71 protein-coding genes and 1 pseudogene (1 of these 72 cut by a window edge) are annotated in these 83474 nt (G+C 71.4%); 44 read left to right on the top strand and 28 right to left on the bottom strand.

The features are described 5' to 3' along the window. Positions 1–26: 26 nt before the first annotated feature. Genes ACFUPX_RS14295 through ACFUPX_RS14280 form a run of 4 tightly spaced genes read left to right on the top strand, consistent with a single transcriptional unit; the run spans position 27 to position 2093 of the window. Entirely contained in the window at positions 27–767 is a 741-nt protein-coding gene (locus ACFUPX_RS14295) for an SDR family oxidoreductase (RefSeq protein ID WP_383320791.1), read from the top strand. Positions 768–825: 58 nt separating this feature from the next. Next, positions 826–1362: an NUDIX hydrolase gene (locus ACFUPX_RS14290; RefSeq protein WP_383320783.1), complete on the top strand. Its 537-nt coding sequence runs from the start codon at positions 826–828 to the stop codon at positions 1360–1362. 9 nt (positions 1363–1371) lie between these two features. Beyond that, complete coding sequence (locus ACFUPX_RS14285) at positions 1372–1764, top strand: YidH family protein (RefSeq protein WP_383320781.1); 393 nt, start codon at positions 1372–1374, stop codon at positions 1762–1764. Further along, positions 1761–2093, top strand: coding sequence for a DUF202 domain-containing protein (locus ACFUPX_RS14280; RefSeq protein WP_383320779.1), 333 nt, complete (start codon positions 1761–1763; stop codon positions 2091–2093). Before ACFUPX_RS14285 ends, ACFUPX_RS14280 begins: the two co-directional genes overlap by 4 nt. A gap of 34 nt (positions 2094–2127) precedes the next feature. Here ACFUPX_RS14280 and ACFUPX_RS14275 read toward each other — a convergent pair whose 3' ends face one another. Further along, a complete protein-coding gene (locus tag ACFUPX_RS14275) occupies positions 2128–3063 on the bottom strand; it encodes an NADP-dependent oxidoreductase (protein WP_383320778.1) in 936 nt (311 codons plus the stop codon). A 161-nt stretch (positions 3064–3224) separates the two neighbouring features. Here ACFUPX_RS14275 and ACFUPX_RS14270 point away from each other — a divergent pair, with 161 nt between their 5' ends. The 3 genes from ACFUPX_RS14270 to ACFUPX_RS14260 all read left to right on the top strand — a co-directional run bounded on the left by ACFUPX_RS14270 (position 3225) and on the right by ACFUPX_RS14260 (position 6038). Next, complete coding sequence (locus ACFUPX_RS14270; RefSeq protein WP_383320776.1) at positions 3225–3521, top strand: hypothetical protein; 297 nt, start codon at positions 3225–3227, stop codon at positions 3519–3521. Between the two features lie 227 nt (positions 3522–3748). Further along, positions 3749–4780 carry a phosphotransferase family protein gene (locus ACFUPX_RS14265; protein ID WP_383320774.1) on the top strand — a complete coding sequence of 344 codons (1032 nt, stop codon included), beginning with the start codon at positions 3749–3751 and terminating at the stop codon, positions 4778–4780. 7 nt (positions 4781–4787) lie between these two features. Next, positions 4788–6038, top strand: coding sequence for an acyl-CoA dehydrogenase family protein (locus ACFUPX_RS14260; RefSeq protein ID WP_383320772.1), 1251 nt, complete (start codon positions 4788–4790; stop codon positions 6036–6038). Here the strand turns inward: ACFUPX_RS14260 and ACFUPX_RS14255 are convergent, their stop codons facing one another. The 3 genes from ACFUPX_RS14255 to ACFUPX_RS14245 are packed head-to-tail and all read right to left on the bottom strand — an operon-like array spanning position 6039 to position 9138. Further along, on the bottom strand, positions 6039–6632 hold the full coding sequence (locus ACFUPX_RS14255; protein ID WP_249590907.1) for a TetR/AcrR family transcriptional regulator: 594 nt from the start codon (positions 6630–6632) through the stop codon (positions 6039–6041). It abuts the gene before it with no gap. 26 nt (positions 6633–6658) lie between these two features. After that, positions 6659–8377 carry a class I adenylate-forming enzyme family protein gene (locus ACFUPX_RS14250; protein WP_383320770.1) on the bottom strand — a complete coding sequence of 573 codons (1719 nt, stop codon included), beginning with the start codon at positions 8375–8377 and terminating at the stop codon, positions 6659–6661. Then, entirely contained in the window at positions 8374–9138 is a 765-nt protein-coding gene (locus tag ACFUPX_RS14245; protein ID WP_383320768.1) for an SDR family oxidoreductase, read from the bottom strand. Before ACFUPX_RS14245 ends, ACFUPX_RS14250 begins: the two co-directional genes overlap by 4 nt. A 158-nt stretch (positions 9139–9296) precedes the next feature. Between ACFUPX_RS14245 and ACFUPX_RS14240 the strand changes: the two genes are divergently transcribed. From ACFUPX_RS14240 to ACFUPX_RS14225, 4 genes are all read left to right on the top strand, one after another. After that, a complete protein-coding gene (locus ACFUPX_RS14240; RefSeq protein ID WP_383320767.1) occupies positions 9297–10565 on the top strand; it encodes an exo-beta-N-acetylmuramidase NamZ domain-containing protein in 1269 nt (422 codons plus the stop codon). A gap of 106 nt (positions 10566–10671) precedes the next feature. Further along, complete coding sequence (locus tag ACFUPX_RS14235; RefSeq protein WP_383320765.1) at positions 10672–12036, top strand: erythromycin esterase family protein; 1365 nt, start codon at positions 10672–10674, stop codon at positions 12034–12036. A 134-nt stretch (positions 12037–12170) separates the two neighbouring features. Beyond that, positions 12171–13424: an MFS transporter gene (locus ACFUPX_RS14230; RefSeq protein ID WP_383320789.1), complete on the top strand. Its 1254-nt coding sequence runs from the start codon at positions 12171–12173 to the stop codon at positions 13422–13424. Positions 13425–13491: 67 nt separating this feature from the next. Continuing rightward, complete coding sequence (locus ACFUPX_RS14225; protein WP_383320763.1) at positions 13492–14763, top strand: serine-threonine protein kinase; 1272 nt, start codon at positions 13492–13494, stop codon at positions 14761–14763. A gap of 11 nt (positions 14764–14774) precedes the next feature. Here the strand turns inward: ACFUPX_RS14225 and ACFUPX_RS14220 are convergent, their stop codons facing one another. Continuing rightward, positions 14775–17600: a penicillin acylase family protein gene (locus ACFUPX_RS14220; RefSeq protein WP_383320761.1), complete on the bottom strand. Its 2826-nt coding sequence runs from the start codon at positions 17598–17600 to the stop codon at positions 14775–14777. Between the two features lie 249 nt (positions 17601–17849). On the opposite strand from ACFUPX_RS14220, the gene ACFUPX_RS14215 reads away from it, so the two are divergent. Next, entirely contained in the window at positions 17850–18458 is a 609-nt protein-coding gene (locus ACFUPX_RS14215) for a hypothetical protein (protein ID WP_383320759.1), read from the top strand. Positions 18459–18460: 2 nt separating this feature from the next. Here the strand turns inward: ACFUPX_RS14215 and ACFUPX_RS14210 are convergent, their stop codons facing one another. Further along, complete coding sequence (locus ACFUPX_RS14210) at positions 18461–18979, bottom strand: hypothetical protein (RefSeq protein WP_383320757.1); 519 nt, start codon at positions 18977–18979, stop codon at positions 18461–18463. Between the two features lie 40 nt (positions 18980–19019). On the opposite strand from ACFUPX_RS14210, the gene ACFUPX_RS14205 reads away from it, so the two are divergent. Next, a complete protein-coding gene (locus ACFUPX_RS14205; protein ID WP_383320756.1) occupies positions 19020–19742 on the top strand; it encodes a 3-keto-5-aminohexanoate cleavage protein in 723 nt (240 codons plus the stop codon). A gap of 76 nt (positions 19743–19818) precedes the next feature. Here ACFUPX_RS14205 and ACFUPX_RS14200 read toward each other — a convergent pair whose 3' ends face one another. Beyond that, positions 19819–20412 (bottom strand): helix-turn-helix domain-containing protein, encoded by a 594-nt coding sequence (locus ACFUPX_RS14200; protein ID WP_383320754.1) that lies wholly within the window; start codon positions 20410–20412, stop codon positions 19819–19821. Positions 20413–20508: 96 nt separating this feature from the next. On the opposite strand from ACFUPX_RS14200, the gene ACFUPX_RS14195 reads away from it, so the two are divergent. After that, the gene (locus ACFUPX_RS14195) at positions 20509–21657 is read left to right on the top strand and encodes an aryl-sulfate sulfotransferase (RefSeq protein ID WP_383320752.1); all 1149 of its coding nucleotides are present in this window, start codon (positions 20509–20511) and stop codon (positions 21655–21657) included. 5 nt (positions 21658–21662) lie between these two features. Then, on the top strand, positions 21663–22976 hold the full coding sequence (locus tag ACFUPX_RS14190; RefSeq protein ID WP_383320750.1) for a uracil-xanthine permease family protein: 1314 nt from the start codon (positions 21663–21665) through the stop codon (positions 22974–22976). On the opposite strand, the gene soxR is transcribed toward ACFUPX_RS14190, so the two are convergent. Beyond that, the gene (soxR, locus tag ACFUPX_RS14185; RefSeq protein ID WP_383320748.1) at positions 22930–23400 is read right to left on the bottom strand and encodes a redox-sensitive transcriptional activator SoxR; all 471 of its coding nucleotides are present in this window, start codon (positions 23398–23400) and stop codon (positions 22930–22932) included. The two genes, ACFUPX_RS14190 and soxR, sit on opposite strands and share 47 nt — an antisense overlap. Positions 23401–23529: 129 nt before the next feature. On the opposite strand from soxR, the gene ACFUPX_RS14180 reads away from it, so the two are divergent. Then, entirely contained in the window at positions 23530–23994 is a 465-nt protein-coding gene (locus tag ACFUPX_RS14180; protein ID WP_383320746.1) for a MaoC family dehydratase, read from the top strand. Between the two features lie 51 nt (positions 23995–24045). Here the strand turns inward: ACFUPX_RS14180 and ACFUPX_RS14175 are convergent, their stop codons facing one another. The 3 genes from ACFUPX_RS14175 to ACFUPX_RS14165 all read right to left on the bottom strand — a co-directional run bounded on the left by ACFUPX_RS14175 (position 24046) and on the right by ACFUPX_RS14165 (position 26303). Then, the gene (locus ACFUPX_RS14175; RefSeq protein WP_383320745.1) at positions 24046–24681 is read right to left on the bottom strand and encodes a TetR/AcrR family transcriptional regulator; all 636 of its coding nucleotides are present in this window, start codon (positions 24679–24681) and stop codon (positions 24046–24048) included. Between the two features lie 68 nt (positions 24682–24749). After that, a complete protein-coding gene (locus tag ACFUPX_RS14170) occupies positions 24750–25040 on the bottom strand; it encodes a YiaA/YiaB family inner membrane protein (RefSeq protein ID WP_383320743.1) in 291 nt (96 codons plus the stop codon). Between the two features lie 111 nt (positions 25041–25151). After that, a complete protein-coding gene (locus tag ACFUPX_RS14165; RefSeq protein WP_383320741.1) occupies positions 25152–26303 on the bottom strand; it encodes an acyl-CoA dehydrogenase family protein in 1152 nt (383 codons plus the stop codon). Between the two features lie 96 nt (positions 26304–26399). Between ACFUPX_RS14165 and ACFUPX_RS14160 the strand changes: the two genes are divergently transcribed. Genes ACFUPX_RS14160 through ACFUPX_RS14150 form a run of 3 tightly spaced genes read left to right on the top strand, consistent with a single transcriptional unit; the run spans position 26400 to position 28905 of the window. Continuing rightward, complete coding sequence (locus ACFUPX_RS14160; protein WP_383320739.1) at positions 26400–27050, top strand: TetR/AcrR family transcriptional regulator; 651 nt, start codon at positions 26400–26402, stop codon at positions 27048–27050. A 43-nt stretch (positions 27051–27093) separates the two neighbouring features. Then, positions 27094–27798 (top strand): ArsR/SmtB family transcription factor, encoded by a 705-nt coding sequence (locus ACFUPX_RS14155; RefSeq protein WP_383320738.1) that lies wholly within the window; start codon positions 27094–27096, stop codon positions 27796–27798. 60 nt (positions 27799–27858) lie between these two features. Then, entirely contained in the window at positions 27859–28905 is a 1047-nt protein-coding gene (locus ACFUPX_RS14150; protein WP_383320736.1) for an urea transporter, read from the top strand. Here the strand turns inward: ACFUPX_RS14150 and ACFUPX_RS14145 are convergent. The 3 genes from ACFUPX_RS14145 to ACFUPX_RS14135 all read right to left on the bottom strand — a co-directional run bounded on the left by ACFUPX_RS14145 (position 28871) and on the right by ACFUPX_RS14135 (position 32890). Further along, complete coding sequence (locus ACFUPX_RS14145; RefSeq protein ID WP_383320734.1) at positions 28871–30226, bottom strand: MFS transporter; 1356 nt, start codon at positions 30224–30226, stop codon at positions 28871–28873. The genes ACFUPX_RS14150 and ACFUPX_RS14145 overlap by 35 nt on opposite strands. 157 nt (positions 30227–30383) lie before the next feature. After that, positions 30384–31466: a Zn-dependent alcohol dehydrogenase gene (locus ACFUPX_RS14140; protein ID WP_383320732.1), complete on the bottom strand. Its 1083-nt coding sequence runs from the start codon at positions 31464–31466 to the stop codon at positions 30384–30386. Positions 31467–31501: 35 nt separating this feature from the next. Continuing rightward, the gene (locus tag ACFUPX_RS14135; RefSeq protein ID WP_383320731.1) at positions 31502–32890 is read right to left on the bottom strand and encodes an aldehyde dehydrogenase family protein; all 1389 of its coding nucleotides are present in this window, start codon (positions 32888–32890) and stop codon (positions 31502–31504) included. Between the two features lie 328 nt (positions 32891–33218). Here ACFUPX_RS14135 and ACFUPX_RS14130 point away from each other — a divergent pair, with 328 nt between their 5' ends. From ACFUPX_RS14130 to ACFUPX_RS14105, 6 genes are all read left to right on the top strand, one after another. Next, complete coding sequence (locus ACFUPX_RS14130) at positions 33219–34433, top strand: S8 family peptidase (RefSeq protein ID WP_383320729.1); 1215 nt, start codon at positions 33219–33221, stop codon at positions 34431–34433. 177 nt (positions 34434–34610) lie between these two features. Next, the gene (locus ACFUPX_RS14125; protein ID WP_383320727.1) at positions 34611–35639 is read left to right on the top strand and encodes a LacI family DNA-binding transcriptional regulator; all 1029 of its coding nucleotides are present in this window, start codon (positions 34611–34613) and stop codon (positions 35637–35639) included. A 127-nt stretch (positions 35640–35766) separates the two neighbouring features. Further along, positions 35767–37113, top strand: a complete 1347-nt coding sequence (locus ACFUPX_RS14120; RefSeq protein WP_383320725.1) for an ABC transporter substrate-binding protein — start codon at positions 35767–35769, stop codon at positions 37111–37113. Then, positions 37110–38006 (top strand): carbohydrate ABC transporter permease, encoded by an 897-nt coding sequence (locus ACFUPX_RS14115; RefSeq protein ID WP_383320723.1) that lies wholly within the window; start codon positions 37110–37112, stop codon positions 38004–38006. Before ACFUPX_RS14120 ends, ACFUPX_RS14115 begins: the two co-directional genes overlap by 4 nt. Further along, a complete protein-coding gene (locus ACFUPX_RS14110) occupies positions 38003–38887 on the top strand; it encodes a carbohydrate ABC transporter permease (RefSeq protein WP_383320722.1) in 885 nt (294 codons plus the stop codon). The genes ACFUPX_RS14115 and ACFUPX_RS14110 overlap by 4 nt, the downstream gene beginning before the upstream one ends. Before the next feature lie 13 nt (positions 38888–38900). After that, entirely contained in the window at positions 38901–41135 is a 2235-nt protein-coding gene (locus ACFUPX_RS14105; RefSeq protein ID WP_383320720.1) for a glycoside hydrolase family 3 N-terminal domain-containing protein, read from the top strand. A gap of 10 nt (positions 41136–41145) precedes the next feature. Here ACFUPX_RS14105 and ACFUPX_RS14100 read toward each other — a convergent pair whose 3' ends face one another. From ACFUPX_RS14100 to ACFUPX_RS14085, 4 genes are all read right to left on the bottom strand, one after another. Then, positions 41146–42390 (bottom strand): MFS transporter, encoded by a 1245-nt coding sequence (locus ACFUPX_RS14100; protein WP_383320718.1) that lies wholly within the window; start codon positions 42388–42390, stop codon positions 41146–41148. Continuing rightward, positions 42390–43832, bottom strand: coding sequence for a CitMHS family transporter (locus tag ACFUPX_RS14095; protein WP_383320717.1), 1443 nt, complete (start codon positions 43830–43832; stop codon positions 42390–42392). Before ACFUPX_RS14095 ends, ACFUPX_RS14100 begins: the two co-directional genes overlap by 1 nt. A 121-nt stretch (positions 43833–43953) precedes the next feature. Then, positions 43954–46215 carry a molybdopterin-dependent oxidoreductase gene (locus tag ACFUPX_RS14090; protein ID WP_383320715.1) on the bottom strand — a complete coding sequence of 754 codons (2262 nt, stop codon included), beginning with the start codon at positions 46213–46215 and terminating at the stop codon, positions 43954–43956. Positions 46216–46368: 153 nt separating this feature from the next. Beyond that, positions 46369–47001, bottom strand: a complete 633-nt coding sequence (locus ACFUPX_RS14085; protein WP_383320713.1) for a TetR family transcriptional regulator — start codon at positions 46999–47001, stop codon at positions 46369–46371. A 102-nt stretch (positions 47002–47103) separates the two neighbouring features. Here ACFUPX_RS14085 and hmgA point away from each other — a divergent pair, with 102 nt between their 5' ends. From hmgA to ACFUPX_RS14070, 3 genes are read left to right on the top strand one after another with little or no spacing between them, the layout of a single operon-like run. Then, complete coding sequence (gene hmgA, locus ACFUPX_RS14080) at positions 47104–48450, top strand: homogentisate 1,2-dioxygenase (protein ID WP_383320787.1); 1347 nt, start codon at positions 47104–47106, stop codon at positions 48448–48450. Positions 48451–48510: 60 nt separating this feature from the next. Then, a complete protein-coding gene (locus tag ACFUPX_RS14075) occupies positions 48511–49260 on the top strand; it encodes a GntR family transcriptional regulator (protein WP_383320711.1) in 750 nt (249 codons plus the stop codon). A 15-nt stretch (positions 49261–49275) separates the two neighbouring features. After that, positions 49276–50475, top strand: a complete 1200-nt coding sequence (locus ACFUPX_RS14070; protein WP_383320709.1) for a type ISP restriction/modification enzyme — start codon at positions 49276–49278, stop codon at positions 50473–50475. Positions 50476–50540: 65 nt separating this feature from the next. Here the strand turns inward: ACFUPX_RS14070 and ACFUPX_RS14065 are convergent, their stop codons facing one another. After that, positions 50541–51929 (bottom strand): MFS transporter, encoded by a 1389-nt coding sequence (locus ACFUPX_RS14065; protein ID WP_383320707.1) that lies wholly within the window; start codon positions 51927–51929, stop codon positions 50541–50543. 260 nt (positions 51930–52189) lie between these two features. On the opposite strand from ACFUPX_RS14065, the gene ACFUPX_RS14060 reads away from it, so the two are divergent. Together ACFUPX_RS14060 and ACFUPX_RS14055 are read left to right on the top strand one after the other, a co-directional pair. Beyond that, on the top strand, positions 52190–53173 hold the full coding sequence (locus ACFUPX_RS14060; protein ID WP_383320705.1) for a zinc-binding dehydrogenase: 984 nt from the start codon (positions 52190–52192) through the stop codon (positions 53171–53173). A 77-nt stretch (positions 53174–53250) separates the two neighbouring features. After that, on the top strand, positions 53251–54222 hold the full coding sequence (locus tag ACFUPX_RS14055) for an NADP-dependent oxidoreductase (protein WP_383320703.1): 972 nt from the start codon (positions 53251–53253) through the stop codon (positions 54220–54222). Positions 54223–55014: 792 nt separating this feature from the next. On the opposite strand, the gene ACFUPX_RS14050 is transcribed toward ACFUPX_RS14055, so the two are convergent. After that, positions 55015–55857, bottom strand: a complete 843-nt coding sequence (locus ACFUPX_RS14050) for a phosphotransferase (protein ID WP_383320701.1) — start codon at positions 55855–55857, stop codon at positions 55015–55017. An 80-nt stretch (positions 55858–55937) separates the two neighbouring features. Between ACFUPX_RS14050 and ACFUPX_RS14045 the strand changes: the two genes are divergently transcribed. Further along, complete coding sequence (locus tag ACFUPX_RS14045) at positions 55938–58814, top strand: AAA family ATPase (protein ID WP_383320699.1); 2877 nt, start codon at positions 55938–55940, stop codon at positions 58812–58814. Here ACFUPX_RS14045 and ACFUPX_RS14040 read toward each other — a convergent pair. Continuing rightward, positions 58757–59452 carry a 2-phosphosulfolactate phosphatase gene (locus ACFUPX_RS14040; protein ID WP_383320697.1) on the bottom strand — a complete coding sequence of 232 codons (696 nt, stop codon included), beginning with the start codon at positions 59450–59452 and terminating at the stop codon, positions 58757–58759. The two genes, ACFUPX_RS14045 and ACFUPX_RS14040, sit on opposite strands and share 58 nt — an antisense overlap. A gap of 55 nt (positions 59453–59507) precedes the next feature. After that, positions 59508–60218 carry a TetR/AcrR family transcriptional regulator gene (locus tag ACFUPX_RS14035; protein ID WP_383320695.1) on the bottom strand — a complete coding sequence of 237 codons (711 nt, stop codon included), beginning with the start codon at positions 60216–60218 and terminating at the stop codon, positions 59508–59510. Between the two features lie 62 nt (positions 60219–60280). Here ACFUPX_RS14035 and ACFUPX_RS14030 point away from each other — a divergent pair, with 62 nt between their 5' ends. Both ACFUPX_RS14030 and ACFUPX_RS14025 read left to right on the top strand, forming a co-directional pair. Then, positions 60281–61219 (top strand): ATP-binding cassette domain-containing protein, encoded by a 939-nt coding sequence (locus tag ACFUPX_RS14030; RefSeq protein WP_383320693.1) that lies wholly within the window; start codon positions 60281–60283, stop codon positions 61217–61219. An 84-nt stretch (positions 61220–61303) separates the two neighbouring features. Then, complete coding sequence (locus ACFUPX_RS14025) at positions 61304–62086, top strand: ABC transporter permease (RefSeq protein WP_383320691.1); 783 nt, start codon at positions 61304–61306, stop codon at positions 62084–62086. A 38-nt stretch (positions 62087–62124) separates the two neighbouring features. Here the strand turns inward: ACFUPX_RS14025 and ACFUPX_RS14020 are convergent, their stop codons facing one another. The 4 genes and pseudogenes from ACFUPX_RS14020 to ACFUPX_RS14005 all read right to left on the bottom strand — a co-directional run. Next, positions 62125–63852, bottom strand: a complete 1728-nt coding sequence (locus ACFUPX_RS14020) for an amidohydrolase (protein ID WP_383320689.1) — start codon at positions 63850–63852, stop codon at positions 62125–62127. A 209-nt stretch (positions 63853–64061) separates the two neighbouring features. Next, positions 64062–64328: a hypothetical protein gene (locus tag ACFUPX_RS14015; RefSeq protein ID WP_383320687.1), complete on the bottom strand. Its 267-nt coding sequence runs from the start codon at positions 64326–64328 to the stop codon at positions 64062–64064. A 116-nt stretch (positions 64329–64444) separates the two neighbouring features. Then, a complete protein-coding gene (locus tag ACFUPX_RS14010; protein ID WP_383320685.1) occupies positions 64445–65224 on the bottom strand; it encodes an anti-sigma factor domain-containing protein in 780 nt (259 codons plus the stop codon). 32 nt (positions 65225–65256) lie between these two features. Continuing rightward, positions 65257–65829 (bottom strand): annotated as a pseudogene (locus ACFUPX_RS14005) (sigma-70 family RNA polymerase sigma factor); the annotation flags it as partial. Between the two features lie 179 nt (positions 65830–66008). Between ACFUPX_RS14005 and ACFUPX_RS14000 the strand changes: the two are divergent. The 4 genes from ACFUPX_RS14000 to ACFUPX_RS13985 all read left to right on the top strand — a co-directional run bounded on the left by ACFUPX_RS14000 (position 66009) and on the right by ACFUPX_RS13985 (position 72171). Continuing rightward, positions 66009–67568, top strand: coding sequence for a DUF4331 domain-containing protein (locus ACFUPX_RS14000; protein ID WP_383320683.1), 1560 nt, complete (start codon positions 66009–66011; stop codon positions 67566–67568). Positions 67569–67674: 106 nt separating this feature from the next. Further along, positions 67675–68970 (top strand): tetratricopeptide repeat protein, encoded by a 1296-nt coding sequence (locus tag ACFUPX_RS13995; RefSeq protein ID WP_383320681.1) that lies wholly within the window; start codon positions 67675–67677, stop codon positions 68968–68970. Further along, positions 68967–70412: a sulfite exporter TauE/SafE family protein gene (locus ACFUPX_RS13990; RefSeq protein WP_383320679.1), complete on the top strand. Its 1446-nt coding sequence runs from the start codon at positions 68967–68969 to the stop codon at positions 70410–70412. Before ACFUPX_RS13995 ends, ACFUPX_RS13990 begins: the two co-directional genes overlap by 4 nt. 31 nt (positions 70413–70443) lie before the next feature. Then, positions 70444–72171 (top strand): serine/threonine-protein kinase, encoded by a 1728-nt coding sequence (locus tag ACFUPX_RS13985; protein ID WP_383320677.1) that lies wholly within the window; start codon positions 70444–70446, stop codon positions 72169–72171. Here the strand turns inward: ACFUPX_RS13985 and ACFUPX_RS13980 are convergent. Then, entirely contained in the window at positions 72138–72962 is an 825-nt protein-coding gene (locus ACFUPX_RS13980) for an SGNH/GDSL hydrolase family protein (RefSeq protein ID WP_383320675.1), read from the bottom strand. The two genes, ACFUPX_RS13985 and ACFUPX_RS13980, sit on opposite strands and share 34 nt — an antisense overlap. A 234-nt stretch (positions 72963–73196) precedes the next feature. On the opposite strand from ACFUPX_RS13980, the gene ACFUPX_RS13975 reads away from it, so the two are divergent. From ACFUPX_RS13975 to ACFUPX_RS13950, 6 genes are all read left to right on the top strand, one after another. After that, positions 73197–73628 carry a hypothetical protein gene (locus tag ACFUPX_RS13975; RefSeq protein WP_383320673.1) on the top strand — a complete coding sequence of 144 codons (432 nt, stop codon included), beginning with the start codon at positions 73197–73199 and terminating at the stop codon, positions 73626–73628. Position 73629: 1 nt separating this feature from the next. Then, positions 73630–74730, top strand: a complete 1101-nt coding sequence (locus ACFUPX_RS13970; RefSeq protein ID WP_383320671.1) for a GNAT family N-acetyltransferase — start codon at positions 73630–73632, stop codon at positions 74728–74730. Between the two features lie 379 nt (positions 74731–75109). Beyond that, complete coding sequence (locus ACFUPX_RS13965; protein ID WP_383320669.1) at positions 75110–75943, top strand: glycosyltransferase family 2 protein; 834 nt, start codon at positions 75110–75112, stop codon at positions 75941–75943. Continuing rightward, positions 75940–76974 carry a glycosyltransferase family 2 protein gene (locus tag ACFUPX_RS13960; protein ID WP_383320667.1) on the top strand — a complete coding sequence of 345 codons (1035 nt, stop codon included), beginning with the start codon at positions 75940–75942 and terminating at the stop codon, positions 76972–76974. Before ACFUPX_RS13965 ends, ACFUPX_RS13960 begins: the two co-directional genes overlap by 4 nt. Before the next feature lie 32 nt (positions 76975–77006). Further along, the gene (locus tag ACFUPX_RS13955) at positions 77007–77807 is read left to right on the top strand and encodes a polysaccharide deacetylase family protein (protein WP_383320665.1); all 801 of its coding nucleotides are present in this window, start codon (positions 77007–77009) and stop codon (positions 77805–77807) included. Beyond that, positions 77800–81711, top strand: a complete 3912-nt coding sequence (locus tag ACFUPX_RS13950) for a lipopolysaccharide biosynthesis protein (RefSeq protein WP_383320663.1) — start codon at positions 77800–77802, stop codon at positions 81709–81711. The genes ACFUPX_RS13955 and ACFUPX_RS13950 overlap by 8 nt, the downstream gene beginning before the upstream one ends. A gap of 36 nt (positions 81712–81747) precedes the next feature. On the opposite strand, the gene ACFUPX_RS13945 is transcribed toward ACFUPX_RS13950, so the two are convergent. After that, the gene (locus ACFUPX_RS13945) at positions 81748–83172 is read right to left on the bottom strand and encodes a xylan 1,4-beta-xylosidase (RefSeq protein WP_383320661.1); all 1425 of its coding nucleotides are present in this window, start codon (positions 83170–83172) and stop codon (positions 81748–81750) included. Positions 83173–83343: 171 nt separating this feature from the next. Here ACFUPX_RS13945 and ACFUPX_RS13940 point away from each other — a divergent pair, with 171 nt between their 5' ends. Beyond that, positions 83344–83474: the start of a DUF5925 domain-containing protein gene (locus tag ACFUPX_RS13940; protein ID WP_383320659.1), read on the top strand. 964 nt of this gene lie beyond the right edge of the window; only the first 131 of its 1095 coding nucleotides appear in the window; its start codon is at positions 83344–83346; its stop codon lies beyond the right edge, outside the window.

Raw genomic sequence — 83474 nt, 5'->3', positions numbered from 1 at the left:
CCCCGCACTCCCCCCCCGCCTGCACCGTGTCCAACCGCGCCGCGGCGCCCGCCCGGGGCGCCGAGCCCGCGCGCCAGGCGGTCGCCGCCGGGGCGAACGTCGTCCTGACCGACGTCCTCGACAAGGAGGGCGAGGTCACCGCCGCCGAGCTGGGCGAGCGCGCCCGCTTCGTCCACCACGACGTGACGTCGGAGGAGGACTGGCAGCACGTCGTCGAGCTCGCGGTCACCGAGTTCGGCGGGATCCACGGTCTGGTCAACAACGCCGGTATCTCCACGGGCCAGTTCCTGGAGTCGGAGTCGGTCGAGCACTTCCGCAAGGTGCTCGACATCAACCTGACCGGCGTCTTCATCGGCATGAAGAGCGTCGTCCCGGCCATGAAGGAGGCGGGCGGCGGCTCCATCGTGAACATCTCCTCCGCGGCCGGACTCATGGGCCTCGCGCTCACCGCCGGTTACGGCGCCTCCAAGTGGGGCGTCCGCGGCCTCACCAAGATCGGCGCGGTGGAGCTCGGCACCGCCCGCATCCGCGTCAACTCCGTCCACCCGGGCATGACGTACACCCCGATGACGGCCCAGGTGGGCATCGAGAAGGGCGAGGGCAACTACCCCAACACCCCGATGGGCCGGGTCGGCGAGCCGCACGAGATCGCGGGCGCCATGGTCTTCCTGCTCTCGGACGCCGCTTCGTACGTGACCGGCGCGGAGCTCGCCGTCGACGGCGGCTGGACCGCGGGCCCCACCGTGAAGTACGTCATGGGCCAGTAAGCACACCAGTAGGCAGGCCCTATAAGTACGCATGGGGCATTGAGGTTGGATGGTCGGCATGACGACGAACGGCCGGCCGGTGCCCGACCCCAGTGAAGAGATCCTGTCCATCGTCGACGAGAACGACGAGGTCGTCGGCGAGGCCCCGCGCGGTGAGGTGTACGCGCGGGGCCTGCGCCACCGCTGTGTGTTCATCCAGGCACGCGACGCCGATGGCCGCGTCTTCGTGCACCGGCGCACACCGGTCAAGCTGGTCTTCCCCTCGATGTACGACATGTTCGTCGGCGGTGTCGTCGGGGCCGGCGAGTCCTACGACGACGCGGCCCTGCGGGAGGCAGAGGAGGAGCTCGGGGTCCATGGACTGCCGCGCCCCACGCCGCTGTTCAAGTTCCTGTACGAGGACGGCGCGGGGCACAGCTGGTGGTCCTACCTCTACGAGGTGCGCTGCGACCTGCCCGTGGACCCGCAGGTCGAGGAGGTCGCCTGGCACGCCTTCCTCACCGACGCCGAGCTCGATGAGCGGCTCGGCGCGTGGGAGTGGGTGCCCGACGGGCTCGCCGCGTTCGAGCGGCTGCGGGAATTCCGCGCCGGTTAGGGTCGACCGGTGAGCAAATTCGTACAAAGCCTGCGCCTGTGGTTCGCGCCCGAAGGGATCCGTGACGAGGGCGACACCCCCGACTACCGCTTCTCGCTCGCCAACGAACGTACCTTCCTCGCCTGGCTGCGCACCGCGCTCGCCTTGATCGGCAGCGGTTTCGCGGTGGACCAGTTCCTGCCCGACCTGCGCTGGGGGTGGCGCATCGGGCTCGCGCTCGCCCTGCTCGCCGCGGGCGTGCTCAGCTCGCTGCGGGCGGTCAACCACTGGGTGCGCTGCGAGCGGGCCATGCGGCGGGGCGAGGATCTGCCCGTCTCGCGCTTCCCGACCGCCTTGAGCCTGGCCGTCGCGGTCGTGGCGCTCGCCATGGTCGTCGTCGTGCTCTTCGGGTGGGAAGGGTGAGCGACCAGGGCGAGGCGGGGGTCCCCGCACGCGATCCGGGGCTCCAGCCGGAGCGTACGAGGCTCGCGTGGCGGCGTACGACCCTGTCCTGCACCGTCGCCGCCGTCCTCGCGGCGCGGGCCGCCCTGCACGAGGGGACCACCGCGGTGGCCGTCCTCGCCTGCGCCCTCTGCCTGTTCCTGTGGCTCGGCTTCCTGGGCGTGGCGCACCGCAGGATGACCGAGCTCGCCGCCACCAGCAGACCGCTGCGGCTTTCGGCGCGGGCCGCGGCAACGGCGGCTCTGTGCACGATGGCGCTCGCGGCGTGCGCGACGGCCATGGTGTTCTGAAGCGGGCCCCCGCGCGGGCGGCGGCCGTGGCTGGTCAGTCCGCCCAGTCCACCGTCACGGCGATCTTGCCGCGGGTACGCCCCTCCGCACTGAGGCGGTAGGCGTCCGCCGCCCGCTCCAGCGGGAACGTCTGGTCGACGTGGACCGTGACGACGTCCTGCTCCACGAGCTGCGTCAGGCGCTGGAGGTCGTCGGCGTCCGGGCGTACGAAGCAGTAGTGCCCGCCCAGGCCGATCACCGCGCCGTCCGCGATGGACGCCAGCCGGCCGCCGGGCGCGAGGAGCTCGGCGGACACCTTGAGGGTGTCGCCGCCGATCGTGTCGAAGGCCGCGTCCACGCCCTCCGGTGCCAGGGCGCGCACGCGTTCGGCCAGACCGTCGCCGTAGGTGACCGGCTCCGCGCCGAGTTCGCGCAGGTAGTCGTGGTTGCGCTCGCTGGCGGTGCCGATGACGCGGGCGCCCGCGTGCCGGGCCAGCTGGACGGCGATGGAGCCGACGCCGCCTGCCGCCGCGTGCACGAGGGCGACGTCGCCCTCCGTCACCGCGAGGGTCTTGACGATCACCTGGTAGGCGGTGAGCCCCGCGAGCGGCAGCCCCGAAGCCTCCGCGAAGGTGAGGTTGCGCGGCTTGCGGGCGAGGGTGCGCACGGGGGCCGCCACGTACTCGGCGAAGGTGCCGCGCGAGAGGAAGTCCTCGCGTACGTAGCCGATGACCTCGTCCCCCACGGCGAACTCGGGGACGGAAGCGCCGGGCTGCACCACGACGCCCGCGACGTCCCAGCCCGGGATCACCGGGAAGACGGGGTCGAGGATGCCGTCGAGGTGGCCTGCCATGCACTTCCAGTCGACGGGGTTCACCGACGCGGCACGGACCTTCACCAGGACGGAGTCGGGGCCGACCTTCGGGTCGCGGACATCGCCGTACTCGAGGACTTCGGGGCCGCCGTACCGGCGGTAGCTGATCGCCTTCATGGGGTCGGCTTCATGGGAGTGCCTTCGTCGGATGGCCCGCGTGGCCGCGGCGCGGTGGTGGAAACATCAACAAGGCTTCCATATCCCCACCAAACGGGCATCGAGTACTAGCCTGAGAGAGTCACTCCCCTCCCCCGGTTCCCACAGAAGGTGCACGCGCCATGAGCACGCTCCACCACGAACACCCCGTCCACGAGCACATCCACGGCCCGGCCTGCGGCCACCCGGAGGTGCCGCACGGCGACCACGTCGACTACGCGCACGACGGTCACATGCACCGCCTGCACTCCGGCCACTGGGACGAGTGCGAGCCGGACGAGCACGCGGTCCACGAGGGGCACGACCACCGGCACGGCGAGGGCTGCGGGCACCCCTCGGTGCTGCACGGCGACCACGTCGACTACGTCCACGACGGCCACCGGCACGCGGCGCACGAGGGCCACTGGGACGACCACTGAGTCCCACCCGGACCCAGCGGCTCGACCTCCTTCCCCCGCACGGGCGCCAACTGGCAGTCTGTGGCGGGGGATCCGCACGTCCGGGCACCTTCGCGGCGCCGCGATCCTGATCACGTTCCCACGGCGCTCTGGACTACATACCGACTGGTCGGCATCATGAACGTCAGCGCGACGCCGCGCGTCAGCGGCGCGGCACTTCGACGACGACCGTCCGACCAGGAGCGAAGATGAGCTCAGACCATCCACCAGGCCTCGATCTCGACCAGTTGCGCGGCCATCTGGACCGCGAGCGGCCGGGCCTCGTGGGCGGACCGCTCACGGCCCGGCTGATCGAGGGCGGCCGGTCGAACCTCACGTACGCCGTGACGGACGGCGCCAAGCGCTGGGTCGTGCGGCGGCCACCGCTCGGGCACGTGCTGGCGACCGCGCACGACATGAAGCGCGAGCACCGGGTGATCAGCGCGCTGCACGGGACCGCCGTGCCGGTGCCGGCGCCCTTGCTGCTCTGCGAGGACGACGCCGTGATCGGTGCGTCCTTCTACGTCATGGAATTCGTGGACGGCACGCCCTTCCGCACCGCCGAGGAGCTCGCCCCGCTGGGCGTCGAGCGCACCCGGGCCGCGGTCCTCGGGCTCGTCGACACCCTCGTCGACCTGCACTCCGTGGACCCGCAAGCGGTCGGACTCGGTGACTTCGGGCGGCCCGACGGCTTCCTCGACCGGCAGCTGCGCCGCTGGGGCAAGCAGCTGGACGCCTCGCGCAACCGCGACCTGGCGGGGATCGACGAGCTGCACGCCGCCCTGGGGCGCCGGCTGCCCGTCTCCCCCGCGCCCACCGTCGTACACGGCGACTACCGGCTCGACAACGTCCTGATCGGCGAGGACGACCAGATCAAGGCGATCCTCGACTGGGAGATGTCCACCCTCGGCGACCCGCTCACCGACCTGGGCCTGCTCGTCATGTACAGCACGAAGCTCGAACTCCCGGGCTCCCCCATCAGCACCACGGCGGGCGCGGCCGGTCACCCCGAGGCCGCCGAGCTGATCGAGCGGTACGCGGCGCGCTCGGGGCGCGACGTCTCCGCGGTCTCCTGGTACACGGCGTTCGCGTGGTTCAAGCTCGCCGTGATCCTGGAGGGCATCCACTACCGGTACACGCTCGGCCAGACGGTCGGCGCGGGCTTCGACCGCATCGGGGAGCTGGTCCCCGTCTTCATCGAGCACGGCCTCACCACCCTCCAAGGACGACAGGAAGGCTGAGACAGCCATGGACTTCGCATTCGACGCCCGCACCGAAGAGCTGCGCGCCAAGCTCCTCACCTTCATGGACGAGCACGTCTACCCGGCGGAGAAGACCGCCGACGAGCAGCGCGCCCAGCTCGCCTCGCCCTGGGACACCCCGGCGATCGTCGGCGAGCTGAAGGCCGAGGCCCGCAAGCAGGGCCTGTGGAACCTCTTCCTGCCGGACGCCGAGCACGGCGCAGGGCTCACCAACCTCCAGTACGCCCCCCTCGCCGAGATCACAGGCCGCTCCCCGCACCTGGCGCCCACCGCGCTGAACTGCGCGGCCCCGGACACCGGCAACATGGAGGTCCTCGCCCAGTTCGGCAACGACGAGCAGAAGAAGCAGTGGCTGGAGCCGCTGCTCGCCGGTGAGATCCGCTCGGCGTTCGCGATGACCGAGCCGGAGGTGGCCTCGTCCGACGCCACGAACATCACCACGCTGATCGAGCGTGAAGGTGGGGGCACCTCCCGCTCGAGCGGAGCCGAGAGTGGGGGAGAATACGTCATCACTGGACGCAAGTGGTACATCTCCGGGGCGATGAATCCGGACTGCCAGATCTTCATCCTGATGGGCAAGACGGACCCGGAGAACTCCGACCCGCGCCGCCAGCAGTCCATGGTGCTCGTGCCGCGCGACACCCCGGGTGTCGAGGTACGGCGCGCGATGCAGGTGTACGGCTACGAGGACCACTCCCACGGAGGCCACGCCGAGGTCGTCTTCGACCGGGCCCGGGTCCCCGTGAGCAACCTGGTGGGCGAGGAGGGCGGCGGCTTCGCCATCGCCCAGGCGCGGCTGGGCCCCGGCCGCATCCACCACTGCATGCGGCTCATCGGCATGGCCGAGCGTGCCATCGAGCTGATGTGTCAGCGGGCGGTGGCGCGTACCGCGTTCGGCAAGCCGCTGGCCCAGCAGGGCGTCGTACAGGAGTGGATCGCGGACGCCCGGGTCGCGGTGGAGCAGCTGCGGCTGCTCGTCCTGAAGACCGCGTGGCTGATGGACACCGTGGGCAACAAGGGTGCGCACACGGAGATCCAGTCCATCAAGATCGCCACCCCGCGCACGGTCGTCGGCATCCTCGACCAGGCGGTCCAGCTGCACGGCGCGGGTGGCGTCAGCCAGGACTTCCCGCTGGCGGAGCTGTGGGCGGCGGCGCGGACGCTGCGGCTGGCCGACGGGCCTGATGAGGTGCACCAGCGGTCGTTGGCCCGACGGGAGCTCAAGAAGTACCTGTGACTACGGTCGCAGCGCCCTCAGCAGCAGGTCCGCCAAGTGGTCGGCGACCTGCTGCGGGGTGAGGGGGCCACCCGGCCGGTACCAGGTGGACAGGTGGTGGACCGAGCCGAAGTGGTAGTCCACCACCAGGTCCGCCGGGGTGGCCTTGGAGAAGACGCCGGCCTCCTGGCCCTCCTCGATCAGCGCGCGGAACCGCTCGTGGTAGCGGCGGCGCTCGGAGCGCACCTGCTTGTTCTTCTCCGGGCTCAGGTGGTGCATGGAGCGGAAGAAGATCGAGGCGTCGTCCAGGTTGTCGATGGTCGTGACGACCACGTCCGCCGCCGCGTCCCGCACCCGCTGCTCGATGGGGGCGTCCGCGTCCGCGAAGGCGTCCAGACGCTCCTGCTGCACGCGCAGCACGCGCGCGTACACCTCGTGCAGGAGATCGTCCTTGGATCCGAAGTAGTGGTAGAGCGCACCCTTGGTGACGCCTGCCGACTCCACGATCTCCTGCACCGACGTGCGGTCGTAGCCGCGGTCGGCGAAGAGCCGCGTGGCGGCGGCCAGCAGCCGCTGAGGGACGGGCGTGCCGTCACCGTCCGTCGTCCTGGCCACTGCCGCCACCTGCCTTTCGATCGGGGCTAGCCCTCGGCCTGCCGAGAGCCCGTGTTGTCGTGGGAACGCAGTTCCCGCCGGAGGATCTTCCCACTTGTGGTCTTCGGAAGTTCCGGCAGGATCTCGACCGCACGCGGGTATTTATAGGCGGCGAGCCGCTCCTTGCAGTAAGCGGCCAGCTCGTCCGGTGCCGCTTCGGCGCCCGGCCGCAGGCTGACGAAGGCCTTGACCGTCTCGCCGCGGTAGCTGTCGGGGACGCCGATCACCGCCGCCTCGCGGACGGCTGCGTGACTGTAGAGGACGTCCTCCACCTCGCGCGGCCAGACCTTGAACCCGGACGCGTTGATCATGTCCTTCTTGCGGTCGACCACGTAGAGCCAGCCCTTGGCGTCCATGAAGCCGATGTCGCCGGTGCGCAGCTCGCCGTCGGGGAACGCCTCGTCCGTGGCCTCGGGGCGCTTCCAGTAGCCGGGCACGACCTGCGGTCCGCGCACGGTGATCTCGCCCTGCTCGCCGAAGGGGACGTCCGCGCCGTGGTCGTCGACGATCCTGACGACCGTCTCCGGGCCGGGCACGCCGACGGCCAGCGTGCCGGACACCGGGTCGACCGGCGCCTCCTGGCCCGGCGGCACGGACGCGCAGGGCGCGGTGCACTCGGTGAGCCCGTAGCCGTTGTGGAGGTAGGGGCCCAGGCGGTCGCGGAACTTCTCGACCAGGGCGGGCGGCAGCGGCGCGCCGCCCGAGGAGATCATCGTGAAGGAGTCGAAGTGCTCCCGCGTCACGGAGGGGTGGGCGGCGAGCGCCATGAAGGCCGTGGAGGGGCCCACGGTGTACGCGGGCTTGTGCTCGGCGAAGGCGTCGAGGACGACCCCGGCCTCGAAGCGGTAGGCCAGCGCGAGGGTGCCCGCGTTGGTCAGCGCGCCCGCGACCTGCGCGACCATGCCCGTGATGTGGAAGAGCGGCGCCATCGCGAAGTAGCAGGCGCCTTCGGGGATGCCGGAGCCCGTGCGCTGCCGCTCGGCGTTGTAGGTGATGTTGCCGTGGGTGTTCATGGCGCCCTTGGGGGTGCCGCTCGTACCCGACGTGTAGCTGATCAGCGCGATGTCGGAGGGACCGAGCCGCCGGTCACCGGGCGCCGGGAGGCCCTGCCGGGCGACCGTCACCAGGTCCTCGGCGTCGGCGGCCTGCGGGAGGCGCTCGAAGTCCAGGACCCGGGTGTCGCCCCGCGTCTGGAGGTCGAGCTGGCACGCGGTGAGCACGATGCGTACGGGCGAGGGCGCGGACGTCTCGCGCAGATACGTCTCCCAGGCGCGGTCCGAGCAGATCAGCGCGGTCACGTCGGCGTCCGCGAGGACGTGCCCGACCTCCGCCGACTTGTACATGGGGTTCACCGGCACGACCGTGGCGCCCGCCTTCCACGCGCCGAGCAGCGCGATCACGAAGTGCGGGGTGTTCTGCAGGAGGATCGCCACCCGCTCGCCCCGGGCGAGGCCCCGTGCGGCCAGGTGCCCGGCGACGGAGTCGGTGAGGGCGTCCACCTCGCGGTAGCTCAGGCGCCCGTCGAAGTAGGCCAGGGCCGTGTGCTCGGGGGCCTTGAGCACCGAGGCGCGGAAGGCGTGCACGAGGGAGGGCGCCGGTTCGACCGGGGCGCGCTGGGCCTCGTTCAGGCGGGCCAGCCAGGGCTTGGCGGCATAGATGGAGGCGGTCGGGTCGGCGTCGGACGCGGTCGGGGTCGTCTCGCTCACCGCTCCGCCGCCTCCCACTTCTGCTGGATGTGGTTCATGCCGGTGAGCCATGTGTCGGGCTCGGCGGCGCGGATGCGGTAGTACTCGGCGACCTCGGGGTGCGGCAGGATCAGGAAGCGGTTCTCCTCGATCCCGGCGAAGAGGGCGTCCGCCACGTCGGCGGGCTCGATCGCGGTGGGGGTGAGCACGAGGTCGCCCGCGGTGCCGGTGGCGGCGAGCATGTCGGTGCGCACGCCCTGGGGACAGATCGCGTGGACGTTGATCCCGCGGTGCCGGTAGGTGAGCGAGAGCCACTCCGCGAAGGCGTACGCGCCGTGCTTGGTGACGCTGTAGGGCGCGGCGCCGATCATGGTGAGCAGTCCGGCCGCCGAGACCGTGGAGACGAACCGGCCGCTGCCGCGCTCCAGCCACTCGGGGAGCAGCGCGTTCGCCGCGCGGACGTGGGCCATGACGTTGACGTCCCAGGCCGTGGCCCAGACCTCCTCCGGCGCGGCCTCCGAGCCGCCGGAGCCCAGGCCCGCGTTGGCGCAGTACACGTCGACGGTGCCGCTGAGCGCTTCTCTGGCCTCCGGCACGATCGTGGACGCGTCGCCCGGCACGGCCACCGCGCCGATCTCGTCGGCCACCGCCCTGGCCTTGGCGGCGTCCAGGTCGTTGACCACGACGCGCGCCCCGGCGGCGGCGAACCGGCGGGCCAGCGCGGCCCCGATTCCGCCTCCGGCACCGGTGACGACAACTCCCTTGTCCTGCAAGGTCTCCACGTTCAGTCTCCTTCGACCGCGGCTCCGCTGTGATCGCAGACTAACCAGTCGGTATGTACGGATGGAAGGGGGTCGGGCAGCCAGGTTCGTTCCCCGCCGGGGGTCCGCGCGCTAGCGTGCGTGGCCATGACAGCCACCGCGCTCACGGAGGTCTCCGCATGAACCTGTCCCGAGGCAGCCTGTCCAGACGGGGCCTGCTGGCCGCCACCGGCGCCACGGCCCTCACCTCGGCGGCCCCTGCCTCCGCCGCGGGAGGCGGCGGCGGATCGGGCGACGGCCGGCGGCTGCGCACCGGCTTCGAACGGCTGGCCGCCGACGGCTACGCGCTCCTGGACGGGGAGCGGGTCGGCGTCGTCACCAACCCCACCGGCGTCACCAGGGACGTACGCCACATCGTCGACGTCATGCACGCCGACGATCGGGTGGACCTGGTCGCGGTGTTCGGCCCCGAGCACGGCTTTCGCGGGACGGCCCAGGCGGGCGGCTCCGAGGGGCGCTACGACGATCCGGCGACCGGGCTCCCCGTCTACGACACGTACCAGAAGAGCGGCAAGGCGCTGGCCGACATCTTCACGGCCTCCCGCGTCGACACGATCGTCTTCGACATCCAGGACGCGGGTGCGCGCTTCTACACGTACATCTGGACGCTCTTCGACTGCATGGAGTCGGCCGAGCTCGCGGGCAAACGTTTCGTCGTCCTCGACCGGCCGAACCCGGTGACGGGGCGCGGCGCGTACGGGCCCGTGCTGCACAAGGAGTTCGCGACGTTCGTCGGGCGTCAGCCGATCTCGCAGCAGCACGGGCTGACGGTGACGGAGCTGGCGCTGCTGTTCAACGGCGAGTTCCTCCAGCGCCCCGCGCGGCTGGAGACCGTGCGCATGACGGGGTGGAAGCGCTCGGACTTCTACGACGCCTCCGAGCTGCCCTGGGTGCCGCCGAGCCCGAACATGCCCACGCCCGACACCGCCCTGGTCTACAGCGGCACCTGCCTCTTCGAGGGCACGAACCTCTCCGAGGGGCGCGGCACGACCCGGCCCTTCGAGCTGCTCGGCGCGGAGGGCATCGACCGGAAGTGGGCCGCCGCGGCCAACGACGTCGGGCTGCGCGGGGTGGACTTCCGGGAGGCCTACTTCGCGCCGACGTTCTCCAAGTTCCAGGGCAAGACGATCGGCGGCGTCCAGCTCCACGTGCACGACCGCGAGTCCTACGACCCGGTGCGCACCGGCATCGCGCTCCTGGTGACCGCGAAGAAGGTGTGGAGCGGCTTCGCCTGGCGCCCGGACAACTGGATCGACAAGCTGACGGGCTCGACCCGGGTGCGCACCATGATCGACGCGGGCGCGGACACGGACGAGGTGGTGGGCGGCTGGCAGGAGGAGCTCACGCGGTTCCGCGCGGTGCGCAGGCGCTATCTGCACTACCGGTAGGGGGAAGGCCCCACCCGTGAGGGGGGTGCCTGCCGGATGGCAGGTACCCCCGGCGGCCCGGGATCGTGATCTTCAGCTCCGTACACCCGAGTTGAGGAGATCCCGCATGGCACGGACAGCACGGACAGCCCGGACAGCCCGGACAGCCCGGACAGCCCGGCGCACGGTCCCGCTGGCACTGGCAGGCACGCTCGGCCTGGGGGTGCTCGTGGCTCCCCAGGCGGCCCAGGCGCGGCCGGGCCCCGCGGATCCGGTACCGGCGATCGAGCGCGCGGCCCACCCCTTGCGTTCGACCGATCCGGGCGGCTCCACGAAGGACCTGCGGCCGCTGGGCCGGATGGTGGGTGACGCTTCGGTGGTGGGCCTGGGCGAGGCCACACATGGTTCGCACGAATTCTTCACCATGAAGGACCGCGTGTTCCGCTATCTCGTGGAGGAGAAGGGCTTCACCACCTTCGCCCAGGAGGTCAGCTGGACGACGGGGCTGCGCTTCGACGCGTACGTCCACGGGGGCAAGGGAGACGTGCGCGCGCTCGTCCACAAGGAGCTGACGAAGACGCCCTGGGACACCGAGGAGTACGTCGAGCTCCTGACGTGGATGCGCGCGTACAACGACAAGCATCCGGACCGCCAGGTGCGCTTCATGGGCGACGACCTCAACTACCCCGAACTCGGGCACGAGCTGTTCGACGGCGTGGAGGACTACGTCCGCGCGCACGAGCCCGCCCTGCTGCCACGGATCACCGAGCTGTACGCGCCGATCCGCCGCCTCGCGGACGGCGACGCGTACATGGCCAGGCCTCTGGAGGAGCGCCGGAAACTGGCGGAGAAGGCGCGGGAGGCGCTGAAACTCCTGAAGGGTCTCCAACACGGCTCTTCCGGCCAGGAGTTCACCTATGTGCTGCACCATGCCCGGTCCATCTCGCAGACCGCCACGATCTACGCCTTCCCCTTCGACACCCCCCAGGGCATCAAGGACGGCATGCTGTACCGCGACCGCCTGATGGCGCAGAACACCGCCTGGTGGCAGCGGCGCACCGGCGACAAGGTGCTCCTGTCGGCGCACAACGCCCATGTCGGGTACGAGAGTTACGACCCTCAGTACCCGAAGATGCAGGGCGCCTTCCTGCGGGACCGGCTCGGCGAGCGGTACGTGAGCATGGGGTTCACCTTCGACCGGGGGGCGCTCATGGCGCAGAGCGCCGACTCCGAGGTGTGGAAGCCCCGCTCGGTGGGCGCGGCGACGCCGGACATGAACGAGTACACGCTCGACAAGGTGCGTCACGACGACTACTTCCTGGACATGCGGACCGCTCCCGCCACCGCCCGCAAGTGGCTCGGCACGGCGCGGCTGACCAAGAGCATCGGCACGGCGTACCCGGACGGCCCCCACAAGATCCGGCTCGCGCCCTCGCACGACATCCTGATCCATCTGCACCGCGTCACCGCAGCTCACCGCCAGTCTCAATGACCGAGACAAGCAGTCCCAGGTATTGACTGTCCCCTACATCCAACGCGACAGTGCCGGTCGTGCGGAGTGAAACGACAGCAGCAGAGAAGCAGCGGGAACAGCAGGTCAAGGACGCGGGCGGCAGCACCGAGAGCATGCGCCGGGTGGCCGTCGCGTCCTTCATCGGGACGGCCATCGAGTTCTACGACTTCTACATCTACGGCACGGCGGCCGCCCTCGTCCTGAACGAGGCGTTCTTCCCGACCCTGGACCCGGTCAACGCCACCCTCGCCTCCTTCTCCACCTACGCGGTGGCGTTCGCGGCGCGGCCCATCGGCTCGGTCATCTTCGGGCACTTCGGCGACCGGGTCGGGCGCAAGTCGGTGCTCGTGGCCTCGCTGCTGCTCATGGGGCTCTCGACGGCGCTCGTCGGACTCCTGCCCGGCTACGGCACGTTGGGCATCTGGGCGCCGGTCCTGCTGATCCTGCTGCGCTTCCTCCAGGGCATCGGGCTCGGCGGCGAGTGGGGCGGGGCCGCGCTGCTCGCGGTGGAGCACGCGCCGAAGAAGAAGCGCGGGATGTACGCGGCGTTCCCCCAACTCGGCCCGTCCGTCGGGTTCTTCGCGGCGACCGGCGTCTTCTGGCTGCTGTCCTCCGCACTCTCCGACGACGCGTTCCGGTCCTGGGGATGGCGCGTGCCGTTCCTGCTCTCCTTCCTCCTCGTCGGCGTCGGACTCTTCGTACGGATGCGCATCAGCGAGACGCCGGTGTTCGCGAAGGTCATGGAGGCGCAGGAGGCCAGCAAGGTCCCCACGCTCGACGTGCTGCGGCGCCATCCGCGCGAACTGCTGCTCGGCGCGGGCGGGATGGTCGTCGCGTACGGACTCTTCTACACGGCGACGACGTACTGCCTCGCCTACTCCACCGGCACCCTGGGCGTCTCCCGCAACACCATGCTGGGCCTCTCGCTGGTCGCCTGCCTCTTCCTCGCTGCCGGTACGTGGCTCGCGGCGACCCGCTCCGACGGCGCGGGACGGCGCAAGCTGATCCTCGCGGGCGCCGGGCTCGCGGTGGTGTGGGGCCTGGTGCTCTTCCCCCTCCTGGACACCGAGCAGCCGGTGCTGATGGCCCTGGCGATCGGCGGCGCGCTGTTCTGCATGGGCGTGGTGTACGGGCCGATGGGCGCGTATCTGCCGGAGCTGTTCGGCACCAACGTGCGCTACTCGGGCGCCTCGCTGGCCTACAACCTGGGCGGCGTGCTGGGCGGCGCGGTCTCCCCGCTGGTGGCGACGCGGCTGCAGTCCGCGTTCGGATCCTCCTCGGTGGGGTGGTACGTGAGCGCGATGGCCGTCGTGTCCCTGGTGTGTGTGCTCGCCCTTCCGGAGACCCGCGAGCGCGAACTGGTGTGAGGCCGGCGCGAACTCATGTGCTGCGGGACATCTGGTCAGTACACCGGCGCCGCAGGACGATGAGCACGTGGAGCCCTACTGGGAACTGACCTTCGACGCCGACGGAGACGTGGACACCACGCAGCGCGATCACCTCCTCGCGGAGGTGGCCGCCGAGCGCGTCACCGATCTCCTCGTCCTCGCGCACGGCTGGAACAACGACCAAGACATGGCGACCGACCTCTACCGCCGCTTCTTCACGCCGTGCCGGGACCTCGCGGGTCCGGGCGTACGCCTGGGGTACGTGGGCGTGCTCTGGCCCGCCATCCGCTTCCCCGACGAGCCGATCCCGGACTTCGAACCCAGGGTCACGGCCACCGGCCCCGGTCCCGCACCGGGCGCGGGCCCCCTGCTCGACGAGCCGACCCGGGCCCTGCTGGCGCGCACGTTCCCCGACCACGACGACGAACTGCTGCGCATCGGCGAGCTGCTGGCCGAGCGCTCCGCGGTGCCCTCGCGTCTCTACGCGTACGGGCGCCTCGTACGCGACCTGGTCGCCGTCCACCAGAACAGCGCCGCCCACCGCTTCGCCGACGACACCTGGACGGGCGTGCCCGCCATGCTGACCGACGACGCGGTCGAGGTGTGCCAGGTGTTCGCCGCGGCGATGGAGGGCACCGGACAGCAGGAGCTCTTCGGCAGCCTGCGCAAACGGCTGTGGAACGGAGCGCACGAACTCCTGCGCCAGGCCAGCTACTACGCCATGAAACGCCGGGCGGGGTCGGTGGGCCAGCTCGGGCTCGGCCCGGCGATCGGGCTGCTGGCCCGCGAGGCGCCGGACGTGCGGGTCCATCTCATCGGGCACAGCTTCGGGGCGCGGCTCGTGTCGTACAGCTTGCGCGGGATGCCCGCGTCGGTGCGCACCGTGAAGTCCACCACACTGCTCCAAGGGGCCTTCTCGCACTACGCGTTCTCCAAGCGACTGCCGCACGCTCCCTCGCGCGGCGGCGCGCTGAACGGGGTGCAGCGGCGGATCGACGGCCCCCTGGTCGCCTGCTACTCCCGCCACGACGACGCCCTGGGCAAGATCTATCCCCTGGCGTCCAAGCTCGCCGGGGACTCCTCGACCTTCCTCGGCATCTGGGAGCGCTGGGGCGCCATCGGTTACAACGGCATCCGGGCGGTGGACGGCGCCAAGCGCATCAAGCTGGGCCGGGCCATCCCCGCCAAGGGGTGCGTGAGCGTGGACGTGTCGGCGGTGGTGCGGCGCGGCGGTCCGCCCTCCGGCGCACACAGCGACATCTGCCACGAGGAGCTGGCGCGTGTCGTGTTCGCCGCAGGACGGATCGCCCGTACGTAACTCCTCTGTCTCTAGCGGTGCTTGGGGAACTCGACGACCTGCTGGTACGTGGGCCGGTTCTGCCACTGGATCGGCCCGTGCGTGATGCCGCCGAGCGCCCGGTGGATGACCGAGTCCGCGCACCACTGGTTGCCGGCGGCGCAGCTCGCGTCGCCGGGGTAGACCTCGGTCGCGGGCTTGGCCGCGGCCTGCGTGAGAGTGCTCAGAAGCGCGTCACGGCAGGCGTCCAGCTTCCCCCCGCCGCAGTACTTCTCGCCGAGCTCGCCCTGCACGGGTTCGCCGAGCACGGCCCGCAGATCCTTGTCCGCGAAGCCCCACCAGCCGTACTGGAAGGCCGATCCGGCGTGCGCCCCGGTCGGGCCGTGCCCGGCGGAGGGCGACTCGTCGGTGCCGAGCTGCGCCGTCAGCGCGTCGTAGAGATCCTTGCCCATGCCCGGCTTGAACTCGGCCTCGATCAGCAGGGGCCACCAGGCGTCCATGATGCGTACGGCGTCGGGGTGGGCGTACGTCTTGGAGCCCGCCGCCGTCTGGTTGCGCTGCGCCCCGGCCTTCTGCCACGCCTCCAACTGCTGGATGGCCTTGGTCTGCCCGGGGTCGGTGACGGGCTTGCTCCGCACCACCTTGAGCAGTTCGGGAAGCACCTGCTCGCCGCGCAGGTCGGTGACCGCCGCCTCGGACATGGCCTGGGTCAGCTTGGCCCGGGTGACGCCGCCCTGCTCGGTGAGCTTCTTGACCCGTCCGTCGAGCAGGTCGCCGCGGTGGACGGCGCTGATGCCGAAGCCCGCCGTGCTGAAGTCCTTGGCCTGCTTGTTGTTCCAGGAGATGTAGTAGTCCTGGTTGACGGACTGCGGGTGCTCGGCCGGCGGGGTCTGCTTCGAGGTGTTGTTCTCCGGGTCGAAGTCCAGCCATTCATTGGCCTGTTGGGCCTTGATGGGCAGGGCGGGGTCGATGTCCTTGGCGCGCTGCGGGTTGGCGCCGCTGTTGTAGTACGCGGTGTCGCGCGAGTCGGCGTAGAACCAGTTGAAGGCGTAGCTGATGTTCTGGGCCGCCTTCTTGAACGTCGACGCGTCCGTGACGTACGTCGGGTCGTTCAGCATCTGGAAGCCGATGATCGAGTCCGCCTCGTGCCGGTAGGTGGAGCGCAGCGAGACGTACGCGACGGGCTTGCCCTCGACGTTCGCGCGGTGCGTCACGACGCCGTACTTCGTGCGGAACACCTGCATGCGGTAGGAGCCCGCGGCCGTGGAGTCGGCGAGGGTCGGCTTCCAGGCGTTCTTGCGCTCCAGCTTCTCCATGGGGGTGCAGGCGCCGTGGTGGAGGTAGTGGGTGGACTGCTTCGTGGGGGCGCCGCCGCCCGGTTCGCAGAGCTCGACGGCGTACGTGTCCGTGATGTCCTGCCCGGCGGAGGTGGCCGACCAGGCGTAGTCCTGGCCGCGGCCCAGCTGGACGTACATGCCGACACCCGCGAAGGAGACGCCGCGCGCGCTGATGCCGGGACCCTGGAGCTCCTGCTGCATGAGGAGCTGGGGGGCGAAGTAGCCGGTCTGCGGGCCGAAGACGGCTACGGGGTTGCCGCTCGCGGTGTGCTTGGCGGAGACGACCAGGGCGTTCGACATGCCCTTCTTCTGCCCGTCCTTCTTGAACAGGTCGGCGGGCAGCACCCCGTCGTCGTACATCCCCTGGAGCGGCTTGAGCTTCTTGGGCGCCTTCACCGGGTCCTTGAGGGCCTTGGACGTGGACTTGGCCCCGCCCTCACGGTCGTAGACGAGCTGCTCGCGCTCGACCGACCCGGCGTCGGGCATCGCGACGCCGCGCGCGTCCTTGGGCTTGCCCGCGTACGGGAAGCTCGTGCCGTCGTGGATGGTCTGGACGGCCTCGGGGTCGTTGCGGGCGCGGAAGGACTCCCAGACCTTTGTGCCCTTCTCGACGCCGTACTTCTGCTGCGACTGGAGCAGGGAGAGGGCCGATTCGACCTCTCCGCCGCCGCCGTTGCCGAAGAGCCCGCCGACGACGGACGCCAGCGCGATCATGTCGGTGATCTTGAAGGGCGCGATCTCGCCGATGTTGGTGATCGCGTCGATCTTGCCGGTCAGCACGTACTCACCGGGGAAGTAGCGGCCGTTCTTCGACTTCACGCGGTAGGAGTTGAGGCCGTCGATATAGGCCTGGGCGTCCTCCATCGCCTGCTTGCCGCGTTCGCCCTGCGTCGACCTGATGTACTCGACCTGCTGCTCCAGGTCCTTCTCCGTGTACGGGGCCTGCGGCCAGAACTGCTGCTCCAGGCCTTGGTTGGCGAGCGCGCCGCCCGCGAACGAGGTCAGCTCGCCGCGGCCGATGTGCCGGAACAGGTCGATGAGCCAGAGGCGGTCCTGACCGGCCGCGAAGCCCGCGCCGAACTCGGTGCCGTAGCGCGTGGTGCCCTTGATGTGCGGGATGCCGTACTTCTTGTCCCGGGTGATCGTCACGTCGTCGCGCGGCTTGGTGACGGAGTCGACCTGGCCGTCGCGGACGCCGAAGGACGCGTCGTTGAAGAACTCCGTCAGCTTGTCGTCGGTGAGGGACGGATAGCCGGAGGAGAGCGCGTCGTAGGGCCCCAGTTGGTCGTTCGCGTGCTTGGGCTGGGTGCCCAGGACCCGGTGGGCGAGGATCTCGGCGAGCGTGGCGTTGCCGTTCGCGCCGGGCGGCAGGATGTCCGCGCACTGCGCCCCGCAGTAGTCGGTGACCGGCGGTGGCTCGTCGGCCGCGGCCGCCCCCGGCTGCGGCGCGAGGAGACCCGCGGCGAGCGCGAGCGCCGCCGTGGCGGTGAGGGTTCTGAGCCGGACGATGCGTTGTCGCATGGGTGCTCCTCTGGGCTCCGCTTGTGCTCCTGTGGGAGGGAGTTGGGGCGGAGGTTACTGGCGGGTTGCCGAACCCGGAAGATGAACATGCGTCGCTTTTCCAGAATCGCCACATCATCACTGCTCAGCGCTCCACATCGCGGGGCCGATGACAGCAATCTGAAATCCGATGGGCCACAAGGGAGCCGAATCGCAAGTCGATACGTCTACTCGGCAACGTCCGAGAACGTGCGACGGAGGTGCAGGGCGATGGCCGGATTCCGGAGTCTCGCGAGACAGGTGCGTGATCCGCTGAGCGATTTGGCGCTGCGACGGTACTCGCTGCGCAAGTGCCTGGAGAGGTTCGCCCCTTACGGCCACCGGGCGACCTGGGACCATCTGTGCTCCCGGGCGGGCTTCGGGCCCGAGGACCGGTCGCCCGACCCGGCGCGGCTGGTGGCCGCGCTCGATGAACTGGAAGCGGCTCGCGCCGTCTGGCTCGCCTACGAGGAGGGCTTCGCGGAACGCCGCCGCAAGGAGAAGCACGACGGGCTCCGCAGGCCCGGCAGCGAGGACGACTGGCACCGCTGCACCTGGGGAGGATGCGGGGTCGCCTGGTGCGACGATCCCGGCGTCCACCCCTCCGAACCACTCGCCGAGGTCCTGCGCCGGCTGATAGCGGCGCTCGAGCGGGACCCGGGCACGGTCTGCCCGGTGTGCGCGCGGACCGACCTCGTCTGGACTCCCGGCCTGGCGCACGATCCCTCTTCGGGCGCCGTCTGCACGGGCTGCGGAATCGTCGTGCCGGACCCGGTGCTCACGCCCGCCGCGATGGCACGGGCGCGGGCACGACGGGAACGGCCGCTGGTCTCCGTCTGACGTCAGGGCGTCGCCACGTCCCACTGGATGGCCAGCTTGAACTCGGCGAACATGAGCGGCGCGGCGATCTTCACGTCGCCCGCGCCGCGGGCCGATATCTTCAGGCCGACCGGTGTCCGCGGGTGCACGAACATCTGCCAGGTGTGGGTGCGGTACTGCCCGCCCCTGGTCGGCACCCAGTCGGTGGTGGCCGTCGAGTCGTACCCCGTGGAGCCGCCGAGCGGGTCGCGCACATAACGGGCGCGGTACTCGGTGGGCCGGTCGTCCGGCTCCCAGAAGATCATCGCCGACAGGGTGCCCCAGCCGTCGTGGCTGGGCCAGATGAGCCCGGACCTGGCGTCGGGGAACTGCGACGGGTTGGTGCTGCCCTTGCTCGGCTCGTGCATGTGCCACGGGTCGTACGACTCCTCGGCGTCCGCGTACGGAAACCGCACGAGGTGGTAGCCGTCGCGGTCGTACGTGATTCTCTGCGGTCCCGTGCGCGCGGAGTCCCACTTCAACGAACAGATGGCGATTCCCACCGGCGCTCCCCCTGTGTCTGGTCGTCTGTGCTGTCCTGTGGTGATGCAGGTATGTCTGAACGGCGCCCGCGGCGCGGGCGATGGTGCGTTGATCCCGTTGTCGCCCGCGGCGATGGCCGAGGCCGTGGCACAGGCCGTCGCGGCCGGGGCCCGGGATGTCCATGTACACCCCAAGTCCCCCTGCGGGCAAGACACGTTGGCGCCACGTGCGGTTGCGGCCGCGCTGACGGCGATCCGGTCCGCGGCCGCCGTCCCGGTGGGGGTCACCACCGGCGCCTGGGCCGAACCGGACCCGGAGCAGCGGGTGGCGCACATCCGCGCGTGGACCGTGCTGCCGGACCACGCTTCGGTCAACTGGCACGAGCCGGGCGCGGAGGAAGTGGCCGAGGCTCTCCTGGACCGGGGCGTGGGTGTGGAGGCGGGCATCTGGTCCGGCACGGACAGCGCGGAACGGTTCGCGGCGTCCGGGCTCGGCCCCCGGGTCCTGCGGGTCCTCGCGGAGGTCACGGACCCCGACCCGGCCACGGCCCGCGATTCGGCCCGCGCTCTCCTGGCCGTGATCGGCCGGGCCCATGGGCGGCCCGTGCTGCTGCACGGCGAGGAGGGCGGCACCTGGCCGGTGCTGGGGCTGGCGGGGCGCCTGGGGCTTGCTACCCGGATCGGCCTTGAGGACACGTTGGTCCTGCCGGACGGGGGGCGGGCTTCCTCCAACGCCCAGCTGGTCTCGGCGGCACTGTCCCTCCTTGGACCGCCGCCCCGGTAAGGGCTTGATGGACGGCGCGGGCCGCCTGTCCGGAAACGAACAGACTTTCCCACCCAGCGGGTGACGCCGCCCCGCCTCAGCAGCCCCTGTCGTCCACCACCCTCACCCCGTCCGCGATCCCGACCACCAAGACCCGCGTACCCTCCTCCAACGGGCGCCAGCGGTGCGGTAGTTCGGCCGCGCAGTACAAAGTGTCGCCTCGCTCCAGGCGGTACACGGAACCGTCCGCCTCCACCTCGGCCGAGCCGTCGGCCACGTACAGGATCTCGTCGTTGCGGTGGCGGTACTCGCGCCCCCACTCGTGATTCCCGGTGAACTCCAGGGCGTGCAACCGCTGATGGCCCCGGACCAGCGGCCGCATCCGGCCCGCAGTGCCACCCGGGCCCTCGCCCGCGCCCTCGCTCACGGACGCCGATCCGCCGCGCACCACATCCACCGGCCTCGGCGGATCCGCCGAGGCAAGGAGCTGGACGGCCGTCGTGTCCAGGGCGTCGGCGATGCGCTGGAGGGATCCCATGCTGGGCCGGGAGCGGCCGTTCTCGACCTGGCTGAGGAAGGGCGCCGAGACCCCTGCCCGCGCCGCCACATCGGCCAGCGTCAGGTCCAGGGCGCGGCGCAGCCTGCGGATCCCGGGACCGATCTGCGGGGTGTCCGCATCACTCGTACCCATATCGCGAAGCCTATCTCCTGGGTTAACGTCTTCCGCACTGCTTAAGAAACTTAAGTAGAGGTCCTGCGCAGCAGACGACGAGAGGACGGATCCCCCATGCCCAACACCCCCCGCGTAGACCAGAATCAGCGCCGCCGCCGCGGCACCGGCCTGATGGCCCTGGACGAGGACGCCAGCTTCGGCGGCTACACCCTCTTCGCCCCGCTCACCGGCAGCGGCGAGGTCTATCTGATCGACGCCCACGGCGAGATCGCCCACCAGTGGAACCTCCCGCACCGCCCGGGACGCCAAGCGCGGATCCTGCGGAACGGGAACCTCGCCTACAACGGCGTACTGCCGGACGAGCCCGCGCTCTTCCCCATGTGGCACAAGTACCGCGGCGGCATCATGCAGGAGGTCGCCCCGGACAGCACGGTCCTGCGCGAGCACCGCGACCGCTTCCAGCACCACGACGCGCACCACTACGGCGACGGGCGGATTCTCTACACCGCCCTCGAACCCCTGGCCGGCGCGGACGCCGCGGCCGTCCGCGGCGGCGTGCCCGGCTCGGAAGCCGCCGACGGCACCATCTGGGCGGACACCATCGTCGAGGTCGACGCCGAGGGCAACACCACCTGGGAGTGGAGGGTCTCCGAGCACCTCGGCCGCGCGGACTTCCCCCTCCACCCGGACTACGCCCGCGAGCACTACCCCCTGATCAACAGCGTCCTGCCGACCAGCGACGGCAACATCCTCGCCAGCTTCCGCTCGGTCTCCGCCGTCGTCGTCATATCCCGCGAGACGGGCGACATCATCTGGCGCTCCGAGCCCGGCGTCGTCTCCCAGCAGCACTGCCCCACCGAACTCCCGAACGGCAACTTCCTCGTCTTCGACAACGGCGTCTTCCGGCCGCACTGGGACGTTCCGTTCAGCAGGGTCGTGGAGATCGAGCGGGCGAGCGGCAAGATCGTCTGGGAGTACCACGACCCGGCCCGCGAGTCGTTCTTCGCGCCCTTCATGGGCAGCGCCCAGCGCCTGGCGAACGGCAACACCCTGGTCACCGACTCCCCCGCGGGCCGCCTCTTCGAGGTCACCGCGGACGGCTATCTCTGCTGGGAGTACGTCGTGCCGTTCTTCGGGGGCTACGAGGAGGAAGAGGTCCGCAAGCTCTTCCCCTCCGAACCCAACGCCGTCTTCCGCGCCTATCGCTATGCCGCGTCCGAACTGCCCTGGCTCACCCCGGCCGCCGCACCAGCGAAGGGCTGAGCCCCGTGGTCGCCGCCGTCGACGAGCGCCTCCCGCTGCCGCGCCTCGCGCCGCTCGCCCTCCAGCATCTGCTGGCCGGGATCGCGGCCCCTGTCTCCTCGGTGATCCTGATCGGCACGACCCTGCGCCTGACCGCCGCCCAGACGGCCTCGCTGCTCAGCGCCACGCTCGTACTCTGCGGGATCGGGGCGCTGCTCCAGTCCCTGGGGGTGCGGGCGCTGCGGGTCGGCGCCCGGCTGCCGTTCCTGATGCTGCCGGGCGGGGCCGCGGTGGCGATCTTCCTCCAGATCGGGAAGGAGTACGGGGCCACGACGGCGTCCGGCTCCGTCGTCATCGCCGCGGTGTTCCTGATCTGCGTACTGCCCTTCTACGGACGTGTGGTGCGGCTGTTCCCGCCGCTGGTGATGGGAACGACGGTCGTCCTGATCGGCATCAACATGATCAAGGTGACCGCGCCGATGGTGGCGTCGGGGCCCGGCCCCGGTTTCGCCACGCTCGGCGTCATCGCGGTCCTCTTCCTCGTCCTGCGCGGCGTGTGGCGTCAGATGGCGGTGCTCCTCGGCCTCGTGGGCGGCACCGCCATCGCGCTCCTGCTCGGCACGGACATCCATCTCGCGTCCGGCGCCGCGTTCGCGCTGCCGGACCCGTTCCCCTACGGCGCCCCGCACTTCGACCTGCTCGCCGCGATCCCGCTGCTCGTCTTCGCGCTCGCCTCGCTCGCCGAGGCCACCGGGCAGACGGTGCTCAACAGCGAGGCGGTCGGCCGCACCCCTGACGCGGGCCGGGACGTGCCGCGCATCGCCCGCGCCGACGCCCTCGTCTCGCTGGGCGCCGGTGTCTTCGGCACCTCGCTGATGGTGACGAGCGCCGAGAACATCGGCATCGTCCAACTGACGCGCGTACGCAGCCGGTTCGTCACGGCGGGCGCGGGGGTGCTGCTCGTCGTCTGCGGTCTGCTCACCCCGCTGACGCGGCTGCTCGCCGCCATCCCCGAGCCGGTGGTCGGCGCCGCCGGTCTTGTCATCTACGCGGTGATCGCCGTGCTCGGCTTCAGCATGCTCTCCCGGGTCGACCTCACGCACGGCACCGACAGCGTGGTCGTCGCCCTGGCGCTGGTCGTGGGGCTGCTGCCGGTGATGGCCCCGGGCCTGTACGCGCCGCTGCCGCCCTGGGCGCACACGATCTTCGGCAGCGGAGTGGCGGCCGGGGCGCTGGCCGCGGTGGTCCTGAGCGTGACCTTCCGGCACCTGGGGCCGCGCGAGCAGCCCGAGGTCACGACGTCCGGGGCCGCCGCTCCACCAACAGACGGGAGCCGGTGAGGCGTTCGCCGAAGACGTCGTCGGGGTTGGAGAGCACGCAGTTCTCCAGGGAGAGGCAGCCGCAGCCGATGCAGTCGGTGAGGTGATCGCGCAGGCGGCCCAACTGCGTGATGCGTTCGTCAAGTTCCGAGCGCCAGGTCTCCGAGAGGCGCGCCCAGTCCTCGCGGGTGGGGGTGCGCTCCTCGGGGAGCGAGTCGAGCGCGTCGCGGATCGTGGCGAGCGGGATGCCGACGCGCTGGGCGGCGCGGACGAAGGCGACGCGGCGCAGCGCGTCACGGTGGTAGCGGCGCTGGTTGCCCGACGTACGGCGGCTGGAGATCAGGCCCTTGGACTCGTAGAAGTGCAGGGCGGACACGGCCGCGCCGCTGCGGGCCGACAGCTGGCCGACCGTGAGCTCATGGATCTTCTCTGGGATCTGGGGCACCCCTCACACCCTAATGGCTGGCCCGCCGCCACCCCATGACCGGTCCACCGACCGGTCCGTTGACACACGTCGGCGCACACCGCATGCTGAGCAAGCGCTTAGTTCGAATACTTTGAGGAGGCCAGGGACATGGCAGAGCCGAGGATCTTCGCGTCGCCCGACGACCTGCGTGCCGGGGTCGGCGAGCAGCTCGGGCACAGCGAATGGCTCGAGGTCGACCAGAAGCGGATCGACCTGTTCGCCGACGCCACGGGCGACCACCAGTGGATCCACGTGGACGTGGAGAAGGCGGCACAGGGCCCCTTCAAGACGACCATCGCGCACGGCTATCTGACGCTGTCGCTGCTGCCGGCCCTGGTGCCGCAGGTCATGCGGGTCGAGGGCATGAAGATGGGTGTCAACTACGGCACCAACAAGGTCCGTTTCCCCTCCCCGGTGCCCTCGGGCTCTCGGGTGCGGGCGACCGCCGTACTCAAGGAGGTCGAGCGGACCAAGGACGGCGGCGTGCAGGTGACGGCCACGGTCACCGTCGAGCGCGAGGGCAGCGAGAAGCCCGCCTGCGTCGCGGAGTCGGTCTCCCGCTACTACTTCTGAGGCCTCACTACTTCTGAGGCCGCCCGCCACTCCTTCTGTGGCGTGCCGGGGTCAGGAGGAGGCCTGCTCCTTGACCCCCACCATGCGCAGCACGAGGTCGGCGTAGAGCGCGCCGACCTCGTCGGGCGTCCGGTGCCCCGCGACGTTGAACCAGCGGGCCACGTCGATGCAGAGCGAGAGCACGGCCAGCGTGGTGCCCGGCACGTCGGGGACGTCGAACTCCCCGTCCCGCACCCCGTCGTTGATCATGTCCCGCACGGCGGCGTCCGACCGGCGGCGCAGCGCGACGATCTCCGTGCGGTGCTCCTCGCCGAGGGCGTCCAGTTCGTACTGGACCACGCGGGCCGTGGTGTGGTGGTCGGCGTGCCAGCGGACGAAGGAACGCACGGCCTCGGCGAGCCGCTGCGCCGCGCTGCCAGGACCGTCGGCCGCGGTGCGCAGGACCCGCAGGGCCTTGTCGTGGCCGATCCTGCTGATGCGGTGGAGCAGCTCTTCCTTGGTCTTGTAGTGGATGTAGAGCGCCGCCGGGCTCATACCGGCGCGGCCGGCGATGTCCCGGGTCGTCGTCGCGTGGTACCCACGCTCGGCGAAGGCCTCCACGGCGGCGATCAGCAGCCGCCGCGCCGCATCAGGCGTGACCTCGCCCCATGGCAGGTCATCCCCCTCGGTCTGCTCCGCCGTGCTCATCGCCCACTCCTTCCGCCGTTCGGAGGGACACCATACCCCCGGCGGTGAGCAAGCGCTTAGGACGGCGGTCAGGCGACCGGCTTGAAGGGGTCGTGTTCGGCGAGGATCTTCTCCAGACGGGCCTGGTCGACGCGGCTGACGATCTGGCCCGCCTCCTGCTTGTCCCTGACCACCTTGGCGAGGGTGAAAGCGGACGTCGTCAGGTACAGGACGGAAATGGCGAGGAAGGCGCGGATCCAGCCGCTGACGTCGAGGCTGTAGATGCCGATCGCCACGGCGCCGATCGCCACGGCGAACGACGCGACCGCCTGGCCGTAGTAGGCGGTACTGCTCTGCTGCTTGACCGGTGTCTCACTCATGGTCAGAGCTTCGCCCCACGGCCGCCGCGCCACATCCGCTCCCGTACTCAGCTTCCGTACTCAGCTTCCGTACTCAGCTCGCGCGCACGGGCGGGTGACCGGCTCACGCCCTCAGAACGCCGAGACCCCGGTCAGCGCCCGGCCGATGACCAGCTTCTGGATCTGGCTCGTGCCTTCGTAGAGCGTCATCACGCGTGCGTCGCGCAGCAGCTTGCCCGCCGGGTACTCGTCGATGTAGCCGTAGCCGCCGAAGACCTGGAGCGCGTTGTTGGCGGCGCGCACCGCGGCCTCGGAGGCGAACAGCTTGGCCTTGGAGGACTCCGTGGTGAAGGGCTGCCCGCGGTCGATGAGGTCGGCGACCCGCCAGGTCAGCAGGCGCGCGGCGTCCACGTCCACCGCGATGTCGCTGATCAGCTCCTGCACCAGCTGGTGGCCCGCGATGGACTTGCCGAACTGCTCGCGCTGGGTCGCGTACGTCACCGCCGCGTCGAGGGCGGCCTGGGCGATGCCCACACACCCGGCGGCGACCGACATCCGCCCCTTGGCCAGCGCCGACATGGCGACCGAGAAGCCCTTGCCCTCGGGCGCCATCATGGCCGACGCCGGTACGCGGACGTCCTCGAGGACCAGCTCGGCGGTGGCCTGGCCGCGCAGGCCGAGCTTGCCGTGGATGGTGCGCCGGCCCAGGCCGGGGGCGTCGGTGGGCACCAGGAAGGCGGAGACGCCCTTGTGCCCCGGGGTGTCGTTCGTCCGCGCGAAGAGCAGCACGACATCGGCCCAGCTGCCGTTCGTGATGAACATCTTGGAGCCGTTGATGACGTAGTCGTCGCCGTCGCGCACGGCCTTCGTGGAGAGGTTCCCCGCGTCGGACCCGGTGCCCGGCTCGGTGAGCCCGAAGCACCCCACGAGCTCCCCCGAGGTGAGCCCCGGCAGCCACTGCCGCTTCTGCTCCTCGCTCCCCCAGTACGCGATGGTCTTGGCCACGAGGCCGAGCGAGACCGACACGATGCCGCGCACGGAGGAGTCGCCGCGCCCCAGCTCCTCGGTCACCAGGCAGTACGCGAGGTGGTCGCCGCCCGAACCGCCGTACTCCTCGTCCACGGTGAGCCCGAGGAAGCCGACCTCGCCGAGCTTCTTCACGATGGACCGGTCCACGCTCTCCGCGCGGTCCCACTCGATGACGTGCGGGGCGATCTCGCGGGCCACGAAGTCCTTGGCGAGCTGCCGGACGGCGGACTGCTCCTCGCTGAGCTCCAGATTCATCGGGGGCACCTCTTCGGGTCGACTCTTCGGACCGATCTTCGGGCCGGATTTAAATTAGCACTGCTAGTTTCTTGCGGCAGCCCTACTATGTGCCGCATGGCCCGACCGCGCAAGCCCCTCCTCAGCAGAGATCGCATCGTCGAGACGGCGCGCGCGCTCGTGGACTCCGAGGGCCTCGCCGCCGTCTCGACGCGCCGCCTGGCCGCCGAGCTCGGGGTCAGCGGACCCTCGCTCTACAACCACTTCCGCACGAAGGACGAGATCCTGGAGGCGGTCGCGGACTCGGTGAGCGCACAGGTCGACCTGTCGATGTTCGAGGCCGCCGACGGGCGCGGCTGGCGGACGGCGCTGCACGACTGGGCCGTCTCCTATCGCGCGGCGCTCACCCTGCACCCCAACATCGTTCCGGTGCTCGCGTCGGGCCCCGGCCGCCGTCCGGCCGGGCTGCGGCTCGCGGACGCGGTGTTCGGCGCGATGGTCGACGCGGGCTGGCCCGCCGCGCAGGCCACGTCGATCGGCGCGCTGATGCGGTACTTCATCATGGGCTCGGCCCTGGGCTCCTTCGCCGGGGGCTTCGTGGACGACCAGGCCGCGTACGACCCCGCCGACTATCCGCACCTGGGCCAGGCCCACCTCCTGGCCGACCGCCAGCAGGAGATCGACGAGCGCGCCTTCGAGACGGGCCTCGACGCGCTGCTCGACGGGCTCGCGCTCCAGTACACGCAGGTGGCGGCGCCCGCGGGCTGACGTTTCGGCGTACACCGAACGGTTGTCGGCGCATCCTTGCACCATGACGGACCCCGCAACCCCTCACCTCGCCGCGCTCGCCGGGCTCATCGCCGACGAGACGCGCGCCGCCTGCCTGCTCGCGCTCCTGGACGGCCGGGCCTGGACCGCGGGCGAGCTCGCGCGGCACGCGGGGGTCGCCGCGTCCACGCTCAGCGAGCACCTGGGAAAGCTGGTCGCGGGCGGGCTGCTCACCGAGGAGCGCCAGGGACGCCACCGCTACGTCCGCATCGCCGACGCGCGGGTGGCGCAGCTGGTCGAGGACCTGACCGCGTACGTACGCCCCGGCGGGGCCTCGGTCCGGCCGCCGCGCACGCTGCGGGAGTCCAGCGCGAGCGGGGCGATGGCGCGGGGGCGCACCTGTTACGACCACCTGGCGGGCCACTTGGGGATCACCATCACCCGGGCGATGACGGAGCGCGGGCTGCTGCGCCAGGACACGGGGTTCGCCCTGACCGACGAAGGGGTGGGCTGGTTCGGGGAGTTGGGCATCGGCCTGGAGCACACCGGCAGGCGTCCACTGGCCCGTGCCTGCCTCGACTGGACGGAACGCAGACCGCATCTGGCGGGGGTCGCGGGCGCGGCGCTGTGCCGCCACGCGCTGGCTGCCGGGTGGTGCGTGCGGATCGGTTCGGAGCGGGCGGTCAAGGTGACGCCTGCCGGGGGCCGGGCGCTGGAGACGCACCTCGGTATTCCCGCACTCCGATAAGTAGATGTAAGGTGCATCTGTCTTGTCGGGGGAAACATGGACGAAACACGGGAGCGAGCCGTGCGGCACTCAACGGATGCCAAGGACCAGCCACTTGGCGCCCGGTCCTTCGCCGCCCACGTCCTGCGCGGCCAGGCGCAGGTCACCTTTCTGCCCAGCACGGCGGCGGGCGCCCTCTTCTGCGTGGCGCTCTTCGCGGCGGGCTGGGAGTACGGCCTCTACGGGCTTGCGGGAACGGCCGTCGGCACAGCGACGGCGCGGCTCCTCGGGGCGGCGCACGACCGCGTCTCGACCGGCCTCGAAGGCTTCAACGCCTGCCTCACCGCGCTCTGTTTCGCGGTGTTCCTGGGCGCCGGACACCTCTCCACGGCCGCGCTCGCCCTCGCGGGCTGCGTGGTGGTCACGGTCGTGACGGCGGCGGCCGTCAACGTCCTCGCCCTCTGGGGCCTGCCCTCGCTCACGCTCCCGTACTGCCTGCTCGCGAGCGCGACGACGATCGCGGCTCCCGGCTTCGAGCGGGTCTGGCACCACGGGGACGCCCTGGCCGCACTGACCCGAGCGGCGACGGGCCCGACCACGCTCCAACCCATCGACCTGGCGCGGGCGTTCTTCGCCGACTTCGCCCAGATCTTCTTCATGCCGCAGTGGTACGTCGGTGCGGTGCTGCTCGTGGGCCTCTTCGTGGCGAGCCGTCGCGCGGGGGCCGTGGCGTGCGTCGGCAGCGTGGTCGGGATCGGTTCGGCGTGGGCGCTCGGGGCGCCGGCCGCCCAGATCGCCGACGGCTCGATGGGATACAACTCGGTGCTCGTCGCGCTCGCGCTGTGCGGCGTCTTCCTACCGGCGCGGGGCGCGACGCTCGCGTACGCGGTGGTGGGCGCCGCCACGGCGACCGCCGTCAGCTCGGCCATGTCGGCGCTCCTCGCGCCGTCCGGCGGGCACACCTTCACCTGGCCGTTCGTCCTGACGACGCTCGCGTTCCTGGCCGCGGCCAAGTCCTTCTCGCGGTTGCGTACGACGGCTCCGGCGCCGTCGGGTGCGACGGCGCCGGGGCTGTCCCTGACGGACGGGGACGTCAGCGGGAACCCGCCCGCCCCGCAAGCACCTTGATGGAGATCAGGGCGATCACGGCGAGGCCGATGATGTACGCGGCGACGGCCATCGACGTGCCCGTCGCCTCCAGGAGCAGCACCATCACGAACGGCGCGAGCCCGCCGCCGAACACGGCCGCGATCTGGTAGCCGAGCGAGGCTCCCGTGTAGCGCATCTCGGCCGTGAAGAGCTCCGCGAAGAGCGCGGCCTGCGGCCCGTACATGATGCTGAGGAAGCAGCTGGTCACGAAGGTGCCGACGGCGAGCCACAGCAGCGAACCGGTGTCGATGAGCAGGAACATCGGCACGGCCCAGACCGCGAGTCCCGCGGCCCCGATGGCGTAGATCCGCAGCCGCCCGATGCGGTCGGAGAGCGCGGCGGACGCCGGGATCAGGGCGAGTTGGGTGAGGCTCACGCAGAGCGAGACGGTGAGGACCGCGCTGCGTTTCATGTCGAGTTCACGGGTGGTGTAGTCGAGGACGCCGGTGATGATGATGTAGAACGTCGCGGTGTTCACGGCGAAGGAGCCGCCGGCCAGGAAGACCGTGCCGAGGTGGTGACGCAGGATGGTGCGCAGCGGCGAGTTGCCCTTCTCGCCCCCTGCGTCCTTCCGCCCCTTCTCCTTCTCGGCGAGGGCCCGCTCCGCCTCGCGGAACTCCGGGGTCTCCTCGACCCGTGTATGGATGTACCAGGCGAGCACGAGCACGAGGAGCCCGACCATGAAGGGCACCCTCCAGCCCCATGCCTCGAAGATGCTCTCGCTGGTGACGGCGCCGGCGATCAGGAAGACCGTGTTGGCGGTCACCACGCCGATGGGGACGCCCAGTTGGACCAGGCTGCCGTAGAGGCCGCGCTTGCCCTCGGGGGCGTACTCGGTGGCCATCAGCATCGCGCCGCCCCACTGCGCGCCGACCGCGATGCCCTGGAACACGCGGAGGGTGACGAGCAGGATCGGCGCGGCGATGCCGACCGTCTCGTACGTGGGGAGCAGGCCGATGCCCGTGGTGGAGATGCCCATCAGGGTCAGCGCGATGACGAGCATGGGCTTGCGGCCACGCTTGTCGCCGAGGTGGCCCGCGATGACGCCGCCGATGGGGCGGGCCAGGAAGCCCACGGCGAAGGTCGCGAACGCGGCGAGCACTCCGGCGGAGGAGCTGCCCGAGGGGAAGTAGAGATCGCCGAGGACGAGGGCGGCGGCGATACCGAAGACGAAGTAGTCGTACCACTCAACGGCGGAGGCGAGGGCGGCGGCGGTGGCCACTTTGCGGCGGTGGGGATCCGCCGGTGACGCGGGAACGGCAGCGGGGAGAGGAGCTGCCGAGGTCGGTGCGGGGTCCATGCGGGTGCACACTCCGGTGGGTCCGGGGACGGGACAGGGGGTGGGCGTGTGATTGCAGGGACCGTACCGACCAGTGGGTATGTGGTCAACGGTGCACGCAGCCGGACGGGCTGGAATCTCCAGCCCGTCCGGCATTTGAGGACGAACTCGGCGAAGACTAGAACACCACCAACGCCCGACCCCCCTTGCCCGCGACCATGTTCTCGAAGGCCGCGGGGATCCCGTCCAGCGCGATCCGGTCCGTCACCAGGCCGCTCAGGTCGAACCGCCCCGCCCGGATGTGATCGGCCAGGACCGGCAGGTCCACCGAAGGGTCGGAGTTCCCGTAGACGCACCCGGACAGCGTCCGGCCCCAGTGGAAGATCTCCAGGGCGTTGAAGGAGACCTGCTGATCCTTGCCGCCGATGCCGACCACCGTCGTACGCCCCCCGCGCCGCGTCGACTCCCAGGCCGTACGGATCGTCACCGCACGCCCCACGCACTCCACCGCCACGTCCACACCCTGACCACCAGTCAGCCCACGGATGTCCTTCGCCGTCTTCGCGGAGGCGACCACGTACTCCGTGGCCCCGGCCGACCGCGCCAACTCCTCCTTCTCCGGGGAGACATCGACCGCGATGATCTGCGCGGCACCGGCGATCCGTGCCGCCTGGAGCGTCGCGAGGCCCACTCCCCCGACCCCGAACACCGCCACCGTCTCGCCCGCGCGGACCTTCGCGCAGTGGTGGACGGCGCCGTACCCGGTGAGCACGGCGCAGCCGAGGAGGGCGGCATCCGTCAGCGGGACGCCGTCCGGGGCGGGCAGCACGCAGTTGCCCGCGACCACCGTCTCCTCGGCGAACGCGGCCACGTTCAGACCGGGGTGGAGGTCGGAGCCGTCCGAGGCACGGTGGGCGTACACGTTGGCGGCGCCGGCCAGCGCGTTCACGCACAGCCACACCTCGCCCAGCGAGCACGGGTGACAACTGCCGCAGGAGGGAGCCCAGTTGAGGACCACTCCGTCACCCGGAGCGACATGTGTGACGCCCTCGCCCACGGACACCACCGTCCCCGCGCCCTCGTGACCGAGCACGGCGGGCACGGGCACCCGCATCGTGCCGGTGGTCAGGGACAGGTCGGAGTGGCAGACCCCGGCGGCGGCGAGGCGCACCCGCACCTGGCCCGGGCCCGGCTCGGGCAGGTCGATCTCGGTGATCTCCAGGGGAGAGCCGACGGCGGGCAGAACAGCGGCGCGGACCACGGTGACGTACTCCTTAGAAGGCGTGGAACAGGGGTTCAGAACTGGAGGGACTTGGTCTGGAGGTACTCCGTGAGTCCGTGCGGGCCCAGCTCGCGGCCGACCCCCGACTGCTTGTAACCCCCGAACGGGGCAAGGGGGTTGAAGCTGCCGCCGTTGATGTCGACCTGCCCGGTGTCCATGCGGCGGGCGAAGGCGATGGCCTCCGCGTCGTCGGCCGCCCAGACCGCGCCCGCGAGCCCGTACACGGTGCCGTTCGCGATCCGCAGGGCGTCGTCCTCGTCCTCGTACCTGATGATCGAGACGACCGGCCCGAAGATTTCTTCCTGGGCGATCGTCATCTCGGGGGTGACGTCGGCGAAGACCGTCGGCTGGACGAAGTAGCCCTGCTCGCGCGGCGCTTCGGAGCCGCCCGCCACCACCCGGGCACCCTCCTCGACCCCCTTGTCGATGTAACCCCGCACGCGCGCCTGCTGCTTGGCGTTGACGACGGGGCCGATGCGGGCGCCGTACTTGGCCGCGGCGTCCGCCGCGAGCGAGACCGCCTCGTCGTAGCGCGCGGAGTCCACCAGCATGCGGGTCCAGGCGCTGCACGTCTGGCCCGAGTTGGACATGACGTTGGCGACGCCGACGTTGACCGCCTTGGCCAGGTCGGCGCTGGGCAGGATGACGTTGGCGGACTTGCCGCCGAGCTCCAGGGCGACGCGCTTGACGGCAGCGCCCGCCGTCGCGCCGATCTGCTTGCCGACCGCCGTCGAGCCGGTGAAGGAGACCAGGTCGACGCCCTCGTGCTCGGCGAGCGCCTGTCCCGCGACCGGGCCGAGCCCGGTGACCAGGTTGAAGACGCCCGCGGGGATGCCCGCCTCGTGCGCGGCCTCGGCGAAGAGCTGGGCGGTGAGCGGGGTGTCCTCGGCGGGCTTGAGGACCACCGTGCAGCCGGCGGCGAGCGCGGGGGCGACCTTGTTGACGATCTGGTGGAGGGGGTAGTTCCAGGGCGTGATCGCGCCGACGACGCCGACCGGCTCCAGGTAGACGGTGGAGTTGCCGATCTTCTCCTCGAACGCGCACGTCGCCGCGAGCTCGGCGTAGGACCCGGAGACCAGGATCGGCACGCCCGCGTGCACCATCTGCGAGAACGGGAGCGGGGAGCCGAGCTCCGCCGTCACCGTCTCGGCGATCTCGTCCTTGCGCGCCACCAACTGGTCGCGCAGCGCCCCGATGAGCGCGCCGCGCTCGGCGGGCGGGGTCGCGGCCCAGGACGGGAAGGCCTCGCGGGCGGCTCGTACCGCCGCGTCGACGTCCTGTGCCGTCCCGGCGGGGACCTGACCGACCGGCTGTTCGTCGGCCGGGTTCAGGACCGTGATCGTGTCCGTACCGACGGCGGGCCGCCAGGCGCCGCCGATGTACATGCCGTCGTGGGCCTTCATGGCACTCCTCAGATAGTCGTCAGGACCTCGTCCGCACCCCAAACTAGCGCTGATAGTTTTTTGGCACCAGGGGCGTCGGAGCAGGGGACATTCCCCCCGGGTCGACACCTACCCCCCGAGGGTTCCGCCGGCATTCCGTTTCGTGCACGTGACAGACACATGTCAAGACGCCAACTCCCTTGATCTACGCCCGTAGAGCCTCCAGTCTGCTGTTCGCGCCGAGAGCGGAACGCACCGCTCCCGGCTGTGTGTGCGATCACGCACACGCCCCCACAGTTGCGCCGCCCGACCCAGGGCGCGCGCCGCCTATGAGGAGGACTCCCTCGTAATGGCAATGCTGCGCAGCAAGAAGACTGTGATCGCCGCGGCGATCTCGACCGCCACCGCCGCCACTCTGTTCGGTGCGGTCACCGCCCTTCCGGCCCAGGCCGCTCCCGCCGAAGGCACCGTGATCGGGGCCGGTTCGGCCGACGCCGTCCAGGGCAGCTACCTCGTCACGCTGAAGAAGGACTCGGGTCTCAAGGCCGCCTCGACCCAGGGCAAGGGCCTGATATCCGGGTACGGCGGGTCGGTGCGGAAGACCTTCAAGTCCGCGCTCAACGGATACACCGCCGACCTGAGCGCGGCGGAGGCGAGACGCCTCGCCGCCGACCCCGCGGTCGCGACGGTCGAGCAGAACCGGCGGGTCCAGGCCGACGCGACCCAGTCCAACGCCCCCTGGGGCCTGGACCGCATCGACCAGACGAGCCTGCCGCTGTCCGGCACCTACACCTACCCGGACACCGCGGGCTCGGGCGTCACCGCGTACGTGATCGACACGGGCGTGCGCATCACGCACTCCGAGATCAGCGGGCGCGCGGTGAACGGCTACGACGCCGTGGACGGCGACAACACCGCCCAGGACGGCAACGGCCACGGCACGCACGTGGCCACCACCATCGCGGGCAAGACGTACGGCGTCGCCAAGAAGGCCAAGATCGTGGCCGTCCGCGTGCTCGACAACAACGGCTCCGGCACGACCGCCGGTGTCGTCGCGGGCATCGACTGGGTGACCTCCAACCACGCGGCGGGCGCCCCCGCCGTGGCCAACATGTCGCTCGGCGGCGGCGCCTCCACCACGCTCGACAACGCGGTGAAGAACTCCATCGCCGACGGCGTCAGCTACGCGGTCGCCGCGGGCAACGAGGGCGTCAACGCCTCCTCGTCGTCCCCGGCGCGGGTCCCCGCCGCCATCACGGTCGGCGCCACCAGCAACACGGACGCCAAGGCCAGCTGGTCCAACTACGGCTCGGTCCTGGACATCTTCGCGCCGGGTGTCTCGATCAAGGCGGGCTGGAACACCAGCGACACCGCCACGAACACCATCTCCGGTACGTCGATGGCCACCCCGCATGTCGCGGGCGCCGCGGCGGTCTACCTGGCCGGCCACACCTCGGCCACGCCCGCGCAGGTCTCCACGGCGCTGGTGAACGGAGCCACCTCGGGCAAGGTCACGAGCCCCGGCACCGGTTCGCCGAACAAGCTGCTCAAGATCGTCCAGTAGTACCCCGGTTCACACCCGGGCAGTACCCCGTTCCCCGGAGGCAGCCGGCGCCTCCGGGGAACGTCTGCGTGCACGGAGCCTCTCCTCTAGGCTTCACGTCAACTCCGGTGTTCCGGAAGTCTTCTGCAAAGTTTCGAGAATGCGTCCGGAACGGTAAGGGCGTGACGGGGACTCGTCATGGGAGGTGGGGAAGTGAGCCGGTCAAGGAGCAAGGTGACCATCACGGAGATAGCCCGGCAGGCGGGTGTCTCGGTGCCGACGGTGTCGCGGGTGGTCAACGGCCGGTCCGACGTGTCCGAGGAGACCCGCGCGCGCATCGAGGACCTGCTGCGGGAGCACGGCTACGAGCGCCGGGCGACCGCGCCGGGAAGCCGCGCCGCCCTCGTCGACCTGGTCTTCAACGACCTCGACAGCCCCTGGGCCGTGGAGATCATCCGCGGTGTCGAGGAAGTGGCGCACGCGGCCGGTGCGGGCACGGTCGTCTCCGCGATCCACGGCGCTTCCGGCTCGGCCCGCCAGTGGATGAAGAACCTGCGGGCCCGCGCGTCGGACGGCGTGATCCTGGTGACCTCCGTCCTGGAACCGATGCTCCACGACGAGCTGCGGCGGCTCGGCGTGCCGCTCGTCGTGATCGACCCGGCGGGATCACCCGCCCTCGACGCACCGACCGTGGGCGCCACCAACTGGGCGGGCGGCATGGCGGCGACGGAGCATCTGCTCTCGCTGGGCCACCGCAGGATCGGCTTCATCGCGGGCCCGCCGAGGCTCCTGTGCTCCCGGGCCAGGCTCGACGGGTACCGTGCGGCGCTGGAGAGCGCGGGCGTGCCCGTGGACGACGCGCTGATCGTGCCGGGCGACTTCTACCACGCGTCCGGGTTCGCCGGAGCGGGCGAGCTCCTTGCCCTCGCCGAGCCGCCGACCGCGCTCTTCGCCGCCAGTGACCAGATGGCCCTCGGCGCCATCGAGGCCCTGCGGCGGCGCGGCCTGCGCGTTCCCGAGGACCTCAGTGTGGTGGGCTTCGACGATCTGCCGGAGGTCAGCTGGTCGGCTCCGCCCCTGACGACCGTGCGCCAGCCCCTGTCCGACATGGGGAAGCTGGCGGCCCGCACGGTGCTGCGGCTCGCGCTCGGCGAGGAGCCCGCCTCGCCCCGCGTCGAGCTGGCCACGGAGCTCGTGGTGCGGGCCAGCACGGCACCGCCCGCCTGAGCCCCCCTTCGTACGAAGGATCCGAACTCCCTTTCCTGTCAGGAGCGTTGACACGTCCGGACGCCGCCCGTAACTTCCGTGCGCATCGACCGATAATTTTCGGAACTCTTCCGGAAGGTGCGCCGCGATGCCTACCCCTCCCCTGCGCAGATCGCTCCGACCGCGCCGACGCATCCGTACGGCCCTGGCCACCGCGGCCCTGACGCTCGCTGCCACCGGCCTGTCCGCCTGTGGTGGCAGCGGCGGACCGCAGGACAGCGCGGGCGGCGGTGGCGCCGCGCTCCAGGCCTGGGTCTACGGCGACCCGTCGGCCTCCGTACAGCGCAAAGTCGTGGACCGCTTCAACAAGACCTCGGACGTCAAGGTCAAGCTCGTCGAGATCCCCGGCGAGGGCTATCAGGACAAGATGCGCACCTCCATGGGCACCGCCAACGCCCCCGACATCTTCTTCAACTGGGGCGGCGGTTCCATCAGCGACTTCGCCGCCAAGGACATGCTGGTCGACCTCGGCCCGTACATGAAGAAGGACCCGGAGCTGAAGAAGGCGTTCATCCCCTCGATCCTCGACGCGGGCCGCATCGACGGGACGTACTACGGCGTTCCGATGCGCGGCATGCAACCGGTGATCCTCTTCTACAACAAGAAGGTCTTCCGCGAGGCGGGCGCACAGCCCCCCACCTCCTGGGACGACATGCTCGACCTGATCGACACCTTCAAGGAGAAGGACGTCACGCCGTTCGCGCTCGCGGGCGCCGATCCGTGGACCGAGCTGATGTGGCTGGAGTACCTCCTCGACCGGTTCGGCGGCCCCGAGGTCTTCCAGAAGATCGTGGACGGCGACAAGTCCGCCTGGAGCGACCCCGCCATGATCAAGGCGGGCGAGACGATCCGCGATCTGGTCGACCGCGGGGCCTTCGGCAAGAACTACAAGTCCGTCAACTACACGGCGGACGGCGCCTCCACCCTCTTCGCCCGCGGCAAGGCCGCCATGCACCTGATGGGCAGCTGGGAGTACGCCAACCAGAAGGCCAACCAGAAGGAGTTCGCCAAGTCGGGCCTGGGCTGGACCTCGTTCCCCGCGGTGCCCGGCGGCAAGGGCGACCCCAAGGACGTCGTCGGCAACCCCACCAACTACTGGTCGGTCAACGCCACCCGGGTCAAGAAGGGCGAACGGCGCGACGCGGCGGTGAAGTTCCTGAAGTTCGCGTCGCAGCGGAGTTACGCCGAGGACCTCGTCGCCAACGGAGACGTACCGGCGACCTCGGACGCGAAGGCGCAGCTCACCGAGCACGAGAACCCCGAGTACGCCACGTATCAGTACGACATGGTGAGCGAGGCCCCGTCCTTCACGCTCTCCTGGGACCAGGCACTGCCCGCCAAGTTCACCTCGCCGCTCACCAACAACCTGCAGAAGCTCTTCAACGGCGATCTGAGCCCCAAGGGCTTCGCCGACGCGATGCGGGACGTGAAGTGAGCACGTCGTCCCGCGGCCCCGGCCCCCCCGGCCTCCTGTGGGCCGCGCCCGGCGCCCTGTTCTTCCTCTGCTTCGCGCTCGGCCCGCTCCTTCTCGTCGCCTATCTCTCCTTCACCGAGTGGGACGGTCTGGGCGGCCTGCCCTCCTTCCGCGGCACGGACAACTGGAGCCGCCTGTGGCAGGACTCCACGATGCGGGGCGCGGTGGTCCTGAGCCTGCTGCTCACCGCGCTGACCTGGCTCGTCCAGACGCCGATCGCGCTGCTGCTCGGCGTCTGGGCGGCGGGCAGGCAGAAGAACCGCGCGGTGCTCAGCGCCATCTTCTTCCTGCCGCTGCTCGCCTCGTCCGTGGCGCTCGCGCTGCTGTGGAAGACGCTCCTGGACCCCACCTTCGGCCTGATCGCCGACATCGGCCCGTGGATCGGCTTCGCGGACGGCGACGTGCTCGGCTCGTCGCGCGGCGCGTTCGGTGCGGTGATCTCCGTGGCGGCCTGGCAGTTCATCCCGTTCCACACACTGCTCTACCAGGGCGGCGCCCGGCAGATCCCGCGCTCCCTCTACGACGCGGCGTCGATCGACGGGGCGGGCACGGTCCGGCAGTTCTTCCACATCACGCTGCCGCAACTGCGCAACACCGTCATCACATCGACCGTCCTGATGGTGGTCGGCGCGCTGACGTTCTTCGACACCGTGCTGATCCTCACCGAGGGCGGCCCCGGCACGGACACCACGATCGTCCCCTACTGGATGTACGAGAGCGGCTTCGTCTCCCGCGACATGGGCTACGCGAGCGCGATCGCCACGGCGCTGGTCGTGGTCGCGACGGGCATCTCGCTCCTGCTCGTACGGCTCACCGGCTTCGCGGCGATGCGCTCCACCAGGGAGGGCCTGTGACCAGCACCCTGGAGCGGCCCGGCACCCGCACTCCCGCCCGGCCTCCCCGGCAGAGGCGCCGACGGCGCGGGCGCCCGAACCTCCCCGCCGGAGTCGCCTCGCTGCTCTGGCTCGTGATCATCGCGTTGCCGCTGTACGTCCTGCTCGTCACGACTCTCCAGACGCGTGACGCGTACTTCGACCGGGGCGGGCTCTCCGTCCCGACCGACCCGACGCTGGACAACTACCGCAAGGTCCTGGACAGCAGCTTCTTCACCTACCTCCTGAACACGGCGGTGGTGACGGTCGCCTGTGTCGCCCTCGTCCTGGTGCTCGGGGTGTGTGTCGGCTACGCGGTGGTGCGGGCGCGGGGCCGGGGCGCCCAGCGCCTGTTCCAGATGTTCCTGCTCGGACTCGCGATCCCCGCCCAGGCGGTGATCATCCCGGTCTTCCTGCTGATCACGAAGCTGGAGCTGTACGACTCGCTGCTCGCGGTGATCCTGCCGACGGCCGCGTTCGCGCTGCCCGTGAGCGTGCTGATCCTCGCCGGCTCGATGCGGGACATCGACGAGGAGCTGTACGAGTCGATGGCTCTCGACGGCGCGGGCCCGGTCCGCATCCTGCTGCGCCTGGTCGTACCGATGTCGCGCACCGGCATCTCCACGGCCGCCGTGTACACCGCCCTTCAGGCCTGGAACGGCTTCCTCTTCCCGCTGATCCTCACCCAGTCCCCCGAGTCCCGGGTGCTCACCCTCGGCCTCTACGACTACGTGGGCGAGTTCCGCGTCGACGTCCCCGCGCTGCTCGCCGCCGTGGTCCTTTCCGTCGTGCCCATCTTCGCCGTGTATCTCTTCGCCCGCCGTCAGCTGGTCGACGGTCTGATGGGCGCGGGCGGCCGCTGACTTGAGGAGTTTCATGGTCCACCCCTGGCAGGACACCACGCTGCCCGCGTCCGAGCGGGCCGCGGACCTGCTCGCCCGGATGACCGCACAGGAGAAGCTCGCCCAGCTCTACAGCGTCTGGCCGGGATCGGATGCCCAGGAGGAGAGCGCCGATGTGGCGCCGCTCCAGCACGAGGTGGCACAGCGCGTCGACATGGAGGAGCTGCTCCCCCACGGACTCGGCCAGGTGACACGCCCCTTCGGTACGGCGCCGGTGGAACCCGGCGAGGGCGCGGCCCGGCTCGCCGCCTTCCAGGAACGCGTGCGCGCCGCCAACCGGTTCGCCCTGCCCGCCGTCGCGCACGAGGAGTGCCTCACCGGCTTCACCGCCTGGCAGGCGGCCGTCTTCCCCACGCCGCTCGCCTGGGGCGCCTCCTTCGACCCCGACCTGGTCGGCAGGATGGCCGAGTCCATCGGTACGTCGATGCGCGCGGTCGGCGTCCACCAGGGGCTCGCCCCGGTCCTCGACGTCGTACGCGACCCCCGCTGGGGCCGCACGGAGGAGTCCATCGGCGAGGACCCCTATCTGGTGGCGACCATCGGCACGGCTTACGTCCGGGGTCTCCAGTCGGCGGGGATCATCGCCACGCTCAAACACTTCGCCGGGTACTCGGCCTCGCGCGGGGCCCGCAACCACGCCCCGGTGTCGATGGGCCCGCGCGAGCTGGCGGACGTCATCCTGCCTCCCTTCGAGATGGCGATACGGGACGGGGGCGCACGTTCCGTCATGCCCGCGTACAACGACCTGGACGGCCTCCCCGCCCACGCCCACCAGGCGCTTCTCACCCAACTCCTGCGCGAGGAATGGGGGTTCGCGGGGACGGTCGTCTCCGACTACTTCGGGGTGTCCTTCCTGGAGTCGGCGCACGGGGTCACCGACTCCAGGGCGGGAGCGGCGGCGCTCGCCCTGTCGGCGGGCGTGGACGTCGAGCTCCCGGCGGTGCGGTGCTTCGGGGCGGGGGACGCACCGCAGGACGTGGTGGACCGGGCGGCGCTGCGCGTACTGACCCAGAAGTGCGAGCTGGGCCTCCTGGACCCCGACTGGACGCCGACTCCGCCCCCACCGTCGCCCGTGGACCTGGACCCGCCCCATATGCGGGCGCTGGCGCGCGAGTTGGCCGAGGAGTCGGTGGTCCTGCTCGCCAACAGGGGCCGCACGCTCCCACTGGCGCACCACACGCGGATCGCCGTGGTCGGCCCGCTCGCCGACGACCCGGCGGCAATGCTCGGCTGCTACACCTTCCCGCGCCATGTGGGCGTCGAGCACCCGGGGTTGCCGATGGGCGTCGCCGTACCGACGCTGCTCCAGGCGCTGCGGGCGGAGTTCCCGGGGGCCACGTTCGTCGAGGACCCGGCCGATGCGCAGGTGTGCGTGGCCGTGGCCGGAGACCGCTCCGGGCTCTTCGGGCGGGGCACGTCGGGCGAGGGATGCGACGCGGCGGACCTGGAACTCCCGGACAGCCAGGGCGAGTTCATCGAGGCGGCTCTCGCTTCGGGCGTGCCCACGGTGCTGGTGCTCCTCTCCGGCCGGCCCTACGCGCTCGGGCGCTGGGCGGACCGTCTGGCCGGGGTGGTGCAGGCGTTCTTCCCCGGCGAGGAGGGCGGCGGCGCCGTCGCGGGCGTGCTTTCGGGGCGGGTCAATCCGTCGGGGCGGCTGCCGGTCGGCGTGCCCCGCGAGCCGACGGGCCAGCCCTGGACGTATCTGGCTCCCCCGCTCGGCCACCGGGGCGAGGCGAGCAACCTCGATCCGACGCCACTGTTCCCGTTCGGGCACGGGCTCTCGTACACGACGTTCGCATGGGACGTGTCCCCTGCCGCCGCCGAAGCCTCCGTCGAACTGCCCACGGACGGCGAGACGACCCTGCGCGTCACGGTCACCAACACAGGTGATCGCCCCGGAGCCGAGGTCGTCCAGCTCTACCTCCACGACCCCGTGGGCCGGGTGGCGCTCCCCGTGGCCCGCCTGGTCGGCTACGCCCGAGTGCCGCTGCTGCCCGGCGAGTCCGCGGAGGTCCACGCCACGTTCCACGCGGACCTGGCCTCGTACACGGGCCCCGAGGGCCACCGGATCGTGGACCCGGGCGCCCTGGAACTCCGCGTCGCCGCGTCCAGCGCCACGGTCCACCACCGGGTGCGGCTGACCCTGACGGGGCCTGAGCGGATCGTGGGCCATGAGCGGAGTATGAGGTGTGAGATGCGGGTGAAGTAGGGGGACCGGGTCAGCCCCTCCGGCGTTTGAGGAGCGGGGGTCTGGGGGCAGAGCCCCCAGTTTCGGGAAGGGGCGGGATTGGGGAGGGCCCCGCAGGGCTACCACGCCTCAGCCCCAACCCGGCCGCCACCAACAGCAACCCGCCCAGCATCACGAACGGCGCCGCAACCCCCGCAACCCCCGCGATCAGCCCCGCCCCGGCTGGGGCAGCGACCTGCCCCAGCCGATTACCCGTAAGCCGCAACGCAAGAGCCGTAGACCGCGCCCCGTCCGGAGCCGCCTGCACCACCGTCGTCATCGACAACGGCTGCCCGACCCCCAGGCAGAAGCCCAGCAGCACGAGCATCACCCCCAGCCCCCACACGGGCACCGGCAGCGCGACCCCCGCACACAGCACGGCGGCCAGCAGACACGTGACCACGATCAGCACCGTACGGCCGAGAAGGTTGATCAGCGGTGTCATCACGAGCCGGCAGGCGATCGTCGCGGCGGCCCGCAGCGAGAGCAGCACGCCGACCGTCGCGGGCGCGATGCCCCGGTGCTCGCCGACCACCGGCAGGTAGGCCGTGAGGATGTCCGTCGCGGAGAGCACCGCGAGGCTGATGAAGATCCCCGCGGGCACGCCACGGGTGCGCAGGATGCCGAGCACCGGCACCCTGTCCCCCCGCTTCGGCGAGCCACCGGCGGGGCGGACGTGCTCGATGCGCCACAGCGAGGTGAGCGAGACGGCGGCGACCGCTCCGGAGACGACCAGGGCGAGGGAGCTCGTCCGGCCCATGTCGCCGCCGATGAGGGACCCGGCGGCGATCGGCCCGACCAGCTGCCCGAGCGAGGCGCCGATCGTGAAGTGCCCGAAGTTGCGGTCCTGTTCGTCGGGCGCGGACTGCCGCGCCACGATCGACTGGGCGCCGATCACGAAGCAGAGGTGGCCGAGCCCCATCACGCCGCTCCACGCGGCGAGCGCGCCGAGCGAACCCGCCGTACCGCTGAGCGCGCACCCTCCCGAGATCAGGACGACGCCGACCGGCAGGAGCGGCGCGCACCGCCCGTGGTCCGTCCTGCGCCCGAGCGGCACGGCGGCGAAGAGCGGGAGCAGGGCGTACACACCGGCGATGACGCCGATCGCCGCCTCGTCGGCGCCCAGCGAGAGGGCCCGGTAGGAGACGGCCGGACGCGCCATCGACACCGCCCCCTGCGCGAAGCCGAAGGCGATGACAAGGCGCAGCAACCAGGCGCGGCCCGGTGTCGATGGCATCAGATGATGCCGAAGAGGATTCCGGAGCCGAGCACCACGAGCGAGGTGAGCACGGCCCATTTGACGGTGAACTTGGTGTGGTCGCCGAACTCGACCTTGGCCATGCCGACCAGGACGTACACGGCGGGCACCAGCGGGCTCGACATGTGCAGGGCCTGGCCCGCGATGGAGGCGCGGGCGATCTCCAGGGTGCTGACGCCGTGCGCCTGGCCCGCCTCGGCGAGGACCGGCAGGACGCCGAAGTAGAAGCCGTCGTTCGACATGAAGTACGTGAGCGGCAGCGACAGCAGGCCGGTCACCAGGCCCATCTGCGGGCCCATGCCCTCCGGGATCGCGTCGACGAGCCAGGTGGCCATGCTGTCGACCATGCCGGTGCCCTGGAGGACGCCGGTGAAGACGGCTGCGGCGAAGACCATGCCGGTGACGTTGAGGACGTTCTCCGCGTGGGCGGCGATACGGGCCTTCTGGTCGGGCATGTGCGGGAAGTTAATGGTCAGGGCGAGCGCGGCGCCGAGCAGGAAGAGGACCGGGATCGGCAGCCACTCCATGATCATGGCGGTGAGCAGGACCACGGTGAGACCGGCGTTGAACCAGTAGAGCTTGGGGCGCAGGGTGGAGCGGTTCGGGTCGAGCCCCTGGAAGCCGTCGTCGTCATCGTCATCGGCCTCGCCGGAAGCTCCGGGGCCCTCGGATGCGTCCGTTCCGGACCCCGCTGCGCCGGTGGTCTTCTTGGTGAGCGACATGCGCCCGCCGCCGGCGCCGCCGCCAGCGCCCACCAGGACGGTCTCGCTCGCGGTCTCCTTCTCCAGGACCTCGTCGAGGGAGAGCGTGCCGAGCCGCTTGCGCTCCCGCAGGCCCAGTGCGTAGGAGAGCAGGAAGACGGCCACGAGCCCCATGGCGAGCGCCGGGATCATGGGGACGAAGATGTCGGCGGCGTCGACCTTGAGCGCGGTCGCGGCACGGGCCGTCGGGCCGCCCCAGGGCAGGGTGTTCATGACGCCGTTGGCGGTGGCCGCGACGCCCGTCATGACGACGAGGCTCATCTTGAGGCGTTTGTAGAGCGGATACATCGCCGAGACCGTGATCATGAAGGTCGTCGAGCCGTCGCCGTCGAGCGAGACGATCGCGGCGAGCAGCGCGGTGCCCACCACGATGCGCACCGGGTCCGCCTTGCAGAAGCGCAGGATGCCCCGGACGATCGGGTCGAAGAGGCCGACGTCGATCATGACGCCGAAGTACACGATGGCGAACATGAGCATGGCCGCCGTGGGCGCCAGATTCCCGACGCCTTCGAGGACGTAGTCCCCGAGATGGGCTCCCTTTCCTACGAACACGCAGAAGAGCGCGGGGATCAGCACCAGTGCCGCGATCGGCGACATCTTCTTCATCATGATCAGCACCAGGAAGGTGGCGATCATGACGAATCCGAGGATTGTCAGCATGGGGGCTACCTAACGTTCACCATCGAACTCCCACCAGGTCTGGCGGTCCGGTTGACGTTAGGACCCGCTATCCGGCGTTAACAAGATGTTGACGTGCGAGCAATAAGCGCAAAACTCCAGGTCAACGAGTTGCTGCCGGAACAAGGGCGGTAACGGACACCGGGAAGCCGTTGAGCACGGACGTTCCGGAGAGCGGGTCGAGGAGGGTTCCGTCCAGGAGCTGGTTCACATTGGCCCCGGGGTTCTCGGCCGCGACGGCCAGGCGTGTGCCGGGGCGGTCGTGGCCCCAGCCGTGCGGGAGGCTGACCACTCCGGGGCGCACGGCGTCGGTCACCTCCACGGGGACGGCGATCGAGCCCCCGGCGGCCTCCACGCGCGCGTGGCCGCCGTTCTCCAGGCCGATGCGGGCCGCGTCATCGGGGTGGACGTGCAGGGTGCAGCGGTTGGAGCCGCCGGTGAGGGTGCGGACGTTGTGCATCCAGCTGTTGTTGGAGCGCAGATGCCGGCGCCCTACGAGGACGAGCTCGTCCGGGGTGGCACGCAGCGCTTCCGTGAGGCGCGGCAGGTCGTCCGCGATCGGGCCCGGCAGGAGCTCCACGCGTCCGCTGCGGGTCCGCAGGATCTGCGGGATGCGGGACTCCAGCGGACCGAGGTCGATGCCGTGCGGGTGGGCGAGGAGCCGCTCCAGGGTGAGACCGTCCTCGCGGGCGCCGAATCCGTCGCCGTAGGGGCCAAGGCGCAGCATCAGGTCGAGGCGCAGCTCGGGGCCGCTCTCGCCGGTGAGGAGGGCGGCGAGTTCCTTGGGGTCGCGGCCGTACGCGGCGGAGTGCGGGTCGGTGACCGCCTTGCTCAGGGTCCGCTCGACGACCATCGTGTCGACGGCCGCGGGGTCGGCGCCGTGCGTGCCCCCGGCCGCGAGGACGAGGCGGGCCAGGATCTCCGTCTCGGGGGGCCTGCCGTCCGCCAGGGGCAGCGCTGCGCGGGTGTAGCGGACCTGGTTGCGTACGGCGAATCCGTTGAAGGCGAAGTCGAAGTGGGCGCTCTGGGAGGGCGGGGGCGGCGGCAGGACCACGTGGGCGTGGCGCGAGGTCTCGTTCAGATAGGGGTCGACGCTCACCATGAAGTCGAGCGAGGCCAGCGCCTTGTCGAGGCGGTCGCCGTCGGGCGCCGAGAGGACGGGGTTGGCGGCGACGGCCACGACCGCGCGGATCGCGCCGTCTCCGGGGGTGTCGATCTCCTCGGCGAGCGCGGCGATCGGCAGTTCCCCCTTGGCCTCCGGGTGCCGGCTGACGCGGCTGTGCCAGCGGCCGAGCGCGAATCCCTTGCCGGGGCCTGCCGGGCGGGGCGCGCGGTCGGTGGCGGAGAGCGGGAACAGGGCGCCGCCCGGCCGGTCGAGGTTGCCGGTCAGGACGTTGAGGACGTCGACCAGCCAGTTGGCGAGCGTGCCGTGGGCGACGGTGCAGGCGCCCACGCGGCCGTAGACGGCGGCGGTGGGCGCCGCCGCGAGCTCGCGGGCGAGGGCCCGGATGGTGTCGGCGGGCACGTCGCAGGCCGCCGAGACGGCCTCGGGGGTGAAGTGACGTACGGCCTCGCGCACGTCGTCCACCCCTTCCACCTGCTCGTCCAGCGCGCCGAGGTCGGTGAGTTTCTCCTCGAAGAGGACCTGGACCATCGCCGCGAGCAGCAGCGCGTCCGCGCCGGGCCGGATCGCGAGGTAGCGGTCGGCGAGCTTCGCGGTGCGGGTGCGGCGCGGGTCGACGACGGTGAGCGTGCCGCCCCGCGCGCGCAGCGCTTTCAGCTTGCCCGGGAAGTCCGGCGCGGTGCACAGGCTGCCGTTGGAGTCCAGGGGGTTGGCGCCGAGCAGGAGCAGATGGTCGGTGCGGTCCAGGTCGGGCACGGGTATGGCGAACGGGTCGCCGAAGAGGAGCCCGCTGGAGACGTGTTTGGGCATCTGGTCGACGGTGCTCGCGGTGAAGATGTTGCGGGTGCCCAGGGTGCTCAGCAGGACGGGCGGGTAGAGGCCGCCCGCCATGGTGTGCACGTTCGGGTTGCCGAGCACCACACCGACCGCCTGCGGACCGTACTGCTCGATCAAGGGGCGCAGCCCGGCGGCGACGGCGTCGAACGCCTCGTCCCAGCTTGCCTCTTGGAGTACGCCGTCCTTGCGTACGAGCGGCCCCTTCAGGCGGTCGGGATCGGAGTCGGCCTCTCCGAAGGAGGCGCCTTTGGGGCAGATGAAGCCGTGGCTGAACACATCGTCCCGGTCCCCGCGGGCGCCGGTCACCCGCGCGCCGTCGGCGCCGTCGGGCGGTCCTTCGATGGTGAGCGTGAGCCCGCAGGTGGCTTCGCAGAGAGGGCAGATACGCAGGGCGGTGCTGGGCATGGAGGACCCTCCAGGGCGGCGGCTACGGCGCACGTGCGCTCCCACCATACCGACCGGTATGCATGCCGTCAGGACCCCCGAGGGGTCACGTCGCGAAACCGCCGCACCGCGCACCCCGGTCCGGTCCCGGTTCGATCCCGGTCCGGCCCCGGTTCAGTCCAGTGAACCCGCGAAGTAGGAGTGCAGCAGGGTCCGCGTCTCGTCGATCAGGGCGGGATCGCCCGACGGGTGCGCCCGGAAGGCGAGTTGCAGGACCGCGTCCACCGCTTCCACGCCGACGAGCACCATGCGGCGCAGCTTCTCGTCCAGCGGCCGGTCCAGGTGGGCGGCGAGCAGCCCCGCCACCCGCTCGGCGACGTCCGAGTTGGCGTCGGGCATCGCGTCGGGGGCCGAGGGGACGCCGAAGTCGACGAGCCCGAAGCCGGGGACGGTGCGCTTCATGGCGAGGTACTCGTCGAAGGCCGCGTCGACCGCGCCGCGCCAGTCGCCGCCCTCCACCCCGGCCATGCGCGCCGCGACACGCTCTCCGTACGCGTCGAGATTGCGGTGGGCCAGGGCGTCCGTCATGGCGCGCTTGTTGCCGAAGAAGCGGTAGACCGAGCCGATCGGGACACCCGCGCGGACGGCGACGGCGCGGGTGCTCAGCTCCTCGTAGCCGACCTCGTCCAGGAGGTCGGCGCAGGCGTCGAGGATGCGGGTCAGACGCTCGGCGCTGCGCTCCTGCACGGGCACGCGGCGCAGGGTCTTCGGGGGCGGCGAGGGCTTGCGGCGATCAGGGTGGGGCATCCCCGGGAGAGTAGAGCATTGTTCACATCCATGGATCCCCCTTGCGGAAGGAAAACGCGAATCCTACGGTGTCCCATAGGAATCGTTGACGAGGGAGCGATGATGAGCCGGGAACACACCAGCGAGGCGGGACGTGCGGACGCCAGCGGCGCGCGCAAGACGGCGGAGGCACTGACGTACCTCTCCGGCTTCGGCAACGAACACAGCTCCGAAGCCGTGCCCGGCGCCCTGCCGCACGGCCGCAACTCCCCCCAGCGCGCACCGCTGGGCCTGTACGCGGAGCAGCTGAGCGGCACCGCCTTCACCGAGCCCCGCGCGCACAACCGCCGCTCGTGGCTCTACCGCATCCGCCCCTCGGCCGCGCACCCGGCGTTCACCCGCGTGGACAACGGCGCGCTCCGCACGGCGCCGTTCACACAGGTCCCCGACCCCAACCGGCTGCGCTGGAACCCGCTCCCCGAGCCCGCCCCCGGCACGGACTTCCTCGCGGGCCTGTGGACCCTGGGCGGCAACGGCGACGCGACCCAGCGCACCGGCATGGCCGTGCACCTCTACCACGCCAACTCCTCCATGACGGACCGGGTGTTCAGCGACGCGGACGGCGAACTCCTCGTCGTACCCGAGCAGGGCGGCCTGCTCCTTCGCACGGAGTTCGGGCTGCTGCGCGCCGAGCCGGGCGACGTGGCGCTGATCCCGCGCGGGATCCGCTTCCGCGTGGAGCTGCTCGACGAGAGCGCACGCGGGTACGTGTGCGAGAACTACGGAGCGGCCTTCCAGCTCCCCGATCTCGGACCGATCGGCGCGAACGGCCTCGCCAACGCACGGGACTTCAGGGCTCCGACCGCCGCGTACGAGGACGACGACCGCCCGGTGGAGGTCGTGAACAAGTTCTGCGGCAACCTGTGGCGGGCCACGTACGACCACTCGCCGCTCGACGTCGTCGCCTGGCACGGCAACCACGTCCCGTACGTCTACGACCTGCGCAGCTTCAACGTCCTCGGCAGCATCAGCTACGACCACCCGGACCCGTCGATCTTCACGGTGCTCACCTCGCCCTCGGACACCCCGGGCCTCGCGGGCGTCGACTTCGTGGTCTTCGCGCCGCGCTGGCTGGTCGGCGAGGACACCTTCCGGCCGCCGTACTTCCACCGGAACGTGATGAGCGAGTACATGGGCCTGATCGAGGGCGCGTACGACGCCAAGGCCGAGGGCTTCGTGCCCGGCGGCGGCTCGCTGCACAACATGATGTCGGCGCACGGGCCCGACCGCGACACCTTCGAGAAGGCATCGGCGGCCGAGCTGAAGCCGCAGAAGATCGACGACGGGCTTGCCTTCATGTTCGAGACGCGCTGGCCGGTGACGGCCACCGAACAGGCAGCTCAGGCCTCCCATCTACAGCGCGGATACGACAATGTGTGGGAGGGTCTGGAGCGCCATTTTCGAAACTGACCTCATGACGGATCCGTTTCGAAGCCACCGCGGACAGACTCGGACTGATTCGGAGAGACCGTGACCGCTTTCGCCCCGGACTCGATCGTCCTGAATCGCAAACTGCCGCTCTGGTACCAGGTGTCGCAGTCCCTGCGCGCCTCGATACTCGGCCGCACCCCCGACGCCCCGCTCCGGCTGCCCACCGAGGAGCAGCTGGCGGGGCACTACGGAGTGAGCGTCCTGACCATGCGCCAGGCGCTCAAGGAGCTCGAGGACGAGGGACTGATCACCCGGCACCGGCGGCGCGGCACGTTCATAGAGCCGAGCGCCCAGCGCGGCTCCCCGGTCCGGCTGCTCGGCTCGGTCGACGCGATCGTGGCCCAGCAGTCGGGCATGAGCACCCAGCTGCTCGCGCACGGCACGGCTCCGGTCTCCGCCGAACTGGCCGAGCACTTCCCGGATCTGACCGAGGTGGCGACGTACCACCGGCTGCGCAGCGACGAGAAGACGGGCGAACCGACCAATCACGCCCACAATTTCATCCGCCCCGAGCTCGCGGACCGCGTCGACCTCGACGATCTGGCGCGCTGGCCCATGACGAAGGTCCTGCGCGACGTCGTGGGCGCCCGCATCAGCCGCATCACCGACACCGTCGAGGCCACGCTCGCCGACCCGGAGACGGCCCGCCTGCTCGAAGTGCCGCTGCTCAGCCCGATCCTGCACTACACGGGCATCACGTACGACGAGGAGGGTCGCGCCCTGGACGTGGCACGCATCCACTACCGCGGCGACCGCTTCTCCTTCACGGTCACCCTCGACGCGACGTAAGGGTCTCGACGTACGATGCCGGGCGTGACGCACGACGAAGCGGCGCTGCTCGCCGACCTGATGCCGTGGTCCGTCGCACCGCTCCGGCCGGGCCGCGGGTGGCCGATGGGACCGGACGCCGCATCCCTCAGAGCCCGGTGGGCCGCGTTCGTGCGGGCGGACACCGCACAGCGCGAGAAGCTCCTCTCCCCCTCGCGCTCGCGCACCCTGCACACCGCGGTCGCCCAACTCCCCGGCCACCAGGGCGCGACCGTCCCGCTGGCCGCCGCGGCGGGCCCCTGCCCCGATCCGGTGCGCGTCCTGCACGGCCCCTTCGACGAGCAGTGGCTGATCCCGGACCACCGGCTCATCGACGCCGCTCGCCCCGAGTTGTGGCGGGTGGCGGGCGAGGGGCAGCTGTTCCTCGTCGAGCAGGGGTACGTCACCGGCTCCACGGGGCCCGCGGTCCTTGCCTCCGCCGTACTGCCGGACGGCCGCTCCCCCGCCGGGCGGCCGGGGCGCATCCGTCCGCTGTTCCGCAGACCCGGCGGGCGCGAGGCCAATGTGGCGCCGGGGCTGCTCGCCCATCTCTCCGGCGCGCTCGGCCGAGGCGTCGGCGCCGGGGACCTGCTGGCCTGGACGCTGGCCGTCGCGGAGGCTTCGCCGGGCGGCTGCCGGGTGCCTCTGACGTCGGACGCGGGGATCTGGGGGCGGGGCACGGAGCTGGGGCACCGCGTGCTCGCGCTCCAGGCGCGCGGTGACGGGGCGCGGCCGAAGCTTCCCGGCGGACGGCGGCCCTACGTACGGGCGCCGCTGCCCGCCCGCCCCGCGCAGCTCTCGTACGACGCCGACGAAGAGGCGCTGTGCGTCGACGAGGGACGCATCTCGCCGGTGCCCCGGGAGGCGTGGGACTTCGAGGTCAGCGGCGTGCGGGTGCTTGAGCTGTGGTTCGAGCGGCGCATGGCGGCGGGTGAGCCGGGCTCCCTGGAGGCGATCCGTCCCGTGGAGTGGCCGCAGGCGTGGACGTCCGAGCTGCTCGAGCTGATCACGGTGCTCGCGCTGCTGGCGGAGATCCGTCCGCTTCAGGAGGAGTTGGCGGGCGGGCTCGGCCCCGGGATCACTGCGGACGAGCTGCGCCGGGCGGGCGTGCTACCCGTGCCCGATGCCGCGCGGCGCCCCGCGTCGGTGCTCGACCACCGCGAGGAGGGTCCGGGCGGCCAGTTCGCCCTGATCTGAGCTCTTGGGCTCAGGAGCTTCCGTTCTGAACTCCTGATCTGAGCTTCGGGGCTGCCCGGCCCGCGTCACCGGCCCCGCTCCTCCCGGCCCCCGCCCGACCCGAGCAGCGCCACCAGGCCGGCGACCTGCAGCAGGGCGAGCGCGGCGACCCCGGTGCGGAAGCCGCCCGCTCCCCCGCCGCCCAGGCCGTACGCGAGCGCCGCGATCGCGGGGCCGACGGTGAAGCCGAGGGTGCGGAAGGTGTTGCCGACCCCGCCGATGGTGCCCACCAGGTCGGGCGGCGCGGCGGCCAGGAGCGAGGCGTTCACGGGTGTACCGAACAGCGCCTGCCCCACGCCGATCAGGGCGAGCCGCCAGGCGATGTCGAGGAGACCGGCGCCGGAGCCGAGCGTCAGCATGCTCAGCAGCCCGCCGATGACCAGGAGCAGCCCCGCCGAACCCAGGAGCCTGCCGGGCAACCGGTCGGCGAGGCGCCCGCTGACCGGCGAGCAGAGGGCGACGGCGCCGATGAAGAAGACCATCGCGAGGCCCGTCATGGCGGCGCTCCCGTGCAGGACGTCGGCGACGTAGAACGGCAGCAGGAAGTAGGAGAGCCCCACGAACGTGCCGGTCAGCAGGAGCGAGAGGACCGGAAGGCCGATGGTCCTGCGCCGCAGGAGACCGATCACCGGGCGCGCCGAGCGCAGCCGTGTCCACCACACCGCGAGCGCGACGGCTGCCACCGCGAACACCGCGGCGACGGCGCCCTGTCCGGCCTCGATCCGGTCGAAGGCCACCAGGAGCGCGGTCACCGAGCCGCCCAGGACGACGCCGTCGCCCACCAGCGACCGGTCGGGACGCCTGAGCCCGCCGCCGGTGGACGGGATGTGGCGTGCCCCCAGCCAGATCACGGCGAGCAGGACCGGGATCTTCATCAGCATCACGGCCCGCCAGCCGTACGCGTCCACGACGAAGCCGCCGAGCGACGAGCCGCCCATCGAGCCGATCGGCATGATCGTGGCGATGTAGCCCATCGCGCGGCCCCGCTGCTCGGGCCGTACGACGGCGACGACCACCGGCAGATAGACCGAGACGGCCACGGCGCCCGCGACGCCCTGCAGTACGCGGGCCGCCAGGAGCACGGGGAGGTTGGGCGCGGCGGCCGCGAGGAGGCTGGTGAGCCCGATCGCGGGGACGGAGAGGAGGAACACGGCACGGAGGTCGGCGCGGTCGGTCCACCGTCCCGCGGGTATCGCGAGCGCGGCCGTCGGCAGGGCGTAGGCGAGGAGGACCCACTGGGTCGCGGACGTGCCGACGCCGAGGTCGCCGCCGATCGCGGGCAGCGTCACGGAGGAGAGGCTCAGCTCCAGGGTGACCATCAGCATGGCGAGCGCCATGACGGCGACCGGCGTCCAGCGGGTCTTCGTGGGGGCGGTCTCGGCGGGGGGCGTGGTGTCACAGGTCGCGTGCGTCATGGGGTCGACGCTAGGAACAGCGTCCTGTCCGGCGCCTCTGTCGTACGACTGGGAAGGACCGGCCGGCGGAACCCCGGTCAGTACCTGGTCACTGCCCGGGACAGCACCCGGTCACCGCCCCGTCATGATCCCGGTCGTCCGACAGAGGCGCCGCAGCCGCCGCCCTCCCTAGCTTTGCCGGTGTCGGCACGACAGCCGGCGCGGCATCCACGGACGGCCCGGCCGAGGGCACATCTCCGTACGACGAAGGCGAGTTGACCATGCGAGCGATCCGACTGCACGCGTTCGGCGGTCCCGAGAACCTGCGGTACGAGGAGGTCACCGACCCGGTGCCGGGCCCCGGCCAGGTCCGTATCGCCGTCGAGGCCGCGGGGGTCCACCTCCTGGACACCGCGCTCCAGCAGGGAGCGGCCGGCGAACTCCCCTTCCCGATGCCCGAGTTGCCGATCACCCCGGGCCGGGAGGTCGCGGGGATCGTCGACGCTCTCGGCGAGGGGGTGGACGAGGAGTGGCTCGGCCGGCGGGTGGTGACCCACCTGGGTCTGGTCAACGCGGGCTACGCGGAGTTGGCCGTGCGCGAGACGGACGCGCTGTTCCCGCTGCCCGACACACTGTCGTACGAGGCCGCGATCGCCATGGTCGGCACCGGCCGGATGGCGCTGGGCATCCTGCACGTCGCCGCGCTCGAACCGGACGACGTGGCGCTGGTGACGGCCGCGGCGGGCGGCATCGGCACGCTCCTCGTGCAGGCCGCGCGGAACGCGGGCGCGACCGTGGTGGGCGCGGCGGGCGGCCCCGGGAAGACCGCACGGGTGCGGGACCTCGGCGCGGACGTGGCCGTCGACTACAACGAGCCCGACTGGCCCCGGAAGGTGCGCGCGGCGCTAGGGGGCCGCGAGGTGAGCGTCGCCTTCGACAGCGTGGGCGGCGACGCGGGGCGTGCGGCGCTCGAACTTCTGGGCTTCGGCGGCAGGTTGGTGATGTACGGCTGGTCGTCGGGCAAGCCCACGGAGCTGGGCACGAAGGACCTCCGGAGCAGACTCCTGACGGCGACGTACGCGCTGGGTCCGCGGATCGCGCGGGTCCCCGGGGGCCTGCGCGGCCTCCAGGAGCGGGCACTTGAGGAGGCGGCGCGCGGCACGCTCGTACCGGCGGTGACGACGTTCCCGCTGCGGGACGCGGGGGCGGCGCACGCGGCGCTGCTGGGGCGGGGGACGGTCGGCAAGGTGGTCCTGAGGCCATGAACCAGGGGCCGGCCCCAGCAATTCCGGCGCGCCTGCGCGCACTTCAACAGCTGCGACAACTCAAGAACGGAACCATCATGACAACAAACACTGCTGCTAGTACTTCTACTTCTACTTCTACTTCTACGACGATGCGCGCCGCCGCGTTCACGGCATACGGCCCGGCGGAGGTGCTGCGCCCGATGGATCTGCCCGTCCCCGAGCCGGGTCCGGGCGAGGTCCGTGTGCGGGTGCGGGCGGCCGGTGTGATGCCGTTCGACATCGGGCTGCGGGAGGGCGTGATCAGGCCGCCGGGGGCGGTGTTCCCCGTCGTGCCGGGCAACGAGTTCGCGGGGACGGTGGACGCGATCGGCTCCGGGGTCATGGGCTTCGGGCCGGGCGATCCGGTGCTCGGCTTTTCCCTCCTCGGTTCGTACGCACAGTACGTCGTGGTCCCGGAGGAGAATCTGGTCGCCAAGCCGGACGAGATGGAGTGGACGGTGGCGGGCGGCTTCTCGGGCAACGCGCAGGGCGCGCACTTGGCGCTGAGCGCGATGCGGGTGGGACCCGGCGACACGGTCCTGATCAACGCGGCGGCGGGCGGACTCGGCACGCTGGCGGTGCAGTTGGCGAAGGCGTGGGGCGCGACCACGGTCATCGGCACGGCGAGCGAGGCCAACCACGACCATCTGCGGGCGCTGGGCGCGATCCCGGTGACGTACGGGGAGGGCCTGGAGGCCAGGGTGCGCGCGATCGCCCCGCAGGGCGTGGACGCGGCACTGGACGGCGCGGGCGCGGAAGCGCTGCGCGCGTCGGCAGCGGTGTCCCGGCACGCCGACCGGGTCATCACGATGGTCGCCACGGAGGAGGCCCGCCGCCTGGGCCTGCCCGAACTAACCGGCACGAGAACGGCGGCCCGCCTGGCCGAGATGACCGGGCTGTACGCGAAGGGGGCGCTGCGGGTGCACATCCGCGGCGAATACGCACTGGAGCGGGCGGCGGACGCACAACGGGAGGTGGAGCGGGGCCATGGGCGGGGCAAGGTGGTGCTGACGTGGGCGGCGCCTTGAGCTGGCGTCTGCGCCTCGTGGGCTGACGGTCAGCTGTGTCTCGGGGGCAGCTGGGGCGACCGTGCCTCGGGGCCAGTTGGGTCCGCTGTGCTTGGGAACAGGTTCGGCCCGCTGTGCCTCGGGGCCGACTCGGGCCGCTGTGCCTCGGGCCAGCTCGGACGACCGCGCCCGGGGGCCAGTTCGGTCCGCTGTGCTTCGGGGGCAGCTCGGGCGACAGCGGCTCGAAGTCAGCTCGGCCCGCTGCGCCTCGGGCCAGCTCGGACGACCGCGCCCGGGGGCCAGTTCGGTCCGCTGTGCTTCGGGGGCAGCTCGGGCGACAGCGGCTCGAAGTCAGCTCGGCCCGCTGCGCCTCGGGCCAGCTCGGGCGACCGCGCCCGGGGGCGAGTTCGGTCCGCTGTGCTTCGGGGGCAGCTCGGGCGACAGCGGCTCGGGGCCAGCTCAGGCGACCACACCTCGAAGTCAGCCCGGCCCGCCAGGTCTCGGGGGCAACTCGGACGACCGCGCCCCGAGGGCAGTTCGGCCTGCTGTGCTTCGGGGCCAGCTCGGGCCACCGCACCCCAGGGCCAACTCGTCCGCCGTGCTTCAGGGTTAGCTCAGCCCGCCATCTCGGGACCAGCTCGGACGGCCACGCCCCGGAGTCAGCTCAGCCCGCCATCTCGGGGCCAGCTCAGACGGCCACGCCCCGGAGTCAGCTCGGCCCGCCGTGCCTCGGGGGCAGCTCGGGCCGCCGTGCCTCGGGGCCAGCTCGGCCGCTGGGCCACAGGGCCCGTTCGGACGAGCCGCGCCCCAGGGTCACCTCCGCCCGCAGCGCGCGAGTGCGGCTTGTAGCCGGGTTAGGCCCTCCGCTCTCCAGTGGCTCCGGTTCGGCATCTGGTCGGCCCCGCGCCAGCGCCAGGCCGAGAACAGCGCCCAGTTCAGGGCGCGGCAGTGGTGGATCAGGGCGGGGTTCGACCCCGCGTAGTGCCGGCCCGTTTCCTCGGGTGCATGGGCGAGGTCGAACTCCACCGGTCCGCGGCAGCACGTGGCGAGGTCCACGAAGAGCGGCCCCTGCTTCGTGTTGAGGAGGTTGCCCGGATGCGGTTCGCCGTGCAGGAGCTGGTCGCCCGTTCTGTCCCTGCCGATCGTGGCGCTCAGTCCAGCGAGCGTGTCGCTCAGGAACCTCCGGTCGCCAGCGGACAAGGCGGGGGATCGCCCCGCGTCGTCCACCTCTCTGAGCGCCGCGGCGATCCGGTCGGTGAAATGCGGGGCGTTCAGGTCGGTCTGGCGCAGAGCGGCATGGTGGCGTCGGAGCGCGTCCGCGTAGTCGGCCGGTGCGATCTCTGATCCCACAGGTTCGTAGTAGGTCCAGAGCGAGATGGCGAAGCCGTCCCGCACATGGACGCGGGGGCCGGCCCGGGGCTCCAGCTCACCGATCGGAGCGCCCGCTGCGGCGAGACGGCGGGCGACCTCCACTTCGAACTCCGCGTCAGCCAGGTGCCCGGCGGGCGCGACCCTCGCCAGGACGTCGCAAGGGGTCAGACGCAGCGCGACACGGTCCGAGTCGTGGATGACGGTCACGTCGTCGACCTCAAGCCCCAACTCCGCAGCGGTCGCCCGCCCTGCCGCCACCGCGCGGCGAAGTTCCAACGGCTCCATGCCGTCCTCTCTCGTCGTCGAGCAGACCCACGCGCCCGCGCGCGGACCACCGGCCCCACCCCGCCCGCTAGGGTCACCTCATGCTCTACGGACGCGCCGGGGAAACCGCTCAGCTGGAAGAACTGCTGGCCAAGGCCCGGCAGGGCCACAGCGGAGCCCTCGTCGTGCGAGGAGAGGCAGGCATCGGCAAGTCGGGGCTCCTCGACCACACCGCCCGGCACGCCGCAGCCCACCACATGCGCCTGCTGCAGGCAACCGGAATAGAGGCCGAGAGCGAACTCCCCTTCGCGGGACTGCACTTGCTTCTGCACCGCGTGACCGACCGGATCGACGACCTGCCTGAGCCGCAGGCCAAGGCGTTGCGCGCCGCGCTCGGCCTCGCGCCCGGCGCACAGGCGGCGGACCGTTTCCTCATCGGCCTCGCCGTCCTGACGCTCCTGGCGGACCTCGCCGATCCCGCCAGCCCCACTAGCCCCACCAGCCCCACCGGCCCTTCAGCCCCCTCCACCAGCACGGCGAAGCCCGCCGCCTCCCTCCTCTGCCTGATCGACGACGCCCACTGGCTCGACCAGGCCTCCGCGGACGCCCTCCTCTTCGCCGCCCGGCGCCTCGCCGCCGAAGGCGTGGTGATGGTCTTCGCCGCCCGCGACGCGCACGCACCGCCCTTCCCCGCCCAGGGCCTGCCCGAGCTGCGGCTCACCGGGCTCGACGACGAGGCCGCGGGTGAGCTCCTCGCCGAGCACGCGGGCGATCTCCCCGGCTACGTACGCGAGCAGATCCGCAGCGAGTCCGGCGGCAACCCGCTCGCCCTGCGCGAGCTCCCCGCCGCCCAGCGCGAGGGACACATACCCGCCTACAGCTACCACTTGAGCTCCCTGCCGAGACACTCCCGCCTCCTGCGCACCTTCGCGGACCGGATCGCCGGACTGCCACAGGCCACCCGCACCCTGCTGGTGATCGCGGCGGCGGAAGGCACCGGCGATCTGGCCGTGACGGCGGCAGCGGCGGGCAAGCTCGGCGCCACCGTCACCGATCTGGAGCCCGCCGAGCGCAAGGAACTGCTCTCCCTGGACGGCGGGCGCCTCGCCTTCCGGCACCCCCTGATCCGCGCCGCCGCCTACCAGAGCGCCCCCGTCGGCGACCGCATCGCCGCGCACCGCGCACTCGCCGACGCCCTGCCCTGCGTGGGCAACATCGACCGCCGGGCCTGGCATCTGGCGGCGGCCACGACGGAGCCCGACGAGTACGTCGCCGGGATCCTGGAGCAGACCGCCGAGCACGCACGGGCCCGCGGCGGCTACGCGGCCGTCGCCGCCGCCTGTGAGCGCGCCGCCCAGCTCAGCCCGGACGGCACGCACCGCGCCCGGCGCCTCGCGCTCGCCGCGTCGGCCGCCGCGGACGCGGGCCAGAACGAACGCGCCGCCGAACTCGCCCTGCGCGCGGCCCCGCACCTGACCGACCCGGCCGTCCTCGCCCAGCTCGCGCAGGTGCGCGCCGCCGTCGCCCGTGAACAGGGCCGCCTCGACGCCTCGTACTCGGTACTTCTGGACACGGCCGCCGAGATCGCCCCGCACACGCCAGGGACGGCCGCGTTCATGGCGTACGAGGCGATGACCTCCGCCTGGCTCTCCGGGCACCGGCAGTCGATCGACGAGATCAGCCACCGGATCGCGGGGCTCGATCTCGGGGCTCCCCAAGGCGCCCTGCCCTATCTGCCCGCCGCCCAGGGCCTCGCCCGGCTCGCCGCGGGCGACCCGCGCGGCGGACTCCCGCCGCTGCGGGCGCTGTTCGACAGCCTGCGGGCCGAGCGCCACGAGCGCGGACACACCCTGCGCGAACGCGTCTCGATCGCCTCCTGGTTCTCACCGCTCGGCGATCTGGAGACCGGCAACGAACTCGCCGCCGAGCTGGACCGCGAGTGCCGCGAGCAGGGCGCGCTCGGCCCGCTGCCGCTCGTGCTGCTCCTGCGGACCCGCGCGCGCATCTTCCTGGGCCGTCACGGCTGCGCCCTGGCGGGCGCCGCCGAGGGTCTGCGGATCGCGCAGGACACCGGGCAGCCGCACTACGCAGGGCAGTTGTCGGGCGTCCTCGCCTATCTCGCGGCACTCGACGGCGACGAGGAGCGCTGCTGCGAGCTGGCCGCCAAGGGTGATCTGCGGCAGGTCATGCCGGGCCAGGTGTGGGGCGGTATCGCGATCGCCATGCTGGAGCTCGGACTTGGCCGCTACGAAGCCGCCCTTCGCGCGTACGAGGACGTCGCCGCGAGCCCGTCGGGGCACACGATCGTCGTCCTGTACTGCGTGCCGGACCGGGTCGAGGCCGCCGTGCGGACCGGACAGGGCGCATCGGTAAGGGAGTTGGCGGAGGTCTTCGCCGAGTGGGCCGGACACACGGGGACGGCCTGGGCCGCGGCGCTCGCCGCCCGATGCCGTGCGCTGCTCGCCCCGGAGACCGAGGCAGGACCGGCGTACGAGGAAGCCCTCGCCCTGCACACCGACGACGGCCGCCCCTTCGAACGGGCCCGCACGGAGCTGCTCTTCGGGGAGTGGCTGCGCCGAGCGGGCCGCAGGAGCGAGGCCCGTAAGCCGCTGCGCTCGGCCCTCGACACCTTCGAGCTGCTCGCGTCGCCGCCGTGGGCCGAGCGGGCCCGCGCCGAACTGCGGGCCACCGGCGAGAGCCGGGCACGGCACACCGGCGACACGGCGCCCCTGGAACGGCTCACCCCGCAGGAGCGCCAGGTCGTACGGCTCGCGTCGACCGGCATGACCAACCGGGACATCGGCGCCCAGCTGTTCCTGTCGCCGCGCACGGTGGGCTACCACCTCTACAACGCCTATCCGAAGCTGGGCGTGGCATCACGCGGCGAGCTGGCCCGGATGGAGTTCCGGGACCAGGAGGATCAGGACGCCGTGTCCGGCACCGGGACGGGACGCAGCACCGTCAGCGCGTCTTCCTGACGGGCCACCATCGCGAAGGGGAACGTGTCGATCTCCAGGCAGAGATCGACGTCGTCGGGGTGGTATCCGCTGCGCAGCCCGGCGGCCAGGTCCGCCGCGGCGCGCGATGTCCTGGCGCGGTGTCGGTAGGGGCCCGCATCGACGTCGCCCTCGGCCATGCGCCGGCCGATGTACTGGGCGCAGGCCAGGTCCTCGTCGGCCCGGCCGTCCTCGCCGGTGACGACGAACGTCACCGGGCCGCAGTCCTCGACCCGCAGGAACCGCGCGGTCGGACCGGCCACCACGAAGCTCGCGCACAGGACCAGCGGCGCGTCCGCGACGGCCAGCGCGCCCACCGTTCCCGCCGTCGTCTTCTGCACCAGCGTGCGACCGCTGAAATCGCGGGACCTGAGCAGGCCGGGCGAGTTCACCGCGTCGAAGCCCGGCGCCGGAGCTCCGTCCTTGAGGGCCAGCCAGCCCGGGTGGCTCTCCTTCAGGGCGAGCGCCTCGCCCTGTGTCGGGGCGAGGACGATCCGCTCGACTCCGCGGGAGAAGGCCCAGGCGGCCACGGTGAAGGCGCGCATGACGTCGACGACGACCGCGACACGGGGGACGGGAGCGCCGGTCAACTCGGGGATGCCGACGAAGTGATGATCCATCGCACCATTCTCGCGCCGCTGGATCACGGCCCTGGCATAGGGTCCTCGGACGCGGTCAGGTGAACGAGTCCAGGAGCCGGTTCATCATCCGCTCGAAGAGCTCGTCGGCGTCCCCCGGAGCGGGCCCTTCCGTGAGCGCCGCCGCGAGCTGCGGATACTCCCCGTCGGCGACCTGCCCGGCGAGATACGCGAACCGCACCTGCTGCTCCTGCTCCTCCGACCACGGCAGGGCCCGCGCCCGCTCCGCCATGGCGAACTCGTTGGCGACGTACGTCATGACCGAGCCGTTGACCATCCCGATGAGCTCCATCTTGGTGCCGTAGGGCGCGTCGAGCCCTTCCAGGGCGCCGAGGCAGTGCTCCAGGTAGCGCAGGGCGTTCGGGCTGAAGCCGTAGAGCGGCGACATGATCCGGGGCAGCCACGGGTGGCGTCGCATGATGCCGCGCGTCTGGCGGCCCAGGGCGAGCATCTCCGTGCGCCAGTCGCTGCCCGGCGGCCCCGCCGGCAGTGCGTACTCGCCGCTCACCGCGTCGACCATCAGTTCGTAGAGGTCTTCTTTGCGCGGCACGTAGTTGTAGAGCGACATCGTGCCGCAGCCGAGCTCGCCCGCGACTCTGCGCATGGAGAGCGCGTCGATGCCGTCCGCGTCGGCGATGCGGACGGCTGCCGCCGCGATGTCCGCCCTGCTGTACGCGGGCTTCGGGCCACGGCCCGCACGCTCGGGGCGCGCCCAGATCACTTCCGGTTCGGCCGCTCGGCCCGCCATTGATCATCACCTCGCTCACCATGTTAGTTACGTACAGCGTACGTAGGGGGTACCGTGCGGTCATGACTTCTACGTACGCTGTACTTAGTGAAGGTCTGGAGAAGCGTTTCGGGGAGGTCCACGCCTTGCGGGGGCTCGATCTCGCCGTCCCCGAGGGCACTGTCTGCGGGCTGCTCGGCCCCAATGGAGCGGGCAAGACGACCGCGGTACGGCTGCTGACCACGCTCCAGACGCCGGATGCGGGGACGGCGCTCGTCGCCGGGCACGACGTGGTGCGGGAGGCTGCCACTGTGCGGCGGCTCATCGGGGTGACCGGGCAGTACGCCTCCGTCGACGGGGAGCTGACCGGGCGGCAGAATCTGCGGCTCTTCGCCCGGCTGCTGCGGGCTCCACGGGCGCGGGGCGAGGAGCTGCTTGAGCGCTTCGGCCTGGTGGACGCCGCCGACCGGCCCGCTCGCACCTACTCAGGAGGCATGCGGCGGCGGCTCGACCTCGCGGCGAGCCTTCTGGTGCGGCCCAAGGTGCTCTTCCTGGACGAACCCACCACCGGGCTCGACCCGCACAGCCGGGGCGGCATCTGGGACGCCGTGCGTGAGCTGGCCGCCGAGGGGACGACCGTCCTGCTGACCACGCAGTATCTGGAGGAGGCCGATCAGCTCGCCGACGAGATCGTCCTGGTCGACGGGGGGCGGGCCGCGCATCGCGGTACGCCGACCGCGCTGAAGGCGCGGATCGGGAGGTACGTCGAGGTCGTGCTGGCGCGGGATGCGGCCGGGCAGGCGCTTTCCGCTGCCGCGGTCGTTCTGGATCAGCTCACCGGGGGTGAGCCGGTCCTCGATGCCGAGCGGCGTACCGCCGGGGTCGTCGCCCTCGACGGGGGTCTCACTCTGCCTCGGGTCGTTCGCGAGCTGGACGCCGCGGGGGTTCCTGTCGTCGACGCGACGCTGCGTGAGCCGACTCTTGACGAGGTTTTTCTGCGGCTTGTCTCTCGTGTCTCCTGAACCGCCGCTTCGCGGCGGATTCTTCCCGCCCATCCGCCCGATTGCCTCGCGGTACACGGGTGAAGTCCCACCACGGAGGTTCCCTTGAGCGTCATCCTCTACGACGGCTCCGCCGTTCTCGGCCGGCATCTGCAGCGCATCAAGCACGCGCCCGCCATCCTCGTCATGACGCAGACGATGCCCATCGTCTTCCTGCTCTTCTTCGGCTACGTCTTCGGCAGCGCCCTCGCCATGCCCGGCTCCGACTACCGCGCCTTCCTCGTCCCCGGCATGCTCGTCGCGACCGCCGCGAACGGCATCATGACCGGCATGTTCACCGCCGCCCAGGACTCCCACCGGGGCGTCATGGACCGGTTCCGTACGATGCCCATGAGCCGCTCGGCGGTCCCGCTCGGGCAGGCCGCCGCCGACCTGCTGACCACGGCCGTGGGGCTCGTGCCGCTGATGCTCGTCGGGGTCGCGATGGGGTGGCGGATCGAGGGCGGGCCGCTTCAAGCCCTGGGCGCCTTCGGCCTGTTGCTGCTCTTCCGGTTCGCGACGACCTGGATCGGCATCCTGCTCGGGCTGCTCTCGCAGAGCGAGGAGGCGGCGGGGCAGCTGGGCGGCGCGACGTTCATGCTGCCGCTGCTCTCGAACGCGTACATCCCCGCCGACGGGCTCCCCGGATGGCTGCGCACCCTCGCCGAGTGGAACCCGATCAGCGCGGTGGCCACGGCGGTGCGCGAGCTGTGCGGCAACGCTCCCGTGCCCGCGGACGCCGCCTGGCCGGTGGCGCATCCCGTGGCCGGGGCGGTCCTCTGGTCGCTCGTGCTGCTCGGCGTGTGCGTGCCGCTCGCCGTCCGCCGGTACACGCGCGGGGGACGGTGAGCGGACGGCCGTGCTCGCCTTCGGGACCCCGGGGCTGACTACTTCTGCGGTTCGAGTTCGGGTCCCAGTGAGGAGAACTTCTCCTGGGAGACGATCCGCTTCGGCGGCCACGTGATGTTCGACGGCGGCCACTTCTGGCCCGTCTTTTTCAGGAACCACGCCGGGGGTTCGTACATCGGCGGTTCATAGCCGTCCGGCAGCGCGGTCTTCCAACTGACGTTCTTCGTACGGTCCTTGAACTCGTCCTTGACGGCCTTCAGGCGCTCGGGCTGTGTGATCAGGTCGACCGCCGTCGCCGCCAGGTACTTCGCCGCGGCGATCACCGCGGCCTGGCCGGGGGCCGCCGCCGCGCAGGCGGCCGTGGACCAGGTGTGCATCTTGGTGCCGATGGGCGCGAGCGCGGCGCCCATCGAGACCGTGGGGACGTTCCAGCTGATGTCGGCGACGTCCGTCGAGCCACCGCCCATGAACACCGGGTTGGGCGGGGTCAGTTCACCGACCTCGTCGTGCATGCCCTTCTGGGGCAGACCGAGGGAAGCCTGAAGCTCCTTGGCGAGGTCGTGGGCTTCGGAGGAGAAGTGGGGCGGGCCTATCTCCCGCATGTTCGCGTACAGGAGTTCGGCGAAGGCCTTGGCCGGGAGCTGGTTCCAGCAGGCCGACGTGACGCGGTGGCGGACCGTCGTCTGAGATGCCTTCGCCGCCGCCTCGGAGACCGCGATCACCTTGTCCAGGAGCACCTGGACGCGGGCGGGGCTTCCCTCCCGCACGTAGTACGAGATCTCGGATATCTCCGCGGTCACGTTCGGGATGTCGCCGCCGTTGTTGATCACCCAGTGCAGTCGGCCGCTCGGCGCGAGGTTCTCCTCGCGCAGGAACTCCGACATCGTCGCCATCATCACGGCGGCGTCGAGGGCGGACTTGTTGCCGAGCGGGGTTCCGCCGTGCCCGGCCACACCGAGGAAGGTGAAGGTGACGGCGGTCATCGCGGTGGTGCTGCCCCAGCCCGTCGCGTTGGCCGTCGAGGGGTGCCAGTCCAGGAACGCGTCGAGACCGTCGTACACACCCTTGCTGACGGCGTACGTCTTGCCGATCAGCATCTCCTCGGCCGTGGACCCGAAGAACTTCACGGTGACGGGGAGCCGGTGCTTCTTGGCGGCCTGCGCGACGGCGGCCGCGGCGGCTGCCGCGGCCGTGCCGAGCGCGCTGTGGCCGCAGCCGTGACCCGGGCCGTAGCTGGGCGCGAAGGGGTCGTGGATGTACTCGCGCGGATCGTGGTGACCCACGCCCTTGTTCTGCGAGAGGCCGGGCAGCGCGTCGTACTCGCCGCTGAAGCCGAGGACGGGTCCGCCCTTGCCGTGCGTGAACGTGGCGGTGAACGCCGTCGGGAAGCCCGCGGTGCCGAACTCGACGTCGAATCCGGCCCGTTCGAGGAAGTCGGCCTCGGCGATGGAGGACTTCCACTCGCGCAGGGACAGCTCGGCGTTGTCCCAGATCTCGGCGTTCAGGCCGGTGATCCGGTCGTCGTGGGAGGTGATCCAGTCGAGCGCCGCGCGCTTGGCGGGGGTGTCGGCCGCCAGGCCTGGTGGCGGTTCGTAGGCGGCGGGGCTGTCGTCGGCGCCCGCGGCCATCGCCGGGTCCGCGTCGGCGGTCATGACGCCGGCGGTGACACCGGCCGCGCCGAGGAGCTGCATGATGTGGCGGCGGCTCAGGGTCGGGCCGCTCGCGGGCAGTACCTCGTGCTCATGCTGATCGTGCAGGTCACACACGCGCACCTCCGGGGGTGAGGTTGGGTGTATCGGCCAATCAATCAGCCACAGTGAGGGCGGAAAGTTGCGGCGTCAACAGGTGCGCATGACACGGGTGTTACGCGTGGTACGAGATGAGTGACGTGTGCGGTCGTGTGCGGTGAGGGAAGGGGCGGGTGGATGGGAGCAATCCGCCGCTGAGCGGCGGCCGAACCCCCGACCACCCGTGGTCAGCGACCCCCAAAGAGCGACCGCCGCAGCCTGCGCAAGGGAGCGAAGAGGGAAACCCTCCGCACACGTGCACTGCGGCCACTGTGGTCATGCGCACCCCGTGAGGTCAGCTCACGCATCAGCAGCGTCGCCTCCGCCGCCTCACGCTGCGGGACGGCGGGACCGCCCAGCACTGCGAGATGGCGGTCGAGACGCGAGCTGGTCGCGCTGCTCCCGCAGGTGATCGCAGGGACACGCGCCCTGCTGCGCACCGTTATCTGTTCCATGTCACTCCCCACCCGTACGAGGGCACCCGGCCCAGGGCAGGTTAACCCTATCGCCCCGGCCGGACACCCGTGTATCCCGGTCACAGGATTCACCTACCCAGTAAGGAGGTTGACGATTACTCTCCGAATCCAACTGATTCCAGGGCGAGTTGGACAAGAGGGGCGGAAGTGGGCTCCCCTGATCCTCCGTCGGGCTCGTCGGTTACGGCGAGTAACGCCGTGGAGGCGCTCAGACCTGCGGCGATCACCGGTGTTTCGCCGTCGAGGAGCCCCAGGGAGCGGGGCGTCGAGCCGGGCCGCATCGCCCACAGTTGGCGCGCACGGCCCCGTGGCGGCTCCCCGAGCCCTGTGACGGTCACCACGGCGCGCCGCCTGGACTCGGAGGCGACGACGGTGATGCCGCGCCCCCACACGTCCCTCTCCGCGCCCGCTCGGGCGTCCGGAGCGGCCAGGACGTGGGCGATCTCACGTGCCTGGGCACGCTCGCGGTCGGCGCGGGCGTCGGAACGGACCAGTCGGACGGCGAGGATCACGGAAGCGGCCACCGCGAGCGCGGCGAGGGCGCCGACGGGAACTCGGACGGCGACAAGGAGCGCACGGGAGCGTGGGGGCGCGCTCGGAGTCACGGGCGCCCGCGGGGGCGGCTCCTGCTCCGTCGTGCGTACGGCCGTCAGCACCCGCTCACGCAGCGCGGGCGGCGCGGATGCCGCCGCCGCGCCCGCCAGGCGTACGGCGCCCTCGGCCAGCGCCCTGGTCTCGGCGAGGCAGGGCGCGCAGCGGGGCAGGTGCCGTTCGAAGCGGCGCAGTTCACGGGGGTCGAGCGCGTCCAGGGCGTAGGGGGCGGCCAGGGAGTGGACGCGCTTGCCGGGGCGCACCCGCCTCGTTTCCCGCCTCATCTCCCTCCTCGTGCCGCGCTCCGTGCCGCGCTTCACGCTGCGGCGCCCAGGCAGTCGCGCAGGCGCAGCAGCCCGTCCCGCATCCGTGTCTTGACGGTGCCGAGCGGGACGGACAGGCGTCCGGCCACTTCGCGGTACGTGTAGCCGTCGTAGTAGGCGAGGGTGACGGCCTGGCGCTGGAGGTCGGTGAGCCGTCGCAGGCAGCGGCGTACCCATTCGCGTTCGAGCCTGCCCTCGACGGCCTCGGCGACCTGGTCGAAGGCGGGCACCTCGGCGCGTTCGGCCACCCGTCGCTCGCGGTCGCTCGCCGCGCGGGCGCTGCGTACCCGGTCCACCGCCCTGCGGTGGGCGAGCGTGAGGATCCAGGAGAGGGCGCTGCCGCGCGCCGGATCGAAGCGGCCCGCCGTCCGCCAGAGTTCGAGCAGCACCTCCTGGACCACTTCCTCGGACTGCGCCGGGTCCCGAAGGACGCGCCGGACCAGTCCGTAGACCGGCCCGGACACCAGGCCGTACAGCTTCTCGAACGCCGTCTGGTCGCCCTGGGCGATCAGTGGCAGCAACTCGTCGGGCTCCATGCGGGTCCCCCTCACCCTCGTCCCGGCCCGGTGGTTCCTTTCCTCCGGCGCCGGGTGGCTCGTGCGTCACTCACCCGGGATTCGGGGCGGAAGAAGCCGGCGGATTGGCAACAGGGGCAATCCGTACGGGCGTTGGCCCCGAATGGCGTGCGTCAGGCGGCTTGCGCGCACCGCGCGGGGTCGCGCGAGGAACAGTAAGGACGGACGCGATGACAGCTATCGCCAGGAGCCGGCCGGGGCGTCGCAGCAAGCGCGGCCTCGCCGCGCTCGTGTGTGGCGCGCTGGCCGCCGGGGGGCTCGCAGCCGCCGGCGTGACGGCACTCGAACCGAAGGCTGCCGGTGCCGCCAGCCACCGGGAGGCCCCGCTGATCTCGGGGCAGCCTCAGTACGACAACACGGACGTGTACGCGTTCGTGAGCCCGGACAAGCCCGACTCCACGACGATCGTGGCGAACTGGCTGCCCTTCGAGGAGCCCGCGGGCGGGCCCAACTTCTATCCGTGGGCGGACGACGCCCAGTACGACGTCCATATCGACAGCGACGGCGACGCGCAGGGCGACCTGCTCTACCGGTGGACGTTCGACACGAAGACCAAGAACGGCGACACGTTCCTCTACAACACCGGGCCCGTGACGAGCCTCGACGATCCCGACCTGAACGTGACGCAGACCTACGACCTGGAGCTGATCAAGCTCAAGGACCAGAAGGCCGTCTCGACGACGAAGGTCGCCGACGATGTGCCCGCGGCGCCTTCGCACGTCGGCAAGGCGTCCATGCCGGACTACAAGAAGCTGCGGGATCAGGCCGTGCGCCCGATCAAGGGCGGAGGCTCGACGTTCGCGGGGCAGGCCGACGATCCGTTCTTCCTGGATCTGCGGGTGTTCGACCTGCTGTACGGCGGCGACCTGTCGGAGGTCGGCAACGACACCCTCAAGGGCTACAACGTGAACTCGCTGGCCCTTCAGGTGCCGACCGCCGAGATACGGCAGTCGCAGAAGCAGCCCACCGTCGGCATCTGGTCGACGACCCAGCGCAAGAACGCCAACGGCAAGTGGACGCAGGTATCGCGGATGGGCGCCCCGCTGGTCAACGAGGTGGTCGTGCCGCAGAAGGACAAGGACAAGTTCAACGCGTCCTCGCCCTGGAACGACTCACAGTTCCTGAAGTACGTGACCAAGCCGGAGCTGCCCAAGCTCCTGGAGAAGATCTACAAGCTGAAGGCGCCCGCCGAGCCGCGCGACGACCTCGTGTCGGTGTTCCTGACGGGTGTCAAGGGTCTCAATCAGCCGCCCGGCGTCCGGCCGGCCGAAGCCCTGCGGCTCAACACGTCCGTCGAGCCCGCCGATTCGCCCAAGCGGCTCGGGGTGCTCGACGGCGACAACGCCGGGTTCCCGAACGGCAGGCGGCTCGCCGATGACGTCGTCGACATCGAGCTCCAGGCCGTCGAGGGCGAACTCACCGGCAACAAGAACGACCTGGGTGACGCGGTGAACGTCAACGACCAGAAGTTCGGCGGGACCTTCCCGTACGTGGCGCTGCCCACGTCCGGGTCCCGGGGACCGCTGGCCAAGGGCGGCGACACGGACAAGAGCTCCGCGCGCGACGCGCTGAACGGCGGGGCCGTGCCGGGGCGCTCGGAGTCGGGTGGCGGTGACGACACCGATGCGGTGCTCGTCGCTTCCGGGGCCGCGGGCGCGGCCGGCGTGCTCCTTGTCGGACTCGGGCTCGCGTGGTGGCGCAGGCGTGGTTCCACCGGGGTCGCGGGCTGAGCCCCTCTCATGACCGGCGCGGCCCGCACCCATCCCCCAGCGGGCCGCGCCCTCTCTCTTGCGGATCCACAGCGGATCTCCTACCGAAGCTTTGGAAGGTCCAGTGATGGCATTTCCTCGTCCTGGCGGCCGGTCCGTGGTGGCGGCCGTGGCTCTCGCGCTCGCGCTCACCGGGGGCGCGGTCGTGGCCGGCGGTGAGGGTGGTTCCGACCGGCCGCCGTCGTCGTCCGCCGCCGTGGCGCCGGACGCGCTGCGGGGCGCCGATCTCGATCGTGGCGTCGAGGCGCTGCAGTCCCATCTGCGGGACCAGCCGCGGGACTCCGGTTCGTGGGCGGCGCTGGGGACCGCCTACGTCGAGCAGGCCCGTACCCGGGGTGACCCGTCGCGCTACCGGAAAGCGGAGCGCGCTCTCGACCGGTCCCTGGAGCTGCGGCCCCGCAATGACGCGGGGCTCGCGGGGCGGGCGGCGCTGGCCGCCGCCCGCCATGACTTCGCGGGGGCGCTGCGGCACGCGCAGGCGGCACTGAAGGTGAACCCCTACAGCCAGGGCGCGCTGGCCTCGCGGATCGACGCGCTGGTCGAGCTGGGGCGGTACGGGGCCGCGGCGCGGGCCGCTGACGAGGCCGACGCGCGGCGGCCCGGGGTGCCGGTGTTCACGCGGTACGCGTATGTGCGCGAGCTGCGGGGTGATGTGGCGGGCGCTCGGCGGGCGCTGTCGCGGGCGGTCGGTTCGGGGTCCAAGGGCGGGGACGTCGCGTACGTCGCCACGGCGCTGGGGCAGTTGGCCTGGCGCCAGGGCCGGTACGGGGAGGCCCTGGAGCAGTGCGGCAGGGCTCTGCGGGCCGATGCCTCCTACCTCCCGGCACTGGAGTGCCGGGCGCGGGCCTGGGCCGGGCAGGGCGACACGGGGCGGGCGATCCGGGCGCTTGTGGACGTGGTGGCGCGGGCGCCGCTGCCGGGGCCGCTGGTGGCGCTGGGTGAGTTGTACGAGGAGCGGGGCGGGCCGGGTGACGCGGCGAAGGCGCGGGAGCAGTACGCGCTGGTGTCCGCGTGGGTGTCGCTGGCGCGGGCGAACGGGGTGAACGCGGATCTGGACGCGGCGGTCGCGTTGACGGACCACGGGACGCGTGCGGAGCGCAAGGCGGCGCTGCGGGCGGCGAAGGCGGAGTGGGGGCGGCGCCACACGGTCCACACGGCGGACGCGCTGGCCTGGGCCCTGCACGTCGACGGCCACTCCGCCGAGGCCCTCCGCTACGCCCGCCGGGCCACGGCCACGGGGTTTCGCGAGGCGTCGTTCATGTACCACCGGGGCGTGATCGAAGGGGCGGCGGGGAACGCGGACGCGGCTCGCCGCTGGAAGTCGAAGGCGCGGGATCTGGACCCCGGCGGGGAGGCGTCGTGAGCCGGGGGACATCGGTGAAGCGGCGCGTACTCGGGTACGGGGGCGCCCTGGCCGCGGGGCTCGCCCTGGCCCTGCTGCCGGCCGCGGAAGCCGGCGCCCACCCGCTGGGCAACTTCACCGTCAATCGGTACGACGGCCTCGTGGTGAGCCCGGGGCACCTGCGGGTCGACCACGTCGAGGACCTCGCCGAGATCCCGGCCACTCAAGCCATGCCCCGCATCGAGCGCGCGGGCATGGAGAGTTGGGCCGAGGACCGGTGTGCGGACGCCGCCCGCGGCAGTCGCCTGCGGGTGGACGGGCGGGCGGCCGAGCTCCGCGTGGACAAGGCCCGTGCGGTCACCCGGGACGGGCAAGCCGGACTGCCCACCCTCCGCGTGGAGTGCGAGCTCGGCGCCCCGCTCCCCCGGGACGCCGAGCTCGCCGCCCGCTTCGAGGCAGCAGGACAGCCGGGCCCCGGGTGGCGGGAAGTCACCGCGCGGGGCGATCGGATGACCTTGAGCGCCTCGGACGTACCTCAGGAGTCCGTGTCGCGTCGGCTGGCCCGCTACCCGGAGCGCCTGCTCGACTCTCCGCCCGACAGGGACTCCGCCACCCTGCGCAGCACCCCGGGCGGCCCCGCCCTGGCCGAGGAGGAGCAGCCAGGAGCCCCGGCCTCCGTACTGCCGCGTGGCGCGGACCGGTGGACACAGGCCCTGACCGGCCTGGTCGCCCGCCACGACCTCACCGCCGGCTTCGCCGCACTGGCCCTGGCCATCGCCCTGTTGCTCGGGGCGCTGCACGCCATCGCGCCGGGCCACGGGAAGACACTGATGGCCGCGAGCGCCGCCGCGCGAGGCCGCGCGTCCCTGCGGGACGTCCTGCCCCTCGCCGCCTCGGTGACCGTCACGCACACCCTGGGGGTGACCGCCCTGGGGCTGCTCGTGGCGGGAGGCTCGGCCGCCGCCCCGTCCGTCATCGCCTGGCTGGGAGTGGTCAGCGGTGTCCTGGTCACCGGAGCGGGCGCCCTGCTGCTGCGCAGGGCCTGGCGGCGGCGCAGGCACGCCCACCATCATCACCACCACCCGCATTCTCACCCTCACCCTCACTCCCCTCACCCTGCGCACGAGGCGGCGCCCTCCGTCCGTGGCGCCCTCTTCCTCGGCTTCGCGGGGGGCCTGGTGCCCAGCCCCTCCGCCGTCGTCGTGCTCGTGGGCGCCGCCGCCCTGGGCGAGGCCTGGTTCGGGCTGCTGCTCGTCCTCGCGTACGGGGTGGGGCTCGCCCTCACGCTGACGGCCGCGGGGTTCCTCGTGGTGCGGGTCGGGTCACTGGCCGGGCGGCGGGTCCACGGCCCCCGGTGGCTGCACCGGGCCACGCACCGGTTCCTGCCCCTGGGCTCCGCCTGTGTCGTGGTCGCTCTCGGGTGTGGATTGGTGTTCAAGGGGGCTGCAACAGCGCTCGGTTGAGATAGTTTTGTGGAGAATCGCACGGCTGCGGATGGGGGACCCCGTGAGCGACGACGAGCGTGTGATCGCGGGGCGTTACCGCCTGCTCGCCCCTCTGGGCGAAGGCGGGATGGGCACGGTCTGGCGTGCCCGCGACGAAGTCCTCGGCCGCGAGGTCGCGGTCAAGGAAGTACGCGCCCCCGCCGGGCTCCCGGCCGGTGACGTCAACCGCCTCTACGCCCGTCTTGAGCGCGAGGCCTGGGCCGCAGCCCGCATCCCGCACCGCAATGTGGTGACGGTCTACGACGTGGCGAGCCAGGACGGGCGCCCGTGGATCGTCATGGAGATCGTGCGGGGGCTCTCGCTCTCCGACGTCCTGGACGCGGAGGGGCCGATGGTCCCCCAGCGCGCCGCCCGTATCGGCGCCGAGGTGCTCGCCGCTCTGCGCGCCGCGCACGATGCCGGGGTCCTGCACCGCGACGTCAAGCCCGGCAACGTACTCATCGCGAACGACGGGCGGGTCGTCCTCACCGACTTCGGGATCGCCGTGGTGGAGGGGAGTTCGGCCCTCACCATGACGGGTGAGGTGGTCGGCTCCCCCGAATTCCTCGCCCCGGAGCGGGCGTTGGGACGCAAGCCAGGGCCCGAGTCCGATCTGTGGTCGCTGGGCGTGCTGCTCTACGCGGCCGTCGAGGGCAGTTCACCGTTCCGGCAGGACACCCCGCTCAGTACGTTGCGTGCGGTCGTGGACGAGGAGTTGCCGCCGCCCCGCAACGCGGGACCGCTGACCCCGGTCATCGAAGGGCTGCTGCAGAAGGACCCGGCCGCCCGGATCTCCGCCGCCGAGGCAGAGAACCAGCTGCGGCTCGTCGCCGCGGGCGGCACCCCGCAGCCGGCGACGCCCCTCCCGTACATGCCGACCGTCACGTCACAGCAGCAGCAACAACAACAGCACCAGGGACCCGCGCCGTATCCGCCCGGCGGACAGGAACCCGTCGTCGCCACGACCACCACCGTGCCTCCGACCCGCTCGCGCCGCACGGTCCTGATCCTCACCGCGGGCCTGGTCGCCCTCGCGCTCGCCCTCGCCGGACTGACGTACGCCCTGGTCAATCGCGACGACGGAGGCGGGGGCGGCAGCAGCGGCGGCTCCTCCGACGGCGGCGGGAACGGCGGCGACAGCGGCGGGAACGGGACGGGCGGCTCCGACGGCGGCAAGAGCGGCGGCAGCAGCACGTCGGGCGGCGGTGACGGCGGGGGTTCGGGCAACGGCGGGAGCGGCGACGGCGGTTCCACCGGTGGCGGCTCCACGGGCGGCGGCGGTGGCGGCAACGGCGGCGGGACGACCACGCACCCGGCGCAGTCCGTCAAGGTCTCGGTCGCCGGGGCGAACACGCAGTACAGCGGCGCCTGTCCGCCGGCCGCCGGGCAGGCCCCTTCGTTCACCGCGACGTTCACCGTGGGGCGGGTTCCGGTCACCGTCGACTACCGCTGGGTGACCAAGTCCGGCGAGCCGAGCGACCCCGGCTGGAAGACGCTCAGCTTCGCCTCCGGCGGCGGCAGGACCAAGCAGGTGCACCACACGGAGACGGTCACGGGCGAGCCGGGCTCGACGTATACGAACTCGATCAGCGTGGAGGTGCGCGGCCCGGTCAAGGCCACGTCGAACTCCGTCGCGTACTCGGTGACGTGCGAGAAGGAGACCCCGACGGGCGGGGCCTCCTCCTATGCGCCGGACTCAGGGGATCAGGACGCTGCCGCGCTGAACACAGGGAGGTAGCCGCCGGACTGGCCCGCGGCCTTGGGGTGGTAGGACTCGCCGATGTTGGTCCAGTTCACGCTGTGCAGCCACGCGTCGCCCGAGCAGATCTCGTGCCCGGTGAAGGCGGAGGACACATCGCCGAAGGCGAAGCCGTGGTCGGCGGCGCGCTTGGCCGTGGTCGAGTTGAGGAAGTCGGCGGCGCTGTTGATGGCGCTGCGTTCCTTCTCGGAGAGGCCCGCGAGGCAGCCGCCGCCGAGCTTGTAGAAGCGGGGGTATCCGAGCACGACGACCTGGGCGGCCGGTGCCTTGGCGCTGATCGCCGTGTAGACCTTGTCGAGGTTGCCGGGCAGCGTCGACTGCACGTAGCTGCGTGCCGTCGCGATCCGCGCCAGACAGTTGCTCTCGGACTGCAGGACGCAGGTCGTCATGACGTCGGCGAAGCCCGCGTCGTTGCCGCCCACGGAGAGACTGACCAGACCCGTTCCGGAGCCGAGCGGGCCCAGCTGGCTGGCCAGAACATCACCCGTACGAGCGCCCGAGCAAGCCGTGAAGTTGAAGCTGGAGGGTGAATGCGCGGCCGCCCAGAGCGCGGGGTACGCGCGCGGTGTGCGCTTGCAGTTGCCGCTCCCGCTGTCGTAGCCGCCGGCTCCGACACCGGACGAGTAGGAGTCGCCGAGCGCCACATAGCCGGTGGCCGCGGCCCGTTGGTCGGATGACTGGTCCGCTTGTGCCGCTGTGGCCCCGGTGAGGGCGAAGGCGGTGGCGAGGAGGAGTGAGGAAGCGTATGCCGTGATTCGGGACAATCTCATGGAACCTCCCTTAGCAGGATTTCTGCCACGACTGTGGTACCACTCCCCTCAGGTCGCCGGTAGTGTTCATGTCAATGAGTTCGCCTGTAATTCCCTTGCCCACACAGCGAGTTCCCTTGCGGTTCAAGGGCCCGACGGCGAACACCTCCACACTCCCTCCGCATCTTGACGCGCTGCCGTAGGCTGCGCGACATTGAAGCCCGGCATCCGGCGCGTCGGGGGGCAAAGTCGCCAATGCAGACGATCAGGATCAAGGCACCGTCATCAGACACCGGGCGTGACCCCGGGGACCCGCCGATCCGTCACGAGGACGCGCTGCCGTTGCTCGCGGGGATGGCGGTGGCGGTGGGCGCCGTCGGCGCCATGCTCGCGCTCACGGACATCGAATCGCCACTGCGCGCCCCCTTCACCCTGTTCTTCCTGCTCGCCGCCCCCGGCGGCGCGATCGCCGCCGCCCTCAAAGGACTTGATCCATGGGGCCGGATCATCTCTTCCGTTTCCGGGGCCGTCGCCGTCAACCTTTTGGTGGCACAGGCGATGCTGGCGCTGCACATGTGGTCGGTACGCGGCGGGGTCGCCGCCCTCACCGTGATCGGCTCGCTCATCTATCTGCTGGTACTGGTACGGCGGCTGCGACGCCGTACCCCGAAGAGGCGGACCTCCTGACGTGGACATCACCGTGCACCGGCCTGGAGAACTCACCGCTGCGGACCGGGCGGCCTGGACGGCACTGCAGTCCAAGGCCCACCTCAACGGCTCGCCCGAGCTGGCCAATCCGTTCCTCTCCCCCGAGTTCACCCTCGCGGTGGGCCACTGGCGGCGCGGGGTGCGGATCGCGGTCGTACGCGAAGACGGTGAGCCCGCGGCGTTCTTCCCGTTCCAGAGATCCATCACCGGCGTCGGCCGGGCCATCGGCCTGGGTGTCTCCGACTGCCAGGGCCTGGTGCACCGGCCCGGCTTCACCTGGGACGCGCGGGAGCTGTTACGGGCCTGTGGGCTCGCGATGTACGAGTTCGACCATCTGGTAGCAGGCCAGGAGCCGTTCGAGGAGAGTGTCTCCGGCTCCTTCGCCTCCCCCGTCATGGACATCGACCAGGGGTACGAGGCATATCTCGGCCAGCTCAAGGCGAAGTCGCCGAAGTTCACCCGCACCACCCTGGCCAAGGAGCGCCGGCTCACGCGCGACCACGGCGCCGTCCGCTACGTGCACGACGAGCGCGACCCCGCGGTCTTGCGCACCCTGATGGAGTGGAAGTCGGCCCAGTACCGCAAGACCGGCCGCAGCGACCGCTTCGCGCACCCCTGGATCAACCAGCTCGTGCGCCAGCTCTTCCACACCAGGTCCGATCAGTTCACCGGCCTGCTCTCCGTGCTCTACGTCGACGACACGCCGGCAGCCGCGCACTTCGGCCTCTGCTCCGAGCGGGTCTTCGCCCAGTGGTTCCCGTCGTACGACCCGGCGTTCGCCAAGTACTCGCCCGGCCTGATCCTGCATCTGCACATGGCCGAGGCGGCCGCCGCCGACGGCATCGCCTATCTCGACCTCGGGCGGGGCCAGAAGCAGTACAAGGACTCCCTCAAGACACGCGAACTCACCGTGTCCGAGGGGTGGGTGGCTCTGCGCCATCCGGCAGCGATCGCCCACCGGGCGCGGCGCGCTCCGGTCAGGGCGCTGCGCAACACCGTCCTGTCCCGGCCGGAGCTCTTCGAACCCGCCGACAAGCTGCTGAAACGCGTCGGGCAAATTCGATCAAGAAAGAAAGAATAGAAGAGAGAAGGTAGGAACAGGGCGCTCCATATGTGCCCACCAAGACTGGCCAAATCATCAAAAACGTGAGGCCACGTTCCAGGTCTTGCCATACGGTCTCAATCATCAATACCGTCGTACATCCACCCGCACCGGTCCATCACGCAATGCGATCTAGGGGAGGGCTCAAGATCGCGGTGGTTCCGGGGCGGGGCGCGGTAGGGGGGTGCCGTGCTCGGCTTCTGCATTTCTGCCGAGTCACGTCCCGCGCGATGCCAGCTCATTCGGCATGCACGGAGATCTATTTCGGCATGCGCAAGTGAGAACCCCCCTTTCGAACCGGATACATAGCCGGACTGCCCGGGGGTGGGCGGTCCACCGGACGAGAGGGATCAGACTCATGAGTTCTTTTGTGCGCCCGGCGGCCGAGCCGGGCGAAGACCCGTTAAACAAGACGACGCCGTCCAGAAACTACCGGCCGATTTCCACGCACTTGGCGATCACACCGCCGGTGAGTGTCGTGATTCCCGCGATGAACGAAGCGGAGAATCTTCCGTACGTCTTCAAGACCCTTCCCGACTGGATCCACGAGGTCGTCCTGGTGGACGGCAACTCCACCGACGACACGGTGGCGGTCGCCCGTGAGCTGTGGCCGGACGTGAAGGTCGTCCGCCAGCTCGGCAAGGGCAAGGGCGACGCCCTGATCACCGGATTCGAGGCGTGCACCGGCGACATCATCGTGATGGTCGACGCGGACGGCTCGGCCGACGGGCACGAGATCGTCAGCTATGTCTCCGCCCTGGTCTCGGGCGCGGACTTCGCCAAGGGGTCGCGGTTCGCCAACGGCGGCGCCACGGACGACATGACGCCGATCCGCAAGCTCGGCAACCACGTCCTGTGCTCCGTCGTGAACGCCAAGTTCGGCGCCCGCTACACCGACCTGTGCTACGGCTACAACGCCTTCTGGAAGCACTGCCTGGACAAGATCGACCTCGACTGCACGGGCTTCGAGGTGGAGACCCTGATGAACATCCGGGTCGTCAAGGCCGGGCTCAAGGTGCAGGAGATCCCCAGCCACGAGTACCTGCGCATCCACGGCGTCAGCAACCTCAGCGCCGTGCGCGACGGTCTGCGGGTCCTGAAGGTGATCCTCACGGAGCGCTCCAACCGCCGTGAGCAGCAGCGCCGTACGCGTGGTGTGCCCTTCCGCACGCGGCAGGGAGAGGTGTCTTGAGCGGTTCCGGACACCACGGGGGACGCACGGTCGCGGGCATCTCCGTCGTCATCTGCGTCTACACCGAGGACCGCTGGGAGGACATCCTCGCGGCGGTCGCCTCGGTGCGGGCGCAGTCCCTGGCGGCGCTCGAGACGCTTCTCGTGGTGGACCACAACGCCTCGCTCCTCGACCGCCTCGCCAAGGAGTACAAGGAGACCGAAGGGGTGCGGGTGCTCGCCAACGCGGGCCCCCGCGGCCTCTCCGCGGGCCGCAACACCGGCATCGCCGCATCCGGCGGCGAGATCATCGCGTTCCTCGACGACGACGCCGTCGCGGAGCGGGACTGGCTGCGCCACTTCGCGGAGGGGTACACCGACCCGAAGGTCTTCGCGGTGGGCGGACGCACCATGCCGATCTGGGAGTCCCGGCGCCGGCCGGCCTGGTTCCCCGAGGAGTTCGACTGGGTCGTCGGCTGTACGTACAAGGGGCTGCCCGCGGGCCGGGTGCGGGTGCGCAACGTCCTGGGCGGCAACGCCTCGTTCCGGCGCACCGCGTTCGAGGCGGCGGGCGGTTTCGCGACCGGCATCGGGCGCGACGGCGACAAGCGCCCGCTGGGCTGCGAGGAGACGGAGCTGTGCATCCGTCTCACCCGGGCCAGGCCGGACGCGATCCTGCTCATCGACGACCGCGCGGTGATCCACCACCGCGTCCCGGCGGCGCGGGAGCGCTTCCACTACTTCCGCACGCGGACGTACGCGGAAGGTCTCTCCAAGGCACTCGTGGCCCGCAGTGTCGGCGCGGACAAGGGACTCGAGTCCGAGCGGCGCTATGCCACGCGGGTCCTGCCCGCCGGTGTCGGCCGTGGGCTGCGGGACGCGCTGCTCGCCCGTCCGGGCGGCGCGGGCCGCGCGGGAGCCATTGTGGCGGGCGTGGTCACGGCTGCCGGGGGGTACGTCCTCGGCAGTGTCCGCGCGCGCGGGGCAGGCGCCACTTTCTCGGTCGTGGAGATCGGGAAGGAAGCGGACGGTGAGGAGGGGGCTGCCGCATGAGCACGGCACCGAGCGGCCGAGGGGGGGCCGCCATGAACGCCCCCGTCCCGATCCTCATGTACCACTCGATCGCGCATGAACCGACCTTGGAGACACGGCAGTTGTCCGTGGCTCCGGGGGCGTTCGCCGAGCAGCTCGAACTGCTCGGCGAGCGGGGGTTCACCCCGCTGAGCACGTCCGGGCTCGCCGCCATATGGCGCACTCCGGGCCGGGCGCTGCCCGCAAGGCCCGTCCTGATCACCTTCGACGACGGGTACGAGGGCGTGCACCGGCACGCGCTGCCCGTGCTCGCCAAGCACGGCTTCGCGTCGACGCTCTTCGTCTCCACGGGCTGGCTGCGCGGGGCGCACGACACCGGGGGCGGCCTCGACGTGATGCTCGACTGGGACCAGGTGCGCCAACTGGCCGCCGCGGGCACGGAGATCGGCGGACACAGCCACACGCACCCGCAGCTCGACCAGCTGGCCGACGACGAACTCTGGTTCGAGCTGCTGCGGTGCAGGGAGATCGTCACCGACGAGCTCGGCACCCGTCCGACCTCCTTCGCCTATCCGTACGGCTACTCCAGCCGCCGGGTGCGCCGCACGGTGCGCGGCGCCGGATTCGCCCAGTCGCTCGCGGTCGGCAACGGCCTCGCGCGGCGCGCCCAGGGGCCGTTCGCCCTGCAGCGGGTGACCGTGCGCCGCTCCACCGGCATCGAGGAGTTCGAGCGGCTCGTCGAGGGCCGCGCGATCGCCCGCAATTTCGCCAGGGACCGTGCCCACACCAAGGGGTACGCCGTGGTCCGCAGAGCACGACAGGCCCGCCGGAAGGCAACTCGTACCCGTGTCTGACACGTCGACGGCCCAGGCAGACGTCTCTGGGTCGGCAAGCACCGAACAGCGGCCGCCGTCCGGCAAGCCGGGCAGGCCGCTCAGAATGCGCCTGCCCGGAAGAGGGGGCTCCGACGGCGGGAGCCCCCTGTTCCGCAACGCCTACGCACTGATGCTGAACACCGGCATCTCCGGCGTGCTCGGCCTCGGCTTCTGGCTGGCCGCCGCCCGGTACTACTCCGAGTCGGCGGTCGGCCAGGGCTCGGCGGCGATCGCCGCCATGAAGTTCCTCGCGGGACTCACCGCCCTCACCCTGATGGGGGCGCTCGCCCGCTTCATCCCCGTCGCGGGACGCGCCACGGGCAAGCTCATCTTCCGTACGTACGCCGCCAGTTCCCTGGTCGTGGCGTTCGCCGCACTGATCTTCCTGCTCACGCTGGACCTGTGGGGGCCCTCGTACAGATTCCTGCACGGCCCGCTCAGCGGCCTCGGCTTCGTCGCCGCGGTCGTCGCCTGGTCACTGCTCACCTTGCAGGACGGGGTACTCACGGGGCTGCGCAGCGCGCTGTGGGTGCCGGTCGGCAACACGATCTTCTCGGTCGTCAAGCTGGGGCTGCTGATCGCCTTCGCCGTGGCGATCCCGACGGCGGGCGTGTTCGTCTCGTGGGTCGCCGCGATCGCCCTGTCGGTCGTCCCGCTCGGCTGGCTGGTGTTCCGGCGGCTGGTGCCGCGGCACGTGCGGGCGACCCAGGACAAGACGCAGCCACCGACGCTGCGCGAGATCGGCCGCTTCCTGGCGGGCGACTACACGGGCTCGCTCTTCTCGCTCGCCGTGGTCTATCTCGTACCGGTCATCGTCGCCTCGCAGGTCAGCTCGGTCGACAACGCGTACTTCTACATCACCACCACGATCGGCGGCACGATCAATCTGCTCGCCATCAACATGGGCGCGTCGCTGACCGTCGAGGGCGCGCACGACCCGGCGCGGCTCGCGGCGAACACCCGGGCCGCGCTGCGCCGCATGGCCCGCATCATGCTGCCGGTGTGCGGTCTGCTCTTCCTCTGCGCGCCCTACATCCTGCGGGTCTTCGGCCAGGGGTACGCGGACGCGGCGACGCCTCTGCTGCGCTGGTTCGCGGTGGGCGCGGCGCTGCGGGTCGTCATGGAGACGTACTTCGCGGTGATGCGCGCGCAGAGCCGGACGTCCGGGATCGCCTGGATGCAGGGCCTGTTGTGCGTCCTGGTGCTCGGTCTGACGCTGGTCCTGCTGCCTCGGATGGGGCTCACGGGGGCGGGCGTCGCGGAGATCTCCAGCCTCGCGGTGATCGTGGCGATCGCGGCGCCGAAGCTGTACCGCGTGGCGCGGGGAGCTCCCTCCGGTGAGCCGGCCGACGCGGCGCCGGACGGCGATCTCGCCGATCTGGGGGCGTCCGAGGCGCAGCCCTCGCCCGCCCCCGAGGAGTCGGACCGCAAGAAGGAGCGGCACGGGCCCGCCTGGGCGCTGCGCGAGACACTGGACTCGGAGACCCTGCAACTGTCCGTGCAGACCGACTTCGAGCATCCGGAGCGCAGGCCCGACGTGCGCCCCGGGCCCGGAACGCCCGCGTTCGGTACACCGGCTTTCGGGACGGCCGCTTTCAGGAAGGCCGCGTCCGGGAGTCCCGCGGGCACGGGCGACGACGGGGACGGCGGGGCCGAGGGGGACGACATGGAGCACCGGCCGACCTGGGCGCTGAGAACACCGCTGGGGCCGCGCGAACCGGCGCCGTCCTCGCCGCTCCCCGCCGCGTCCGTGTCCTCGGCGTCCTCGGCCGTCACGGCGCCCGCCGAGGAGCCCGGCACCGACGCACCAGCGCCCCAGGTCCCGTCGGCCCCGTCGGCCCCGCCAGGAACCGCCGCCGGGCCCGAACCGCTCCCCCGCCGCCGCGCCCTCTTCATGGCGCTGCTCCTCGCCTTCGCGCTCGCCCTCTACTGGCTGCCCACCGTGGGCATCACCGAGGCCGATCTGGACGACATGGGCGGGCTCGGGCTCATCTCGATCCTGCCCGCGGCGACCCTGCTCGGGGCCGCGCTGCTTATCGTCGTCTTCGTCGCGCTGCTCTGGATGGAGCGGCCGCACAAGACCCTGCTCCTGGTGACGCTGATCGCCACGGTGGTGTGCCTGCACGCGCTGCCCGCCCTGCTCGAGAACGAGCCGCGGTTCGCGACGGCCTGGCAGCACCTGGGCTTCATGGAGTACATCGACAGGACCGGCTCCGCGGTGCCCGACCTGGACGCGCGCTGGAGCTGGCCCGGGTTCTTCGCCGCGGCCACGTTCGTGGCGAAGGCGTGCGGCGTCTCGGACATGACCGAGGTCATCCGCTGGTGGCCGCTGGCCATGCAACTGCTCTATCTGGCGCCGATGTTCCTGCTCGTGCGCTCCATGCGGGCGGGCTGGCGCGCCAAGTGGGCCGGCCTGTGGATCTTCGCGCTGAGCGGCTGGGTCGGGCAGGACTACTTCTCCCCGCAGGGCTTCACGTATCTGCTCTATCTGGTGTTCGTCGCGGTGCTCCTCGTGTGGTTCCGCGCGCCCCACGTGCTGTGGGCCAAGCGCCGCCCCGGCGAGCTGGAAGTGGAGCCCGTCGACCGGCGCCAGCGCGCGGTGCTGCTCGCGGTCCTGATCGCCCTGTTCGCGGCGACGGTTCCCGCGCACCAGCTCACGCCGTTCGTGATGCTCGGCGTGCTTGCCGCGCTCGTCCTGGTGGGCCGCTCGGAGCTGCGCGGCCTGCCGATCCTCTTCGCGGTCTTCGTCGCCGTGTGGGTGGGGTTCCTCGCGGAGCCGTACTGGTCGGGGCACTTCGACGACCTGTTCGGAGGCATCGGTGGCGTCGGCGGCAATGTGTCGTCGTCGGTGTCCGGGCGGATCGAGGGCGGCAGTTCGACCCACAAGCTCGTGCTCTACGCGCGCGTGGCGCTGGCCGGCACCGTCATGGCCCTCGCCTGCTGGGGCTGGTGGCGGCGGCGCGACCACAAGTACACGGAGCGCTCGCTGCTCGTGCTGACCTTCGTGCCGTTCCTGGGGTTCGGCATGCAGTCGTACGGCGGCGAGATGGCCCTGCGGGTCTTCATGTTCGCGCTGCCGGGCGCAGCCCTCCTGGCCGGGCTCGCGCTCTTCCCGCGGGCGGGCATCACCGCGAAGGAGCGGGACCGCGACCGGGTGAGCCTGGCGCCCGTCGCCGCGCTGCTGGCGGGTCTCGTCCTGATGGGCGGCTTCCTGGTGGCGCGCTGGGGCAACGAACCCTTCGAGCGGACCCGGGACGGCGAGGTCGCCGCCATGGAGTACGTGTACGAGCACGACGATCCGACGGTGCGGCTGCTGTGGATGAGCGACGACATCGTCGAGAACGTGACACCGGCGATCCCCTGGGGCGCGCGGGACATGGAGAAGGTGCAGTACGTCCCGACGCTCGCCCCCGCCGATCCGGTCCTGGTCTCCAGCCTGGTGAAGGCGCTCAAGGACGCGGGCCCCCACTCGTATCTGATGATCAACAAGAGCCAGACGGTCTATCTCCAGATGGACGTGGGCTACTCCAGGACCTGGGACACCCGGCTGATCACGAACCTGGACAACCGCCAGGAGCTGAAGAAGGTCCTCACGAACGACGACGCGACCCTCTATACCCTGCGCAAGCAGCCCAACGGCGCGGTGGAGAAGGCCGCTCCGGGCCCGGTCGGCCCGCAGGTGACCTGGACTCCCTGGTCGGTGATCGGCGCGCTCGCGGCGATCGCCGTGATCCTGCTGCTGGTCACGCGTGAGGTCGTGCGGGTGGCGGTGGAGCCGAGCGTGCGGCAGCTGCGCTGGCTGCAGAGCAGCTTCTGGTTCTCGCTGCCGCTGCTCGCGGTGCTGTTCGCCTCGCTGATCCAGCGGTTCCTGACGATGGCTTGACGCGCTTGGCGGCGCGGGGTGGGTGGCTGCGGCGGATCACCGCGTCAGCCACTTCACCTCGTACCCCTTCATCTCGAACCGCTTCCCGTCGACCTTCGCGTCGATCGTGCGGTCGAGGGTGTTCACGACGAGCACCGTCTTCTTGTCGGCCAGGACACGCACGTTCGGTACGTCGTCGTGGGCGACGGAGACCTTTTCGTACTCCGTGCCGGGCTCGAACGCCTCGCTGAAGCGGGAGAGCATCTTCAGCATCGGCAGCTCCGTGCCGCCGTCCTTGAGCTGGGTGGAGCGCCAGAGGCAGCCCGCGCAGTCCTCGCCTTCGTTCTGCGGGTTCCAGTAGAAACCGCTGCTCGCGCCGCCGCGGGCCATCGCCATCAGCCCCGAGGCCTGTACGGCGACGCGGTGCGGCTCGGACCAGTCGTCGCGGTTGTCGTCGCTGTCGCCCGGTTCCACGTAGTACTCGGCCCACCACAGGGGAAGGGCGCCGGTGCGCTCGCGGACCCACTTGCCGACGGCCGTGAGCTTGTCGGTGGCCTTGAACTCGTCCGGGAGCATCTCGTCGTCGACGGTGTAGCTGGAGCCGTCGACGACGATGAAGTCCGCGCCCGCCTTGTTCTTGTTCCAGTAGTCGAAGGCGTCGAGGACCCGCTGGTCCATGCGGCCCCAGTCGCCCTCGACCTCCGTCGACGCCCCGTCGGTCTGGCGCGGGTCGACGCTGTCCATCACCAGGTAGGGACCGCCGACCATGATGTCCTTGTTGACCTTCTTGAGCTCCTTGTAGACCAGGTTGTAGAGCTCGGTGTAGCCCTCGTAGTCCCAGCGGGACTTCTCGCTGTTCCAGAAGCCCTTGAATTCGTTCCAGACGATGAAGTGCCGTACGTCCGGATAGCGCTTGGCGACGGTCGCCGCGAGCTTGGCGTAGTCCTTGTAGTGGGCGCGCTCCGGGGCGGTCTCCAGGGACTGCTGGCTCCAGTCGGTGTTGTCCGCGCCGGCCTCTCCGCCCTTCATCCAGTCCGGGGAGCAGCACAGGGTGACGACCGGCGTGCCGTCGGTGGCGCGAATGAAGTCCATCCGCCGGTCCATCGCCGCGAAGTCGTAACGCCCCTTGACGGGCTCGGGGTTGCTCGCGCCCCAGCCCATGATGTGCTGGATCTGCGGCAGCGGGCGCGGCTTCTCGGCGAGCAGGGATTCGGCGCGCCGCGTGGCCTCACCGGAGCCCTCGTCCGCGCTGAACTGGGTGTGGGTGAAGCCCCAGCCGACGGCCGGCTTCGCCTCGTCGGGCGGGACGGCGGGGGTGCCGTGCACCTTGTCCCCGTCGCGTGTGGTGCCCTCGGTGCCCGTGCTGTCACCGGGGAGTGTGTTGATGACGGTCAGGACCAGGGCCAGTGCGGCCACAGCTACTCCGAGCAGCGCGGTGAGTCGCCACCGCTGTGCCCCCGAATTCCACCCATGACGTCCCATCAAGGACAAGAGTAACGGCGTGAGTTGGCGGTAGGCCAGGTTCCGCACCACAGGTTTCCCGCGGTCTCTCGCACGGCCGGGAGCCGCGAGGGCGGCGCGGAGTCGGCGCGGAGTCCGCCGAGTACGTAAACCGGGGTGCACGGGGGCACGTGCGTGCCGGATCATGGCGGCATGTCTGCGAACCCTCAGGACACCCTGCCGATCCGGCTCAACGTCGACGACAGCGACTCTCCGTCGGACGTCGTGGACGCCCTCTTCCTCGGCCGCTTCGCCACCGGCGAGCAGCCCTTCTCGCACAGTTC

The sequence above is a fragment of the Streptomyces sp. NPDC057302 genome (assembly GCF_042667685.1).
Classification (GTDB): domain Bacteria; phylum Actinomycetota; class Actinomycetes; order Streptomycetales; family Streptomycetaceae; genus Streptomyces.
The sequence above is the reverse complement of the archived record's forward strand: the minus strand, read 5'-3'. Positions and strand labels throughout refer to the sequence as shown.

Bases quoted from the DNA above. Each gene is read 5' to 3' on its own strand.
- ACFUPX_RS14290 (WP_383320783.1), top strand. From the start codon at position 826: ATGACGACGAACGGCCGGCCGGTGCCCGACCCCAGTGAAGAGATCCTG.
- ACFUPX_RS14275 (WP_383320778.1), bottom strand. From the start codon at position 3,063: ATGAAGGCGATCAGCTACCGCCGGTACGGCGGCCCCGAAGTCCTCGAG.
- ACFUPX_RS14270 (WP_383320776.1), top strand. From the start codon at position 3,225: ATGAGCACGCTCCACCACGAACACCCCGTCCACGAGCACATCCACGGC.
- ACFUPX_RS14265 (WP_383320774.1), top strand. From the start codon at position 3,749: ATGAGCTCAGACCATCCACCAGGCCTCGATCTCGACCAGTTGCGCGGC.
- ACFUPX_RS14260 (WP_383320772.1), top strand. From the start codon at position 4,788: ATGGACTTCGCATTCGACGCCCGCACCGAAGAGCTGCGCGCCAAGCTC.
- ACFUPX_RS14240 (WP_383320767.1), top strand. From the start codon at position 9,297: ATGAACCTGTCCCGAGGCAGCCTGTCCAGACGGGGCCTGCTGGCCGCC.
- ACFUPX_RS14235 (WP_383320765.1), top strand. From the start codon at position 10,672: ATGGCACGGACAGCACGGACAGCCCGGACAGCCCGGACAGCCCGGACA.
- ACFUPX_RS14230 (WP_383320789.1), top strand. From the start codon at position 12,171: ATGCGCCGGGTGGCCGTCGCGTCCTTCATCGGGACGGCCATCGAGTTC.
- ACFUPX_RS14220 (WP_383320761.1), bottom strand. From the start codon at position 17,600: ATGCGACAACGCATCGTCCGGCTCAGAACCCTCACCGCCACGGCGGCG.
- ACFUPX_RS14215 (WP_383320759.1), top strand. From the start codon at position 17,850: ATGGCCGGATTCCGGAGTCTCGCGAGACAGGTGCGTGATCCGCTGAGC.
- ACFUPX_RS14200 (WP_383320754.1), bottom strand. From the start codon at position 20,412: ATGGGTACGAGTGATGCGGACACCCCGCAGATCGGTCCCGGGATCCGC.
- ACFUPX_RS14195 (WP_383320752.1), top strand. From the start codon at position 20,509: ATGCCCAACACCCCCCGCGTAGACCAGAATCAGCGCCGCCGCCGCGGC.
- ACFUPX_RS14180 (WP_383320746.1), top strand. From the start codon at position 23,530: ATGGCAGAGCCGAGGATCTTCGCGTCGCCCGACGACCTGCGTGCCGGG.
- ACFUPX_RS14175 (WP_383320745.1), bottom strand. From the start codon at position 24,681: ATGAGCACGGCGGAGCAGACCGAGGGGGATGACCTGCCATGGGGCGAG.
- ACFUPX_RS14170 (WP_383320743.1), bottom strand. From the start codon at position 25,040: ATGAGTGAGACACCGGTCAAGCAGCAGAGCAGTACCGCCTACTACGGC.
- ACFUPX_RS14165 (WP_383320741.1), bottom strand. From the start codon at position 26,303: ATGAATCTGGAGCTCAGCGAGGAGCAGTCCGCCGTCCGGCAGCTCGCC.
- ACFUPX_RS14160 (WP_383320739.1), top strand. From the start codon at position 26,400: ATGGCCCGACCGCGCAAGCCCCTCCTCAGCAGAGATCGCATCGTCGAG.
- ACFUPX_RS14155 (WP_383320738.1), top strand. From the start codon at position 27,094: ATGACGGACCCCGCAACCCCTCACCTCGCCGCGCTCGCCGGGCTCATC.
- ACFUPX_RS14145 (WP_383320734.1), bottom strand. From the start codon at position 30,226: ATGGACCCCGCACCGACCTCGGCAGCTCCTCTCCCCGCTGCCGTTCCC.
- ACFUPX_RS14135 (WP_383320731.1), bottom strand. From the start codon at position 32,890: ATGAAGGCCCACGACGGCATGTACATCGGCGGCGCCTGGCGGCCCGCC.
- ACFUPX_RS14130 (WP_383320729.1), top strand. From the start codon at position 33,219: ATGGCAATGCTGCGCAGCAAGAAGACTGTGATCGCCGCGGCGATCTCG.
- ACFUPX_RS14125 (WP_383320727.1), top strand. From the start codon at position 34,611: ATGGGAGGTGGGGAAGTGAGCCGGTCAAGGAGCAAGGTGACCATCACG.
- ACFUPX_RS14120 (WP_383320725.1), top strand. From the start codon at position 35,767: ATGCCTACCCCTCCCCTGCGCAGATCGCTCCGACCGCGCCGACGCATC.
- ACFUPX_RS14105 (WP_383320720.1), top strand. From the start codon at position 38,901: ATGGTCCACCCCTGGCAGGACACCACGCTGCCCGCGTCCGAGCGGGCC.
- ACFUPX_RS14100 (WP_383320718.1), bottom strand. From the start codon at position 42,390: ATGCCATCGACACCGGGCCGCGCCTGGTTGCTGCGCCTTGTCATCGCC.
- ACFUPX_RS14095 (WP_383320717.1), bottom strand. From the start codon at position 43,832: ATGCTGACAATCCTCGGATTCGTCATGATCGCCACCTTCCTGGTGCTG.
- ACFUPX_RS14090 (WP_383320715.1), bottom strand. From the start codon at position 46,215: ATGCCCAGCACCGCCCTGCGTATCTGCCCTCTCTGCGAAGCCACCTGC.
- ACFUPX_RS14085 (WP_383320713.1), bottom strand. From the start codon at position 47,001: ATGCCCCACCCTGATCGCCGCAAGCCCTCGCCGCCCCCGAAGACCCTG.
- hmgA (WP_383320787.1), top strand. From the start codon at position 47,104: ATGAGCCGGGAACACACCAGCGAGGCGGGACGTGCGGACGCCAGCGGC.
- ACFUPX_RS14070 (WP_383320709.1), top strand. From the start codon at position 49,276: ATGCCGGGCGTGACGCACGACGAAGCGGCGCTGCTCGCCGACCTGATG.
- ACFUPX_RS14065 (WP_383320707.1), bottom strand. From the start codon at position 51,929: ATGACGCACGCGACCTGTGACACCACGCCCCCCGCCGAGACCGCCCCC.
- ACFUPX_RS14060 (WP_383320705.1), top strand. From the start codon at position 52,190: ATGCGAGCGATCCGACTGCACGCGTTCGGCGGTCCCGAGAACCTGCGG.
- ACFUPX_RS14055 (WP_383320703.1), top strand. From the start codon at position 53,251: ATGACAACAAACACTGCTGCTAGTACTTCTACTTCTACTTCTACTTCT.
- ACFUPX_RS14050 (WP_383320701.1), bottom strand. From the start codon at position 55,857: ATGGAGCCGTTGGAACTTCGCCGCGCGGTGGCGGCAGGGCGGGCGACC.
- ACFUPX_RS14045 (WP_383320699.1), top strand. From the start codon at position 55,938: ATGCTCTACGGACGCGCCGGGGAAACCGCTCAGCTGGAAGAACTGCTG.
- ACFUPX_RS14040 (WP_383320697.1), bottom strand. From the start codon at position 59,452: ATGGATCATCACTTCGTCGGCATCCCCGAGTTGACCGGCGCTCCCGTC.
- ACFUPX_RS14035 (WP_383320695.1), bottom strand. From the start codon at position 60,218: ATGGCGGGCCGAGCGGCCGAACCGGAAGTGATCTGGGCGCGCCCCGAG.
- ACFUPX_RS14030 (WP_383320693.1), top strand. From the start codon at position 60,281: ATGACTTCTACGTACGCTGTACTTAGTGAAGGTCTGGAGAAGCGTTTC.
- ACFUPX_RS14015 (WP_383320687.1), bottom strand. From the start codon at position 64,328: ATGGAACAGATAACGGTGCGCAGCAGGGCGCGTGTCCCTGCGATCACC.
- ACFUPX_RS14010 (WP_383320685.1), bottom strand. From the start codon at position 65,224: ATGAGGCGGGAAACGAGGCGGGTGCGCCCCGGCAAGCGCGTCCACTCC.
- ACFUPX_RS14000 (WP_383320683.1), top strand. From the start codon at position 66,009: ATGACAGCTATCGCCAGGAGCCGGCCGGGGCGTCGCAGCAAGCGCGGC.
- ACFUPX_RS13995 (WP_383320681.1), top strand. From the start codon at position 67,675: ATGGCATTTCCTCGTCCTGGCGGCCGGTCCGTGGTGGCGGCCGTGGCT.
- ACFUPX_RS13985 (WP_383320677.1), top strand. From the start codon at position 70,444: ATGGGGGACCCCGTGAGCGACGACGAGCGTGTGATCGCGGGGCGTTAC.
- ACFUPX_RS13980 (WP_383320675.1), bottom strand. From the start codon at position 72,962: ATGAGATTGTCCCGAATCACGGCATACGCTTCCTCACTCCTCCTCGCC.
- ACFUPX_RS13975 (WP_383320673.1), top strand. From the start codon at position 73,197: ATGCAGACGATCAGGATCAAGGCACCGTCATCAGACACCGGGCGTGAC.
- ACFUPX_RS13965 (WP_383320669.1), top strand. From the start codon at position 75,110: ATGAGTTCTTTTGTGCGCCCGGCGGCCGAGCCGGGCGAAGACCCGTTA.
- ACFUPX_RS13955 (WP_383320665.1), top strand. From the start codon at position 77,007: ATGAACGCCCCCGTCCCGATCCTCATGTACCACTCGATCGCGCATGAA.
- ACFUPX_RS13945 (WP_383320661.1), bottom strand. From the start codon at position 83,172: ATGGGACGTCATGGGTGGAATTCGGGGGCACAGCGGTGGCGACTCACC.